Annotated in this window: 104 protein-coding genes (2 of these 104 cut by a window edge); 52 read left to right on the top strand and 52 right to left on the bottom strand. The window is 37.0% G+C overall.

The features are described from left to right. The 3 genes from V8G61_RS12005 to V8G61_RS11995 form a co-directional block, all read right to left on the bottom strand. A protein-coding gene (locus V8G61_RS12005) for an efflux RND transporter permease subunit (protein ID WP_394875976.1) crosses the window boundary here: on the bottom strand, positions 1 to 693 show its 5' portion. It extends 3,024 nt beyond the left edge of the window; the window shows 693 of its 3,717 coding nt (coding positions 1-693); its start codon is at positions 691 to 693; the stop codon falls past the left edge of the window. A 103-nt stretch (positions 694 to 796) separates the two neighbouring features. Next, positions 797 to 1,174: a hypothetical protein gene (locus tag V8G61_RS12000; RefSeq protein WP_394875975.1), complete on the bottom strand. Its 378-nt coding sequence runs from the start codon at positions 1,172 to 1,174 to the stop codon at positions 797 to 799. 179 nt (positions 1,175 to 1,353) lie between these two features. Continuing rightward, positions 1,354 to 3,003: a sodium/sugar symporter gene (locus V8G61_RS11995; protein ID WP_394875974.1), complete on the bottom strand. Its 1,650-nt coding sequence runs from the start codon at positions 3,001 to 3,003 to the stop codon at positions 1,354 to 1,356. Between the two features lie 159 nt (positions 3,004 to 3,162). On the opposite strand from V8G61_RS11995, the gene V8G61_RS11990 reads away from it, so the two are divergent. The 4 genes from V8G61_RS11990 (at position 3,163) to V8G61_RS11975 (ending at position 7,932) form a co-directional block, all read left to right on the top strand. Then, a complete protein-coding gene (locus tag V8G61_RS11990; RefSeq protein WP_394875973.1) occupies positions 3,163 to 4,059 on the top strand; it encodes an aldose 1-epimerase in 897 nt (298 codons plus the stop codon). A gap of 13 nt (positions 4,060 to 4,072) precedes the next feature. Further along, the gene (galK, locus tag V8G61_RS11985; RefSeq protein WP_394875971.1) at positions 4,073 to 5,221 is read left to right on the top strand and encodes a galactokinase; all 1,149 of its coding nucleotides are present in this window, start codon (positions 4,073 to 4,075) and stop codon (positions 5,219 to 5,221) included. Positions 5,222 to 5,232: 11 nt separating this feature from the next. Further along, positions 5,233 to 6,255 carry a UDP-glucose--hexose-1-phosphate uridylyltransferase gene (locus tag V8G61_RS11980; RefSeq protein WP_394875970.1) on the top strand — a complete coding sequence of 341 codons (1,023 nt, stop codon included), beginning with the start codon at positions 5,233 to 5,235 and terminating at the stop codon, positions 6,253 to 6,255. Positions 6,256 to 6,372: 117 nt separating this feature from the next. Next, complete coding sequence (locus V8G61_RS11975) at positions 6,373 to 7,932, top strand: hypothetical protein (RefSeq protein WP_394875968.1); 1,560 nt, start codon at positions 6,373 to 6,375, stop codon at positions 7,930 to 7,932. A gap of 46 nt (positions 7,933 to 7,978) precedes the next feature. Here V8G61_RS11975 and glyA read toward each other — a convergent pair whose 3' ends face one another. Further along, on the bottom strand, positions 7,979 to 9,250 hold the full coding sequence (gene glyA / locus V8G61_RS11970; RefSeq protein ID WP_394875967.1) for a serine hydroxymethyltransferase: 1,272 nt from the start codon (positions 9,248 to 9,250) through the stop codon (positions 7,979 to 7,981). 202 nt (positions 9,251 to 9,452) lie between these two features. On the opposite strand from glyA, the gene fahA reads away from it, so the two are divergent. The 4 genes from fahA to V8G61_RS11950 all read left to right on the top strand — a co-directional run bounded on the left by fahA (position 9,453) and on the right by V8G61_RS11950 (position 13,456). Continuing rightward, positions 9,453 to 10,733 (top strand): fumarylacetoacetase, encoded by a 1,281-nt coding sequence (fahA, locus tag V8G61_RS11965; protein ID WP_394875966.1) that lies wholly within the window; start codon positions 9,453 to 9,455, stop codon positions 10,731 to 10,733. Positions 10,734 to 10,858: 125 nt separating this feature from the next. After that, positions 10,859 to 12,034 (top strand): hypothetical protein, encoded by a 1,176-nt coding sequence (locus V8G61_RS11960; RefSeq protein ID WP_394875964.1) that lies wholly within the window; start codon positions 10,859 to 10,861, stop codon positions 12,032 to 12,034. Between the two features lie 32 nt (positions 12,035 to 12,066). Continuing rightward, positions 12,067 to 12,321 (top strand): hypothetical protein, encoded by a 255-nt coding sequence (locus V8G61_RS11955; RefSeq protein ID WP_394875963.1) that lies wholly within the window; start codon positions 12,067 to 12,069, stop codon positions 12,319 to 12,321. A 358-nt stretch (positions 12,322 to 12,679) separates the two neighbouring features. Then, on the top strand, positions 12,680 to 13,456 hold the full coding sequence (locus V8G61_RS11950; protein WP_394875962.1) for a hypothetical protein: 777 nt from the start codon (positions 12,680 to 12,682) through the stop codon (positions 13,454 to 13,456). A gap of 63 nt (positions 13,457 to 13,519) precedes the next feature. Here the strand turns inward: V8G61_RS11950 and V8G61_RS11945 are convergent, their stop codons facing one another. The 3 genes from V8G61_RS11945 to ytxJ all read right to left on the bottom strand — a co-directional run bounded on the left by V8G61_RS11945 (position 13,520) and on the right by ytxJ (position 15,919). Next, positions 13,520 to 14,974, bottom strand: a complete 1,455-nt coding sequence (locus V8G61_RS11945) for a transporter substrate-binding domain-containing protein (RefSeq protein WP_394875961.1) — start codon at positions 14,972 to 14,974, stop codon at positions 13,520 to 13,522. 121 nt (positions 14,975 to 15,095) lie between these two features. Then, entirely contained in the window at positions 15,096 to 15,506 is a 411-nt protein-coding gene (locus V8G61_RS11940; RefSeq protein ID WP_394875960.1) for a gamma-glutamylcyclotransferase, read from the bottom strand. A gap of 23 nt (positions 15,507 to 15,529) precedes the next feature. After that, positions 15,530 to 15,919 (bottom strand): bacillithiol system redox-active protein YtxJ, encoded by a 390-nt coding sequence (gene ytxJ / locus V8G61_RS11935; protein WP_394875959.1) that lies wholly within the window; start codon positions 15,917 to 15,919, stop codon positions 15,530 to 15,532. 195 nt (positions 15,920 to 16,114) lie between these two features. Here ytxJ and clpB point away from each other — a divergent pair, with 195 nt between their 5' ends. From clpB to V8G61_RS11910, 5 genes are all read left to right on the top strand, one after another. Further along, positions 16,115 to 18,721, top strand: coding sequence for an ATP-dependent chaperone ClpB (gene clpB / locus V8G61_RS11930; protein ID WP_394875958.1), 2,607 nt, complete (start codon positions 16,115 to 16,117; stop codon positions 18,719 to 18,721). A gap of 341 nt (positions 18,722 to 19,062) precedes the next feature. Then, complete coding sequence (deoC, locus tag V8G61_RS11925) at positions 19,063 to 19,812, top strand: deoxyribose-phosphate aldolase (RefSeq protein ID WP_394875956.1); 750 nt, start codon at positions 19,063 to 19,065, stop codon at positions 19,810 to 19,812. An 81-nt stretch (positions 19,813 to 19,893) separates the two neighbouring features. Then, the gene (gene deoC, locus V8G61_RS11920; protein WP_394875955.1) at positions 19,894 to 20,565 is read left to right on the top strand and encodes a deoxyribose-phosphate aldolase; all 672 of its coding nucleotides are present in this window, start codon (positions 19,894 to 19,896) and stop codon (positions 20,563 to 20,565) included. 2 nt (positions 20,566 to 20,567) lie between these two features. Beyond that, the gene (gene deoD / locus V8G61_RS11915) at positions 20,568 to 21,266 is read left to right on the top strand and encodes a purine-nucleoside phosphorylase (protein WP_394875954.1); all 699 of its coding nucleotides are present in this window, start codon (positions 20,568 to 20,570) and stop codon (positions 21,264 to 21,266) included. A 75-nt stretch (positions 21,267 to 21,341) separates the two neighbouring features. After that, complete coding sequence (locus V8G61_RS11910) at positions 21,342 to 21,812, top strand: GNAT family N-acetyltransferase (RefSeq protein WP_394875953.1); 471 nt, start codon at positions 21,342 to 21,344, stop codon at positions 21,810 to 21,812. 68 nt (positions 21,813 to 21,880) lie between these two features. On the opposite strand, the gene V8G61_RS11905 is transcribed toward V8G61_RS11910, so the two are convergent. From V8G61_RS11905 to V8G61_RS11870, 8 genes are all read right to left on the bottom strand, one after another. Then, positions 21,881 to 22,732, bottom strand: coding sequence for a biotin-dependent carboxyltransferase family protein (locus tag V8G61_RS11905; protein WP_394875952.1), 852 nt, complete (start codon positions 22,730 to 22,732; stop codon positions 21,881 to 21,883). Further along, complete coding sequence (pxpB, locus tag V8G61_RS11900) at positions 22,725 to 23,459, bottom strand: 5-oxoprolinase subunit PxpB (RefSeq protein ID WP_394875951.1); 735 nt, start codon at positions 23,457 to 23,459, stop codon at positions 22,725 to 22,727. Before pxpB ends, V8G61_RS11905 begins: the two co-directional genes overlap by 8 nt. Before the next feature lies 1 nt (position 23,460). Then, positions 23,461 to 24,201, bottom strand: coding sequence for a 5-oxoprolinase subunit PxpA (gene pxpA, locus V8G61_RS11895; protein WP_394875950.1), 741 nt, complete (start codon positions 24,199 to 24,201; stop codon positions 23,461 to 23,463). Then, positions 24,201 to 25,433 (bottom strand): Nramp family divalent metal transporter, encoded by a 1,233-nt coding sequence (locus V8G61_RS11890; protein ID WP_394875949.1) that lies wholly within the window; start codon positions 25,431 to 25,433, stop codon positions 24,201 to 24,203. The genes pxpA and V8G61_RS11890 overlap by 1 nt, the downstream gene beginning before the upstream one ends. Before the next feature lie 4 nt (positions 25,434 to 25,437). Continuing rightward, on the bottom strand, positions 25,438 to 28,653 hold the full coding sequence (locus V8G61_RS11885; protein WP_394875948.1) for a S41 family peptidase: 3,216 nt from the start codon (positions 28,651 to 28,653) through the stop codon (positions 25,438 to 25,440). Positions 28,654 to 28,721: 68 nt separating this feature from the next. Continuing rightward, complete coding sequence (locus V8G61_RS11880; RefSeq protein WP_394875947.1) at positions 28,722 to 29,846, bottom strand: DUF2891 domain-containing protein; 1,125 nt, start codon at positions 29,844 to 29,846, stop codon at positions 28,722 to 28,724. Positions 29,847 to 29,879: 33 nt separating this feature from the next. Beyond that, the gene (locus V8G61_RS11875) at positions 29,880 to 30,815 is read right to left on the bottom strand and encodes a hypothetical protein (RefSeq protein ID WP_394875945.1); all 936 of its coding nucleotides are present in this window, start codon (positions 30,813 to 30,815) and stop codon (positions 29,880 to 29,882) included. Positions 30,816 to 30,962: 147 nt separating this feature from the next. Beyond that, positions 30,963 to 32,498 (bottom strand): YifB family Mg chelatase-like AAA ATPase, encoded by a 1,536-nt coding sequence (locus tag V8G61_RS11870; protein WP_394875943.1) that lies wholly within the window; start codon positions 32,496 to 32,498, stop codon positions 30,963 to 30,965. Positions 32,499 to 32,766: 268 nt separating this feature from the next. Here V8G61_RS11870 and glp point away from each other — a divergent pair, with 268 nt between their 5' ends. Genes glp through moaA form a run of 9 tightly spaced genes read left to right on the top strand, consistent with a single transcriptional unit; the run spans position 32,767 to position 39,297 of the window. Continuing rightward, the gene (gene glp / locus V8G61_RS11865; RefSeq protein WP_394875942.1) at positions 32,767 to 33,945 is read left to right on the top strand and encodes a gephyrin-like molybdotransferase Glp; all 1,179 of its coding nucleotides are present in this window, start codon (positions 32,767 to 32,769) and stop codon (positions 33,943 to 33,945) included. Between the two features lies 1 nt (position 33,946). Beyond that, positions 33,947 to 34,285: a winged helix-turn-helix domain-containing protein gene (locus V8G61_RS11860; protein ID WP_394875941.1), complete on the top strand. Its 339-nt coding sequence runs from the start codon at positions 33,947 to 33,949 to the stop codon at positions 34,283 to 34,285. Positions 34,286 to 34,316: 31 nt separating this feature from the next. Then, positions 34,317 to 35,027 (top strand): sulfite exporter TauE/SafE family protein, encoded by a 711-nt coding sequence (locus V8G61_RS11855; RefSeq protein WP_394875940.1) that lies wholly within the window; start codon positions 34,317 to 34,319, stop codon positions 35,025 to 35,027. A 1-nt stretch (position 35,028) separates the two neighbouring features. Further along, positions 35,029 to 35,601, top strand: coding sequence for a molybdenum cofactor guanylyltransferase (locus V8G61_RS11850; RefSeq protein WP_394875939.1), 573 nt, complete (start codon positions 35,029 to 35,031; stop codon positions 35,599 to 35,601). Next, a complete protein-coding gene (locus V8G61_RS11845; protein ID WP_394875938.1) occupies positions 35,595 to 35,828 on the top strand; it encodes a MoaD/ThiS family protein in 234 nt (77 codons plus the stop codon). The genes V8G61_RS11850 and V8G61_RS11845 overlap by 7 nt, the downstream gene beginning before the upstream one ends. 6 nt (positions 35,829 to 35,834) lie before the next feature. Continuing rightward, positions 35,835 to 36,920 (top strand): molybdopterin-synthase adenylyltransferase MoeB, encoded by a 1,086-nt coding sequence (gene moeB / locus V8G61_RS11840; RefSeq protein ID WP_394875936.1) that lies wholly within the window; start codon positions 35,835 to 35,837, stop codon positions 36,918 to 36,920. Further along, positions 36,910 to 37,353 (top strand): molybdenum cofactor biosynthesis protein MoaE, encoded by a 444-nt coding sequence (locus tag V8G61_RS11835; RefSeq protein WP_394875934.1) that lies wholly within the window; start codon positions 36,910 to 36,912, stop codon positions 37,351 to 37,353. The genes moeB and V8G61_RS11835 overlap by 11 nt, the downstream gene beginning before the upstream one ends. A 9-nt stretch (positions 37,354 to 37,362) precedes the next feature. Continuing rightward, positions 37,363 to 38,274, top strand: coding sequence for a bifunctional molybdenum cofactor biosynthesis protein MoaC/MoaB (gene moaCB, locus V8G61_RS11830; protein WP_394875933.1), 912 nt, complete (start codon positions 37,363 to 37,365; stop codon positions 38,272 to 38,274). 15 nt (positions 38,275 to 38,289) lie between these two features. Continuing rightward, on the top strand, positions 38,290 to 39,297 hold the full coding sequence (moaA, locus tag V8G61_RS11825) for a GTP 3',8-cyclase MoaA (RefSeq protein ID WP_394875932.1): 1,008 nt from the start codon (positions 38,290 to 38,292) through the stop codon (positions 39,295 to 39,297). Positions 39,298 to 39,300: 3 nt separating this feature from the next. On the opposite strand, the gene V8G61_RS11820 is transcribed toward moaA, so the two are convergent. The 9 genes from V8G61_RS11820 to pabB form a co-directional block, all read right to left on the bottom strand. Continuing rightward, the gene (locus V8G61_RS11820) at positions 39,301 to 41,589 is read right to left on the bottom strand and encodes an FdhF/YdeP family oxidoreductase (protein ID WP_394875930.1); all 2,289 of its coding nucleotides are present in this window, start codon (positions 41,587 to 41,589) and stop codon (positions 39,301 to 39,303) included. Between the two features lie 11 nt (positions 41,590 to 41,600). Then, positions 41,601 to 42,215 (bottom strand): NTP transferase domain-containing protein, encoded by a 615-nt coding sequence (locus V8G61_RS11815; RefSeq protein WP_394875928.1) that lies wholly within the window; start codon positions 42,213 to 42,215, stop codon positions 41,601 to 41,603. A 5-nt stretch (positions 42,216 to 42,220) separates the two neighbouring features. Beyond that, positions 42,221 to 43,243 (bottom strand): XdhC family protein, encoded by a 1,023-nt coding sequence (locus V8G61_RS11810; protein ID WP_394875927.1) that lies wholly within the window; start codon positions 43,241 to 43,243, stop codon positions 42,221 to 42,223. A 5-nt stretch (positions 43,244 to 43,248) separates the two neighbouring features. Continuing rightward, the gene (locus V8G61_RS11805; protein WP_394875925.1) at positions 43,249 to 45,465 is read right to left on the bottom strand and encodes a molybdopterin cofactor-binding domain-containing protein; all 2,217 of its coding nucleotides are present in this window, start codon (positions 45,463 to 45,465) and stop codon (positions 43,249 to 43,251) included. A 23-nt stretch (positions 45,466 to 45,488) separates the two neighbouring features. After that, a complete protein-coding gene (locus tag V8G61_RS11800; RefSeq protein WP_394875924.1) occupies positions 45,489 to 45,950 on the bottom strand; it encodes a (2Fe-2S)-binding protein in 462 nt (153 codons plus the stop codon). Between the two features lie 90 nt (positions 45,951 to 46,040). After that, positions 46,041 to 46,997 (bottom strand): YheT family hydrolase, encoded by a 957-nt coding sequence (locus V8G61_RS11795; protein WP_394875923.1) that lies wholly within the window; start codon positions 46,995 to 46,997, stop codon positions 46,041 to 46,043. A 3-nt stretch (positions 46,998 to 47,000) separates the two neighbouring features. Further along, the gene (gene ade, locus V8G61_RS11790) at positions 47,001 to 48,623 is read right to left on the bottom strand and encodes an adenine deaminase (protein ID WP_394875922.1); all 1,623 of its coding nucleotides are present in this window, start codon (positions 48,621 to 48,623) and stop codon (positions 47,001 to 47,003) included. Continuing rightward, on the bottom strand, positions 48,620 to 49,936 hold the full coding sequence (gene tilS, locus V8G61_RS11785; RefSeq protein ID WP_394875921.1) for a tRNA lysidine(34) synthetase TilS: 1,317 nt from the start codon (positions 49,934 to 49,936) through the stop codon (positions 48,620 to 48,622). Before tilS ends, ade begins: the two co-directional genes overlap by 4 nt. A 68-nt stretch (positions 49,937 to 50,004) precedes the next feature. Next, positions 50,005 to 51,297 carry an aminodeoxychorismate synthase component I gene (pabB, locus tag V8G61_RS11780; RefSeq protein WP_394875920.1) on the bottom strand — a complete coding sequence of 431 codons (1,293 nt, stop codon included), beginning with the start codon at positions 51,295 to 51,297 and terminating at the stop codon, positions 50,005 to 50,007. Between the two features lie 46 nt (positions 51,298 to 51,343). Here pabB and V8G61_RS11775 point away from each other — a divergent pair, with 46 nt between their 5' ends. The 3 genes from V8G61_RS11775 (at position 51,344) to V8G61_RS11765 (ending at position 54,592) form a co-directional block, all read left to right on the top strand. After that, positions 51,344 to 52,264, top strand: coding sequence for an aldose 1-epimerase family protein (locus V8G61_RS11775; protein ID WP_394875919.1), 921 nt, complete (start codon positions 51,344 to 51,346; stop codon positions 52,262 to 52,264). Between the two features lie 40 nt (positions 52,265 to 52,304). Continuing rightward, positions 52,305 to 53,657 carry a DEAD/DEAH box helicase gene (locus V8G61_RS11770; RefSeq protein ID WP_394876299.1) on the top strand — a complete coding sequence of 451 codons (1,353 nt, stop codon included), beginning with the start codon at positions 52,305 to 52,307 and terminating at the stop codon, positions 53,655 to 53,657. A 152-nt stretch (positions 53,658 to 53,809) separates the two neighbouring features. Next, the gene (locus V8G61_RS11765) at positions 53,810 to 54,592 is read left to right on the top strand and encodes a S1/P1 nuclease (RefSeq protein WP_394875918.1); all 783 of its coding nucleotides are present in this window, start codon (positions 53,810 to 53,812) and stop codon (positions 54,590 to 54,592) included. A 69-nt stretch (positions 54,593 to 54,661) separates the two neighbouring features. On the opposite strand, the gene lpdA is transcribed toward V8G61_RS11765, so the two are convergent. Then, positions 54,662 to 56,062, bottom strand: a complete 1,401-nt coding sequence (lpdA, locus tag V8G61_RS11760) for a dihydrolipoyl dehydrogenase (protein ID WP_394875917.1) — start codon at positions 56,060 to 56,062, stop codon at positions 54,662 to 54,664. A gap of 118 nt (positions 56,063 to 56,180) precedes the next feature. On the opposite strand from lpdA, the gene smpB reads away from it, so the two are divergent. After that, on the top strand, positions 56,181 to 56,639 hold the full coding sequence (smpB, locus tag V8G61_RS11755) for an SsrA-binding protein SmpB (protein WP_394875915.1): 459 nt from the start codon (positions 56,181 to 56,183) through the stop codon (positions 56,637 to 56,639). Between the two features lie 97 nt (positions 56,640 to 56,736). Here the strand turns inward: smpB and V8G61_RS11750 are convergent, their stop codons facing one another. After that, positions 56,737 to 56,955 carry a hypothetical protein gene (locus V8G61_RS11750; protein WP_394875914.1) on the bottom strand — a complete coding sequence of 73 codons (219 nt, stop codon included), beginning with the start codon at positions 56,953 to 56,955 and terminating at the stop codon, positions 56,737 to 56,739. Between the two features lie 154 nt (positions 56,956 to 57,109). On the opposite strand from V8G61_RS11750, the gene V8G61_RS11745 reads away from it, so the two are divergent. The 3 genes from V8G61_RS11745 to V8G61_RS11735 all read left to right on the top strand — a co-directional run bounded on the left by V8G61_RS11745 (position 57,110) and on the right by V8G61_RS11735 (position 59,285). After that, positions 57,110 to 58,159 (top strand): proline iminopeptidase-family hydrolase, encoded by a 1,050-nt coding sequence (locus V8G61_RS11745; RefSeq protein WP_394875913.1) that lies wholly within the window; start codon positions 57,110 to 57,112, stop codon positions 58,157 to 58,159. A gap of 122 nt (positions 58,160 to 58,281) precedes the next feature. Then, on the top strand, positions 58,282 to 58,851 hold the full coding sequence (locus V8G61_RS11740; protein WP_394875912.1) for a hypothetical protein: 570 nt from the start codon (positions 58,282 to 58,284) through the stop codon (positions 58,849 to 58,851). Between the two features lie 68 nt (positions 58,852 to 58,919). Beyond that, the gene (locus tag V8G61_RS11735; protein ID WP_394875911.1) at positions 58,920 to 59,285 is read left to right on the top strand and encodes a YybH family protein; all 366 of its coding nucleotides are present in this window, start codon (positions 58,920 to 58,922) and stop codon (positions 59,283 to 59,285) included. Positions 59,286 to 59,287: 2 nt separating this feature from the next. On the opposite strand, the gene V8G61_RS11730 is transcribed toward V8G61_RS11735, so the two are convergent. After that, complete coding sequence (locus tag V8G61_RS11730; protein ID WP_394875910.1) at positions 59,288 to 59,929, bottom strand: protein-L-isoaspartate(D-aspartate) O-methyltransferase; 642 nt, start codon at positions 59,927 to 59,929, stop codon at positions 59,288 to 59,290. Positions 59,930 to 60,087: 158 nt separating this feature from the next. On the opposite strand from V8G61_RS11730, the gene V8G61_RS11725 reads away from it, so the two are divergent. The 7 genes from V8G61_RS11725 to miaA all read left to right on the top strand — a co-directional run bounded on the left by V8G61_RS11725 (position 60,088) and on the right by miaA (position 67,285). After that, entirely contained in the window at positions 60,088 to 61,047 is a 960-nt protein-coding gene (locus V8G61_RS11725) for a Gfo/Idh/MocA family protein (RefSeq protein ID WP_394875909.1), read from the top strand. A gap of 88 nt (positions 61,048 to 61,135) precedes the next feature. After that, a complete protein-coding gene (locus tag V8G61_RS11720; RefSeq protein ID WP_394875908.1) occupies positions 61,136 to 62,026 on the top strand; it encodes a 3-hydroxyacyl-CoA dehydrogenase family protein in 891 nt (296 codons plus the stop codon). A gap of 17 nt (positions 62,027 to 62,043) precedes the next feature. Beyond that, entirely contained in the window at positions 62,044 to 63,282 is a 1,239-nt protein-coding gene (locus tag V8G61_RS11715; RefSeq protein ID WP_394875907.1) for a DUF1015 domain-containing protein, read from the top strand. 9 nt (positions 63,283 to 63,291) lie between these two features. Beyond that, positions 63,292 to 63,954 (top strand): YggS family pyridoxal phosphate-dependent enzyme, encoded by a 663-nt coding sequence (locus V8G61_RS11710; RefSeq protein ID WP_394875906.1) that lies wholly within the window; start codon positions 63,292 to 63,294, stop codon positions 63,952 to 63,954. 11 nt (positions 63,955 to 63,965) lie between these two features. Beyond that, entirely contained in the window at positions 63,966 to 65,330 is a 1,365-nt protein-coding gene (locus V8G61_RS11705; RefSeq protein WP_394875904.1) for an exonuclease domain-containing protein, read from the top strand. A 208-nt stretch (positions 65,331 to 65,538) separates the two neighbouring features. Then, complete coding sequence (locus V8G61_RS11700; RefSeq protein WP_394875903.1) at positions 65,539 to 66,387, top strand: ion transporter; 849 nt, start codon at positions 65,539 to 65,541, stop codon at positions 66,385 to 66,387. Further along, positions 66,380 to 67,285 carry a tRNA (adenosine(37)-N6)-dimethylallyltransferase MiaA gene (gene miaA / locus V8G61_RS11695; protein WP_394875902.1) on the top strand — a complete coding sequence of 302 codons (906 nt, stop codon included), beginning with the start codon at positions 66,380 to 66,382 and terminating at the stop codon, positions 67,283 to 67,285. Before V8G61_RS11700 ends, miaA begins: the two co-directional genes overlap by 8 nt. Here miaA and V8G61_RS11690 read toward each other — a convergent pair whose 3' ends face one another. Genes V8G61_RS11690 through V8G61_RS11680 form a run of 3 tightly spaced genes read right to left on the bottom strand, consistent with a single transcriptional unit; the run spans position 67,286 to position 69,925 of the window. Continuing rightward, positions 67,286 to 68,785 (bottom strand): hypothetical protein, encoded by a 1,500-nt coding sequence (locus V8G61_RS11690; protein ID WP_394875901.1) that lies wholly within the window; start codon positions 68,783 to 68,785, stop codon positions 67,286 to 67,288. Between the two features lie 11 nt (positions 68,786 to 68,796). Beyond that, on the bottom strand, positions 68,797 to 69,390 hold the full coding sequence (locus tag V8G61_RS11685) for a hypothetical protein (protein WP_394875900.1): 594 nt from the start codon (positions 69,388 to 69,390) through the stop codon (positions 68,797 to 68,799). Then, entirely contained in the window at positions 69,374 to 69,925 is a 552-nt protein-coding gene (locus tag V8G61_RS11680) for an RNA polymerase sigma factor (RefSeq protein ID WP_394875899.1), read from the bottom strand. Before V8G61_RS11680 ends, V8G61_RS11685 begins: the two co-directional genes overlap by 17 nt. Before the next feature lie 158 nt (positions 69,926 to 70,083). Between V8G61_RS11680 and V8G61_RS11675 the strand changes: the two genes are divergently transcribed. Further along, positions 70,084 to 70,641: a DUF2911 domain-containing protein gene (locus V8G61_RS11675; RefSeq protein WP_394875898.1), complete on the top strand. Its 558-nt coding sequence runs from the start codon at positions 70,084 to 70,086 to the stop codon at positions 70,639 to 70,641. Between the two features lie 65 nt (positions 70,642 to 70,706). Further along, the gene (gene meaB, locus V8G61_RS11670; protein WP_394875896.1) at positions 70,707 to 71,792 is read left to right on the top strand and encodes a methylmalonyl Co-A mutase-associated GTPase MeaB; all 1,086 of its coding nucleotides are present in this window, start codon (positions 70,707 to 70,709) and stop codon (positions 71,790 to 71,792) included. Here the strand turns inward: meaB and V8G61_RS11665 are convergent. Genes V8G61_RS11665 through V8G61_RS11655 form a run of 3 tightly spaced genes read right to left on the bottom strand, consistent with a single transcriptional unit; the run spans position 71,772 to position 73,953 of the window. Further along, positions 71,772 to 72,335: a phosphatase PAP2 family protein gene (locus V8G61_RS11665; protein ID WP_394875894.1), complete on the bottom strand. Its 564-nt coding sequence runs from the start codon at positions 72,333 to 72,335 to the stop codon at positions 71,772 to 71,774. The two genes, meaB and V8G61_RS11665, sit on opposite strands and share 21 nt — an antisense overlap. 5 nt (positions 72,336 to 72,340) lie before the next feature. Next, positions 72,341 to 72,568, bottom strand: a complete 228-nt coding sequence (locus V8G61_RS11660) for a hypothetical protein (protein ID WP_394875893.1) — start codon at positions 72,566 to 72,568, stop codon at positions 72,341 to 72,343. A gap of 8 nt (positions 72,569 to 72,576) precedes the next feature. Next, positions 72,577 to 73,953 (bottom strand): MATE family efflux transporter, encoded by a 1,377-nt coding sequence (locus tag V8G61_RS11655; RefSeq protein ID WP_394875892.1) that lies wholly within the window; start codon positions 73,951 to 73,953, stop codon positions 72,577 to 72,579. A gap of 127 nt (positions 73,954 to 74,080) precedes the next feature. Here V8G61_RS11655 and V8G61_RS11650 point away from each other — a divergent pair, with 127 nt between their 5' ends. After that, complete coding sequence (locus tag V8G61_RS11650; protein WP_394875891.1) at positions 74,081 to 75,019, top strand: hypothetical protein; 939 nt, start codon at positions 74,081 to 74,083, stop codon at positions 75,017 to 75,019. Here V8G61_RS11650 and V8G61_RS11645 read toward each other — a convergent pair. Both V8G61_RS11645 and mnmA read right to left on the bottom strand, forming a co-directional pair. Next, the gene (locus V8G61_RS11645) at positions 75,016 to 75,957 is read right to left on the bottom strand and encodes an NAD(P)H-dependent flavin oxidoreductase (RefSeq protein WP_394875890.1); all 942 of its coding nucleotides are present in this window, start codon (positions 75,955 to 75,957) and stop codon (positions 75,016 to 75,018) included. The genes V8G61_RS11650 and V8G61_RS11645 overlap by 4 nt on opposite strands. Before the next feature lie 5 nt (positions 75,958 to 75,962). Then, on the bottom strand, positions 75,963 to 77,150 hold the full coding sequence (gene mnmA, locus V8G61_RS11640; protein ID WP_394875889.1) for a tRNA 2-thiouridine(34) synthase MnmA: 1,188 nt from the start codon (positions 77,148 to 77,150) through the stop codon (positions 75,963 to 75,965). Positions 77,151 to 77,335: 185 nt separating this feature from the next. Here mnmA and V8G61_RS11635 point away from each other — a divergent pair, with 185 nt between their 5' ends. Beyond that, entirely contained in the window at positions 77,336 to 78,319 is a 984-nt protein-coding gene (locus V8G61_RS11635) for a fasciclin domain-containing protein (RefSeq protein WP_394875888.1), read from the top strand. A gap of 81 nt (positions 78,320 to 78,400) precedes the next feature. Here V8G61_RS11635 and V8G61_RS11630 read toward each other — a convergent pair whose 3' ends face one another. From V8G61_RS11630 to V8G61_RS11590, 9 genes are all read right to left on the bottom strand, one after another. Further along, a complete protein-coding gene (locus tag V8G61_RS11630) occupies positions 78,401 to 79,105 on the bottom strand; it encodes a toxin-antitoxin system YwqK family antitoxin (protein ID WP_394875886.1) in 705 nt (234 codons plus the stop codon). Positions 79,106 to 79,204: 99 nt separating this feature from the next. Then, positions 79,205 to 81,103, bottom strand: a complete 1,899-nt coding sequence (yidC, locus tag V8G61_RS11625; protein ID WP_394875885.1) for a membrane protein insertase YidC — start codon at positions 81,101 to 81,103, stop codon at positions 79,205 to 79,207. A 77-nt stretch (positions 81,104 to 81,180) separates the two neighbouring features. Continuing rightward, the gene (locus V8G61_RS11620; protein ID WP_394875884.1) at positions 81,181 to 82,821 is read right to left on the bottom strand and encodes a CTP synthase; all 1,641 of its coding nucleotides are present in this window, start codon (positions 82,819 to 82,821) and stop codon (positions 81,181 to 81,183) included. A gap of 98 nt (positions 82,822 to 82,919) precedes the next feature. After that, complete coding sequence (locus V8G61_RS11615; RefSeq protein WP_394875883.1) at positions 82,920 to 83,147, bottom strand: DUF3820 family protein; 228 nt, start codon at positions 83,145 to 83,147, stop codon at positions 82,920 to 82,922. Positions 83,148 to 83,168: 21 nt separating this feature from the next. Continuing rightward, positions 83,169 to 85,103 (bottom strand): LysM peptidoglycan-binding domain-containing protein, encoded by a 1,935-nt coding sequence (locus tag V8G61_RS11610; protein ID WP_394875882.1) that lies wholly within the window; start codon positions 85,101 to 85,103, stop codon positions 83,169 to 83,171. Positions 85,104 to 85,274: 171 nt separating this feature from the next. After that, a complete protein-coding gene (guaA, locus tag V8G61_RS11605; RefSeq protein ID WP_394875881.1) occupies positions 85,275 to 86,810 on the bottom strand; it encodes a glutamine-hydrolyzing GMP synthase in 1,536 nt (511 codons plus the stop codon). A 61-nt stretch (positions 86,811 to 86,871) separates the two neighbouring features. Beyond that, positions 86,872 to 88,245: a pyridoxal phosphate-dependent decarboxylase family protein gene (locus tag V8G61_RS11600; RefSeq protein ID WP_394875880.1), complete on the bottom strand. Its 1,374-nt coding sequence runs from the start codon at positions 88,243 to 88,245 to the stop codon at positions 86,872 to 86,874. 3 nt (positions 88,246 to 88,248) lie between these two features. Further along, a complete protein-coding gene (gene bshC / locus V8G61_RS11595) occupies positions 88,249 to 89,841 on the bottom strand; it encodes a bacillithiol biosynthesis cysteine-adding enzyme BshC (RefSeq protein ID WP_394875879.1) in 1,593 nt (530 codons plus the stop codon). 339 nt (positions 89,842 to 90,180) lie between these two features. Continuing rightward, entirely contained in the window at positions 90,181 to 91,116 is a 936-nt protein-coding gene (locus tag V8G61_RS11590) for a hypothetical protein (protein WP_394875877.1), read from the bottom strand. 373 nt (positions 91,117 to 91,489) lie between these two features. Between V8G61_RS11590 and V8G61_RS11585 the strand changes: the two genes are divergently transcribed. Then, positions 91,490 to 92,752, top strand: a complete 1,263-nt coding sequence (locus tag V8G61_RS11585; RefSeq protein ID WP_394875875.1) for a carboxypeptidase-like regulatory domain-containing protein — start codon at positions 91,490 to 91,492, stop codon at positions 92,750 to 92,752. A gap of 39 nt (positions 92,753 to 92,791) precedes the next feature. Here V8G61_RS11585 and V8G61_RS11580 read toward each other — a convergent pair whose 3' ends face one another. From V8G61_RS11580 to ychF, 3 genes are all read right to left on the bottom strand, one after another. Continuing rightward, positions 92,792 to 95,425 (bottom strand): DNA gyrase/topoisomerase IV subunit A, encoded by a 2,634-nt coding sequence (locus V8G61_RS11580; RefSeq protein ID WP_394875874.1) that lies wholly within the window; start codon positions 95,423 to 95,425, stop codon positions 92,792 to 92,794. Between the two features lie 3 nt (positions 95,426 to 95,428). After that, positions 95,429 to 97,294 (bottom strand): DNA topoisomerase IV subunit B, encoded by a 1,866-nt coding sequence (locus V8G61_RS11575; RefSeq protein WP_394875873.1) that lies wholly within the window; start codon positions 97,292 to 97,294, stop codon positions 95,429 to 95,431. 622 nt (positions 97,295 to 97,916) lie between these two features. After that, a complete protein-coding gene (gene ychF, locus V8G61_RS11570; RefSeq protein WP_394875872.1) occupies positions 97,917 to 99,011 on the bottom strand; it encodes a redox-regulated ATPase YchF in 1,095 nt (364 codons plus the stop codon). 238 nt (positions 99,012 to 99,249) lie between these two features. Here ychF and V8G61_RS11565 point away from each other — a divergent pair, with 238 nt between their 5' ends. After that, complete coding sequence (locus V8G61_RS11565) at positions 99,250 to 100,725, top strand: carboxypeptidase-like regulatory domain-containing protein (RefSeq protein ID WP_394875871.1); 1,476 nt, start codon at positions 99,250 to 99,252, stop codon at positions 100,723 to 100,725. Positions 100,726 to 100,782: 57 nt separating this feature from the next. Here V8G61_RS11565 and V8G61_RS11560 read toward each other — a convergent pair whose 3' ends face one another. Next, positions 100,783 to 101,136 carry a 4Fe-4S dicluster domain-containing protein gene (locus V8G61_RS11560; protein WP_394875870.1) on the bottom strand — a complete coding sequence of 118 codons (354 nt, stop codon included), beginning with the start codon at positions 101,134 to 101,136 and terminating at the stop codon, positions 100,783 to 100,785. 67 nt (positions 101,137 to 101,203) lie between these two features. Between V8G61_RS11560 and V8G61_RS11555 the strand changes: the two genes are divergently transcribed. The 5 genes from V8G61_RS11555 to V8G61_RS11535 all read left to right on the top strand — a co-directional run bounded on the left by V8G61_RS11555 (position 101,204) and on the right by V8G61_RS11535 (position 105,445). Further along, positions 101,204 to 102,262: an acyl-CoA reductase gene (locus V8G61_RS11555; RefSeq protein ID WP_394875869.1), complete on the top strand. Its 1,059-nt coding sequence runs from the start codon at positions 101,204 to 101,206 to the stop codon at positions 102,260 to 102,262. 176 nt (positions 102,263 to 102,438) lie between these two features. Next, complete coding sequence (gene serC / locus V8G61_RS11550) at positions 102,439 to 103,503, top strand: 3-phosphoserine/phosphohydroxythreonine transaminase (protein WP_394875868.1); 1,065 nt, start codon at positions 102,439 to 102,441, stop codon at positions 103,501 to 103,503. Between the two features lie 65 nt (positions 103,504 to 103,568). After that, complete coding sequence (locus V8G61_RS11545; RefSeq protein ID WP_394875867.1) at positions 103,569 to 104,519, top strand: D-2-hydroxyacid dehydrogenase; 951 nt, start codon at positions 103,569 to 103,571, stop codon at positions 104,517 to 104,519. 141 nt (positions 104,520 to 104,660) lie between these two features. Then, positions 104,661 to 105,101: a DUF6146 family protein gene (locus tag V8G61_RS11540; protein ID WP_394875866.1), complete on the top strand. Its 441-nt coding sequence runs from the start codon at positions 104,661 to 104,663 to the stop codon at positions 105,099 to 105,101. Between the two features lie 38 nt (positions 105,102 to 105,139). Beyond that, a complete protein-coding gene (locus tag V8G61_RS11535; RefSeq protein ID WP_394875864.1) occupies positions 105,140 to 105,445 on the top strand; it encodes a DUF6787 family protein in 306 nt (101 codons plus the stop codon). Positions 105,446 to 105,565: 120 nt separating this feature from the next. Here the strand turns inward: V8G61_RS11535 and V8G61_RS11530 are convergent, their stop codons facing one another. The 3 genes from V8G61_RS11530 to msrA are packed head-to-tail and all read right to left on the bottom strand — an operon-like array spanning position 105,566 to position 107,006. Beyond that, positions 105,566 to 105,856 carry a hypothetical protein gene (locus V8G61_RS11530; protein WP_394875863.1) on the bottom strand — a complete coding sequence of 97 codons (291 nt, stop codon included), beginning with the start codon at positions 105,854 to 105,856 and terminating at the stop codon, positions 105,566 to 105,568. A 6-nt stretch (positions 105,857 to 105,862) separates the two neighbouring features. After that, positions 105,863 to 106,456, bottom strand: coding sequence for a GTP cyclohydrolase I FolE (gene folE / locus V8G61_RS11525; RefSeq protein ID WP_394875862.1), 594 nt, complete (start codon positions 106,454 to 106,456; stop codon positions 105,863 to 105,865). Positions 106,457 to 106,463: 7 nt separating this feature from the next. Next, on the bottom strand, positions 106,464 to 107,006 hold the full coding sequence (gene msrA / locus V8G61_RS11520; protein ID WP_394875860.1) for a peptide-methionine (S)-S-oxide reductase MsrA: 543 nt from the start codon (positions 107,004 to 107,006) through the stop codon (positions 106,464 to 106,466). A 154-nt stretch (positions 107,007 to 107,160) separates the two neighbouring features. On the opposite strand from msrA, the gene V8G61_RS11515 reads away from it, so the two are divergent. The 3 genes from V8G61_RS11515 (at position 107,161) to V8G61_RS11505 (ending at position 110,449) form a co-directional block, all read left to right on the top strand. Beyond that, a complete protein-coding gene (locus V8G61_RS11515) occupies positions 107,161 to 107,838 on the top strand; it encodes an ABC transporter ATP-binding protein (RefSeq protein WP_394875858.1) in 678 nt (225 codons plus the stop codon). Between the two features lie 325 nt (positions 107,839 to 108,163). After that, entirely contained in the window at positions 108,164 to 108,928 is a 765-nt protein-coding gene (locus tag V8G61_RS11510) for a TIGR02757 family protein (protein WP_394875857.1), read from the top strand. A 30-nt stretch (positions 108,929 to 108,958) separates the two neighbouring features. Then, positions 108,959 to 110,449 carry a S10 family peptidase gene (locus V8G61_RS11505; RefSeq protein WP_394875856.1) on the top strand — a complete coding sequence of 497 codons (1,491 nt, stop codon included), beginning with the start codon at positions 108,959 to 108,961 and terminating at the stop codon, positions 110,447 to 110,449. A gap of 71 nt (positions 110,450 to 110,520) precedes the next feature. On the opposite strand, the gene V8G61_RS11500 is transcribed toward V8G61_RS11505, so the two are convergent. Next, positions 110,521 to 112,413 carry a peptidase M61 gene (locus V8G61_RS11500; RefSeq protein ID WP_394875855.1) on the bottom strand — a complete coding sequence of 631 codons (1,893 nt, stop codon included), beginning with the start codon at positions 112,411 to 112,413 and terminating at the stop codon, positions 110,521 to 110,523. Positions 112,414 to 112,517: 104 nt separating this feature from the next. Between V8G61_RS11500 and V8G61_RS11495 the strand changes: the two genes are divergently transcribed. Both V8G61_RS11495 and V8G61_RS11490 read left to right on the top strand, forming a co-directional pair. Beyond that, on the top strand, positions 112,518 to 113,525 hold the full coding sequence (locus V8G61_RS11495; protein WP_394875853.1) for a glycosyltransferase family 2 protein: 1,008 nt from the start codon (positions 112,518 to 112,520) through the stop codon (positions 113,523 to 113,525). Between the two features lie 60 nt (positions 113,526 to 113,585). Next, positions 113,586 to 115,343, top strand: partial view of a BatA domain-containing protein gene (locus V8G61_RS11490; RefSeq protein WP_394875852.1) — the 5' portion only. Its footprint extends 168 nt past the window's final position; only the first 1,758 of its 1,926 coding nucleotides appear in the window; its start codon is at positions 113,586 to 113,588; its stop codon lies off the right edge, out of view.

Raw genomic sequence — 115,343 nt, 5'->3', positions numbered from 1 at the left:
GCTATCCTTTACCGCTTTAACCACCTGGTTTAGCGAAATATTATATTGTCGCATTAACTCCGGATTCACGTCAATTTGATATTCCTGAACGTATCCTCCAATAGAGGCTACCTCTGAAACGCCACTGGCCGAAGACAAACCATATTTCACATAAAAATCCTGTATACTACGAAGCTCCTGTAAATTCCAACCGCCTGTAACCTGACCCTCTTTATCACGACCCTCCAAAGTGTACCAGAAAATCTGCCCTAAACCAGTAGCATCAGGACCTAAAGTGGGGTTTACATCATCAGGTAGAACACCGGACGGAAGGGAGTTGAGTTTTTCAAGGATTCGACTTCGACTCCAGTAAAAATCAATATCTTCATCAAAGATGATATAAATGCTGGAGAAACCGAACATGGAAGAACTACGAATGGTTTTCACTCCTGGAATACCAAGTAATGAGGTTGTTAGCGGATAAGTAATCTGATCTTCGATATCCTGAGGAGAACGTCCATCCCACTTCGTGAAAACGATTTGTTGATTTTCGCCGATATCAGGAATCGCATCAACAGAGACAGGATTGTTTGGTAAAAAACCCAAATCCCAATTAAACGGTGCACTGATGGTACCCCATCCGATAAACAGAACGAGAAGTAAAACGGAAACAAGTTTGTTCTCTATTAAAAATTTGATGCTTTTATTGAGCATACGATTTGATTATTAAACAGTTAAACATGATGTGTGAACACGACATAGAAGCTTTACCTGAGATAATATCACATCAGGAAAAGTCTGATTAAAAGTTTAAAAATCAAATTAAATAGGTCTCGTCAAGTTTGTAGATGTTCTTGACGACAAAGGGTGGTGAATATGCGGTATAAGTACTTACCGCTTCTTTAGAAAAATCAAATAACTCCAAATAAGATTGGAAAAAAGCAGTTATGAATACTTGTTTCTCAAGCGAGATTTTTTGCAATGTAAGCTGAAGTTCATCCTGACCGTTTACCAAGGATTGTTCGTCGCTGCAACAATTATTCTTAGTAATGGAACAATCATTGGAGGTTGGTTTTTCCATGGTCATACCACAACCTTCGGCTTTATGAAAAAGAGCTGTTTCCACTAAAGTATCTCCACAGAAATGCATATCAATGGTAAATGACATCGTTGAAAACAACAACAGGAATGCCATGAATGAAGATAATATTTTAAACAACGCTTTTCTCATTACAAGATCAAAAGTACAAAATTTTAAAATAACAGTAGAAATTTAACACTATTTATGACTTTATAAATCGTTGAAAATGTGATTTTAAAAACAAAAACGCCATGTTTGACATGACGTTGTTGTTAGTTTTAAAATCTTAAATTTTACCAGAATAAACTGTAAAGTACGGTAAGTACGATCATTACGGTAAACGCACCAATATTGAATACCGGTCCTGTTTTAAAGTATCCTTTAGTTAATGGAATACCTTTAGGATCATCTGCTCCTTTACCTTGTAAATAACTCACTAAGGCAATAACACCCATAGTTAATAAACAGGTATAACCCATTTGATTCATGAATGGAATATCCACAAATAATGGTGAATCTGACCATCCATTAGCGCCCACCTTAAAATACATGGCAATAGGAATAGAAATTAAAGCACCTACAATGGCTCCTTTGTTTGTGGTTTTTTTCCAGAATAAACCTAGTAAGAAAACTGCTAAGATTCCCGGACTTACAATACCGGTATACTCCTGAATGAACTGGAAGGCCTGATCTAAATTCCCAAGCATTGGCGCTATAAGACATGCTATTACTAAAGCTACAGCCGCAGAAGTACGTCCTACAGTTACAGTTGCTTTATCGCCAGCTTCCTTATTTATATATTGTTTATAGATATCCATAGTAAATATGGTTGAAGTCGAATTTAACATAGAAGCTAAAGACGACACTATAGCCGCAGTTAATGCTGCAAAAGCAACACCTTTAAGACCTACCGGTAAGAATTGTAATAACCAAGGATAAGCTTTATCAGCCTGCTCTAGAGATGGTAAATTATTTTGAGCTACATTTCCTAATCTCGCCATGATTTCAGGATCGTTAACCATTAAATACGCCGCAATTCCAGGAATTACAACTACCAAAGGAATGATCAGCTTTAAAAAGGCCGCTAATAAAATACCCTTTTGTGCCTCACGAAGCGATTTAGCTGCCAATGTTCTTTGGATAATATACTGGTTAAAACCCCAATAATACAGGTTTGCAACCCACATACCACCAACAAGAACACTGATTCCCGGAAGGTTACTATATTCAGGATTTGACTCATCCAGGATCATATCAAAATGATCTGGAACCCTATCAACAATAACATTTAATCCCTGAAGAAAGCCCTGACCATCAGAAACTGTATTTAAGGCCAGGTAAGTTGTTACCAAACCTCCAATCACCAAAAAGATCACTTGAATAACATCTGTCCAGGCAACAGCAGAAAGACCACCATAAAGCGAGTATGCTGCTGCAAACAATGCAAGACCCAGAACACCGTAAACCATAGGAATTCCCAAAATCGTATTCAAGGCCAAAGACCCTAAATAGAGCACTGTAGTAAGGTTAACAAAAACATATAGGGCAATCCAAAAGACTGCAAGAATGGTTTTTAAATTTGTAGAATAGCGCTTCTCTACGAATTCCGGAATAGTATATAAACCTTTATTAATAAAAATTGGTAAAAAGTATTTACCCACGATAATCAAGGTTAAGGCCGCCATCCATTCGTATGAAGCAATGGCCAATCCGGATGCAAATCCGGAACCTGACATTCCTATGAATTGTTCAGCAGAGATATTCGCTGCTATTAATGAGGTACCAATGGCCCACCATGGCAGAGATTTACTTGCTAAAAAGTAATCTTCCGCATTTTTTTGGTGGCCCTTTTTATCTCGGGAAACCCATAACCCTACGCCCAGAATAAGTACGGCATAAGAAATAAATACGGCATAATCCCAAAAATCAAATCCTACAGTCATATTAATTAGTTTAGTTAGTTTTATGACTCAAATATAATTAAATTATTGAAACAGAATATAATTAAATGTAAAAAATACATTTAATTTCTAGAAATTTAATTAAATTAGCACCGACAAACGTTCTTGATTAAAAACAAACCAACTAAAAAAACCAATATCTTGTTTACGGCAAAACATATTAAAAATGAGGATAATAGCCAGAATATTCTTGAGCTAAACAATCCTGAAAAATCGGCTCTAGCCAAAATTTATTTAAATGATGGCGCTAGCTTGCAGATGTTAAAATTAAACGAAATAACATTTATTGAAAATTTAGAACCCTTAGCTTACAGTGATGTTTACGCCTCTTCTATTCTTTTTCCTTTTGCCAATAGAATACAAGATGGACGTTATAAGTTTAGGAATAAAACCTATGAGTTTAGCATCAACGAACCAGGAAATAATAACGCGCTTCATGGTTTGGTTTACAATAAGACTTTTACAATTTCTTCAATACAAGAAACCGAGACTTTTGTCGCTGCCACCCTTTACTACATCGAAAAGAATCCTCCTGAAGGGTTTCCCTTTCCATATAATATTCAGTTAGAATATACCTTGATGGCGTCTCAATTAAATTTGAAAATATCCATTCAAAATTTAGGTGAGACAAGTTTTCCTTTTACCTTGGGCTGGCATCCATATTTTGTATCGGAAAATTTGAATCGAAGTAGTTTACATTTTAAAAGTTCAGAAAAGATGATCTTCAACGAACGTATGATCACAACGGGGACTATAGTTATAGATCAAAAGGATCCACTTTCATTAGAAAATAAAAAATTGGATGACTGCTGGAGATTAGAAAACCCAAGGGTCTTTTTTAAAACACCAAATTATTATCTTAGCATTGACTCAGATGAGCCCGAGAGCTTTTTGCAAGCTTACACCCCACCACGAAAAAATACAATAGCTATCGAACCCACTACCGGAGTTTCCGATAGTTTTAATAATAAAATAGGTTTGAAGGAATTAGCGCCTAAAGCCAATTACAGTATAACATGGCGCCTACAACTAAACTAAAATACATGACATTATGAACACTGAATTAGCTGAAACCATCAAAAACGCATTTACCGACAAATATGCTGAAGCACCATTGCTCATTTTCTCTCCGGGACGTATCAACATCATCGGAGAACATACAGATTATAACGACGGTTTTGTTTTTCCTGCTGCTGTAGACAAAGGTATTATAGCGGCTTTAAGCAAAAGTAGTTCCGGAAAATCTGTAGTAACCGCTGCCGATTTTAATGATACGATAAGCTTTTCCGTAGATCACATCGCGCCTTTGGAAAAAGAAAGCTGGGGTAACTACGTTTTAGGTGTGGTTTCTGAAATACAGAAAAAAGGTAAGACGATTGGTGATTTTAATATGGTCTTCGGTGGCGATATTCCTTCCGGATCTGGAATGTCGTCTTCTGCAGCACTCGAAAACAGTGTGGTTTATGGATTAAATAATTTATTCGACCTTGGCCTATCAAAAATAGAAATGATCCTCATCTCACAAATGGCAGAACATAATTACGTTGGTGTAAACTGCGGTATTATGGATCAATATGCCAGTATGTTTGGGATTAAGGACCACGCCCTGCTTTTAGATTGTAGAACTGTGGAAGCCAAACCGTTTAAGATCGATTTTGAAAATTATGAGCTCATGCTAATAAATACTAATGTAAAACACAGTTTATCTGATAGTGCCTATAATGACCGACGTTTGGTTTGCGAAAACATTTCAAAAATGTTAGGTATTAAAGCTTTACGTGATGCTACTGAAGCCGATTTAAAAACAATTCAAGATAAGGTTAGCGATGAAGATTATCAAAAAGCACTCTTTGTAGTACAAGAGAATAACAGGGCTCAGGCTGCTTCAAAAGCTATGGAAGACGGAGATCTGGAAACTTTAGGAAAGCTTATTTATGGATCTCATGAAGGTTTGCAGTTCCAATACCGTGTGAGTTGTGCCGAACTTGATTTTCTTGTTGACAGAGCTAAGGAGCACACCGAAATTCTCGGTGCCCGTATGATGGGCGGCGGATTTGGGGGTTGTACCATTAACCTGATCGCCAAGGATTTTGTTTCTGAATTTAAACATGACATTGCCAAGGATTACAAGGAAACCTTCAATAAGGCCTGTTCAATTTATTCCGTGTCATTGTCCGACGGAACTCATGCAATAAACTAACTAACTATATTATGACAACTGATTTACAAGATTATTCACATAAACGATTGAATATCCTAACCGGGGAGTGGGTCTTGGTGTCTCCACACCGCGCGAAGCGCCCATGGCAAGGTCAGAACGAAGCCGTTAATAATGAAAAACGTCCATCGCACGACCCGAAATGTTATTTGTGTGCCGGAAATACACGAATTAATGGTGAAGAAAATCCGAAATACGAAGATGTATATATTTTTACAAATGATTTTGCTGCTTTACAGTCTGATTCTCCATCCTTTGAAGTTGAAGATGGCTTATTGATCGCACAAAGCGAACAAGGGATCTGCAAGGTTATTTGTTTTAGCCCGGATCATTCAAAAAGTTTGGCTGATATGGAACCCAAAGCCATTGAAAAAGTAGTAGAAGCCTGGCAGAACGAATACAAAGCCCTTGGCGAAAAGGAGCTCATTAATTACGTTCAGATTTTTGAAAATAAAGGGGCTGTGATGGGATGTAGTAATCCGCACCCACATGGTCAGATCTGGAGCCAATCTACACTTCCAAATGAGGTTGATAAAAAGAATACACGGCAGTTAAACTATTTTAAAAAAAATAAAACCAGTTTGCTTGGTGATTATTTAGCTCAGGAATTAGAAAAACAGGAGCGAATCATTTATGAAAATGATGCTTTCGTGGTTTTAGTGCCTTTTTGGGCAGTTTGGCCTTTTGAAGCTATGATCGTTCCAAAACAACACCGATCCAATCTTTTGGAACTGCAAAACAACGAGCCATATTCATTTGCTGAAGCTATTTCTGTTCTTACCAAGGCTTACGATAAGATCTTTAACACCTCGTTCCCCTATTCTAGCGGAATTCATCAAGCACCTACAAATGGTGAAGACCAAAGTCATTGGCACATGCATATGAGTTTCTACCCACCCTTATTACGCAGTGCAAGCGTAAAAAAGTTTATGGTAGGATATGAAATGTTTGGTTCTCCCCAACGTGACATCACCCCTGAATCAGCTGTAAAAATGATAAAAGCACTTATCGAATAAAATTTAGAACCCTTAAAATAATAACCAAAAAGAAACGTTTTTTTTTGGGTCAATAGCATCCATTCTAAATTCTTAAATTGAAAAGTTATATTTTAGCTTTTTCAACCAAAACGTCCCATGTTTAAAAAACTAGTTTATTTAATTGGTCTTATCTGCTTTCTAATGTTTTGGAGTTCTTGTCGAAAGGATTTCAATTTTACTAATAGTTCAGGACAACTTACCTTCTCCAAAGACACCGTTTATCTTGATACCGTATTTACCAATATTGGATCAAGTACCTATAATTTAAAAGTATATAATCGGAGTTCAGTCAATATTATAATTCCGTCTATTACTCTGGCTAATGGAACCACTTCAAATTACCGCTTGAATGTGGATGGTATGGCGGGTCAGGATTTTGAAAATGTCGAATTATTAGCCCGTGATAGTTTATATATTTTTATTGAAACGACTATTGATATAAATAATTATGGAAGTACCAATGGGAATTTTTTATACACCGATGCCATACAATTTGGTAGCGGAAATACAGTTCAGTCTGTCCCCTTGGTCACCCTGGTTAAAGACGCCATTTTTATCTACCCCAATAGAGATAACACCACAAAGGTTGTTGAAACACTAACATTGAATGTCGATGGCCAACCCACGGAAACCGATCTTCAAGGTCGCGAATTGATGCCTGAAGAACTTCGTTTTACCAATGAAAAGCCCTACGTTATTTATGGCTTTGCCGCGGTACCAAGTGGCGAAACTTTAATTATTGATGCGGGCGCAAGGCTTCATTTTCATGCCAATTCCGGAATTATTGTCAAAGAAGGCGCTAGTTTACAAGTGAACGGAGATTATAGCTCTGATCAAGAACTCTTGGAGAACGAAGTTATTTTTGAAGGTGACCGATTGGAACCGGAATACGCCGAAGTTCCCGGCCAATGGGGTACGATCTGGTTATACGACGGCAGTATCGAAAACCATATCAATTATGCAACAATAAAGAATGCATCTATCGGAATTTTGAGTGATGGTAATCCTAATGATCCAAATCCGAAATTAACCCTCAGCAATACACAGATCTATAACAGTTCCAGTTTTGGTGTCCTAGGTAGAAATACGGCTATATCAGGTGAAAATGTAGTTATTAACAAGGCAGGATTATCGGCTTTCGCCGGAACATTGGGCGGAAAATACAATTTCACACATAGTACATTGGCTAATTACTGGACAGGGAGTTTCAGACAGTTTCCCGCGTTGTTATTGAATAATTTTGTTTTAGATGAAGATAATAATGCGATACTAGCCGACCTGACAGAGGCCAATTTCAATAATTGTATCATTTACGGAAATGATAACCCTGAATTTATTTTAGATGAAATTGAAGACCCTGCTGTTAGTTTTAACTTCAAGTTTGATCATTGTCTCATTCGGTTCAATGATTCCAATAATAACTACACTGGGCCGAATTATGACTTTAATGATAACGCACATTATGAGGCAATAGTGTTCAATGAAGATCCCGCGTTTAAAGACCCGCAGAACAATCAATTGATCATTGGTGAAAATTCAGCAGCTGTTAATCTGGGATTTCTAGATTTCGCTTTACAGGTACCAACAGATCTATTGAATGTTGACCGCACTACTGCTCCGGATGCAGGAGCCTACCAACATATCACTTTCGAATAAAAAAGTCCCGCTTTTGCGGGACTTTATACAAATATGCACTTTCTATTTACACAAATAAAGGTTTGTCCTTCATCATCGCGTTCACTTTAGTCTTAACAGCTTCAAGTGTAGCTTCATCCTCATGATTTTCGATAACTTCATTTACCAGATCTACAATAGCTACCATATCAGCTTCTTTCAAACCACGTGTTGTAACGGCTGCAACACCCAAACGAATTCCAGAAGTTACAAATGGTGATTTATCATCAAAAGGAACCATATTCTTGTTCGCAGTAATATCGGCTTTCACTAAAGCTTGTTCGGCGTCTTTACCAGAAATATTCTTATTTCTAAGATCAATAAGCATCATGTGGTTATCTGTTCCACCCGAAATAATATGATAATCTTTTGCTACCAGAGCTTTAGCCATAGCGTCGGCATTTTTCTTAACCTGAAGTTGGTAATGCAAAAATTCATCGGTCAAGGCTTCACCAAATGCAATAGCCTTAGCCGCAATAATATGTTCTAGAGGCCCGCCCTGGTTTCCAGGAAATACCGCAGAATCGAGCAGGGAGGACATCTTCCGTAAACTACCATTCTTTAAAGTAATCCCGAATGGATTATCGAAATCCTTACCCATCATAATCATACCGCCACGTGGACCACGTAAGGTTTTGTGAGTAGTGGTTGTTACGACATGACAGTGCGGTAATGGATCATTCAAAATGCCTTTGGCGATCAATCCGGCCGGATGTGAAATATCTGCTAAAAGTAGTGCGCCAACACTATCAGCAATGGTTCTAAAACGTTCAAAATCGATATCCCGGGAATACGCTGAAGCACCTGCTATAATTAACTTAGGCTGCTCCTTAGTTGCAATTTCCTGAATAATATCGTAATTTAATACTCCAGTTTCTTTTTCCACACCATAAAAAACAGGTGTATATAATCGTCCTGAAAAATTCACGGGTGAGCCGTGTGTTAAATGTCCCCCGTGAGATAGGTCAAAACCTAATATTTTATCGCCCGGATTTAAGCAGGCATGATAAACAGCTGTATTGGCCTGACTTCCGGAGTGCGGTTGCACATTTACATATTCAGCTCCGAACAGGGTTTTAGCACGGTCGATGGCAATCTGCTCTACTTCATCAACCACTTCACAACCGCCATAATAACGTTTTCCTGGATAACCTTCAGCGTATTTATTGGTCAAAACGGAACCTGCCGCTTCCATAACTTGTTGGCTTACAAAATTCTCAGAAGCAATCAGTTCTATACCGTGTAATTGGCGTTGGTGTTCTGCTTCAATAAGTTCAAAAATCTGTTCGTCGCGTTGCATAAATTGTTTTCTTTTTTGATGTTGTACAAAAATAGCAAATACAATAGTTTTTCACATTAAAAATCCCATAATAGAAATTAACTTTTCAACCATTTTATTAACGTTTATCATATGAATAGATTTTTTCTGATTTTTTCAATTAAAATAAAAAAAATGTGTACGTTTGATAAGAATTGAATAAAAAGAAAATAAAGTAAAGCATATGCCGATATCCGCCAATAATCCAGATAGAAAATCGTGGTTACACGTTGATAAAAATTCAGATTTCCCTATTCAAAACATACCGTTTGGGGTGTTCTTAACGCGTGATGATATCATTACTATTGGAACCCGAATTGGAGATACAGCTATCGATTTAGGAGCATTACATCAATTGGGATATTTTGATGGTATTCCTTTAACGGATGATATTTTTTTGCAAGATACTTTAAACGATTTTATTGCAGACGGCCGTAAAACCTGGCGAGCCGTTCGGAATCGAATTGCTGAAATTTTTGACAGCAATAACCCGGTTTTAAAGGATAATAAACACCATAAGGAAATCGTGTTGTTCCGTTTAGATGAAATCGAAATGCAGCTTCCGGTTCAAATTGGAGACTATACGGATTTTTACTCAAGCATGGAGCATGCCACGAATGTTGGAAGCATGTTTAGAGACCCTGATAATGCACTATTACCCAACTGGCTTCACATCCCCGTGGGCTACCATGGAAGAAGCTCTTCAATAATTCCTTCGGGAATCCCGGTGCATCGCCCTCAGGGACAAACGTTACCTAATGGGGCAACAGAACCTGTATTCGGACCAAGTAAATTGGTAGATTTCGAATTGGAAATGGCCTTCATAACCACGGATGCAAACGATCTTGGCGAACCTATTCCAACGAACGAAGCCGAAGAATATATTTTCGGGTTGGTCCTATTAAACGATTGGAGTGCTCGAGATATTCAAAAATGGGAATATGTGCCCTTAGGCCCGTTTTTAGCAAAAAACTTCGCTTCCTCTATTTCTCCCTGGATCGTTACTTTAGATGCTTTAGAACCTTTCAGATGTGACGGGCCGAAACCGGTTAAACCACAACTGGACTACCTGAAATATAAGGGTAAAAAGAGCTACGATATTCATTTGGAAGTAGCCATTCAGCCAGAAGGCGCCAAGGAAACTATTGTAAGCCACTCTAACTTTAAATACATGTATTGGACAATGGTGCAGCAACTGGCGCATCATACTATTAATGGGTGTCCCGTGAATTCAGGCGACATGATGGGTAGCGGTACAATTTCAGGTCCGACTCCTGATTCTTACGGGTCTATGCTCGAGCTCACCTGGAAAGGTGAAAAACCATTAAAAATGAAGGATGGTTCGGAACGAAAGTTTATCAACGACAATGATACGGTGATTATGAGAGGCCATTGTGAAAAGGATGGCACACGAATTGGGTTTGGTGAAGTGTCTACCAAATTACTTCCAATTTACAAAAAATAATATTTTTCTTACATAAAATATACGTAAAAATACATTTTAACTAAGAAATTTGCATTTTAACCATGTTTTAAGTACTTTGGCACCAATTTTGGAACAACAGACCAAACAACTTTAAAACATGCCCCATGAAAAAATCACTACTCACTAGTTTCGTAATTTTAATTATACTATCCTGCAGTACGCGGCGCCAAATGGAAAAAGCCGTAAGTGTAGGTAATTACGACCAGGCTATTGAAAGCGCCATTGAAAGACTCAGAGTTAACAAGGATAAGCGGAGCAAATCAGATATTATCGTGCTGCTACAAGACTCCTACAATAAAGCCTCTGAACGCGATATTAACGATATCAAGTATTTAAAAACGGATAACAACCCCGAAACTTTTATTCAAATTTACGATAAGTATGTCGCGCTTGATAATCGTCAGGAACGCATTAAACCTCTACTCCCCTTGTACGTTAATGGCAGGGAAGTGAACTTTAATTTTAAGAACTATAATGTTGACATTGTAACATTTAAAAACAAAGCTTCCGATTATATGTACGACAAAGCTCAGGGCTTATTAAATACAAATAATAAATTGGATGCCAGAGAAGCTTATAATAGTTTAAGTATTATTGAAAATATAAATCCAAATTACAGAGACGTCAATCAATTAAGGGATCTGGCCCACTTAAAAGGTGCCGATTTTGTTTTGGTTGATATGGTGAATGAATCCGGAAAAGTGATTCCTCAACGTTTGGAAAATGACCTTTTGAACTTCAGTAGTTATGGTTTAAACAATTTCTGGACTATTTATCACAGTGCTCCCGAAGATGGTATTAATTATAACTACAACATGAAAGTAGGATTCAGACAGATCAACATTTCACCCGAACAAATTAAAGAACGTCAGCTGACCAAAGAAAAACAAATCGTTGATGGTAAGAAAGAATTAATCAAAAATGGCAAAGTTGTAAAAGACAGTCTTGGCAACGTTATTAAGGTGGACAATTATAAAACCGTAAGTTGTACCTATTACGAGTTTAAGCAATTTAAAGCCACTCAGGTTGTGGGCAACGTTGAATATTATAACGTACAAACCAACCAACTGGTAGATGCCTTCCCTATAAGCAGTGAATTTGTTTTTGAGCATATTTATGCAACGGCAAATGGCGATCGTAGAGCTCTAGCTACGGATTTAATTCCATTTTTAGAACGGCGTGCAGTACCGTTCCCAACGGAAGAACAAATGATTTATGATACTGGTGAAGACCTCAAACTCAAACTCAAAAGTATTATTAACAGCTATACTTTTAATTAAGTCAATAAGGGTTTGCATTAAGATAAAAAAGCATGAAGCAAGCTAACGAAGAGCCAGGACGCCAAAAAAAATCATTAAAAAAACATGCTTTAATAGCCGCGGCAATAGGAATTTTAATTGCATTTGCCTTTGGAAAGATGATCGCTCCTAATAATCCAAATTATGGAGGAAGTGGTGGTTATCATACTATTGTAATGGCTGTATTAGGGCCAATTATTGTTATATTTTGCGCATTATTTGGCCTTTTGTTTGCCCTTATTTACAACAAAATTAACTCTAAAAAATAAGTTTAGTGACACCTGAGCGTGGCTTCGTTTTATTTTGATGTCAGATAATTCAAATTTAGATCCTCAAAGTCTTCAGAGTCAACTTAAACCTATATTAATTATAATTCTTATAAAGCCTTTCTTAACGAAATTGTTAAGGGTTTTAAGTTTACTCAAATTCCAAAGTATTAATATTAACAATATATAGGATCCAATTAAATTGGATCCTTTTTTAATTCGAATTAAAAAATATTGTAAATTTATAATTCTCTTTTCTTTCATAAGAATCTAACCTCAAGTAGTTTGGTGCCCAATTTATATTGAGTCTAGCTTACTTCACGTTAAGGATGTTATTCATTATTAACCAAACTAAAGACTTATGAAAAAATTATTAATGATTATTCTGTTAGCTTTATTAAGCTTTCCCGTATTGGCTCAAGATGACCTTTTTATCATTTTTGAGTTAATGCATGTCGACAACGAACAGGAGGGTGATTATGCCCAAACTGAACAGTTTTGGAAAAAAATACATGCACAACGCGCTGCTGATGGAAGTATTGTTGGTTGGGACCTGTGGTCCTTACTTCCTGGCGGTGAAGATCAAGGTTATCAATATGCTACGGCAACCTTATTTGATTCTGCAGAAAAGATGTTCGCTCCTGTTGATTATATGAAATACGCCAAAGCAGCCTACCCGGATATGTCTGATGAGGATTTAAACAAAAGATTGTGGAGCGCAGGAAAAACTCGAGATCTTGCTGTGAGAACCTATCTTCATGAATTGGCGAGTACGACCGGAGGTGAAGAAATGAAAGTAGGAACAGTAGCATATATGGATTATATGAAAGCACCTATGGACGGTTTTGATGCTTATGAAACCGCAGAAAAAACATTATTTCAACCGATGCATCAGAAAATGGTAGATAATGGAAGTAAGAGTTATTGGGGACTATTACGTATCATGATCCCTTTTGGAAGTGACACCTATGCTTCACATATGACTGTTAATATGTTTAAAAACGTAAAGCAGGCGCTTTCGGCTAATGCGTTTGACCCAGACCTCTCTGAGGACCAAATAAAGAAAATTAATGAGGCTATGCAAACCCGAGATATGAAGTTTGTTTATATGGCCACACTTATTGAGATGGTGCGCTAAGTATTAATAACCATTTAAAAAATCACCTAAAACATTAACGATTTTGTTTTAGGTGATTTTTATTTAGGTATTAATGACCTGTTTATAGAGCTCGTAACGTTCAAAAATTTGGATTACGTAATTATAGGGTTCTATACCCCGAACATAACCATATTTAACAACCGGATCATTATACATTTTAGGTTTGCTTAGTTCAAGAATCATCAACTCGACATTATCATCCCACTTTTCGGGATCAAGCCCTTTTTTTAGTGCTAAACGTTGGGCATCTATTACATGATATAACCCACAGTTATAAGATGCCAGAGTGAATTTAATACGCTGAATGGAATCGGTTACTTTTTCGAAATTAGACCATATTTGCTTTAGATATTTGGTTCCACCACGGATGCTTTGCTCAGGATCAGTAGGATCTGTAACACCAAGATCTTTGGCGGTAGCTGGCATAATTTGCATAAGCCCTTCAGCATTTGCCCACGATTTATCTTTTGGATCAAATCGTGATTCCTGATAAACCTGAGATGTGAGTAGAAGCCAATCCCAATTCAAGGTTTTGGAATAATTTTTTAGGATCTTGTCGTAGGGACTGATTTGGTTCTTATTAAGACTGTAAAACTGACTTTTTGCACGACTTCGAAAAGCCTTTTTATTTTTAAAATACTTATTATAAATCACATTATAATCCACCTTTCTTTTCATGGTTTTTAACCATTTATTGGTGGCTTTTAAAAGATCAGGTGAACTTAAACGTGTTACCCAGGCAATCCGTTGGGAAAAACTAACCGGAACACTGATATCTAAAACAGGGAAGTTAGCCTCCATTATACTGGCAATATTGTAGTCTGATATGGTATATTCGTATTCACCCTGAGCTACATTTTGAATGATTTGATCTGTAGAAAGTTCCCCGGGAAGTTCTTTAATATGAATGGGGCCACCAAGTTCTTCAGATAGATTTTGTATACGTTCTTTGTAAGCTGAATTTGCCCTGATATGAACCGTATCATTAAGTAATTCAATAGCATCATGAACCATGGCATTCTCTAATTTATGCCAATGCATGGTTCGCCAATTATCCGGTTTTTTTTGAACCAAAACCTGTTTTGTGAGGTATAAATAATCCGTAAAGGCAACTTCTTTCTTCCGCTCCTTGGTAATAGTAAGTCCGTGGGCGATGATATCCCCTTCTCCATTATTTAATTTTTCAAACAATTCATCAATGTTTTGAACAACTATTAATTCCAGCTCTAAACCAAGGTGCTCTGCAAATCGCTTTAACAATTCGTACTCGTAACCCATAGGTCGGCCTTTATACAAAAAATAAGTTGTAGCGCTATAAACTGTTAACGCACGTATTTTTCCGAGTTTTTTAATATCCTTAAGATCCCAGTCAATGGATTCATAGGTTACTTTTGAAGATGAAGAATTCTCAGAACCTTTATCCAGGCAAGAAGAAAATCCAATTAAAATAATAAAAAGAAGTGTGAAACTTTTGGATGAGAATTTATTTATTTTCATGGGTTGGTTTAACTAACTTTAGGCGGAAATAACTGCAAAACACACCTTTAAGTAAACCAATAATATAACTAAGTTTAGCGTTTAAACCAAAAATAAATTATAAAACCCTAAAAATCAGTAACTATTGACTTTTGAAATTTAAATAGTTGCCATCAGGAATCCGTTGCAATTTTCGCACAGGTAAATTGTAAAGATACACCCAACTCTCCACCTGAGAACCTTGTTTTAAATTTACCGTATTTAATTCACGTCTAAATAAATAAGGCTCGTCGTAACCAGGCCCAAAACCCTCATAATCATCTAAAACAGAGAGTACCTTCGATTCATTATTAAGTTTAAAAATATGACCGTAAACCTTATCCGAGCTATTATCGCTCAACACAGCACCGGGAAACCAGGACACTAAATATAATTTTCCATTAAAAAACCCTTCCCCTAAAAACTCGCTATAAATACTAAGAAGGTCAGCCATCTTGTTATTTTGACCTTTCAATAGCGATCCATAAACAAAAAGATAGGCTGAATGATCCATCTTAAGTTATTTTTTAAATTAATTTAAATGTATTGGTCCAAATTAATGGTGTTAATACCATTATGTGAATCGTGTTTTACAACGATCTCATTTTTAATAATTAATAATTGGGGAGATTCGTGAGTTACCCCAAAAATTTCGGCAATGGCATTTGAAACCGACCTGTAATCTATGATATCCAAAAAATATAAATCGACTTGATTTTCTGAAAGATCATAGGCCTTTTTAAACCTGTTGAGCACCATTTGGCTAATACCACAACGTGAAGAATGTTTAAAAATAATTTGAGCTTTTCCCTCTGACCTTTTTTTAATATTATCTATTTGAATTTCATCCGTTAATGCATTCCACGGAAGATCCTGAATATCCGGCTCGTGATTAGAACCTCCAAAAAGTTTATTTAATAAACCCATATTTGAAATTTTTCTTTTAACAATTTTCAATTAAGTCGCATCATTTCTCAAAGCTTACAAACTGACGAAAAGTCACGATATTCCTAAAACAGGAGGACATTTTGTCCTGCTCTGCACCATGGTAAGATTATTGACCATAGTATGATGAACGAAATGATAAAAACCCTCCTTTCAGGAGTGCAAATATAAAATATTATGAATTTAAATAACTATACGATAAAATCGCAGGAAGCCATACAACAGGGGCAGCAAATCGCTCAAAGTTATGGCCACCAACAAATAGAAAATGAACACCTTTTCAAAGGTATTTCCGAAGTTGATGAAAACGTATTACCTTTTCTATTGAAGAAACTTAATGTTAATGGCATTACTCTAAATCATTCTCTGGACAAGCAATTGGAGAGTTTTCCAAAAGTTTCTGGTGGTGAAATCATGTTATCCCGTGAAGCAGGAAAAACACTAAATGAAGCCGCGATCTACGCCAAGAAAATGAAAGATGATTTCGTGTCGATCGAGCATTTAATCCTTGCTATTTTAAAATCTAAAAGTTCGATAGCACAAATGTTAAAAGATCAAGGGGTTACAGAAAAAGATCTCACAGCCTCCATCCAAGAACTACGAAAAGGTGAAAACGTGACCTCTCAAAGTCAGGAAGAAACCTATAATGCTTTGAACAAGTATGCAAAAAATTTAAATCAGTTAGCTAAGGACGGCAAACTAGATCCGGTAATTGGGCGCGATGAGGAAATCAGACGAATCCTTCAAATTCTTTCACGACGCACCAAGAACAATCCTATTTTAGTAGGAGAACCAGGCACTGGTAAAACTGCTATTGCAGAAGGCTTAGCTCATCGAATTATTGATGGCGATATCCCTGAAAACTTAAAGGAAAAACAAATTTTTGCTTTAGATATGGGCGCCCTGATTGCCGGAGCGAAATATAAAGGTGAGTTTGAAGAACGCCTGAAAGCGGTGATCAAGGAAGTAACCTCAAGCGAAGGTGACATTGTCCTTTTTATAGATGAGATCCATACCCTAGTTGGTGCCGGTGGCGGACAAGGCGCCATGGATGCGGCTAACATTCTGAAACCTGCACTTGCTCGTGGTGAATTAAGAGCCATTGGCGCAACAACGTTAGATGAATATCAAAAATATTTTGAGAAGGACAAGGCTTTGGAGCGTCGTTTTCAAAAGGTTACCGTGAACGAACCAGATACGGAAAGCGCTATTTCTATTTTACGCGGTATAAAAGAAAAGTATGAAACACACCACAAGGTGCGCATTAAGGATGACGCTATTATTGGCGCTGTAGAATTATCGCAACGTTATATTACCAACAGATTCTTACCGGATAAGGCCATTGATTTAATGGATGAAGCCGCATCAAAAATGCGCATGGAGATCAATTCTAAACCCGAAGAACTCGACGTTCTGGATCGTAAGATCATGCAATTGGAAATTGAAATAGAAGCTATAAAGCGTGAAAAAGATGAGAACAAATTAAAATCTTTACGTGCTGATCTTGCTAATTTCAAAGAACAACGCAACGATATTAATGCGAAATGGAAAAGCGAAAAGGAGGTTGTTGATAATATTCAAAATAGCAAACAAGCGATTGAAAACTACAAGCTTGAAGCAGAACGCGCAGAACGAGAAGGCGATTATGGTAAGGTTGCCGAGCTACGATATGGCAAGATAAAAGAGGCTCAAGAACAACTTGAAAAATACCAGGAACAGTTGCAAGAGCAATCAGAAAACTCATTGATTAAAGAAGAGGTAACCTATGAGGACATTGCAGAAGTTGTGGCCAAATGGACCGGTATTCCGTTAACCAAAATGCTTCAAAGCGATCGTGAAAAATTACTGAAACTTGAGAACGAATTGCACAAACGGGTTGTAGGACAGGATGAGGCCATTGAAGCTGTAAGCGATGCCGTGAGACGTAGCAGGGCAGGATTACAAAACCCACAAAAACCCATTGGATCCTTTTTATTCCTTGGTACTACCGGCGTTGGTAAAACAGAATTAGCCAAGGCCCTTGCGGAATATCTTTTTGATGATGAAAAGGCTATGACACGAATTGACATGAGTGAATATCAGGAACGCCATGCGGTTAGCAGATTGGTGGGTGCCCCTCCGGGATACATAGGTTATGATGAGGGTGGTCAATTAACAGAGGCTGTTCGACGTAAACCCTATTCTGTGGTTTTACTGGATGAGATTGAGAAAGCACACCCGGATACCTTTAATATTTTACTTCAGGTACTGGATGAAGGCCATTTAACAGACAACAAAGGACGTTTAGCCGATTTTAAAAACACAATCATTATTATGACCTCGAACATTGGCAGCCAGATCATTCAAAGCCATTTTGAAGCTACCAAGGATATTAATTCAGCTATGGAAACCGCTAAAATTGAGGTTTTAGCTTTACTCAAACAAAGCGTACGACCAGAGTTTTTAAATCGAATTGATGAAACCATCATGTTTACACCTTTAAGTAAGGAAAATATCGAGGATATTGTAACCTTACAACTTAAAAATGTTAGCAAAATGTTAGGCAAACAAGGGATTACATTCGATGCCACGCCTGAAGCTAAAGCTTATTTGGCAGATAAAGGTTACAACCCTGAATATGGAGCCCGCCCTGTTAAACGAGTGATCCAAAAAGAAGTTCTAAACGGTTTGAGTAAGGAGATCCTTTCAGGTAAAATAACCACTGATAGTATTATACTCCTAGATGCTTTTGATGAAAAGTTAGTATTCAGGAACCAAGACAATTTAGTATCGGAAGAATCTTGAACAAAGAAAATAAAAAATATTTGATGTAACTTTTTCCTTATAACAGCGTCATTAAATTGGTTGGTTAGTTAAAAAGCAACATAAATCTTTCTTTAAAGGGGCGTGTTGCTTTTTTTATGCTAAAAAATATATAAGAAAAAGCCATGTAAAGTCTTCTAGGATATATTGAAAATATATACCCAATTAGTGTATTTCATCCCCATTTCATCTAGTTATCAACACGTTTTGTCGATAAATTTTTACATATTAAATAAAAAAATCAGGTAAAATGTTTACATTAGCCGTGTAAAAGCAACAATTTTTACAAAACCTAAACCTAAATCTAATACCTACTTATTACAATGAACATTTATCAACACATTGATTACACCCTGTTGGAACCTACAACAACAGAAAGTGAAGTCATCGACTTATGTGTTGAAGCCAAAAATTTTGGTTTTAACGCAATCTGCATTAACAGTTGTTATGTATCAATAGCAAAAAAGTTACTCAAATTTACTGATGTTAAAGTAAGCACCGTAATTGGTTATCCTTTAGGAGCCATGGCTACTGCTTCGAAAGTCTACGAAGCAAAAAAAGCCATTGAAGATGGTGCCGACGAAATTAATATGGTAATTAATCTTGGGTATCTTAAAAGCGAAAAATATATTTCCATGCTTCAGGATATCAGCAAGGTAAAACAAGCTATTGGATCGACACCGCTTACTGTTATTATTGAAATTTCAGAGCTCAGCAAAAACGAAATCATTAAAGCTTGTGATATCTGCTTAAAGGGTAACATTGACTACGTAAAAACTTCAACAGGATATTCAAAAAATGGCGCCACATTAACCGCCGTAAAAATGATTAAGAAAACACTTAAGGATCAGGCTAAAATTATTGCCTCTGGTGGTATTGAAGACTTTGAAACAGCTATTAAATATGTTGAGGCCGGAGCCGATCGGGTTGCCTCGTCATACATTTCAGGCTTAAAAAAAAAGTCACAACAACAAAGGAATAAGGCCATTTTCCAAAATTACTTGGATTCTCGGAGCAACAACGATCAAGTTTCCGAACCTCCGATGAAAAATATGAGCCTTTCAAAAAACTAAGTTTATCTATAATAATATTTCAGAGTAAGCATTTTTCCATATTTGTTTAATACATTTGGATAGTTTAAAGTGATTTTCACTATGCCATCGTTAAACAATTATATAGATCATACCCTATTAAAACCTACGGCTTCAAGAAATGATATTATTGCGCTTTGTAAAGAAGCTAAAGAATATCAATTTCATTCTGTTTGTGTCAACAGCTGCTACGTCGGCCTGGCCAAATCAGAACTAAGCGGTTCGTCTATTAGGGTATGTTCTGTTGTTGGGTTTCCCCTCGGCGCCATGAATACTGTAGCTAAAGTAGAAGAGGCTCGCAGAGCAATACATGATGGTGCCCATGAAATTGATATGGTTTTTAATATAGGTTTTTTTAAAAGTCAGGACTATCAAGCCGTTATAAATGATATTTCAGAGGTAAAGAAACTCATGCCTCATGCGATATTAAAAGTTATCATTGAAACCTGCTACTTAAAGGATTTCGAGATTACCAAAGCTTCAGAATTAGTGATCAAAGCCGGAGCTGATTTTATAAAAACCTCAACAGGCTTTGGTTCAAGAGGAGCTTCTATTCAAGATATTGAACTCATTAAAAAAGCCATCCAACCAAAAGATAAGGTAAAAATAAAGGCGTCTGGGGGCATTCGCGATCCCAAAACAGCTTTGGAATATATCACACTCGGCGTAGATCGTTTAGGGACCTCTTCAGGAATTGCGATTGTTTCAAATCAAATTTCAAATTCAGATTATTAATCATGAGTATACACATTGAGGCTAAAAAAGGCAGTATTGCCGAAACGATCCTACTTCCAGGAGATCCGCTGCGTGCAAAATGGATCGCTGAAGAATTCTTTGATAACCCACAATGCTTTAATACCATCAGAGGAATGCTGGGTTATACAGGCTATTACAAATCGAAACGCATTTCCGTAATGGGAACCGGCATGGGCATTCCCTCTATTTCCATTTATGCGCATGAACTGATCACTGAATACAAGGTAAAGAACCTAATTCGTGTTGGCAGCGCAGGATCTTATCAAAAAGAGATTAATATTAGAGATATTGTAATTGCCATGTCTGCCTCTTCTAATTCGAGTATCAACCGTAATCAATTCGATGGTGCAAACTTTTCACCAACAGCTGATTTTAACTTATTTCAAAAAGCCATAGAAGTGGCAAAAATAAAGAGTATTGATGTGAAAGCGGGTAATATTTTAACCTCAGACGAATTCTATAGTAATAAGCCTGATCAATATAAATTGTGGGCAGATTATGGGGTCCTATGTGTTGAAATGGAAACCGCCGGTCTATATACCATGGCAGCTAAGCTAAAAGTACATGCACTTTCTATTCTTACCATTGCAGATTCCTTGGTTAGTGGTGAACATACAACCTCGGAAGAAAGACAATCTACCTTCAAAGAAATGATTGAAATCGCTATTGAACTCGCTTGATCCATGATTGAGGTCACCAATCGTTTATATTTAGAACCTATTGCAGAGCAGCATCAAAAGCCATTGATGACCCTCATGAAAAATATTTACCCACCATCCTACGAGCATTTGTGGGTAAATGAAAATTCTGAATGGTATTTGCAACAATGTTTTTCTTTAGAAAATCTAGTATCTGAACTTAATGAAGACCTGTGTTTTTATAGTTTTATTATTTATGAGGATAAACGTGTTGGAATTCTTCGCTATTGCTACAATACCAAAATCTCTGAAGCATCTCAACAAAATGCTGTATTTTTACACCGCCTATACTTAAATCAGGAATTACACGGAAAAGGACTGGCACATGAATTAATGATACATGTGGAAAAACAGGCTGTTTTAAAGAAAAACAAATACATATGGTTAAAAGCCATGGACACCCAAATGCAGGCTATTCGATTTTACCAAAAAGAAGGTTTTGAAACCATTGGATCCGAGCGTCTTGATTTTAAAAAAATGCTGAGAGACTTCAGAGGAATGATTATAATGCGCAAATCACTTCAATAAAACACACTCAATTCCAAACTTATATTATAAATAGATAGTTTAATTGAAATAATTTAAGATTCTATTTATCAATATTTTAATAATTTAAATTTTATTTCATCCATAAACTTTTTTTGCCCCAGAACAGCTATGGCTTCTTCTTTCAATTGAAGCACCCTGGGATACCCGCCTGTAGTCTGACAATCACGCATTAAAACGATAAGTTTTCCTGAAGGTGTTAACTGCACGGTTCCAGGGAGTACTCCTGAGGTTAGAATTGGATCTAGGTTATTTTCAAGCAATTCCTCTAACTGATAAGCCATTCGGTTGTTTAGTTTGGAAACATGAAACACAGAATTAAAAAGTTGTTCCTGTTGCACTTTGGTAAGAAACTCAAATTCAGGACCTTGAAATACCTCCAAGATTTTCGAGTCTAAATATGTCCTATCAACCTTTAAGTGCGCATGTTGATTTAGACTTTCTTTTTTGAGAGGAATCACCTTTAGCTCATCTCCAGCTTTTAGAATATGACTAACAGTTATATTTGGATACATACTGCGACTTCCTAAAACTAATGGAGTTTGAAAACCACCAATAACACCTATATAGCCGCGAATACCACGTTTTAAGCCACCAAAAGACAAAACAGACCCCTTGTTTACCAATACGCTTTTATTAAGCTCTAAAGCTTTATTATCTATTTTAGCCTGCATTTCAGCGCCTGTAATTGCGATACAGGTGTCAATTTCAAACATAAGCTTCACGCCTACCATAGTCTGCTCGATCACAGCGTTATTCTCATCATTACCGAGCAAGGCGTTCGCAAGCCGGGCTGCACGGTCATCCATAGCTCCCGAGTAAGGAACGCCGATACCCTGGAATCCAAAACGTCCCAAATCTTGAATAGTGGAATACAAACCTGCAGACAATACTTTAATCACGGATCACCTCCCTTTCTATTTCGTAAACACCATGGTCTACAAGCTTTTTTATGTCGTCATATTTTTTTTTGTTTATTTCATAAAAAGCTACCTCATCACCTGGTTTAGCAAAGCAAGGCTCGTCTTTATTCACATCAAAAAAGGTCATTGGTGTATTTCCAATAACATGCCAGCCTCCCGGACTTTCATTTGGATAAACTCCTGTTTGATTCCCGCCTATTGCCACAGCACCTTTTGGAACATTCAATTCCGGAGAAGCCTTTCGGGGTAAATGTAAACGATCATCCAAGCCTCCTAAATACAAGAATCCCGGCAAGAAGCCAATAAAATAAACGAGATAAGAATGAGCTGTATGCAGTTTTACAACATCTTCAGAATTCATCTTTTTTATTTCTGAAAATGCATTGAGGTCAGGGGCGTATTCCGATTCATAACACACTGGTATTTTCCATAAATACCGTCGTGATTTAATAGATTTATATTTTTCATTATAGATTTTGTCTATATGAGCCAATTCATCCTTGTAGTTTTTAATTTTATGTTCATAAACAACTAGTAATGAATTAAATGATATCTTTAAGTCAACTATTTGTTTAATACCATTTTTCTCAATTTTTTCCTTGAAATTAATGATTTCTCCTATAATACCCCGATCTATTTCTTTTTTCCACTCAACTAAAATAGCACGTTCACCAAAACGTTTATACAAGACGTTTTTCGATTTCATATCATCTTATTTTATACCCCATATCGGTTAATTTTTTATTAAGATCCATTAACAGATTTTCCGCATTAGGGTGATCACCATGGACACAAAATGTATCCGCTTTAATAACAATTCGGTTGCCTGATACAGTATTTACTTGATGATATAAAACCATGGAAAGAAGATGTTCTAAGACAGCACTAGTTTCTGTAATTATAGCATTCGGTTCAGTTCTTGAAACCAAGGTTAGGTCGTCGTGGTAATTTCGATCTGCAAAGGCTTCATAAGTTATGGGTATATCTTGTTGAAGAGCCAAATCAGCAATAACAGATTTGTAGGGTACAAATAACTTAACAGGAATAGCGATACTTTTAATTAATTCAATAATTACAGCGGCTATGTTCTCATCAACTGCAGCTAAGTTATATAGGGCGCCATGAGGTTTAATATGATGAAGTCTGGCATGAGCTTTTTCCAAAACACTCATAAAATCGTCTAATTGGTGTTTTAAAGCATAAAATAAAGCCGAATAAGAAATATCCATAGGTAAGCGTCCAAAGTTTTCTTTATCCGGAAACGAAGGGTGTGCTCCTATCTTCACGCGATGCTCTAATGCCAAATCTACTATCTTTCGCATGCTTTCATGGGTTCCGGCATGACCGCCACAGGCAATATTACATGAAGCGATGTAAGGCATTATGAATGACTCATTATCCAAACCTTCACCCATATCAACATTAATGTCGATGGTTTTTAAGTCCATTAAAAAAGATTTAATTCAAAAACAGTGCTCAAAGTTTTCAGTGATAGTAAGATACTAATTACTAAAATGAAAACACTGAAAACATTTTGAATTTTTGTGTTTTTATACCTTCCAAGAATAGTTTGTTTGTTCACAATCCAAATTAAAACCCCAGCAATAATTGGAAGCAACACTCCATTAGCGACTTGAGCAAATCGAATGATATCGATGGGTTTAAAACCTAAAGATGAACTCAGAACTCCGAGGATGATAATAATCATCCAAATAGCACGAAATGGTCTTGTTCCCATATCTGTAGACCATCCTAGACAACCACAAAATACGTAAGCCGCTGCTAAGGGTGCCGTGATGGCACTGGTAATACCCGCTGCTAATAATCCCAGAGCAAGAAAATATTTTGCATTTATACCAAATAGTGGCTCCAAGCTTTGAGCTAATCCTGCGGCATCCATGACCTGACTTCCCTGCATAGCCGAACCGGCTATAATAATACTCATAGACACCAAACCACCCAGGACTATCGCTATAACTGTGTCCTTTCTCGCATGGGGCAAAAATTTTTCGGAGGACCATTTTGCTTTTACTAATGCTGCATGAAGAAAAATATTGTAAGGCACCACAGTTGTACCAATTAGACCCACAACTGTCAAAAGGCTATTCGGCTCTGAAAAACCGGGTAAAAAAACACCTTTTAGAATCGAAGAAATATCGGGTCTTGTTAGGATCGCGGTAATAATAAAGGCCAAACTCATCAAAAACACGAGGACCATCAAAACTTTTTCAAGGATTTTGTAATTGCCAATTAAAAGCAACGCAAAAGCAGCGCCTCCAATAACAAAACTTAAAGCATTAAACGAAAACCACCCCAGATCGATATAACTATTTCCTGTGATTGCTTCAAGGCCTAAAACGCCTCCAGAAATATTTCCTGCCTCATAAGCTGTATTTCCGATAACAATAGCTGCTAAAATTAGGAGAATTACCAAGGTTTTAAGCAACGGGTTTCTTATTTCCGTCTTTAAAATTTCAGTTATTCCCTTTTGAGTTACCAACCCAATTCGAGCAGACATTTCTTGCAGAACAAGGGTGGAGCCTATAGCCAGAACCATAGCCCACAATAGTGCGTAGCCAAAACCAACACCAGCTAGGATACAGGTGGTTACTGTACCCGGGCCAATAAATGCCGCAGCAATCAAAGGACCGGGACCGATATTTTTAAACCAGTTTTTCAATAATTTAAATCTGCCCTAATAAAGTTTCTACAGCCTTTTTTAATTGACTGTCTTCTCCTTTAGCCTTTTCACCCGGCAGCTTTTCAATAATTATGTCCGGAACAGCAGGATCCAATTCCATGTTCGACTCTGTCTTTTTTACATACCACCCTCTAAAAGGCATTCTAACATAAGATCCATCAATTAATCGGGCTGACCCGGTCGAAATAACAGCTCCAAATGTAGGCTCGCCAACGAGCGTGCCCAAACCTAGTGTTTTATAGGCATGTGAAAAAATCTCAGCATTTGAGTAACTAGAACTATTACACATGGCAATTGAAGGTTTTGTCCATGATGCTAAAGGTAATCGCTCACTAAAAGGATAATAGTCCACAAAATTTTTATTCTCCTTTTCAAGGTCTTTAGCTGCTCCACGCGGAATGGTGTAAGCATGTTGTCGTACCGTTAAAACAGCCATGAGGTAATCGGTAGTCCAACCGCCTCCATTGTATCGCACATCTATCACAAGACCTTCCTTTCCTAAACCTGCCGCCGTTAATTCTCTTTCAAATTGTTCAAAACTTTGCCAGTTCATTCCCTGAATATGGATATAACCCAAGCGCCCCTTAGAATACTTTTCGGTTAATCGCTTTTGTTCTTTAATCCAGGCATCATAGTTTTCTTTTCTACTAGATGTTTTAGGACGAATGATAATTTCTTCTTTTTTACCATTTCTAATCAGCTCTAAATAAATTTTCTCATCTGAAGTACCTTCCAACAAACTATAGAAATTGGTAGTTTTAGTAAGCTCAGTTCCATTTATTGAAGTAATCACATCTCCTATTTTTACGGTACTCATAGCCTTATCAGCAGGCATGCTTTCAACAACATTTGTCACCTTAACCGAACCATCCTTATTTGATTTTAACTCCAAACCTAACAACCCGGTACGCTCTCTTTCCAAGTCCTCTCGCGATTCACCACTTCTAAAGCCCATATGACTCGCATTTATTTGCCCTAACATCCAGTTGAACATATTTTGAAAATCCGTTCGGGTCGAAGCTTTCAAAGCAAGAGGTTTATATTTTTCTTTTAAAACGGACCAATCTTGACCATGAAAATTGGGGTCGTAAAAGCCATCGTTTATGGCCTTCCAGGCTTCTTCAAAAATTTGTTCGGATTCAGCAATGTAATCAATATCCATTTTAGCATTATAAGGTAATGATTCTATTTTATCATTAGATAAATTTATTATGGATAAGCCTCCGGAACTCAAGTTTAAAACAATTTCAGTACCTTTTTTATTCAATACCAAACTTGCAGGACGTGAGTTGTTTTTCGTTATCTCCTTTTTATTTTTTCCATCCCAATCTATTTTAAAAAGATCAGATTCAACTGATGCATCTCCTCGTGAACCATTTCCAGTGCTATAGTAAACGGTTTTTCCATCATTCGAAATAGCTCGTGCAAACTCGCCACCTACGTAATTAGTTACCTGTACCTGACGATTGTGTATATCTTCAAAATCGATAGTGATAGGTTTTACAGCCTCTTTTTCATCTTTTTTATCCTTTCCGTTTTCTTTCTTTTCAGAACTTTTGATTTTTTCTTCTTTCCAATCTTCATCTGTTTTTTCCCAGTCCGATTTATTCAACCAAATAAACCATACATCAAAATCATTATTATTCCTATTAGAAGAAAACACTAACTTTTTTCCATCGTCACTCCATATTGGTCCGCCATCACGCTTAGGATGCATCGAAACATTAACCGGTTTTAAACTATTATCAGCTTTATGGATATACACTTCCTGATTAAAATTTAAATCACTTAGCGTATAAGCCACCCAATTAGAGTCAGGAGACCAGGACACATCATCAGGTGTATCCCATCCGTCCACCAGCACAGTTTCATCGGATAATTTACCTGCCGGATTAATTTTAGCAACAATTAATTTACCACGACCCAAAGTGTAAGCAACATACTTACCGTCAGGTGAAATCACTGGATTAGCCTCTCCATCCTTTGTTTTAGTTAAACGAATAATTTCGTGCTTTAAAGTTTCTAAAAGGCCTTTTGAAGGATCTTCAGATTTTAGTAAGTACAATTCGTTCTGCCCATCACGATCTGAAACAAAAACAATAGTACTATCACTTAGCCAGGTGGGCATTTGATCTCTGTAAGCCGATTTTGAAACATTAACCGTTTTCGCGTTATCCTTGTCTGTTGATCTCAAAAATAATTCACCCCTGATCTCAAAAGCACTTAATTTGCCATTTGGCGAAAGCGCTAAATCACCAGCTCCCTTATTGAAGGATTCATGCTTTACAGGAGTAAATCTGTAATCCGTTGGAATTTGTACGTTTACCTCCTTTAATTCATTACTATTAGTATCGGAAACATACACTTTATCTCCATTGACACAGGCTAAATAGTTTCCGTTTGAACTCAAGCTAAATGAAAAAATCCCAGAATCTTTAAAATTAGTAATGGCTGAAATAGCATCCGTTTTTTTACCATTGCTATCGATTCGCAATTGATGAACATTGTATTTTCCGCTCCTCGATGATTGAAAATAAATAGTGTTGTCATCTTTCCAAAACGGAGAAAAATCATTTCCGTCATAGTTTGTGAGTTGGGTGTAAACATCATTAGCAATATCGTATAACCAAATATCCCGATTTGCCGAGCCGCGATAGGCCTCTCTTGCAATGCGACAATGACCTCTTACAAAAGCAACATATTTTCCGTTTGGAGATAGCTTAGCATCGAAGCCCAAGCTTTTTAAAAATAGTTCGGGAGTTCCTCCTGCATCACTAATATGTTGGATCTCCGGCTCACGTTCTACCTGACTGTAATAGCGATTTGTTGAAAATAGGACATCACCATCTTTGGTGTAATCCGTAATTTCATCATCAGTAGAATGAAAAGTTAAACGCCTTGGTGTTCCGCCATTAGAGCCAATCACAAAAATATCATCGTTTCCAAATCGGTTACTTATAAATGCTATGGACTCTCCATTTGAGCTCCAGAATGGCTTGGTGTCGTAGCCCTCATGTATGGTAATACGCTTTGTATTCTGACCTGAAATATCCATGGTCCAAATATCACCTTGATAATTGAAGGCAACAGATTTTCCATCCGGACTTACTACCGGTAAATTTATAAGGACACTTTGTGCTCCTACGGAAAATGAAAGGAAGAATATGGTTGCTAAAACTGTTTTAAAAATAGTATTCATTAGGATGGAATTTAATAGAATTAATATTTAGTGATTTATTTACTTTTGATTTTTGGTTAAAACTCTTATTAATCATGCTTTACTGTTTTTAAAGCATAAATCGCGAAACTTCCCAACCAATGGCCACCTTCGTAGCTATCGCCAACAATACCGGGAAGGGAATAATTTATGTGTTTATTGGCTATCCGACGCAAGTGATCGTATTTCGGTAAACCCTCAGCAATTTCGTTTAAACACCAGGCTCTAGAGAAGTTTACACCGTCCAAATGTACAAGCTGCCCATCCGTTCTATCGGATACCAGACCAACTTCAAGGTCATAATTTTTTTCTTTTAATTGTGGAAGAAAATCATTCATCCAAACCTTAAATGCATCTTCCGGAAGCAAACGCTTCATGAGAGCTGCTTCCTCTAAACAGGGTGATAAAAAGTCACTCCCACTAGGCTCCCAGGACATCGGACAATTCGCGTCTTCTAGAAAAAAATATTTTGCACGGTCTGTGATCGCTTGTTTTAAGGCTTCATCGTTTAGCGTCTGCGCATAATCGTACGCGAAGATCAAGCCAAATGCCGTATTGGTATGGGTTCCCACACGCAGCGGGTAATTCAATTTAGGCAAAAATTCAATGTATTTCTGAACAATGACATCTGTTAACGGTTGCAAATTTGATTCAAGCTCTCTAGCTAAAGGCGTATCCCAGGTATGTAGTGCCTCAGCAAGTTTTAAAAGCCAGGCCCAACCGTAAGTACGCTCAAAGGATCCATTATGTTCCCCTTTGAAATATACAACTTCTTGTTCAATATTTTCCTTCGATAGATTGTTTTGCAAACGCTCCTTCACTTCTTCTGCCTTTTCAATATCCGGAAACTGCTTAAGTAAGGCCACTAAACTCCAATGACCATGGACTGATGAATGCCAATCGAAACAACCGTAAAACGCAGGGTGCAAGGTCGCAGGAGCTTTCAAGTCCTCGTCACTACCTAAAGTCTGAGATAAGCGATTAGGGTATTCAATATTCATACAATGTAAAGGTAATTCTACCAGTCGATTTGCTTCTTTTAAATCTAATTTAGGAATCGGAATTGTATCTGTTATAGCCATTTCAGTTTTCGATTTTGAAGTTTCTTCAGAGGTTTCGGCTTGCTTACAGGCTGAAATCAAGACCAGAAGAAAAAAAACAGAGTATACTTTCATGTAAAGTGATTTATGGGAAATCGGTTAATAATTTTATTCAAACAATTCAGGGTTTTTCTGATACTTCTTTTTTTCTCTATTGGAAAATTCCTGAGTTATCAATTTTTCGTTAATGGAAACATTGTAAACCTCTCCAGGTTGAAGTTTTACATTTTTATTATTCACAAAAAAAACAGGATCAAGAAATTTAATCTTATAATTTCTATCCTTTAAGGTACTTTCTTTTTCATCTAGTAAATTATTTAGGAAATGAAAAATATTAAAATCGAAGCGGTAATTACCCTTATTGAATTTCTCTAAAGTACCTAAAACGGTATGTGGATATACCTCTTGTCCCGGTTTGACGAAAATCTCATCCTTGTTAAAGCCCTGGTACAAAGCATAAGTACCGTCCTCATGTTCAATAATAATAGCATTTCTGGCGCTGGTATATAATTTATTGAATTTTACATCTTTATCATATTCATTTTTTATATGGATCACCTGCCCTCTGCGCATAGCATAAATAGTATCCGGGGTATTTGAAATTACTAAGAAGGATTTCCATCCGATTGGTTTTTTACTTCCGAAATATTTCTCTCCAAGATCAGAAGCTTCCATGATTTTTATTTTTCGTCCGGTTTGGAAAGGCAAAAAATAACTAACTTTTTTATTAACCTTCGGATAAGGGTTTCCCTGCGTGTATTTAATCCGGTATGAAAAAGATATTCCATTGCGCTCATCAATTGGTTTTAATGTGAGTAAGATCCCTGAAGCGTTTTTTACCACACGCTCAACGCTCATACTATTGTTACTGTTTTCAAGCACATCAAATTCTATAGTCAAAAAATAGCTTCCGGGGACTTTCTTATTATAGTTAAACTGAACGGAATTATTAGTATTTCTTGTGTAGGTTACTTCAATATCATTTTGTGAAAAGACAACCTTAGTGCAGGTTATGATTAAGAAAAATAAAACTAGGTTTCTCACACTTATGATCGTTTTTTGTTAGCTGATAAGAATATTTAGCACAAAATACAAAATCGAGGGATTTGTTTGGCATAACTCCAGATATTATTCGGGAGATAATTTAATTTTTTTTAATTTCTCAATAGATATTATTTTAATTAGCATCGTTTACCCCAACCACCCATCACGATCCAAACTACGATACTGGATTGCTTCGCTTATATGAACTCCCTGAACTGTTTCAGAACCTTCTAAATCTGCTATGGTGCGTGCAACCTTCAATATCCTATCGTAAGCTCTTGCAGAAAGGTTAAGCCGTTCCATGGCGGTTTTAAGGAGTTGCTTTGAATGCGCATCTAAAATACAAAACCTTCTGATTTGTTTCGTGTTCATTTGTGCATTATAATGAACAGAATTATGATCAGAAAAGCGATGTGTCTGAATATCACGTGCTTGCGTCACACGTTTTCTTATATTTACAGAAAGTTCTCCACGCCTATCTTCTGATAATTTTTCAAAAGGAACGGGAGTAACTTCAATATGAATATCAATTCGATCCAATAAGGGTCCTGAAATCTTGCTTAAATAACGCTGCATTTCAGCAGGACTAGACGTTACCGGAGCATTTGGATCATTAAAATAACCACCCGGACTGGGATTCATACTCGCAACCAACATGAAAGATGAAGGATAAGTTACCGTAAAACGAGCCCTAGAAATGGTAACCTCCCGATCTTCCAAAGGTTGCCGCAATACCTCTAAAACACCACGTTTGAATTCAGGTAATTCATCGAGGAACAAAACACCATTGTGCGACAATGATATTTCTCCAGGCTGTGGAAAGGAACCACCTCCTACCAGAGCGACATCGCTAATGGTGTGATGTGGACTCCTAAATGGGCGCTGTGCCATCAGCCCCGTATCTTTAACGCGGCCCACAACCGAATGGATCTTAGTAGTCTCCAAAGCTTCCTCCATGGTCATGGGTGGTAAAATACTGGGTAAACGCTTGGCTAACATGGTTTTTCCAGCACCTGGCGGACCTATTAGAATAATGTTATGACCACCTGCCGCAGCAATTTCCATGCATCGCTTGATGCCTTCCTGACCTTTTACATCGGCAAAATCAAATTCCGGGAATTCCAGATTTTTTTCAAATTCCTTTTTAGCATCAATATGGGTAGCCTCAAGAAAAACTTCGCCATTAAAATGATTAATCACCTGTTTGATGTTTTCAACGCCGTATACGTCCAGATCATTTACTATAGCCGCTTCTTTCGCGTTTTGAATAGGCAAAATAAACCGTTTAAAACCATCAGCTTTAGCTTTTATAGCAATAGGCAAAGCCCCTTTTATGGGTTGTAAACTACCATCAAGGGAAAGTTCTCCCATAATAATATACGATTCCAGTTCCTCAGCCTGAATTTGCTTTGATGCGGTTAAAATACCTATGGCCAGAGTCAAATCGTAAGCACTTCCCTCCTTTCGCAAGTCGGCTGGAGCCATATTGATCGTTAATTTCTTTCCCGGAATTTTATATCCATTATTCTGAAGGGCGGCAGCAATACGATAATTGCTCTCTTTAATAGCGTTATCCGGCAAACCCACGAGATGGTAGCCAATACCCGAATCCACATTCACTTCAACAGTTATCGTAGTGGCATCAACACCAAAAACGGCGCTGCCAAAGACTTTTTTTAGCATAGGTTAAATTTATGATTTAAATTTAAAAATTTGATGCTTAAAACCTTAGCCAAGCAGATAAAAGTTGATAAAGGATGTAAGTATGTGTTGAAGTTATGACGTTTGTCGGATTTTTGGAGAAATCAAGACCCACATTAAAATTGTTTCGTTGTCGCTAAAATCATTTTCCGATAGTATTGCTTATTTATTTAGATAATTTAAAATCAATAAAATTTTAAGAATTTATATTGAATCTTCGTTATATTTGTAAAGACATAACGATTTCTACATGATTTCCATTCAAAGGGCAAAAGAATTAGTCGCTCAAAATACGCATCCACTATTAAAAAAGGTGAAAAAAACTTTGCAACTGTGTGGTGGTTACACATTAGCTGAAACGGTTTACAGCAGTATAAACATGCCCCCTTTCCGGCAATCGGCTATGGACGGTTATGCCTTAAACCTTCATGAGGCTTTAGAATATCAACTGATCGGAGAAATTAAAGCCGGCGATGGTGCAGAACCCAATTTGAAACCCGGTGAAGCCGTTCGTATTTTTACCGGTGCTCCGGTTCCGGATTCCGCTAATGCCGTGATGATGCAGGAAAAAATTCAGTTGGAAAACAAGCGTATAATTTTATCCGAAGCAATTTCAGAAGGAACCAATATCCGTCCTGAAGGTGAACAGGTTACTAAAGGAGCCATTGCTTTAAAAGAAGGAACGGTACTTACACCTGCAGCTATAGGGTTTCTAAGTTCCTTAGGAATTACTGAGGTTTTAGTTTACGATAAACCTAAAATAGCTGTAATCACGACAGGAAATGAGCTCGTGGGACCAGACCAACCCCTCACCTATGGCAAGATCTATGAAAGTAATTCCGAGATGCTCCGAGCAGCATTAGAGAGTCTTGATTTTAATGCTGTAACGGTGCATAAAGTTGAAGATGACTTCAATAAAACAAAAACACTTTTAGATAAGGTTTTAAATGAAAATAACCTGGTGATTATTACCGGTGGAATTTCAGTTGGTGATTATGATTTTGTTGGAAAGGCCTTGAAGGAAATTCAGGTTGAAGAAATATTTTATAAAGTGAAGCAAAAACCCGGAAAGCCCTTGTTCTTTGGAAAAAGAAATGACTCCAGTGTTTTTGCACTTCCTGGTAATCCGGCTGCATCACTCACTTGTTTTTACATCTATGTTTATATCGCTCTGCAAAATATGACCCATCGAAAATCTCAGGAATTAAGATGTATTAAGGCTATTTCAACATCTGAATTTTTAAAAAAAGGCGACCGACCCCAGTTTTTGAAGGCTATTTGCCAAGATGGAACAGTAACCATTTTAGAAGGTCAGAACTCATCAATGCTACATACCTTTGCTTTGGCTAATGCATTGGTATTCGCTGATGAAGCGATCACCAAGATCAATCAAGGCGATGTTTTAGAAACCGTTTTATTACCTACTTAAGATGAATTATAAGATTAAAAGCCGCATATGGATTGAAGCCGAAAATAAAGTATTATTAGGGGAAGGCCGTGTTCACCTGCTTAAAGAAATTCACGAAACCGGTTCATTGTCAAAAGCGGCAAAATCACTGGGTATTTCTTATAAGAAAGCCTGGCATTTACTTGATGCTGTAAATAAATCAGCTAAAAAACCAGTCACACTAAATAGTATTGGTGGTAAAGGTGGTGGTGGTACACAATTAACGCCTTACGGGGAGTCATTAGTTTCTGCCTTCGAGGAAATAAATAAGAACTGTTGGGAATTTTTAGACCAGCAATTAGAAAAAATTGAAGCCCTTTAGGATGCTCAATAACGAAAACATAATACTGTTTATGGCTTTACTCCCCGTGGTAGCCTTCTTATACTCCAGTGTAGGTCATGGTGGTGCGAGTGGCTATCTGGCCTTGATGGCTTTGTTTTCTTTTGCACCTGAAACCATGAAACCCACGGCTCTACTTTTAAATTTGTTCGTGGCTGCAATTTCATTTTACTACTATTATAGAGGTGGTTTTTTTAATAAAAAATTGTTTTCAACCTTTGCTGTGGCCTCAATTCCCATGGCGTTTTTGGGAGGTATGGTAGAATTAGACGCTATTATTTACAAAAAAATATTGGCGGTATTATTGGTGTTCGCCATTTTAAAAATGTTGAATGTCTTTGGAAAGGAAAAATCATATACCCGGGACATAAAAATATGGCAAGGCTTACTGGTGGGCGGCGCGATTGGATTTTTTTCCGGACTTATTGGAATTGGTGGTGGCATTATATTAACACCCTTAATTTTACTTCTTCATTGGGGCAAAATGAAGGAAGCTGCCGCTGTCTCTGCTTTGTTTATTTGGGTAAATTCGGCCGCAGGCCTGATCGGACAAATAAGTAGTGGTGTGCAATTGGAAAAAGAATCGTTTATTTTGATCGCTATCGCCTTGATTGGCGGAACGTTAGGCGGCTATTATGGCAGTAAAAAGATAAACAATAAAAATCTGCGATACATTTTAGCATTTGTACTTATGCTTGCAAGTTTTAAACTATTTTTTACTTAAAATGATAGCAAAAGAAAACATAACAGGAATTATTATAGCGGGCGGTAAAAGCACACGCATGGGTCGGGATAAAGGTTTTTTAGAGTTAAATGGCAAGCTATTCATGACGCATATTATTGAGGCGCTGCAACCTTTGGTTTCTGAAATTATTATTTGTTCTGATCATACTGATTACGATACTTTTGGTCTACGCCGAATTAAAGACACTATAAAAGATGCCGGACCACTCGCAGGATTGTATTCGGGATTAGCAGCCTCAAATACAGATTATAATTTAGTTTTAAGTTGCGATATTCCCCTAATTACTTCAAAGGTTTTAAAAAAATTGATTGAAAAAGAAGATCACGAATCTGATATCGTTATGTTCGAACAAGGTGGTAAAACAATGCCTCTGGTCGCCTTGTATAAAAAGGCATGCAGCAAAAAATTAAAAGCGATATTAGATTCCGGAGAACGACGCCTTCAAAGGGCTTTGGAAGCATTCAATGTGAAATCAATAAAAATAAAAGAGCAGCAAAAAGCCCTTAGTAATATTAATACTAAAACACAGTTAAACGCTATTAAATCATGTTAGTTACGATTAAATATTTCGGACAGATAATTGAAATCACCAAATGCGATGAAGAAAAGCTGGAGTTCCATGGATCGTATATTCAAAACCTCGTGGAAAAACTATATGAGAAGTATCCGAAATTGACTGAAATTGAGTTTAAAGTAGCCCAGAACCAAGAATTGGTTTCAACGGAAACATTTTTGAGTAGTGCTGAAATTGCCTTATTACCTCCGTTTGCCGGTGGTTGATTTTTTATGAACAGATATAACAGACATATTATTTTACCTGAGATTGGGCCGGAAGGTCAACAAAAGATCTCTAGTGCTAAAGTTTTAGTAATCGGCGCCGGAGGTTTAGGCTGTCCGGTATTACAATATTTGGCAGCGGCCGGTGTGGGTACTTTGGGAATAATAGACTTTGATACGGTAGATATCACCAACCTCCAACGTCAAATTTTATTTGGCACTTCCAGTTTAAATCAAAATAAGGCTCTGGCCGCCAAAGTGCGATTGGAAGATCTAAATAATAGTATAAACATTAAAGCCTATCCTGAACCACTCAACTATAAAAATGCGCTGAACTTATTTCAGCAATATGACATTATAGTTGATGGGTCCGATAATTTTGATACGAGGTATTTAGTGAACGACGCATCTATTTTAACGAATAAACCTTTGGTTTATGGTGCTATTTATAAATTTGAAGGCCAGGTTTCGGTGTTCAATTATAATAATGGTCCCTCCTATCGCTGTTTATTTCCTAATCCACCACAAAAGAATTCAGTACCGAATTGCGATGAAATCGGTGTATTAGGAGTTTTACCTGGGATTATAGGTACTATGCAGGCCAATGAAGTTTTAAAACTGATTTTGAATTTGGGTAAGCCACTGTCTGGAATTTTACTTTGTTACAACGCCTTGCAAGGAAATATGACCCATCTGAAAATTCATCGAAATAATACTATCATCCAAAAGGTTAAGGATGAAGCTGATCAATTTTCAGATAAAATTATAGATCTTAATTGTGAACCAGCTTTAAATACAATAAGCATCGACAGCCTTAACGCTGATGAAACGGTACAATTTCTTGACGTTAGGAATTTTGATGAAATACCAAAACTTGAAAATCCTGAGATTATTCAAATTCCTTTAAACGATCTAAAAGCGAAAGTTCACAACCTAGATCATGATAAAAAAACCTTGGTATTTTGTCAATCCGGAATCCGAAGTAAAACAGCGGTAGAACTTTTGAAGTCGCAAGGGTTTCAAGCCTGTTTTCAATTAGAAGAAAATGCAGAAGCATTGCAAAACATATTTAAAAATCAATCTTATGTCAGATAAAAAAATTAAAAACGTTTTTAAACAAGGTCCGATAAGTTCTGCGTTTATAGGCGAATCGATCTACAAACATCAAACTAAGACCAGTATTGGCGCTCATAATATTTTCTTAGGCCAGGTTCGTGCAGATGAAATTGATGGTAAACGTGTAAAAGCCATTGAATACACAGCATATGAAGATATGGCAAATACTAAGTTCCATGACATTCGAGAGGCAACATTTGAAAAATTCGACCTCACTTGCATGCATATTTATCACAGTTTGGGAATTGTTAATGCTGGAGAAATTTGTTTGTTCGTTTTTGTATCCTCACCGCATCGCAAAACCGTTTTTGAAGCGCTTAACTTTGTCGTTGAAGCCATAAAAGCAGATGTTCCTGTTTTTGGTAAGGAAATCTTTGAAGATCTAAGTCATCAATGGAAAGTAAATAGTTAAAATATTTTTATGGTAGATATAACAGCTAAAAATACAAGTTTACGAGTAGCCACAGCACAGGCGATTGTTAAGGTTAGCAAACCTGAAACCATTTCGGCGATAAAAAACGATACCGTTCCTAAAGGGAATGTATTTGCGATGAGTAAAGCTGCAGGATTATTGGGAGTAAAACGCACCCCGGACATATTGCCGGATTGCCATCCTTTACCTATAGAGTTCACCGGCGTTGAATACGAGATCAATGGCTTGGAAATTAAAGTTTTATTTACCGTGAAAACGATTTATAAGACAGGGGTTGAAGTTGAAGCCATGCACGGGGCAAGTGTAGTCGCTTTGAATATGTACGATATGCTTAAACCTATTGACAAACTCATCGAAATAGAACACATCAAACTTCTTTCCAAAAAAGGAGGTAAATCAGATTTTAAAGAAACCTTTAAATCCGACCTTAAAGCGGCGGTTATTGTTTGCAGTGACACCATTTCTGCGGGACAAAAAGAGGATAAAGCCGGTAAGGCCATCATTGAAAAGCTTTTAGCCTGCCATGTTAAAACGACGGAATATATAATTATTCCGGATGAGAAAGATGAGATCCAGAATAAAACTAAAACCTTTGTCAAACAAGGGCTTGATATGATCATTTTCACAGGCGGCACGGGACTCTCCGCACGTGATAACACGCCTGAAGCCATTATTCCTTTACTAGACCGCAGGATTCCCGGTGCAGAAGAAGCTATCAGGAATTATGGCCAGAACAGAATGCCATACGCTATGCTATCGCGAAGTGTTGTTGGAACTATCGGAAGCACTTTAGTATTAGCACTTCCGGGATCAACAAATGGTGCAAAGGAATCTATGGACGCCATTTTTCCGGCCATTTTACATAGTTTTAAAGTTTTAAAAGGAATCAGACACGATTAAAAAGAAAATAATAATATGACAAATACGTCTAAAATACTTCGTGACAACCACGGCAGAAATCACAGTTATTTACGAATATCACTTATTGAACGCTGTAATTTGCGCTGTACCTATTGCATGCCGGAAGCTGGGGTGCAATTATCTCCTAAAAGTCATTTAATGACGTATGAAGAAATATTTAGTATCGCTAAAACATTTGTAGACCATGGCGTAACTAAAATTCGCCTAACCGGAGGAGAACCTTTAATACGAAAAGACATTCCTATTATTATTGAAAAATTAGCGACACTACCAGTAGAACTTTCCATAACCTCCAACGCTGTTATTATTGAGAGGTTTATTGATGTTTTAAAAGATAATGGCGTTAAGAATATTAATATTAGTCTGGATTCTTTACAAAAAGATAAATTTGCCAGCATCACCCGTCGTAATCAATTTGATAAAGTTTATGAGAATATAATGCTGCTAATCAAAGAAGGATTCAAGGTTAAAATAAATGCTGTGTTGATGAAGGACTTTAATGAGGATGAAATTGTTGATTTCATCAAATTCACTAAAGAAAATAATGTAGCAGTTAGATTTATTGAATTTATGCCTTTTGACGGTAACAAGTGGGACTTGAGTAAAATGGTATCTTATAAAGATGTTATGGAACGTGTGAATGAGGCTTTTCCAAAAAGTCAGATTGAACGTTTACAGGATGCTCCAAATGACACTTCTAAAAACTATAAAATTACAGGTTACGCCGGAAGTTTCGCTATTATTAGTTCCGTAACCAATCCGTTTTGTGATTCTTGTAACCGCTTGCGACTTACAGCGAATGGTCAATTAAAAAATTGTTTGTTTTCTTCCGGAGAATCCGATATTTTAGGCACATTTCGTGCTGGAAAATCTATTGAACCCGTTATTAAAAAAGCGGTTCAGGCTAAACATTTCATGCGCGGTGGTATGGATACCCTTGAAAAATTACAAGAACCCAAACGCCACACGAATAACCGCAGTATGATCACCATTGGCGGTTAATTTTTAAGCGACCTTCACTGTTATTCGGATACTTTTTGACGTTGGTGTTTTACAGGTATGCGCAAAACTATCAATTGGAACCAAAACGTTGGTTTCCGGGTAATACGTAGCGCAACAATCTTTAGGGATATCATACCCAACCACCTTAAAATTATTTGCTTCGCGAATTACACCATCGTATTCCGACTTTAAATGTACCACTTGCTGCTCTTCTAATCCGCGTAATTTCATATCCTCACGATTCATAAAAATTATCCGGCGTTCATTATAAATACCACGATAGCGATCGTTCATGCCATAAATAGTAGTATTAAATTGATCATGACTCCGAATGGTCATCATAATTAATTCATCTTCCTTGAGAGTCCACCCCGGTAATTTATTTTTAGAAAACTCCGCTTTTCCACTTGTTGTATTGAACTTTCTAATACGCGCTCCGTTAGGTAAGTAGAACCCAGATGGATTTTGAAGCCTTTTGTTAAAAGCCTCAAACCCCGAAACAACTTCTTCGATATCATCTCTAACACGATCGTAATCATCCTTATACTCCAACCAATTTATTTTTGTACGGTCTTTCATGGTTTCATAAGCCATGCCGCAAACCACAGCAACTTCACTAATAATTCGATCGGAACAAGGTTCTTTAACTCCTTTTGTTGAAGAAACTACGCCCATAGAATTTTCTACACTTAAGGTTTGTACCCCTGACTTTTGATAATCTTTTTCGGAACGACCCAAACAAGGTAAGATGAGGGCTTCTTTACCGGTAACTAAATGCGAACGGTTTAATTTCGTGCTCACATGAACCGTTAAATTACAATTAGCCAACGCCTGTCCGGTATAATTAGTGTCAGGAGCTGCCACTGTAAAATTACCCCCAAGACCAATGAATACTTTAGCTCTTTGTTCATGCATGGCCTTTATACTTTCCAAAACTGCATACCCGGGCTCACTTTTCGGCTTAAAGCCATATTTAGCTTCTATTTTGTCCAAAAAGTCCTGTGGTGCCGCATCCCAAATCCCAACCGTTCTATCGCCCTGAACATTGGAATGCCCACGTACCGGACACGTACCGGTTCCTGGTTTACCAATACTACCTTTCAATAATAACAAATTGACCAATTCCCTGATATTATCCACGGCGTTCTCGTGTTGCGTAAGCCCCATAGCCCAGCAAGCAATAATATTGTTGTTATTTATAATGATATCCAAAACATCATCAAAAATTTCTTTTGAGACACCTGAGGCCTTAAGGCAGTTTTCAAAATCATATTGTTTGAGATCATTTACGAAATCGTCATAACCGTGTGTATAGGTCTTAATAAATTCTTTATCGGTAACATTTCCGGTTTCAGCCTCTTTTTCTATTAATTTAATAAGTAAAGCTTTCGTAAAAGCCACATCCCCATTAATCCGAATAGGAACATATACATCAGCAAGCTTCGTTCCTCCGGAAAGTATCTTTAAAGGTTTCTGTGGATTGGTAAAATGCATCAATCCTGCTTCTGGCAAAGGGTTAATGGCGATTATTTTACCACCGTTCTTTTTACATTTTTCTAATGCTGATAACATTCTGGGATGATTGGTAGCAGGGTTTTGACCAATGATTATAAGCACATCGGCTTTATGCAGATCATTCAAGGTTACAGATCCCTTTCCAGTACCTAAAGTTTGAGTAAGGGCCGAGCCACTGGCCTCATGACACATATTGGAGCAATCTGGTAAGTTGGTTGTTCCAAATTCACGAACAAATAATTGATATAAAAAGGCCGCTTCGTTGGTCGTTCTACCGGAAGTATAAAAAATAGCTTCATCTGGGCTTTTCAAAGCATTGAGATGCTTAGCAACTTTTTTAAAAGCGGCATCCCAACTTATGGGTTCGTAGTGGGTAGAACCTTCCTTAAGAACCATAGGTTCTGATAATCTTCCTGCTTTACCAATTTCAAAATCAGACCAGCCTGCAAGTTCTTCCACCGAATATTTTTTAAAAAAGGAAGCACCGATCGTATTCTTCTGAGCCTCTTCAGCTATGGCCTTTATACCATTTTCGCAATATTCCGCAATGGATGAGCGCTTGCCATCAGGATCAGCCCAGGCACAACCGGGACAATCAAAGCCATCTTTTTGATTCATTTTTAAAGATAATCTTAAGGCTTCAAAAGGCTTCATATATTTAACAACCTGAGTTACTGAAGATAATATAGACTGGAGTCCGGCACTATTCTTCTTAGGCTTTTTAACCTTTAAATCTGAAAACTTATCCGTTATCTTGGCATGTTCTTTTGAATTCAATCTGTGTTTTTTTAAAAATTACTATTGAAATTATTTTTATAATCTTCCGGAGTATCAATATCGGGATTTTCCCGAGGAGGTTTTAATGTTTTAATAAAAGGCTCATGCTTTTTTAAAAGATTCCGTGCGCCATAATCATCATGGAGCTCAGTTAATTCCTTAAGATAACTAATATCAAAAATGGCAGGCACCCCAAAAGCCCTATTTTGATAAGAAGAAGCGATGATGCACTTTTCATTGGGCACAAATTCAGAACACATACTGTTTAGATATTCAGCTGTAATAAAAGGTTGATCACTTAGCGTAATAATAATATTACTGATTTTTTCTGGCGATTCTAAAATATATTCAGCAGCACAGGCAATGGAAGTCCCTAACCCTGACCTCCACTCCTCATTTTTTAAAATGGTGATTGATAAATCCTTTAGCTCATTTTTAATTTGTTCATAAAATGCTCCCAAAACAACAATGACCTCTAAAGGGTTTATTCTCATAGCAGTAACTACTGCATGACCAAGTAAGGTGTTATTTTCACTCCATTCCAGAAGTTGCTTTGGAGTTCCCATGCGCTTTGAAGCTCCTGCTGCTAAAATAACCACAGTTGTATGTGATGCATCTGCATTCAAGAAAATCACTGTTTTGCATGTATACGACCCACTTTCTTACTTAACGAAACAGGCTCCTGGGATCGAACGACACTTAAGATTTCCGACACAATAGAAATAGCAATTTCCTGTGGTGTCTCCGAGCCTATATTAATCCCGGCAGGACCATGGATTCGATCTGTAAATTCGATATCTACATCCGTACAGTATTCCATAAATTGAGATAAAAGATCGTCACGTCTTTTAGAGGGTCCTAACAAACCAATGTAGCCTGGTTTGGTATCCTTTAGGGCTACGAGATAACGTAAGTCGTTGGCAAAATTATGGGTCATTAGCACCACAGCTGTTTCCTGATCAATACCATCAGTGGGAAGATCCTCGGGCATAACAGCCAGAAGCGTTTTGGCTCCCGGAAAATCGTTTATGGTTTTGGCTTCTGAAACCCCGGCGATCACTGAAACCTCCCACCCTGTGTAGGCTGCGAGTTTGCATAATTGAACAGCATCGTGCTCGGCCCCAATAATAACTATTTTAAAACAGGGTGGCATGCTTTGCTTAAAAGTTAACAACTTGGTTTGATTATCTTCTTTTTTGGGGTTCGAAATCAAAAACCATTTGTCCCCTAATTTAACGGAAGATCCTAAACCCGGGTAAACACCTTCATTTTTATTATAATTAGACTTTACTTCAAAGGTATCACGCTCATCAATGGATTTCGAAAAAGTGGCCACAAAACCTTCTTCCGGAGCATATTTTTCGATCAAAATATATAATACCCCTTCACATCCCAACCGGTAGCGACCATCATAGGTCATTAATTTAGCTTCCCCAGTTTCAAAAACACTTTCAGCCTGCAATAAAATATCCTTTTCTACGCATCCACCACTCACTGCGCCTACCATTTCACCGGTTTCAAGAATTAACATTCTTACTCCGGGACGACGATATGAGGATCCATCCAGATCAACTACAGAAGCCAAAACCGAGGCTTTTCCTTTTTCAAGTGCAGCCTCGGCTTTTTCTATTATGGTTTTAAATTCGTGTGTCATATAAATTAGCCAACGACTTTATCCAGTTTTAAATGACTCATATAAGGTTGTTTATACAAGCGTTTACCTGTGGCTTTGTATATGGCATTAGCAATTGCTGCGCCAACTGGTGGTAAGGTAGGTTCCCCTAATCCTGTTGGATCAATATCATTATCAACAAAATGAACCTCAACCTGTGGGGTTTGACCCATCCGAATTAAGTTATAGGTGTTAAAGTTATTAGAAACCGGCACACCATCCTTAAAGCCAAAATCGCTATACATGGAATGTCCTATTCCATCAATAACGCCTCCCTTGGCCTGATTCTGGGCTCCTAACGGATTAACAACAATACCACAATCTACGGCACAAGTCACTTTTTCTACCTTAGGAACTCCATTTTCCATACGGATATCGGCCACTTCAGCTACATGGGAATTATGACAATAATAAACGGAAAGACCTTGATAAACACCATCTTCAGTTTTTCCCCAATTGGATTTTTCTACAGCTAATTTTAAAACGCCTTGTAAACGCTCCGGACTGTAATCAATATTAGGGTTAGGATTATTTTTAGCCTTTTCAAGAAGATCCATATGCATCTGGGCACGATCTACTCCTAATTCTTCTGCTAATTCATCAAAGAAACTTTGTTCAGCACTCGCTAAAAAATTTGTGTACGGGGCGCGCCAAGCACCTGTGGTAACATTACTGTTATAATGAGCACTATCTACTTGATAATTTTCTATGGCTGCCGCCGGAAAGAAATTCGGTATCAAACCGTACATATTGCCATTAATACAGGCTTCTTTAAGATGATATCCTGTAACTTTTCCGTCCTTTATGGATGCTGCAATACAATATTTCGAAGCCGGACGATAAACGCCTGTGGTCATATCATCTTCACGCGAAGACACCATTTTAACCGGCTTTTTGATTATATCAGAGATCTCCGCTGCCTCATAAACAAAATCACCATACAGACGGCGACCAAATCCGCCACCCATACGTGTCATTTCTAAATGAATATCTCCAATATCACGGCCTAGCAATTCTGAAACCACCTCCGCAGCGGCCTCCGGTGTTTGTACTGGGCCAACCAAATGTACTTTTTCAGGTGTTACATTAGCAAAAAAATTCATAGGTTCCATGGGGTTATGAGGTAAAAATGGTGCCTCATAGGTGCGTTCAATAACTTTATCTGCTTCAGCAAACGCTTTTTTAACATCACCATCAGAACGACGGGTTTGAAAATCATTCCCATCCAAAATAGCGAGTAACTGTGCATCTTGATCATCGGTACTTTCCAATTTTGAATCATTCTTCCAAGTGGCCTTTATAGCATTTTTTCCTTTGAAAGCTTGCCAGGTGGAATTAGCGATTACAACAACTTTATCACTGGGACTCATGACAAATGACCAGTTAGACTTTCCGGAATCAATATATTTCCGAATTTTATCACCTATAATGATCACATCGATCACTCCAGGAAGTGCTCGTGCTGCGGAATCATCATAAGATTCAAGGACCTGACCAAAAGCTGGAGGTCGCAATACGGAAGCATAAACCATACCTTCTTCGCTATAATCCAACCCGAACAATGGTTTACCAGTTACAATTTCGTCTATATCTACGTTGGCGGTATTCTGCCCAATAATCGTAAAATCTTTTGGATCCTTTAGGGTTACCTCTTCGGGTATTTCCAATGCAGCGGCCTCTTTAACCACTTCACCATACCCTAGTGTACGTCCGTCCTTATGTGAAATAACTCCTTTAGAGGCTGAACATTCTGAAGCATCTACACCCCATTTTGCAGCGGCCGCATTAATCAGCATTTGTTTTGCCGTGGCACCCGTTTGGCGCAGGGGCGTCCATGCTAATCTGATAGACTGACTTCCACCGGCAATTTGACGGGTAAAATTCTCAGTATCTAATGGTGCTTGCTGCACGTAAACATCATCCCAAAGCACATCTAATTCTTCCGCAATAAGCATGGGCATAGATGTTTTTACGCCCTGCCCTATTTCCGGGTTGGGTGCAAATATGGTCACTTTTCCTTCCTCAGAAATTTTGATGAAGGCATTAAAATCGTTATAATTTAATTGACTTAGATCCACCGGCATTTTAACATCCGATTTACAGGAATTAAATAAGTTAAACCCTATAAGCATACCACCACTGGCCAAAGCCGAAGTTTTTATGAAGGATCTTCTACTAAAATTCATTTGTTTTGAAGGTCTCATTTCTATTTACATTTATAAGGTTATTAACTTGATTTTTTTGATGCAACTTCCACTGCTTTTTCGATACTATTATATGAAGCACAGCGGCAGATGTTTCCGTTCATAGCATTTCGGATCTGAGTTTTGGTTGGATTAGGATTCCGCTCCAAAAAGGCCGAAGCTGTCATGATCTGACCGGACTGGCAGTATCCGCATTGTGGTACATCAACCTCTTTCCAGGCTTGTTGAACAGGATGAGATCCATCTTCTGACAATCCTTCTATAGTCGTAATATTCATTCCTTCTGCTTGGGAAACCTGCAGCAAACAGCTTCGCATAGCGTTTCCATCAACGTGTATGGTACAAGCACCGCATTGGCCAATGCCGCAACCGTATTTTGTACCCACTAAACCGATTTGATCTCTGAGAACCCATAATAATGGGGTATCCATATCTGCCTCAACAGTATGGCTTTTGTTATTAATTTTTAAATTGAATGTTGGCATGATTAGTAGTTGAAGTATTTATTCATAGACAATTTTATGTCTCTTTAAAAATACAAAAAATTAATCAGCCTTCGATATTGAAGTTTTATTTTATAGATTTTTTATGAATTCTAATCCTCGATATTCATTGTAATACACATTATTTTTATCAATAAAACCGACATGTCCACCGTAATTTGGCATTTCTAAAGACAGATTCGAATTATTTTTAGCTTCCTTGACCGGGTAACATTCGGGAGATAAAAAGGAATCATTCAGCGCATTAATAATAAGTGATGGTACTTTTATAGTATCCAAAAATTGCAAACTACTGCATTGCGCATAGTAATCTTCGGCATCAATAAAACCATGTGCTTTCGAGGTATAAACATCATCGAAATCCTTAAGGGTCTTAATATTCTTAATTGCTTCAGGGGATAAATACTCAGGAAAGTGCTTTTGTTTATATTTCAAGCGTTCCAGAAGTTCCTTAAGAAAGCGATCATGAAATAATTTGTTTTTAGGATGATGTAGTGCCTTGCAAGAACCATGTAGGTGACACGGTGTAGATATTGCAATACCAGCTTTTACAGCGTTTGGAACATGGTCCCGCTCTCCTAGGTATTTTAACACTAAATTACCTCCCAGACTAATACCGTAAAGAACAATTTGAGAGTATTCGTATTTAGATAGTGCAAATTTAATAACCTCATCTAGGTCCTGTGTCCATCCCGAATGATAACTGTAATAATTACGATTTAGCTCGCCGCTACAACCTCTAAAGTTCATCGCAATGGCATCGAATCCATGGTTGTTAAAATGTTTGGCAGCACCAGTAATATACGGTCGTTGCCCATGACCTTCAAGACCATGAAGCAAAATAATGAGTTTATTCGTTTTGGTCTCAGCATAACTCCAATCCAAATCTAAGAAATCACCATCCTTCAAAGTAATACGCTCTCTAGTTTGTTCTAGAGTAACACTTCGCAATAGGCCAGAGTAAACCGTTGCTAAAAAACCATTTCTAAAATAAAAAGGAGGTGTATAGGTTGAATGTATTACGGGCATAACTTAAGACACTTCTAAAGGTGTAAATGTAAAGGCTTTTCCATTAAATAACCCTTTATCACTTAATTTTAATTCCGGAATGACCAATAAGGCCATAAACGACAATGTCATGTAGGGTGAATGAAGTTTAGATCCCAAGCGTTTGGCTGTTTTAGTAAGCTCGGCGTATTGTTTTCCGAGAGTTTCACCGGCCTGATCACTCATGATCCCGGCTACAGGAAGTGGCACGACCTCTTCCTTGGTGCTGCTAACAGCACATATACCACCTTGATTTTCAATGAGTAAATTCACTGCTTTACAAATGGAGTCATCATCAACGCCTACAGCTATAATATTGTGAGAATCATGCCCTACTGACGAGGCAATAGCGCCTTCTTTTAAACCGAAATTCTTAATAAATGCCACGGCAGGTTTGCTATCTTTATAACGGTTAACTACCGTCATTTTTAAAATATCTTGGTGCGTATTCGACACTAAATTGTCATTAATAATAGTAGCTTGAGCTATAATCTCATTCGTTACCAACTGACCTTCTAAAGCTTCGATAACACGAATTTTTTCTGAGGTCGGTTTAATTTTGAAATCTGAAACAGATTTTTGGGAACATTTAAAATTATTGATATTCTCGAACGAAACCGATGGCATATGTGCGACACCATTTTCTGCAACCAAAATGCCATTTATAAATGTTTTTACCGGTTTGAAATCCTTTAGGTCCTCAACAACTGCAAAGTCGGCCGGATCACCAACATGAAGTAGACCAACGTCCAAATTATAATGTTTTACAGGGTTTACAGAGGCGGCTTGCAGCACTTTAAATACATCTATTCCTTTTGCTACAGCTCGTGCGCATAATTGATTTATATGTCCGAGAATCAAATCGTCGGGGTGTTTATCATCACTACAAAACATCATGTTTTCATAGTGCTCCGGTAGCAGATCAATGAGGGCTTCAAAATTTTTTGCTGCACTCCCCTCACGAATTAATATCTTCATTCCTTTTTGAAGTTTCTCCAAACCTTCTTCGTAAGTGAAACACTCATGGTCAGTAGAAATTCCGGCAGCAATATATTTAGAAATATCATCACCTAAAACGCCTGGTGCATGACCATCAACGGGTTTATTAAAATGTTTCGCCCATCCTATTTTCTTTAATACTTCAGGATCATCAAATAATACACCGGGATAATTCATCATCTCCGCCAGATATTTGATATCAGGATTCGCCAATAAGGTTCTAATGGCATCTGAGTCTATAGTCGCTCCAGCCGATTCAAAAGTTGTTGCCGGTACGCAGGACGGTGCACCAAAATTAAATTTAAAAGGCACCTTTTTTCCATTATCGATCATGAAATGCACCCCTTCAACACCCATAACATTTGCGATTTCATGAGGGTCAGAAACTGTAGCCACGGTCCCATGTACGACTGCGATTTTAGCAAACATACTTGGCACTAGCATAGAACTTTCGATATGAATATGAGCATCAACAAATCCAGGTATGATATATTGATCCACGTTATGATTCATAGTTTCAACCGCTGAAATACGACCGGCTTCAATCGTAATTTCACCTTTGAAAATACGTTTGTTCAATACGTCTACGATGTGACCTAGAATCTTCATGAGATAAGTTCAATTTTAATAATCTTCTTGGTATTCGAATCTACCTTGAAGCGATCGTCGGCACGTTTACCCAAAATCCAAACAATAGCTTCGCTGGAACATAATAGCAAAGCATTTTCTTTATCTAACAATGAAAATTTTTCATCCTTAAAATATTTACTCAAGGTTTTTTTACCACTCATTCCGCTTGGAAAAATCACGTCGCCTTCTTTTCTTATTCGCAAGATCAATGGAAATTGAAGCTTGTCTTTATCAACAAAAATACTTGTTGAGGCATCATTGAAAACCACATCTACTTCTGTGAAAACCAGAGACCCCAAAGGCGTTTCAACAGGGTCATTCAAATCAGGAATTTTTTTGGGTTCAAAAATTAAAGGTTCTGCATCGGTTAATATGAGGTGTTCTCTATCTTTTATCAAGCGATGCGAATCAGAATGCACGAACTTCCCCGGTTGTGCTTCTAACAGGTTTAAAACATCATCCCATTCTTTAAAGCCATAATCTTTGAAGATCTCAAAAAGATAGGCTTTTGGATTGTTCAGTTTATTAAATTCCGAAATGTCGTAAATAACTTTTTTAGAGTCTATATTTACAATGGCACGATTAAGGACCGCCTGCACACTTTCTTCAACAATGTCAGCCGTATCATTCAAATTATCAAGGGTACTCTGAAAACTCTGTAGCAAATTAGGATTGATGGTTTTCAATATTGGAATGACCTCATGTCGTAATTTATTTCGTAAATATTTGATGGAAGCGTTAGAACTGTCCTCGCGCCACTTTATCCTATTTTCTTCTGCAAAGACTTTAATGGTCTCATTTGAGAATGGTAAAAGGGGGCGGACGAACAAACCATTCACCACAGGAATTCCGGTAAGCCCTTCCAATCCCGTACCGCGTGTAAAGTTGATAAGAAAGGTTTCAAGATTATCATCGGCGTGATGAGCCGTTAAAACATAATCGAAATTAAGTTGTTCAGCCAACTCCGTAAACCAATTGTAGCGTAACTCACGGGCCGCCATCTGAATAGAACATTTGTGTTCTTCGGCGTAAGCCGTGGTATCAAAATGTTGAATAAAAACTTCTTTATCCAAGAGATCAGCGAGATCCGTTATAAAGATCTCATCGGCATCACTTTCGTCTCCTCTTAAATTGAAATTACAATGTGCCAAAGAAAAATTTAAATGGGATTGAGCACACAAATGGGTTAAAACGACACTATCAATACCACCGGAAATGGCAATAAGTAACTTACTTTCTGTTAAGAAAGCAAGTTTTTCATTTATGTGATTCTGAAACGCTTCTAACACCATTTTTTACTTTAAAATCCTCTTGATACACGGTTGTACAAACTTACAATTTTTAGCTTTAGCTATCGTGTTTATTGTTCTAAAACCGTCCGCATGGCTTTGGCCTTTACGAGGCATTCTTCGTATTCGTTCATGGGGTCGCTTTTAGCCGTAATGGCGCTCCCCACGGAATATGAAACGTATCTTTTAGTCGAATTATATAAAATACTACGAATAACCACATTGAAGTCAAAATCGTTTTCCGGTGTGAAATAGCCCACAGCCCCTGAGTACAATCCGCGTTTGGTCTCTTCAAGCGTCTCAATAATTTTCATTGCTGATATCTTTGGAGCGCCTGTCATACTTCCCATCGGAAAAGTAGTTTTAATAATATCCACAGGATGCATTTCTTTTTCCACCTTAGCCGTGATGGTGGAGATCATTTGATGCACCTGATCGAAAGAGTAAATTTGGCACAGCTCAGCTACTTCAACACTACCCTTAATGGCTGTTTTTGATAGATCATTACGCACCAAGTCTACGATCATGATATTTTCACTACGCTCTTTTGTGTCATTAGCAAGTCGCTCTTTTAAAGCCTTATCCTCTTCAGGACTTTCGGAACGCCTGGCAGTGCCTTTAATAGGCTGAGATAGCACAAGATCACCTGTCTTTTTAAGATAGCGTTCCGGCGAAGCCGAAAGTAAATACTTATCAAAACACTTTAAAAAACTAGCGAATGGCGGATTAGAAATAGCGTTTAGCTTGTTATAGATCTCAAGAGGTTCTATTTCAGTATCTTCTGCATAGAATTCCTGACAAAAATTAGCTTCATAAATATCACCGCGGTGAATGTGTTGCAAAAGGCTTTGAAGCTTTTCAAAATACGCATCTTTATGAATCCGTAAATGAATTTTTATAGGATCTTGTTTTGAAATTGTTTGCGCTTTTTCAATAACATTAATGTCATTTAAATCACGTTCAATTTCATCGCTAACCATGTTTAGATAACGGATTTCAATCTGGTCTTTTTTAATTAAGAATAGTTTCTTCGGTTGAAAAAAATAAAGATCGGGAAAGCCTAAACCGTCGAAATTATCCGACCTTAAATCTTCAACGGTGTTTTTTAGATCGTAGCTGAGATACCCGAAGATCCAGTCTTTCGTGGTCGTTTGGTAATCCTTTAATTGCTCAAAAGCATCGTAGTAATCCGTCTGAATACTCGTAAAAGCATCAACAGCAAGAATAGCTTCGAAACTCCCATACTTTTGCTCGTGTTGGTTGGAGTCTAACCAAAGAACATCATCAAACTGCTGCGCCCAAAGTTGCAGTTGTATTTTAAATGCAACAGGATTCTCAGGATTATAAAATTTTTTTGTTCTCAATAGCGATTCTTATGCATACAAAGTTACTGAGAATCATTAAAAAATTATGATTTTTGTATCTTACTTTCAAAGAAAATCTATGTATATCATTCGAAATTCCTTTTTAGAGATCGGCGTGAAAAATCCAGGTGCCGAACTCTGTCATATTAAAGGTGTAAAATCCAATTTGCAATTTATGTGGGATGCCAAACCTAATATTTGGGGAAGCCATGCCCCCAACCTGTTCCCTATTATCGGTGCTCTAAAAGATGATTCTTTTATTTTTGAAGGCGAATCTTATCATTTACCAAAACATGGTATCATCCGTAATAATTCAAAAGTCTATTTGGTAGAAAAAACTGAGGATAAACTCACCTTTGGATTGGATTATGATAAAGATACTCTGAAGCAATATCCTTTTAAGTTCGAATTCAGGATATCTTTCACATTAAATGACCATCGAATTTCTATAAATCATAGTATAAAAAATCTGGATTCTGAACCCTTATATTTTTCTCTTGGAGGACATCCGGCATTTCGCTGTCCTGTTTTTGATGATGAATCTTACGATGATTATTTTTTGGAATTCGAATCGGAAGAACAATCCAAAACACATCTGATAAATCCTGAAAACGGACTCATTTCCAATCGCACAAAACCTATTTTGAAAAATACCAAAACACTTCAATTAACTTATGAGTTATTCAACGAAGACGCCTTGATTTTCAAAGATCTAAGTTCAAGAAACATCCAGTTAAAAAGCAAAAAACACGGAACTCTTTTAACCGTGAGCTATCCCGATTTTAATTATTTAGGGATCTGGGCTAAACCCGATGGCGATTTTGTGTGCATCGAACCTTGGCTCGGTATTGCCGACCATGAAGATCACGATCAAAATTTTAAAACCAAAGAAGGTATTTTAAAACTCGATGCGTACGATCTATTTGAGGCGGCTTATCATATTGAAATAAACAAATCCCACCTTTAGCACTAGAAATAAAACAGTACCTTTGCCGCAAATAGCAGTTATGGCAAGCTTCGACGATTTAAATTTAAATACCCCACTACGCAATGCTCTGGAAGATCTGGGGTTTACTACACCTACCCCTATCCAGGAGGAGGCCTTTGGTGTTGTGGCTTCGGGCAGGGATATGGTAGGTATCGCGCAAACCGGTACCGGTAAAACCTACGCTTACATGCTGCCTATTCTTAGAAATTTACCTTACTCTAAGCAGGATAATCCTAGAGTCCTAGTCCTAGTTCCAACGAGAGAACTGGTTGTTCAAGTGGTTGATGATATTGAAAAGCTTTCAAAGTATATTAATAATCGGGTTTTAGGGGTTTATGGCGGAACAAATATCAACACCCAAAAGCAGGCTATTGCTGAAGGTGTGGATATATTGGTTGCTACTCCGGGACGTTTATACGACCTGGCTTTGACACGAGTTTTAAGATTAAATTCTATTCAAAAATTAGTGATCGATGAAGTGGATGTGATGCTTGATCTTGGTTTTCGTTATCAACTGACCAATATTTTTGATCTGTTACCCAAGCGACAAAATATCATGTTCTCTGCAACAATGACGAACGACGTTGATGCCTTAATATCAGATTTCTTTCAAGCTCCGGAACGTGTTTCGATCGCAGTTTCGGGAACACCATTAGAAAATATTGCTCAAAGCCGTTATAAAGTACCCAACTTTTACACGAAAGTAAATTTACTTATTGAACTTTTAAAAGATAGGGATACATTCAATAAGGTTTTGGTATTTGTAGCCTCCAAAAAAATGGCAGATCGATTATTCGAAGGTTTGGATGCCTTTTTTAAAGATGAGTTAGCCATTATCCATTCCAATAAAACACAAAATTACCGACTGCGAAGTATTGAACAGTTCAGAAAGGGTGATAACCGCATATTAGTCGCTACCGATGTAATGGCGCGTGGTCTGGATATCGACAATATCAGTCATGTTATTAATTTTGACACCCCGGAATATCCTGAAAATTACATGCATCGCATTGGGCGAACCGGACGTGCAGAACGTGAAGGGCATAGTATTTTATTTTCAACAGAAAAAGAAAATGAATTTGTAGAGCAGATAGAAAACCTGATGCAAATGAGCATTCCCACCATGGAAATTCCTCAAACGGTTGTTATTTCAGATGAACTCATTCCTGAAGAACGTCCGAAAATAAAAGAACACTACAATCCTTTAAAGCAAGGTGAAGACGATGCTCCCGGCCCGGCATTTCACGAAAAATCATACAAGAATAAAAAGGAAAATTTAGGAGGTAGTTATAAGTTCAAGATCGCTAAGAAGTATAATAAGCCTAAAACCCGAGGCGATAAAAATTATAACAAGCGCAATAAAAGAAAATAAAATTCACTTTTTTTACAGATTGCTTTTTGTCCTTGTTTTTCCAATCTAATCGAAAATCTTCGACTATGGAACCTAAATATAGGAGTAAAAGTCTCTTATTAGTTTCCATTTTATTTCAATATATATTTACATTTGTATTAAAATTATTGCATATGAAAAAATTATTTTGCGCCCTCTTTTTTGTAATTACAAGTTTTGCTTATGGTTTCCCATCCAGTTCATTCTGGGGCTCTACGGGTCATCGTGTTGTAGGTGAAATTGCTGAAACCTATTTAAATGTAAAAGCAACAAAAGCCATAAATAAGCTTTTGGATGGTCATGGTCTGGCTTTTGTTTCCACTTACGCTGATGATATAAAATCAGACAAACGTTATGACAAATATTATAGTTGGCACTACATCAATATGCCCATGGATCAGGATTACCAAGAATCAGAAAAGAATCCTGAAGGTGATCTGGTAACCGGTATCACAAAATGTGTAGAAGTTTTAAATAACCCGAAAGCTTCCAAAGCTGATAAAGCCTTTCATTTGAAATTATTGGTGCATTTTATTGGTGATTTACACCAACCTATGCATATAGGCCTTGCCGAAGACCGTGGTGGAAATGATTTTAAAGTTGAATGGTTTTATAAAGACTCGAATCTCCACCGGGTTTGGGATAGTGAGATGATTGAAAATTATAATATGAGTTATTCTGAACTCGCCGCCAATGCCGATGTTTTAAACTATCAAGAGATCAAAGATATTCAAAAGGGCTCTGTTGTAGATTGGGTAAATGAGGTACATCAATTAACGCGAGATGTTTATGCCAATGTAAAAGAAGGTGAAAATTTAAGATATCGTTATGCCTACCAAAATTTTACTACTGTTCGCACGCAATTGCAAAAAGCAGGCGTTCGCTTGGCCAAAGTTTTAAACGATATTTTTAGTTAATAAAAAATAGCATCATAAAAAAATCCCTTTCAGAATTCTGAAAGGGATTTTTTTAGACTTATTTTTAAATTACACGTGAAGCGCACGGTCTTCCGTGGCCGCAAGTGCAGCTTCTTTTATAGCTTCCGTGTAGGTTGGGTGCGCATGAGACATTCTCGCAATATCTTCCGCGGAAGCGCGATATTCCATAGCAACAACACCTTCTGCAATAAGATCGGCTGCACGTGCACCAATCATATGTACGCCTAAAATTTCATCAGTTTTCTTATCAGCAAGAATCTTAACGAAACCGTCAATATCCATACTGGCACGACTTCGTCCTAATGCACGCATCGGGAATTGACCGGTTTTGTATTCCACTCCGGCTTCCTTAAGCTGCTCTTCTGTTTTACCAACAGCAGCTACTTCCGGCCAGGTATAAACCACACCCGGAATTAAATTATAATCGATATGCGGTTTTTGTCCGGCAATAGTTTCAGCAACAAAAACGCCTTCTTCTTCCGCTTTATGTGCCAACATAGCACCTTTAACCACATCACCGATAGCGTAGATATTTTTAACCGCTGTTTGTAAATGATCATTAACTTCAACACGCCCGCGGTCGTCCAGTTTCACACCGGCGGCTTCAGCATTTAATCCATCAGTATAAGGCTTTCTACCCACAGAAACCAGGCAATAATCACCTTTAAATTCAACGTCTTCACCTTTTTTGTTTTCAGCCTTAACAATAACCTCATCACCTTTTCGCTCTACAGATTTTACTTTGTGAGACACTTCAACAGAGAATTTTGCTTTTTTGAAAACTTTATTCAATTCTTTAGATAAACCGCTATCCATGGTTGGGATAATACGATCCATATACTCAATAATGGTTACTTCAGCACCTAATCGGCGGTACACCTGACCTAACTCCAAACCAATAACACCACCACCAATAACGATCATGTGTTTCGGGATTTCTTTCAGCTTTAGCGCTTCAGTAGATGTTATAATTCGTTCTTTATCCAATTCGATAAATGGTAAATTTGCAGGTTTACTTCCAGTGGCAATAATGGTGTTCTTAGCTTCAATTTCAGTAGCATCATCTCCTTCTATAGTAATATGCGTAGCGTCTTTAAAACTTCCTAAACCATGGTAAACATCAATATTATTCTTCTTCATTAAAAAATCAATTCCACCAGTAGTTTGATCGACAACAGCCTGCTTTCTGGAGATCATTTTTTCTAAATTGACTTTTATTTCACCTGGAATATCAATGCCGTGTTCTTCAAAATGTTTTACGGCATCTTCGTAATGGTGCGAAGAATCTAAAAGAGCCTTACTCGGGATACATCCTACATTTAAGCAAGTCCCACCAAGCGTGGCATATTTCTCTATAATAGCAGTTTTTAAGCCGAGCTGCGCACAACGAATGGCAGCTACGTACCCTCCGGGTCCTGAACCTATAACGGCTACATCATATGATTTCATAATTTTATATTTGGTAAATCCTAAATTTCTAAATTGGCTTCAAAAATACGAATGTTTTGCGGGACGACCATATAAAAAATTAACATAAAGTATTAGAATTTATGTAGTTTTGTGCTAGATGCAAAAAAAGATAAACATACAGAATAAAAAAGCGCGTTTCCAATACGAGCTGCTCGATAAATACACTGCGGGTATTGTGCTAACAGGAACTGAAATAAAATCAATCCGGCAAAGTAAGGCCTCTATAGCTGAAAGTTTTTGTGAGTTTAATGATAAAGGGGAATTGTTTGTCGTTAATATGAACATTGAAGAGTACAAGTTTGGTAATTACTACAATCATAAGCCCAAAGCGGAACGGAAATTATTATTAAATCGCCGTGAGCTTAAAAAACTGCATAAAGAGGTAAAAAATTCGGGTTTAACCATCATCCCCCTTAAACTCTTCATTAATGATAATGGTCTGGCCAAACTCAGTATTGCGCTCGCCCGGGGTAAAAAATTATACGATAAGCGCGATACGATCAAAGACCGCGAAAGTAAACGACGTTTGGACCGCATTAAAAAAATCTATAACTAATTTTTTCTTTTCAATACCGGTAATAATTGGCACTCCATACCTATACATTTCTCTGTGAAAAAGAATGTATTGACGATTTTGTTTAGGGTAATTACGCTTACTTTTTTCCGAGAAAATCTCTCAAACCGGCTATACTAAATAAAGCACCAACTACAAGAGATGTATAATACCAGGGCTCACTCATGCTATAGCTATTTTCATCGAACATACTATTGATAGCACTTTGAAGATCATTGCCGGGTTTGTGATTAAGTGACCAAACTATAATAAATATACCGATGGCTATTAAAATAATGCCTCTTACTGATTTTTTCATGTTTATAAGGGTGTTTAAGTTAATACCAAGATACCATTTTTAAATCAATTAAAGTCTTGATTCAGTATTCTGATTTTAAGGAAATATTTTCTTAATTTAGAAGGGTGAATCCAACATCTTTTTCCATCACTTAATCGAATCAAATCAAACAACTATGAAATATTTAATTGCGTTATTCAGCTTATTCGTGTTTACGGCTAGTTGCAAACAACAAGAAGAACAAGCTTCAAGCCACGAAACTGAAAGTCAATATCTGGATTACTCAAACCGGGATGACGTGCTGAGTGGTGGGGTAAAAATGATTCCTATAAAAACTGACAAAGGCACTTTTCAAGTCTGGACCAAACGTGTTGGAAACAATCCCAAAATGAAAGTTTTATTATTACACGGTGGACCCGGAGCTACACATGAATATTTTATTCCTTTTGATTCTTATTTTCCTAAGGCAGAAATTGAATATTATTATTACGACCAATTGGAATCGGCCTACAGCGACCAACCTAATGATTCCACACTTTGGTCTGTTGATCGCTATGTGGATGAAGTAGAACAAGTGCGCCAGGCATTGGGTCTGGACAGTTCAAACTTTTATTTACTTGGTCATTCCTGGGGTGGCATCGTAGGCATGGAATACGCTCTGAAATATCAAAATAACCTCAAAGGGTTGATTATTTCTAATATGGTAGCTTCCGTTCCGGAATACAACAAATACGCACAAGAGGTTCTGGGACCACAACTTCCACCGGAAGTACTAAAAGAGGTTAAAGAGCTAGAAGCCAATAACCAATTTGATAACCCGAAATACAGTGAATTACTGTTTAAATATTTCTATACCAAACATATTTTAAGAATGCCTTTGGAAGACTGGCCTAATCCGGTAAACCGGGCATTCGCCAATATAAATCAGGACCTTTATATATACATGCAAGGACCTAGTGAATTTGGCATTACAAAAAGTGCCAAGCTTTTTACCTGGGACCGCAGTAAAGATTTACTCAAAATCACTGTTCCTACGCTAATTATAGGTGCTACTCACGATACCATGGATCCTAAATATATGGAATGGATGGCTACTCAAGTTCAAAACGGAAGTTTTCTTCTTTGCCCTGAGGGTAGTCATATGGCTATGGTAGACGACCAAAAAACCTATTTCTCAGGACTTATAGATTTTGTTAAAAATGTAGACCAAAAAGCCTCTGAATAAAATAATAATCAAATATTTAAATCGCTAAATGGATGAACAAGAAACCGTCATAAAATTTTAAGACTTTCTTAGCGTTTTTATAAGTGATTATAATTATTTTGCTTTTTTTTTAAAATACTACTATGAAATATCGCGTACTTATTTTAACTTTTTCACTCTTTGCTATAACGCTACAATCGCAGAATAAGGAAGATAAGACTCCCAAAGAAACCGAAAAGGCTCCTGAATTCACTATCGACAGCTCCCGGGTACTCACTCTAGATAAAACAATAAAAACCTTGTATCGAGTGATCTCTGGCGGAAAAGATGAAAAACGAAATTGGAAACAATTCAAATATTTGTTTAAACCCGAAGCAAAACTAATCCCTTCTGGAATGAACAAAATGGGAGATTATATGGTGCGCTACATGTCTCCAGACGATTACATAAAAAGTTCCGGAAAATGGCTAGAGGAAAATGGTTTTATTGAAAAGGAAATCAATCGAAAGATTGAAGCTTTTGGAAATATGGCCCATGTATTTAGCACCTATGAAGCCTATTTAAGTCATGATCAAAAAAAATCCTTCATGAGGGGCATCAACAGTATTCAGTTACAGTTTGACGGAAAACGATGGTGGATCGTCAATATATTCTGGACGCAGGAAACGCAATACAACCCAATACCAAGAGCCTATTTACCAAACGACTTTTAAGGATGTATAAATCGCTGATTATTATTCTCTTTTTCTGTTTATCCTGTTCGGAATCGAAAAAAGCCAAAATGACAGAGGTTTGGAAACAAGAAATCATCAAAACTGAAGAAGCTTTTAGTTCTATGGCTCAGAAAGAAGGTATGAATAAGGCCTTTCTGAATTTTGTAGCTGATGATGGCGTGTTACTTAGAAATAATACCATAATAAAAGGTAAAGATTCTATCAAAGCATTTATGAAGAATAGTACTTCAACAGGCCTATCATGGGCACCCAACTTTGTGGATGTTTCGGCATCAGGTGATCTGGCCTATACTTATGGAACTTACACGTATAAATATCAAGACTCTTTAGGTAGCAATAAATCCAGCCAAGGGATTTTTCATACCGTTTGGAAACGTCAGGCAGATAATACCTGGAAATTCGTCTGGGATTAAATTTAGTTCTTATCTTCTAAAAGCGGTACGAAACGAAATTCACCATACTCGTGTTTCTCGAAAGATTTCGGCGCGGTGCGTATAAAAAGAGTCATAATTTGAGTTTCATCACCCACCGGAATAACCAAACGCCCTCCTATTTTTAATTGTGCCAATAAAGCCTTTGGTACTAAAGGCGCACCAGCTGTTACAATAATGCTATCGAAAGGGGCTTCCTCTGGCAAGCCTTTATAACCATCTCCAAAGATGAGCTTTTTCGCGCGGTAACCCAGTTTTGGCAAAAACTTGCTTGTTTTTTTAAAAAGTTCCTGTTGCCTTTCAATACTGTAAACACGAACTCCCAGCTCGCATAACACGGCTGTTTGATAGCCACTCCCAGTTCCTATTTCCAGAACCTTATCCCCTTTTTTTACCGCCATTAATTCCGTTTGAAAAGCTACCGTGTAAGGTTGCGAAATGGTTTGATCAGCAGCGATGGGAAAGGCCTTATCCTGATAGGCATGATCCAGAAAACCAGAGTCCATGAACAAATGCCTCGGAATTTTTCCAATGGCCTTCAAAACAGGTTCACTTTGTATTCCCTTGGTCCTTAAGGTCTCAACAAGTTTCTGGCGTAAACCTTTATGTTTAAAAGTATCTGTCAATTTCAGTAGCGTTTCAAAGGTTAAAGTTAGATAAAGATTTTAAAGCTAAAAACAATTTATAAAGATTTTATTTTTCCTAAAATATCATCCAAATATTCCTTCGAAATACCTAAATTGAAGCTTAAATTATTTTATTTTTGTTGAAAATGTAAAAACTTATGCTAAAAGCTGGTGTACTAGGTGCAGGCCATCTGGGAAAAATTCATTTAAGATTATTAAAACAATCAGAACAATATCAACTTGTTGGATTTTATGATGCTGATGAAGAAAACGGAAAGAGAGTTGAAGCCGAGTTCGGGTATCATTTTTTTAATTCTATAGACGACCTTATTGATGCCGTTGATATGGTCGACATCGTAACTCCTACGCTTTCTCATTACGAATGTGCTAAGAAGGCCATTGCCAAGGGGAAACACATTTTTATTGAAAAGCCAATTACAAATACGGTTGAAGAGGCTGAGCACATCCGTGAGCTATTAGCAGAACACGGTTTACGTGGTCAAGTTGGTCATGTAGAGCGTTTTAATCCCGCCTATTTAGCCGTAAAAAGTGAGATAAAAACACCTATGTTCATCGAAACGCACCGCTTGTCGGAATTTAATCCACGAGGCACTGATGTTCCTGTTGTTTTGGACCTGATGATCCACGATATTGATATTATTTTAAGTATCGTAAAATCGAAAATAAAGCATATTTCCGCCAGTGGCGTAGCTGTAATCAGTGATACTCCTGATATCGCCAACGCACGTTTAGAATTTGAAAATGGCTGTGTAGCTAATTTAACTGCTAGCCGAATTTCACTGAAGAAAATGCGAAAAGCACGCTTTTTCCAAAAGGACGCTTATATTTCAGTAGACTTTTTAACCAAAAAATGTGAAGTAGTTAAAATGAAAGATGCTCCTGATAATCCGGGCGATTTTGATATGGTATTACAAAATGCTGAAGGTGTTAGAAAGCAGATTTATTTTGACAATCCAAAGGTTGAAAATAACAATTCTATTTTAGACGAACTAGAGGCCTTTGCCCATGCTATTAACACCAACTCTACACCCGTGGTAACACTTCACGATGGTACCGAAGCCCTACGTGTTGCTACACAAATTATTGAGTGTTTCTAAATGTTAAATATCATAGAACACTTTAAAATTTGGATTTTTTTAAAAAGCTCTGTGTTCGACATAGAGCCCACTAAACTTTATTAAAAAGATGAAACATATTGCAGTAATAGGTGCAGGAACTATGGGTAATGGAATTGCCCATACCTTTGCACAAAATGGCTTTAAAGTGAATCTTATAGATTTAAATCAGGCGTCATTAGACCGTGGTTTAGCTACTATTTCTAAAAATTTAGATCGTATGTTGGCCAAAGAAAAAATTTCAGAAGCTGACAAAAAAACGACCCTAAATAACATTGATAGCTTTACAGAATTATCAAAAGGTGTAAAACAGGTAGATCTCGTTGTTGAAGCCGCTGTTGAAAATGTGGATATAAAACTTAATATCTTCAAAGACCTGGATGGCCTTTGTGACGAAAACACCATATTAGCAACGAATACGTCTTCGATTTCAATCACCCAAATTGCCGCCGCAACCAAGCGTCCGGATAGAATTATAGGCATGCATTTTATGAATCCCGTGCCGATCATGAAACTGGTAGAGATCATTCGAGGTTACAGCACCAGCGATAAAGTAACAAACACCATCATGACACTTTCTGAATCTTTAGGAAAAGTTCCGGTAAAAGTAAATGACTATCCTGGCTTTGTGGCCAATAGAATTTTAATGCCTATGATTAACGAATCCATCGAAACCTTATATAACGGTGTTGCCGGAGTATATGAGATCGATACGGTTATGAAGCTTGGCATGGCACATCCAATGGGACCATTACAATTGGCTGATTTTATTGGTTTAGACGTCTGTTTATCAATTTTGAATGTGATGTACGATGGTTTTAAAAATCCAAAATATGCACCCTGTCCCCTATTGGTGAATATGGTGCGCGCCGGAAAGTTAGGCGTGAAGGCTGGGGAAGGGTTCTACGATTATTCGGAAAGTAAAAAAGCTGAAAAAATTTCGGCACAATTTTCAAATTAAAAAACAGATTATCCAATATGGCTAAAATTATTCCATTTAAGGCCGTTCGCCCAACGCGGGATAAGGTCAGTTTGGTAGCATCGCGTTCGTATCAAAGTTATACTCAGGATGAACTGGAAGCCCGCCTTGATTATAACCCGTTTTCATTTTTACATATTATTAATCCAGGTTATAAATATCACCAGGACATCACAGGAAAAGAACGCTATACCCTTGTTAGAAATCGCTATATGGAATTCAGAGAAGACCATATTTTTAAGCAGGACAAAATCTCTGCATATTATATCTATAAGATCGTGAACCGTGATGGCTTTTCTTTTTCGGGTATTGTTGCAGCCGCTTCCGCGGAAGACTATAAAAATGATGTTATAAAGAAGCATGAGGATACCATTGAGTTTCGAGAGCGGGTCTTTAAAGACTACCTGAAAACCGTAGGATTCAATGCCGAGCCGGTACTTCTCACCTATCCGGATAACAAAGTGATAGGGTTGATTATTGAAAAAATCCAACAAGAACGTGCTGAATTTGAGTTTACAACTACCTACAGAGATACCCATTACCTTTGGAAGTTGGAAGACCCTGAATTAGTAAAAAGTATACAAGATGAGTTTGAGGGTATGGAAACCCTCTACATTGCCGATGGTCATCACCGCTCAGCATCCTCCTGTCTTTTAGCTGAAGATCTAAAATCTGAAAATAACAATCATACCGGTAAAGAAGCTTACAATTTTTTCATGAGTTATTTAATACCGGAATCAAATTTGAAAATATTCGAATTCAACCGTTTAATAAAAGACCTGAATGGTTTGTCTAAAGAGGCATTTTTGATAAAACTAGATACTGTATTTCGCATTGAGAATAGAGGTTCTGAGCTTTACAAACCTACCCAGAAGCATCATTTTAGCATGTATTTAGATGGCGATTTTTACTCACTCTATCTAAGAAAGAGTAATCATAGCTTTAATACAGCCTTGGATGCCCTTGATACACAGATCCTTTATAAAACCGTTTTGGAACCGATATTGGGAATCGATGACCTGCGAAACAATACACGAATTGAATATTCTCATGGTAAAAATGATCTGGTTTCAATAAAAGATAAAGTTGATGATGGCCTTTTTGCAGTTGGCTTCGGACTGGTTCCAATTACTATAGAGGAAATGAAAGCCATTGCGGATGAAGGTTTAACCATGCCTCCTAAAAGCACTTTCATTGAACCAAAATTGCGTAGTGGTGTTACTATTTATGAATTTTAAAACCTGTTTATGACCATTCCAGAAAACCTAAAACATTTTAAATCAGAATTACCCGAAAATGTGACACTCGTTGCTGTTTCAAAAACAAAACCTAATGAGGATATCATGGAGGCCTACAATGCAGGGCACAGGATATTTGGTGAAAACAAGGTTCAGGAAATGACCGATAAATATGAGGCTCTTCCTAAAGATATTGAATGGCATATGATTGGTCATGTACAAAGCAACAAAATAAAATACATGGTGCCCTTTGTTTCGCTTATCCATGGTGTAGACCGTATGAAGCTATTGAAAGAGATTAATAAACAAGGTGAAAAACACGATCGTGTTATTAATTGTTTACTTCAAATTAAAATTGCCGAAGAGGATTCAAAATTTGGTATGACGGATAAAAAAGCTGAAGAAATTTTAAAATCTGATACCTTGTCTGGTTTTAAATTTGTGAATATTAAAGGTGTGATGGGTATGGCAACTTTTACGGATGATGAAGCACAGATTAAAAAAGAGTTTTCATTTTTAAAAACGACATTCGATAAACTTAAAACCTATCATAGTGCCAATTCCAATCTGGAGATTATAAGTATGGGGATGAGTGGCGATTATCAGTTGGCCGTGGCCTGCGGCAGTAATATGGTTCGCATTGGAAGTAGTATCTTTGGTGAACGCGATTAAAAGAAAAATATTTGTACGCAATATTAGACATAGAAACGACGGGCGGAAAGTATAATGAAGAGGGCATCACTGAAATTGCTATTTATAAATTTGATGGCCATCAGGTCATCGATCAATTCATTAGTTTGGTAAATCCTGAGCGGGATATTCAGCCCTTTGTTGTAAATCTTACGGGCATTAACAATAACATGCTTAAAAGCGCTCCCAAGTTTTATGAAGTAGCTAAGCGTATTGTTGAAATAACCGAAGATTGTATTTTGGTAGCTCACAATGCACAATTCGATTATCGTATTTTATCAACCGAATTCAGACGTTTGGGTTATGATTTTGAAAGACGCTCGCTATGTACCGTAGAATTGTCTAAAAGATTGATTCCGGGGCAATCATCATACAGTCTGGGAAAATTAGTGCGCTCGCTAGGCATCCCGGTCACAGACCGGCATAGAGCAACCGGAGATGCTATCGCCACCGTAAAACTTTTCAAACTATTATTAAACAAGGATACCGACAAAAAAATTGTTAGCGATGCTGTTCGCTTAAATCCAAAAAAACAATTAGAGCCCAGGCATATTGATATTATTGCAGACATGCCATCCATCACCGGGGTATATTACATGCATGATGAGCAAGGTAACATCCTTTATATTGGTAAAAGTAACAACATAAAAAAACGCATCAATCAGCATTTTACAGGTACTGATCGAAAATCTAAAAAAATTCAGACCAAAGTCACCGAGGTCACGTACGAAGCCACAGGAAGTGAATTAGTGGCTTTGCTTAAAGAAAGTGAAGAAATTAAGCGGGTTAAACCTATTTTCAACCGGGCTTTACGAAGAAATATTTTTACACATGCCCTTTACAGTTTTAAGGACGAAAATGGCTATATAAATCTGAAGATCGATACAGCTGACGGAAGAAAGAAAGCCATAACCACCTTTAACAATCGCCAAAGCGGGAAAAGTTTTTTAAGTAAGACTGTAGAAGAATATAATTTATGCCAGAAACTGGTGGGACTTTACAAAACCAAAACGAGCTGTTTTAAATATGACATTAAAGAGTGCCACGGAGCTTGTGTTGGAGAGGAACTTCCTGAAATATACAACGAACGCGTAAACACCTTGATCGAAAAGAACAGTTATGCCAATAAAAATATGGTGATCATCGATAGAGGGCGTGATGTAGACGAACGCAGTGCTATTTTAATAGAAAATGGCATATTTAAAGGCTTGGGCTTTTTTAATCTGAACTATCAAATAACAAATAAAAAAGTTTTGGAATCGATAATTACACCAATGAACAATAATCGACATACGCAACATATTATTCAAAGTTATCTTAGAAAAAATAAGCGTATCAAGTGTATTCCGGTAGAATGAGCTTCTTTAATAAAAAAAGTTAAGCAAGGAATAATACCTTACTAATAAGTTCATAACCTTAGCAAATATAACCTAACAGCTTAACTTTAAAGAGTCCCTTTATGTACCTGAGTATTACCCCTATCTTAAAAAATTCATAAGTAAAATTGTAGACATCCAAAAAAATTCGGTTCTTGCACTAAAGAAAGTATAATCGGGATTAGTCGAAATGGAGAATAACAAAAACAATCAAAGCTGGAAGGAGAAACTTCATGAAATTATTTATGAAGCCGATACGCCTGCAGGAAAGTTATTCGACATTATTTTACTTATAGTCATTGTCGCCAGTGTTATTATCGTGATGCTCGAGAGCATAAAGGGTTTTGGTGAACGGCACTATAATATTTTAAATTGGTCGGAATGGGTGATTACTATACTCTTCTCTTTTGAGTATATCGCTCGAATAATTACAGTAAAAAAACCTTTTCGATATATTTTTAGTTTTTATGGAATAATCGATTTTTTATCGACCGTTCCAAAATACATCTCCTTCTTTTTTGGCGGCGTTCATGCGTTAGCAGCCCTTAGGGCTTTGCGTTTATTACGTGTTTTTCGGATTTTAAAACTTGCTCGTTATTTGGGAGCCTCCCAAAATTTAATAAATGCTCTAAAAGCCAGTAAAGCCAAAATTTCAGTGTTTTTATTTGTGGTTATTATTGTTTCCATAATTTTAGGAACCATCATGTATCTGGTTGAAGGAGAAGAAAATGGCTTTACCAACATACCAAAAAGTGTGTATTGGTGTATCGTAACGCTAACCACGGTTGGCTTTGGTGACATTGCTCCTCAAACACCTCTTGGGCAATTTATAGCTTCTCTGGTAATGATTCTAGGTTATGGTATAATTGCCGTTCCAACCGGTATCGTATCAGCTGAATACACCAGTCAAAAAAATAAAGAAATAACTGGTAAAGATGTCCATTTAAACACTCAATCTTGCAGCAATTGCTCTGCTGGAAAACATATGGACAACGCAGAATTTTGTTATAATTGCGGTCATAAATTGAACCATGGATAAGGTGCTTTTATCTATTGTTGGGCCTACAGCTATTGGTAAAACCAGGCTGAGCATCTTATTAGCTCAATATTTTAAAACAGAAATTATTTCTGCAGATTCCCGCCAGTTTTTTAAAGAAATGCAAATTGGAACAGCTGCGCCTACGGCGGAAGAATTAGCTGCCGTTCCACATCATTTTATACATCATAAATCCATTATTGAAAACTATAACGTAGGCGCTTTTGAAAAGGACGCTTTGAGTTGTTTAGGAGACCTTTTTAAGAAACACGATGTTGTTATTATGTTGGGAGGGTCAGGATTATATGTCGATGCTGTTACTAAAGGTTTAGATGATTTTCCTGATGTTGATCCTAAAATACGTGAAACCCTTAATAAAAGACTCAAAACGGACGGTCTTGAATTCCTTCAGAAACAACTAAAAGAAAAGGACCCTAAAAGCTATAAAAACATCGCTATTGATAATCCTCATCGCCTTATACGGGCTTTGGAAATTTGTATTGGAACGGGGAAACCCTACAGTTCCTTTCTTCAAAATAAGAACAAAGAACGCCCTTTTAAAACATTAAGTATTGGCTTAACGGCAGATCGTCAATTGATCTACGATCGCATCAATAAACGTGTAGATACAATGATGGATGAGGGTTTGTTGGATGAAGTTAAAGGACTTGAAAAATATAAAACGGAAAATGCCCTGAATACGGTTGGCTATAAGGAATTATTCTTGTATTTAAAAGGTGAATGGGATTTGGAAACGGCGGTAAGTGAAATCAAAAAAAATAGTCGGCGTTTTGCAAAACGACAACTAACCTGGTTTAAAAAAAATGAAGCTACGCTATGGTTTAATTACGATGCTGATCCGGAGCAAATCATTGGTCGTATAGAACAGGAATTATCCTGATTATTCTAGCGTAACTTCACTAAATCTGGAGTCTATTATGATGATTTTATTACTGTCCATTTTTTGATTAGAGTAAGATGTTACGTTTGGATCTAACGGTGAAGTTTCCGAATTTAAAAATTTCGAGCGCGTTCCCTTATACTGTAGTAAATAATTAACCTCTGGTAGTGATACAAAAGATTCGCTGTTCTCCAAAGTAAGATTTAAATTAGTGAAATCATTACTGATTTTTGAGATTAACAGATCGCCAATATTACTATTGATAACAGCATTACCGAAAAAATTATCAATTTTTACGTTTGAGGTATTGGCAGTTAAAACCAAATTCTTTACCTCCTCCAGTTTCGCATCCTGCACATAATTTAAATGTAATTCGCCCATATTCCAGAATTTTATATGCACGGGAGAATAAGAGGCATTAATGGAAGTTTTACTTCCATTAATGCTCTCAGCAGTTAATTTTGAATAACTCAGTTCAGCCTTAAGATCGTCAATATTAGTGGCGAACTCTAAAGCACCATGACGTACATTCAATTGTAATTTAGCGTCTTTTGGCATCCTTATCTTGATCGTCTTTTTAATTTTACTTTTTGAAGGATCAACTCCCTGACTTCGCATCATAGCGCGTTGCTTGGCTCGTAATTCCTCACGCTTTTGTTGCAGCTTTTCTCTGGCCTCCTGTGCTTTCTCACGGTGTTCGGCCTGGGCTTCCATGCGTTCAGCTCTTTTTTCCATTTGCTCTGCATAACGTTCCCCCCATGCTTCCATTTTCTCGCCATATTTCTCTCCAAATTCTTTTCCGAATTTCTCTCCCCATTCTTCCATTTGCTTGGCATAGTTTTCTTCAAACTCCTTTCCGAATTTTTCACCCCATGCTTCCATTTTCTTAGCATAATCCTTATTGTAAACTTTTTCCATCCGTTTACTATATTCTTTTAAATATGCTTCGCCATCCTTTTTATAAGCATCGTAGTCAAAATTAGTATCGGCAGCTCCCTCAGGCAAATCCGGCAGTGGTGGCATCGGTGGCATTGGTGGCATTGGAGGCATATTTGCTAATTCCGGCATTGGAGGAATTCGAACATCTACATTTAGATTTTGCAAATCAGCCAATTCAAATTTAAGTTCTTCCATAACTTTAGAAATGGCATCATTAATTTCACCATGATTTTTAAAATGCCACATCATTGGACCATCTCCTTTTGCTGTTATAGTAACTTTGTTAGTGGCAGCTTCGATATTGAGATTCCACTCATTTGCTACTTTTTGAAGGTCTTCTTTACTTACGTCCTCACCTGTTACATAAGCTTCAATACTCACGGTATTCTTATTCCAAGTATCAAATATGATATTGGTATAATTGGTGTTCAGTTCGATAGCCACATTTTTGTCTACCTTTAAAGATTTCGAGGATTTTGTGATTTTTTCCTGACTAAATCCTATCGTAGCCATTAAAACACAAAGCACCAAGTGCGTTAATTTAATTGATTTCTGTTTCATTTTTTGATTGTTTAAATTGATTTATGATTTTGATTTAATTCAGAATCTGTATTCAGGGCTTTAATTTGTTCTCTAAGACGATATAAAAGATTCAAACGCCATTTTAAATTATCGATCAATGCGTTGATAGTTAATTCCGACGGCCCGGAAGCCTCTAACTCTTTTGATAAGCGTTTATACTCTTGATCCAAAGTATTTATCTGTTCCAGATAGTCGTCATATAATTCTTTGGTTTCTGGTGTTGGTTTTAGTTTTGATAATTCGAAATTAATACTGGCCAAATAGTAATCTTCAACTTTCTTTAGGTCTGGAGACACACTTGCTAAAGAAGACACATTTGTCTTTACCGGAGTATTGGAATCGACATCAGCAACAGAATTTTTTTCAGGCTTTTGTTCATTTTTAAAAAAGGTGTATCCACCGAAACTCAAACCTAAAATTACCACTACACTAGCTGCAATTCGCATCCAGGACCAATAAGGTTTCGTTTTTTTCGATGGCAAAGCCTTTTCCAATTTATCAAGAAATCGCTTTTCATGATCTTTGGGCATTTTCTCGTTCGACAAGGTGTCGTTTTTAAATAATTCTCTAATATCTTGTGCCATTTTTTTTCGATTTTAAAAGGTCTTGTAATTTTACTTTTCCACGTGATAACTGCGTTCTTGAAGCTACCTCAGAAATATTTAGTATTTCCGATATTTCCTGATGATCGTAACCTTCAATTAAATAGAGCATCACCACATATTGATATTTATCGGGTAAAGCAGAAATAGCTTCCTTAACATCTTCCAAAGTGAGACTATCATCTACCATCCAGGTTTCTTGAGAATCGGTATCTACAGTTTTTAACTGCACTTCTTCTAAATCTACAAAGCGTTGCTTTTTAGCTTTTAAAACATCAATGCTTTTGTTCACTACAATCCGTTTTAACCAGGCTCCAAAAGTAACTTCAGCTTTATATTGATGTAATTTGGTAAATGCTTTTATAAAAGCTTCCTGCACAACGTCTTCGGCTTCTGCCGAATCCTTCAAAAATCGTTTAGCCACAATATACATTCCATCGCAATATTGATTATATAATTGCAATTGTGCTTTTCGATTGTTTTGTTTGCACTTTTCAATGATCTCTACTTGAAACATGTAAAGCTACTTTTGGTATAAATTAGTCTATCTTAAAGACGATAGAAAAAATAAAGTGTTGCAAATTTTTCAAAAAAATATAAGAAGAATAATTATTATGCGTTTGCATTTTAGTAATTATCACTTTTAAAGTATCTTTAGACCTGAAAAAATCGTATATGAACACCTTTTTGAAACGAATCCTAATCGTCCTTTCCTTTATCGCATTAGGATTATTTTTGTACTCCGTTTTTGTTGAAAATATTTTTACCCCGCGATTAAGTCCAAAAGATACAGTAAAATTTGAGTTGAATGACCTGAAGCTAAAAGTGTTTTACAACCGCCCGTTCAAAAGAGATCGGAAAATATTTGGAGGTTTAGTGCCTTTAAATCAGGTATGGCGAACAGGAGCAAATGAAGCGACAACATTTGAAACAAATCAAGATTTAAATATTTCTGGCATGCGTTTGCCTGAAGGAAAATATACCTTGTGGTCCGTTCCGAAAGAAGAAACCTGGACGGTCATTTTTAATTCTAAGCAATATGAATGGGGTGTTGATTCGGAAATGCGACCGATGTGGGATCCCAATTATGATGTGGTTACCGTTGAAGTTCCTGTTGAACATATTGATCATTCGGTAGAGCAATTCACCATAGGATTCAACAATTCCACAAGTAAGTTATATTTGACCATGGCTTGGGATCAAACTAAAATTTCTATTCCAATAAATCATTAAATTTCTACTTTAAACGCATTTTTGCTTCAAAAATAATGTTGTATTTTTAATCCAAACGGGCAAAAGTGACCAAAAAAGACAAATCGGCATTATCAGAACAGCCAGGCGTCTCTTCTTCAGAGATAACAAACACTAGTGCCGTAAATTCAATAAAAAGCAAACGTAAAACAGCGCTTGATACCGAAGCTATAACAACAGCGATCCTGAATAAGGAAATTACAGCTTTAAGTCGAGCTATAACTCTCGTTGAAAGCCGTAATCCAAAACACCTTGCTCAGGCAAACCTAATTATTATGGCTTGTTTACCGCACGCCAACAAGTCGGTGCGTATAGGAATAACCGGTGTTCCCGGTGTTGGCAAAAGTACTTTTATTGAAGCTTTTGGTGCTTTTTTAACAGGTTTAGGTAAACGTGTTGCTGTTTTGGCCATCGATCCCAGTAGTAGTGTAACAAAAGGTAGTATCCTGGGTGATAAAACACGCATGGAACGACTGGTTAAAAATGAGAACGCATTTATTCGTCCTTCAGCATCCGGAGAATCCCTTGGTGGTGTTGCCCGAAAAACCAGAGAAACAATCACCCTTTGTGAAGCCGCAGGATTTGATGTGATTTTAATTGAAACGGTTGGTGTTGGCCAAAGTGAGACGACTGTACACAGCATGGTTGATTTTTTTCTACTTTTAAAATTAGCCGGGGCCGGTGATGAATTGCAAGGAATTAAACGAGGTATCATTGAAATGGCTGATGCTATTGCCATTAATAAAGCTGATGGTTCCAACTTGAAACAAGCAAACCTTGCCAAAAATGAATTTGAAAGAGCTCTGCACCTCTATCCTGAACGAGATTCAGAATGGCAACCAAAAGTAACACTCTGCAGTGCTTTGAATGATGACGGAATGGATACTATTTGGGATATGATATCAGAATATTTGAACATCACCAGACAGAATAAGTTTTTCGATAAAAATCGTCAGGAACAAAATAAATTTTGGCTACTTCAAACTATAGAAGATCGGTTAAAAGCGTCATTCTTTAATCAACCTGATATCAAAAAAGAGTTAAAAATTCAATTGGATTTGATAGAAGCTAATCAAACAACGCCCTTTGCCGCAGCCGACCACTTATTAAAGTTAGGCAAATCGCCTCACTAAATAGTTTGTAATCCGATAGAACAAATAGCCTGAAAGCGCACCAAAAGCAAAACCGCTTAACACATCCAGGGGATAATGCACACCAACGTAAATGCGGCTATACCCTACCACTGCACTCCAAAATAACAGAATAAATATTAGATTTTTATAATGGTTTCTGAGCATAAGTCCCGTAAAAACAGCTACAGCCATAGTATTTGATGAATGGCCGGAGAAGTAACCAAATTTACCGCACCGTACAGCTAAAAATCGCATCTGATCCACTATATCCGTATTTCCGCAAGGTCTTGGACGATGTACCATACGCTTTACCAAATTAGTAACCTGGTCTGTAAACGTTATCATTAATGCAATAAGTACAACCATAATAAGTAAGGCCTTCCAACCATATTTTCTGTAGAGGAGATATAATAAAAAGGCGTAAAGCGGGATAAATGCAAATTTGTTGGTTATCAATAACCACATTCCATCCCATGGTTTTGAACCTAGGTTATTCAAAAATAAAAATAGTGAAGTATCGTATGCTATAAGATTATCTAACATAAACTCTATTCTTCGTACTTGGCAATCTCTGAATCATAGAATTTAGTTGCCTCTATTATGGCATGTTCGGCTTCAGACTCCAATTCTTTTTGGTCTTCCTTATCGAATTCCTCAAACCATTCAACTTTATCAGTTTCTAAATTAATGATGAATCGAGGAAACTCCGTGTGAATTACAAAAATAGCATCTGGAAAATCGGAATTATCGCCTAAAATAAATTTTGGAAGTGTCATAAATAACCTTAATGATGAGACAAAATTAATCTTTTTGTAAGATAATCGAATCGAATATACAATAAAATTGCCGCTGTTGTTAATCCAGCTAACAAGCCCAACCAAATCCCGAAACTACCATAAAGCGATTCATCGCCAAAATACCAACTTACAGGGAATCCAACAAGCCAATATGAAATAAATGTTATCAGGGTTGGTATCTTCACGTCCTGAAGGCCTCTTAGAGCACCTAATATCAAAACTTGAAGAGTATCACTAATTTGAAAAATAGCTGCTGCGATTAAAAGTTTAGATGCCGTTTTAACCACCTCATTATTATCTGTATAATTAACTACATCCTTAAAATCTACGTATAATTTAGGCAATTGATTATGAAAAGCTAAAAATAATATGGCGAAGCATACTGCGAAAATAGTTCCCAGTAAAAAAGTTGAAAATGCAATTCGCCGCAAATCGATATAATTTTTTAGTCCCTTTTGATTCCCAACACGGATCATAGATGCAACGCTTAACCCGGTAGCCACCATAAAGGTCATTGAAGATAAATTCAAAGCTATTTGGTTGGCAGCCTGCGGGTTCTTGCCTAGCAGACCACTGAGCCAGATCGCAGCTGTAAAAATAGCAACCTCAAAAAACATTTGCATCGCACTAGGCGCACCTAAAGCCATTATTTTTTTTAACATCCACTTGTTCAATACGAAAATTTTTATGTTGGTTACAAATGATTTTGAGGCCTGTTTTCCCTTCAATATCCACCATAAATAGGCCACCATAACTACTCTGGAAACTAAAGTACCGTAAGCTGCTCCTACAATACCCAATTCCGGAAAACCAAATTTTCCAAAGATCAAAACGTAATTAATAACAATATTTAAAATATTGGCTAGTAAGGTAGCATACATGGGATAACGCGTCATGGATAAACCATCACTAAATTGTTTCAAGGCTTGAAATATAATGAGCGGTATTAACGATAAAGCAACAAAATCAAGATAAGGAATCGCCAGTTCAACTACCTCTTTAGGTTGTTTCATTAAATACATCAAAGGTTTGGCTATTAGCACTAACAAAAACAATAATATACCTAAGGCAGTGCACAAGAATAAGCCATGTTTAAAAGCCGATTTTCCTTGCGAAAAATCCTTTGCGGCATCCGCTTCCGCTACCAAAGGAGTAATTGCTGTTGAAAAGCCAATACCTAAAGACATGGCAATAAACATAAAACTATTACCCAGAGAAACTGCTGCAAGTTCAGCCGTCCCCAACTGTCCCACCATAATATTATCGACGAAACTAACAAAGGTATGTCCCAACATACCCATCATCACAGGGGCAGCCAGTGTCCAGTTATATTTAAATTCCTTGGTGTAATCGGATAATTGCATTCGGCAAAAGTAATGGTAACAATCAGCTTAAACAATTGAAATGAAATTATTTTATCAGTATCAAGATTAACAATTTTTTTAGAGGGTATCCTAGTGGTATTGATTAATTTGGAACAAATTATTTAGGATGAAAAAGCTACTATACGTGGTTATAAGTTTCAATTTTCTTTTCGGATTTTCCCAAGATGTCCTTCCGGTAGACTTTCAAAAGGTTTTAAAATTATTTCCAAACGTTAGGGACCTTGCCATGTCATCAAAAAGTGATGAAGCCTTGTTCTCAGCGCAGAATATTTTAAAAGACCGTTCCGTCTTAATTTATATGAAAAAGAAAAACGAGGTTTGGTCCAAACCTGAGATCGTGTCATTTTCAGGAAAATTCCACGACATGGAACCCTTTTTTTCAAAGGATGATCTCCGACTTTATTTTGTATCGAACAGACCACTAGACTTACAAACAAACGACTCAAAAGATTTTGATATTTGGTATGTGCAACGAGAACATTTGGATGCGCCATGGTCTGATCCCATTAACTTGGGGACTCCCATTAATACAAAAAACAATGAATTTTATCCTTCACTGGCTGAAAACGGTAATCTATATTTTACCCGGGAAGATAAAAGTCAAACCTCTCTGGATGATCTTTATGTAAGTTTCTTTAGTGAAGGTGAATATACCACGCCTGAAAAATTACCTGAAACTATTAATTCTAGCACTTATGATTACAATGCTTTTATTGCTCCGGATGAATCCTATATTATTTTTGGAAGTTATCGACGAGAGGATAGTTTTGGTAGTGGCGATTTGTATGTTAGTTACAAAACAGAAAAGGGCTGGACTCCGGCTAAAAATTTAGGAGAACCTATTAATGGTAAAAAGCTTGATTACAGTCCGTTTATAGATTACCAAACGAATACCTTCTATTTCACAAGTGAAAGAGCTATGGAAGAACCATCTCATTCAGATTCCTTATCAGTAGATATCCTGCTCAAGGAGTTTTGGAAATATAGCAATGGCCAGAGCCGATTGTATAAGATAAAGCTCGACGACGTTTTGGATGCTAACTAAAGCTCTGAAATAGCCTTTTTAGACGCTTCAAATTCAGAAATCATTTCCTGAACAATTTGAGCCACGGGCTTGATATCATGAATAAGTCCGGAGATCTGACCGATCTCTAATTCACCATTATCCATATCGCCTTCAAACATCCCTTTTTTAGCCCTGGCGCGACCCAATAAGTTTTGAAGATCTTCTTTAGATGGACATTTTGAATACAATTCCTGGACGTCGTGATAGAATTTATTTTTAATCAATCGCACCGGAGCCAGTTCTTTTAAGGTTAATTGGGTATCCCCTTCTTTAGCATTTACAATGGCTTGTTTATAAGCCTCATGTGCTGAACTTTCCACACTCGCTGCGAAGCGGCTTCCAACTTGTACACCATCCGCACCAAGAACCATTGTAGCCAACATGGTTTTTCCTGTAGCAATGCCTCCTGCTGCGATCAAAGGAAGACTAATACCCTCTTTAACAATGGGGATCAAAGTTAATGTAGTCGTTTCGTCCCTACCATTATGTCCTCCGGCTTCAAAGCCTTCTGCTACAATAGCATCGACTCCGGCCTCCTGAGCTTTCAATGCAAATTTTAAACTGCTCACAACATGCACGACCGTTATATCTTTTTCTTTTAACCATGAAGTCCATGTTTTTGGATTTCCCGCTGAAGTGAATACGATTTTTACACCTTCTTCAACAATAATATTCATGATCTCCTCAATATTAGGATACATAAGAGGAACATTGACACCAAAAGGTTTCGAGGTTGCCTTTTTACATTTTTGAATGTGCTCGCGTAATACTTCGGGATACATAGAACCAGCGCCTAGAAGACCCAGGATTCCTGAATTACTTGCTGCAGAAGCTAATTTCCATCCGCTATTCCAGACCATACCAGCCTGAACTATAGGATATTTGATGTTAAAAAGTTCTGTAATTCTGTTTTCCATAACTATTAAGCTATAACACCCGATCCAATTAATTCATCTCCAATGTACCAAGCTACAAATTGACCTTCGGTAATAGCTGATTGAAGTTCTTCAAATTCAACATATAAACCACCGGAAACTTTATGTAATTTAGCCTTTTGCAAGGGCTGTCTATACCTAATCCGAGCATCAACCTCCAAAGTTTGATCTGGTTTTAGAGCTAGATCTTCACGAACCCAATGTAACTCATCATCGTTAATAAACAGTGCTTTTTTGAGTAGTCCCGGATGTGATTTCCCTTGTCCGGTATAAATAACATTCTCATCAACATCGGTTTCAATTACAAATAAGGGTTCCTTGGTACCACCAACTGCAAGACCTTTGCGCTGACCTTTGGTAAAATAATGAGCGCCTTGATGTTTTCCAACTATTTTACCCTGATCTATAGAATAGTGCTTTCGTTGAGACAAATATTGAAGTCTATTTTCGTTTGAATCAAATTCGGGTTCGGCTAATTCAAAAATTTCAGGGCTTTCCGGAATTTCTACAATAAGACCTTCCTTAGGTTCCAATTGTTGCTGCAGGAAATCTGGCAATTTCACTTTACCAATAAAACACAAACCTTGAGAATCCTTTTTATCTGCCGTAACCAAATCTAATTCTTCTGCAATACGTCGGACTTCCGGTTTCGTTAAATGTCCGATCGGGAATAAAGCTTTAGACAATTGTTCCTGTGATAACTGACATAAGAAATAAGACTGATCCTTATTGTTGTCTACACCTTTAAGAAGTTGATATGTAGTTTTTCCATTTTCTTCAAAACTCCCTTTTCTGCAGTAATGCCCGGTGGCTACATAATCGGCACCAAGCTCCATGGCCATATCCATAAAAACATCAAACTTGATCTCCCTGTTACAGAGTACATCGGGGTTTGGAGTTCGGCCACGCTCATATTCTTTGAACATGTAATCAACGATACGCGTTTTGTATTGAGCACTTAGGTCTACTGTTTGAAACGGAATATTGAGTTTTTCAGCAACAAGCATAGCATCATTACTATCATCTAACCAGGGACATTCATTAGAAATGGTCACTGAATCATCATGCCAGTTTTTCATAAACAGACCAATCACCTCATAACCTTGTTTTTGCAAAAGGTATGCAGCTACACTGGAGTCTACTCCACCCGAAAGTCCGATTACCACCCGTTTCATATTCAATTTTTAGGCTACAAAGATACATAATAACTCGTGATTTAAAACGATTTTAAAGGAGAAGAAAATTTCCATTTATCGATTTAATGTTTAAACTTTTGTTAATTTTTTTAAACACTTATACCCTTTTTGTTTAATTTTTTTATATATTTGTTAAACAAAATTCTAACAAAAAAATATAAACCATGAAATCACCCAATAATTTTAAAATCTTAACCTTGTTCCTTGTGGCTGCTATAACATTCACTTCTTGTGATAATGATAACGACGATGTAGTCGTTGCACCGCAACCTATGAACATCGTTGAGACCGCTCAGGCAACACCTGAATTAAGTATTTTAGTAGACGCTGTTGTAAAAGCCGATTTAGTAGATGCGCTTAGCGCTGAAGGTAGTATGACTGTTTTAGCACCTACCAATGATGCATTTACAGCTTTTTTAGCTGATAAGGGTTTTAGCTCTCTTGATGAAGTACCTAATAATGTTTTAACTCAAATATTATTGAATCATGTTATTCCAGGTGCCAATGTTGAATCAAGTGCTTTAATTGGCGGTTCCGGTTATGTTAATACTTTAGCAGACGGACCTAATACCTCAAAATTGAGCTTATATTATGATGGAACTTCTGGAGTAAAATTTAACGGATATTCAGAGGTAGCTATACCCGACGTAATTACAACTAACGGTATTGTGCATGTTGTGGATAACGTTATAGATCTTCCAACAATTGCAACGTTTGCAACGTCTAATCCAGCCTTATCAATTTTAGTGGATGCATTAGTTTACGCTGATTCAGGAACACCAACCGTTCCCTACATTGATACCGTTTCAGACGGAACAGCTGGACCATTTACAGTCTTTGCTCCAACGAATGATGCTTTTGCAAGTTTACTTGCGGAGTTAGAAGTTACTAGCTTAAGTGATATTGCAACAGAAACAGTGGATGCCGTTCTATTAATGCACATCGTAAATGCTAATGTACAGTCTAGCCAATTAGCTAGTGGCGAAGTAGGGACCTTAGGAGGCCCAATCACAGCCGATGCGTCTGCATTCACCCTTACAGACGCTAATGCGCGTGTAAGTAACATAGTAACATCTTTAGTAGATATACAAGGAACAAATGGTGTAGTACACGTTATTGATAAAGTGATTCTACCCAATATGAATTAGTTTGGTTTGTTGATTGTAGGCAATTTTTGTTCTTAAAAATTGTCTATGAAAAAGAGCCCCTCATGCCCTGAGGGGTTTTTTTTATTTCTTATTTGGGTTGATACGCTTGGAAAAGTTTTTTTCTTCTGTTATTTCACCAGCTTCATAATAAGTCCAGATCCCTACTTTTTGTCCATTCTTATATTGCCCTTCAATAATCACAGAACCCGTTGCATCATAAACCTTGGTAGGTCCATCGAGAGACCCGTTTTTATACATGAGTTCTTTTATTAATATCCCTGGTTCCGAGTACCATGTGTAAAGGCCATCTAACTCCCCATTGCTATAATTAGATTTTTCTGCAACCTGACCATTAGCATAATAGACCTCCCGAGCACCATGTAATTGCCCTAGACTATTATAGTTTTCAAGAATTAAAAGTTTTTTTGAATTTTTTTGGTAAAATTTCCAGGTACCGATGTACTTTTTACCATCCATTTTACCTTCACTAATTACTTTACCGGTCGAAGCATAAAATGTAACCTCACTAATGTTATCATCCGGGTTAAAAACTCTGGTAGCCGAGAGCACAGGTTTATTCTTCATGTTAATATAAAACTTAAACTCTCCTACTTCCTTACCGTGCTCGAACATACCTTCATAACGGATAACTTTTGTGTTTTCAAAGTTCTTTTTCCAGATACCATGCCGTTTTCCATTCGCATCAAATTGATTTATGTTTTGACCAAAACAAAATGGGATATTACTCAAAAGAAGGATCAACAATATATTTAAAGCTTTTTTCATAATGGAAAAATTTAATTCTAAACAAATTAACCTATCAAATAACGAAAAACCAAGGATCAAATTGTATAAAAAAAAGCTGCCGTTAGGCAGCCTTTTTATTTACTTTTTAGTTTTGTTTTGCATTTGCTTTTGCTTTTCTGCCTGCTCCATCATTTCAGCCATTTTTTTCTGAAAACGATTTTGCTTTTTAGGCTTTTTCTTATTTTCCTGAATCTGAGCATGAATTTTATCTTCATCAAGAATATAGTTTTTGATCACTAAAATTATACCAATACTAATCACGTTAGATATAAAGTAATATAAACTCAAACCGGAGGCATAATTATTAAAGAAAAACAACATCATGATGGGTGAAAAATACATCATGTACTTCATCATTTTAGCCATATCCGGCATCCCTTCCTGCTGTGGTTGGGCATTCATATTTTGCCCTGTTGTTAAACGCATATAAAAGAAAATAGCTATGGATGCTAATATGGGAAACAAACTAACGTGATCACCATAAAATGGAATATGGAACGGTAGTGTTGCTACCGTATCATACGATGACAAATCGGTTACCCATAAAAATGACTTTTGACGGAGATCAAAGGCTGAAGGGAAAAACTGGAACAAGGCGTAAAATACTGGCAACTGTATCAGAGCCGGTATACAACCCGCCATAGGACTAGCTCCTGCTTTAGATTGCAAAGCCATAGTTTCCTGCTGCGCCTTCATTTTATTATTTTTATATTTTTCTCGGATCTCATCCAATTCAGGCTTTAATATTTTTAGTTTCGCCTGCGATAAAAATTGTTTGTATTGCACGAATGACAACAAGATCTTCACCAGGATCGTCATAACGACAATGGCGATTCCATACGGTAAAAATCCACTTAAAAATGAGAATAAAGGGATGAATACATAGCGGTTTATCCAACCAAATATACCCCAGCCTAGTGGTACCAATTCGTCCAAATTCCTGTCATATTTTTTAAGTAATTCGTAATCACTTGGTCCGTAATACCAATCCATAGACTGATTGATTTCTCCGGCTTGAAGAACTAAAGGAATGGTAGACTCGAAATTTTTTGTGTAAACGGTATCTACTTCCTCATCCTGAACTTGATTTTCTGCTTTTAATGTAACCCGTTTAAATTGTGTGTCTGTTAACAAAGCTGAGGAAAAGAAATGCTGCTTATATCCTATCCAAGATACGTCATTTACAGTTTCTTCGTCATCACGGCTCCCCATATAATCATCTTTGCCATCTTCGTAATCGTAGTGGATATCTGTATAACGGTTTTCATAGGAAATACTCTTGGCATGACGGTATCCTTTTAGTTTCCAATCTAAAATGATAGGTTGACTGCCATTGATAATATTGTTTAATCCCTGAGAACGTACTGTAAAACCAATCATATAATCGTTATCCTTAACGGCATAACGGTACTCTAAAAATTGGGTTTCAGAAACTTCAAGTTTCATTGAAACTATGGTTTCATCACCATTTTTAGTTACAGTAGGTTTAAAATAAAGATCATTGGTATTTAATATACGACTATCCGTAGTTCCAAAATTAATATTGAAAGAAGCGTTATTATCTTTAATAAGGTAAATTGGAACCGAGTCGTAATTAACAAATTTTTTCAGCTTAACCTCAGATAGATACCCTCCCTTATTGTCGAAAATCAAATTAAGCAGATCACTTTCAACTTTAGTCTGCCCTTCTTTAGCATTTAAACCTGAAAACGCAAAAGCCCCTAATTTATTTTTAAGCGCATTAACCTGAAGGGAATCTGCAGCATCTGCTGTATAATCTGCAATGGTAGCTGTCGTATTTTTTTCCTGCTGAACAGTCTGATCAGATTTTTCCTTTTCTACCTGTTCTTGTTTAGCTTTTTGTTGTGCCTCCAACTCTTCCGGAGTTGGTTGATTTTGCCAAAGCATATAAGCCAAAATGACGAAAATTAAAACAAATCCTATGATTGAATTAATATCGATTTTCTTTTCTTCCATTGATCGTTATCTAAATTAAAAAAACAGCCCTATCTCTGTTTTGAATAAGTACTGCACAGCAATTAGCTGTCCAAGTTTTAATTTTGTGCCATTCTGGCACTCCTATTTTTTTTGTTATAATTTAAAGCCGCTTTTACAAAGGCCACAAATAAAGGATGCGGACTAGCAACGGTACTTTTGTATTCCGGGTGGTATTGCACTCCAACAAACCAGGGGTGTTTTGGTATTTCAATTATTTCAACCAAACCGGTATCCGGATTTAAACCTGTAGGTATCATACCTGCAGTCTTAATACGCTCGGTGTAGTCACTATTAAATTCATAACGATGACGGTGACGCTCCTTGATATGTTCAGATTTATAGATATCCCAAACCAAACTCTCACGCTTTAAGTCGCAATTCCAAGATCCTAAACGCATCGTACCTCCCATATGGGTAATACTTTTTTGTTCCTCCATGATATCAATAACCGGGTATTTCGTATGAGGATCCATTTCAGTTGAATTGGCCTCTGTCAAGCCCAAAACATTTCTTGCAAATTCAATCACTGCCATTTGCATGCCTAAGCAAATTCCTAAGAATGGAATATTATTCTCTCTAACAAATTGAACAGCATCAATCTTACCCTCAATACCACGTTCACCAAAACCGGGTGCTACTAAAATACCATCAAGGTGTTCTAGTTTCACGCTAACATTATCCTTATTTATATATTCAGAATGAATTGATTCAACATTTACCTTAACTTCATTTTCCGCTCCAGCGTGAATAATAGCTTCCAAAATAGATTTATAGGAATCCTGTAATTCAACATATTTTCCAATCAATCCAATATTGATCTCTGTTTTGGGATTCTTTAAGCGTTTTAAGAACTGATTCCATTTTTGAATATCCGGTTCTGTACTTTTAAGATTCAATTTTTTGAGAACTACTTTATCCAGACCTTCTTTCAGCATAAAATTAGGAACGTCGTAAATGGTTGAAGCGTCAATAGATTGAATAACGGCTTCTTCACGAACATTGCAAAACAAAGCCAATTTCTTACGTAGGTCGGTTGATAAATGATGCTCTGTTCTACAAACTAAAATATCGGCCTGTACACCACTTTCCATTAAGGTTTTTACACTATGCTGCGTGGGTTTTGTTTTTAATTCGCCTGCGGCGGAAAGATATGGCACCAGCGTTAAATGAATAACAATACCATTATGGTCTCCCAGATCCCAACGAAGTTGTCGCACTGCCTCAATGTAGGGAAGCGACTCAATATCACCAACGGTTCCTCCAATTTCGGTGATAATTATATCGTAATCCCCGGAATTTCCTAGTATCTGAACGCGTTCTTTGATTTCATCGGTTATATGAGGCACAACCTGCACTGTTTTACCTAAAAATTCACCGCGTCGTTCCTTATCAATGACACTTTGGTAAATACGCCCTGTAGTGACATTGTTCGCCTGACTCGTCGGTACGTTCAAAAAACGTTCGTAATGCCCAAGATCCAGATCTGTTTCAGCGCCATCTTCAGTAACATAACACTCGCCATGTTCATAAGGGTTTAATGTCCCCGGATCAACATTAATGTAGGGGTCTAGTTTTTGGATGGTAACACGATATCCCTGGGCTTGAAGTAGTTTGGCTAAAGATGCGGCTATAATTCCTTTTCCTAATGAGGATGTAACGCCGCCTGTTACAAATATGTATTTTGCTGTGTTTGTCATGTTGCGCTTGTAAACGCAGGCAAATTTACAAAATTAAAACAGTTAAACGAGAATAGTTATTTACATATTTCAGCCTGATTTGTTAACAAGATGAACCTTTACTGTGGGTACTCTTTTTTAATCCGCCTAATTAAATGCTCCAGACCATTAACTTTTAACTCATATACCTGCTCCATCATAAGTCCAAGTTGACCTTTAGGGAAGCCTTTTCGATGGTAGAATATCATATAATGTTCAGGAAGATCAATTAAATATCGATCCTTATATTTTCCAAAAGGCATTTTTGTATGCGCCAGTTTAATTAGAAAGTTTTTATCTGAAAGCATATCCCAATATTGCGATGTGAATTACTGCTCAATGACCACCACGTTTAGGTCATCATATTTAACGAGGTAAGCTGTATCATTATAATAGCCTCCAAAAAGTTTCTTTTTGTATGCAAATTTATTTTCTACATATTCCGTTAATGGCGCCTTTGTAACCGATTGATATATGTTTTCTGAGGATGCCAAACGTAATACAACATCCATGGTAAGGTCGAATCCCTTAACAGCCCACCTGTTTGGCGTAATATTGTACTCTTGTGAATATTGTTTTACAAAACTATCCGGACTAGTATCCGTATAACTTTTTGTTCCAGTTGCAAAAGTAAACTGTAATTTGGACAAATGTTCGTTTGAAATCTCATCTCCCGAAAAGGCCGAATTGAAATTTGTAGTACACAGTTTAATATTGATCTTAGGCAATCCTTCTTCCTTATTTTCTTTTCGGATCAGGGAGGCTAAAACACTCGTTACATTCGAAGCAAAACCAGCATTTTCTGTTTCAATAAAAACCGTATTGTTTCCTGGTTTAAGATGTTGTTTGATATCATCGACCAAAACATAATTTACATCAACACCTTCTTTATTTTTTCTGGACTCAACGATTTTAGCCCTTGAAAACTCATTTTTTAAATCGTTTGCTACGTTGAGATGTTTGGAATCGGTAATAACTATTACATTAGCAGCCAACGTATCCTTTTTAATATAATTAACCAATTTGTCTTTTAAAAGTTGATCAGAAGGTCTGGTTTGAAATACATTATCATAAAGGTTCAGATTGGTTCCAATAGGCGAAAAAACAGGAATATTTGTTCTACGGAGATCCGAGGCAGCTCTTTCAAAATTATTTGGAGTAAGTGGGCCAATAACCGCATCTAAATCTTCAAATTGATTTCTATTAATAATATAAGCCACCTCTCCTAGTTCGTTCTTCGTGTCATAAACATCGGCTTTAACAGAAATTCCTAAGGTTTTTAAGGAATCTAAAGCTATTAGAACCCCGGAGTAAAAATCCAGTGAAGCCTTCAAATAAGGATCTGTTTTTATACTGCGCTTGGTACCATCGATGGAATCAAAATCAACACGGTTTAATCGGAAAGGTAACATAACAGCAATATGCTTGGTAGTAAAATCAGCAATGCTATCAATCAAATTCACAGCAAATGAACTATTCTCACTAAGCAAGTTGGAAGCCTTATCAAAGGGTACTTTTAAGATCATACCGGCCTTCAAACCACTTTCCTTCAATCCGGGATTTAGGGAATCGAGTTGCGTTTCATCAAGACCTAATTTAAGTTTTAATCGATAAAACCCCTCTTTCGGCAACACTTTATAGTAACCATAAGTATAATCTATTTTATTTTCAGCATCTTTTTCAATATTAGGAACCTTTAATTCCTGACCTTCCTGAAGTACCTCTCCCATATCGGGGTTTAATTCTTCCAACTGATCTATGGTAATACCAAACTTGTAAGCCACGCGCCATTTACCTTCTTTAGGTTCCACTATGTACGTTTTAGTCGTAGGATTTTCCTCAACTACTTTGGTGATCTTATAAATTGGTATTTGCAATTTATCACCTTTACGTAAAGGATTGGCATATAAAAACTTATTGTATTTCTTAATATCCTCTTCCTCAATATTATACTCCTTAGTTAAACTATAAATAGTTTCCTTCCGTTTTACTTTATGCTCTTTGAACCCAGTAAGCTCTTTTTTTTCAATAATATTTGGCTTGTTGGATTTGGAAATAGGTATAATTAAAATAGTATTCGGTTTGAGTCCCTTTTTCGCATCCGGATTGTAAGTGTAAATATCCGAAGGTGTAACATAGTATTTTTTTGCAATCCCCTCCACAGTTTCCCCTTCTTTAACCTGATGCGTGCTAAAATTTTGAGCTTTTAGCGTGTTGATTCCAATAAAGAATACTAAAATTGAGGCTAATAAAAGTTTATTCATGAGTTGTATTTTTCTATAGGATACTAATGTAAACATATACGGTGTATTTCTACAAATAAGATGCCATTGATATAACTTATTTTAGGAATTTTTATTTTATTACATTACATATTACGTGCCAAAACCGTACTTGCCTCAACTACTGATAAAAAATTCGAAATACAATAGGATCTATTCCCACTCAATGGTTGCAGGTGGTTTTGAACTGATATCATATACCACACGATTCACGCCTTTTACCTTATTTATAATATCATTAGAAACTTTTTGAAGAAAAGCATATGGTAAATTCACCCAATCGGCTGTCATACCATCGGTACTTTCAACTGCTCGCAAAGCCACACATTTCTCGTAGGTGCGTTCATCCCCCATAACGCCAACGCTGTTCACAGGAAGTAACATAGCTCCCGCTTGCCATACCTGATCATACAAGCCCCAGGATTTGAGACCTTCTATAAAAATAGCATCTACTTCTTGTAAAATGCGCACCTTCTCTGCCGTAATATCACCTAAGATTCGAATACCCAGACCTGGCCCCGGAAATGGATGACGCCCTAATAATTCAGGGTTAATTCCCAGTGTTCCGCCAACACGTCGTACCTCATCTTTAAAAATAGCACGTAAAGGTTCTACCACTTTTAACTTCATGAAGTCTGGTAAACCACCCACATTATGATGACTTTTTATGGTTGCAGAAGGTCCGCCAGTAGCAGAAACGCTTTCAATAACATCGGGATAAATGGTGCCTTGTGCAAGCCATTTCACGTCTTTTATTTTATGGGCTTCATCATCAAAAACTTCGATGAATGCATTGCCAATGGCTTTACGTTTTAGCTCCGGGTCTTTAATACCTTTCAAGGCTTCCAAAAATCGGTTTGAAGCATCAACACCTTTAACATTAAGTCCCATGCCTTCATATTGTTGAAGTACATTTTCAAATTCATTTTTACGTAATAAACCGTTATTAACAAAAATACAATATAGATTTTTACCGATAGCCTTATTCAATAATACGGCAGCTACACTGGAATCTACACCTCCTGAAAGTCCAAGAACTACCTTGTCATTTCCTACAGTATTTTGAATATATTCCACGGTTTCTTCAACAAATGACGCTGGTGTCCAATCTTGGTTAAGACCAGCGATATTCACTAGAAAGTTTTCTAATAATCGTTTTCCATCCGTGGTGTGATAAACTTCCGGGTGAAATTGAATCGCATAGGTAACTTCACCTTCAATCCGGTAGGCCGCATTTTCAACATCACTGGTACTGGCCAATAAAACACTATTATCGGGTAATTGTTTGATTGTATCACTGTGACTCATCCAAACCTGACTGCCTTCATCTATAGCATTAAAAAAGGGTTCATTCTTTTTAATGAAAGACAGATTTGCCCGGCCATATTCTCGGGTATTGGATGGCGCCACTTCTCCTCCCGAAAAATGGGCTAGATATTGTGCACCATAGCAAACGGCTAAAATGGGTTTTTCACCTCTTATTTCCGAAAGATCTGGATGTAAAGCATCTTCACCTCGAACGGAATTTGGACTTCCCGAAAGGATAACCGATTTAAATTCGGATAGATTGTCTGGAATTTTATTGAATGGATGAATTTCGGAGTAAATGTTGAGTTCTCGAACCCGACGGGCAATAAGCTGTGTGTATTGCGATCCGAAGTCTAAAATGAGTACCTTATCATGTTGCATGCGCAAAAGTAATAATTGATTTTAAAAAGTCATATTTGAAGTTCTCATTTTTTATGAACAATCAAATCATGGATTTTAAAATCTGTTCTATATCATCCTCGGTAGTGTCCGGATTAATAAAACAAAACCGCGAAACCGTTTCATAGCTATTCCCTGTTTTCCATTTCGTTGGCGTTACCAGAGCGAAGCCTGATTCGTGATTTCGATAAGTCCATTGCATATAATCATCAGGAGTCCAATCTTTACGCCGGTAAACCACACAGGATAAACTCGGTTCCCGAACCAATTCTACATGATCCATTTTAGTTATCATTTCACCTGCTATATTAGCCAGTTCTATACCACGTTCAATGGCCTGTTTATACCGATCGGTACCATGCATGGCCAAAGAAAACCATAAGGGTAAACCACGAACCCTACGGGTAAGTTGTATTTGATAATCGGTTGGGTTGAAACCATGCGCCCCTTCGTCTTTAAAGATATCCAAATAAGAACCTTCTTGTGAATGCGCCTGTTTAGCCAATTCAGGCTTTTTGTATATTACTGCACCACAGTCGTAAGGCGAGAACATCCATTTATGCGGATCGATCGTAATACTGTCGGCCTTTTCAATACCATTAAATAAATGCCTCACAGAGTCAGCAACCAAAGCACCACCGCCATAAGCTGCATCTACATGAAACCACAAATGTTCTTTTTCACAAAGTGTTCCTATGCCATTTAAATCATCAATTATCCCGGCGTTTGTGGTTCCTCCTGTAGCTACCACAGCAAATAGTCTTTTTCGTTGGGAAGCTGACAGGCCACTAATAACGTCATTTAAAGCATCAGCCGTCATAACATCTTCTGTATCGACTAATAAAATATCTACATCAGCCACTTTCGCCATGGCCTTAATGGAGGAATGTGCTCCAATTGAAGTAATTACCAGTCCTTTTTTATTTTCGTTAGCAGTATCTAAACCACGCCAATACTCTCTGGCCGTAACAATTGCAGACAAGTTCGCCGCTGTTCCTCCGCTGGTAAAAACGCCAAAAGCACCTTCAGGCAAACCTGTAAGCGACACAATCCAGTGCATCGCTTCATTTTCACAAAAAATACCTCCGGCGCCTTCCATCCAATAGGCCCCATGAATACTAGAAGCCGAAGTTACCAAATCGAACATTATGGCGGCACGTGTAGGTGATGCTGGCACAAAGGCTAAATGCCTTGGGTGATCAATTGGCACATTTGATTTTGTTAAGTGTTCTTTCCAGAGCTCAAAGGCTTTTTCCCCTCCAATTCCTGACTTGGTTATCGTTTCTCCAACGAGCGCTTTTAGCTCTTCAGCTTTTTTCGGTTTGTTGATGGTGGTTTTAGTATTGGAAATACGATCAATGACATATTTCATAACATCCATGGTCATTTCCACCAAATCCATATCAATTTTGTGCATAACTTAAAGAGTTAAAATTAAAAATTCGCCACTAAGCGGATCTAAGGTATCCAATAAATTTGGTATTAAAGTATCACCATAAACCAGATAAAATTCCGAGAAATTAGTATTTCGTTCCTGAAGTCCCTTATTCGGAAATAAAGCGTTTTGAAGTTTCGTTAATCGCTCCACCTCATCTGAAAGTTTACGCTTTTGAGCACGAAGCAAACGTTTTTCAAGATTTTTCAAACCATTGATCTGTTTTACTTCCTGAGCTTTTACAGCACCGATAAAGGATTTATCTGTTTGTTCCGCAAGTTTATAAAGGTCTTTGAACTGCTCTTTTAAATATTCTTTTTGAGGACTGAAGTCAATATCGATTTCCGAAAGTTCTTCAACTTTTTTATTGATCAATTCTTCCTGATCTTGAAATAAGGCTTCAGTTGTTACATTGAGCTTCTCTAGTTTCTCCTTTTGCTTTTTAGTTTGAATTAAAACCGAATTTCGCAACAGCAATATTGGATAAGGAATCTTAACATGTTCAAAAAAACCCTTTAATTGTAACCAATAGGCCAGTTCACCGCCACCACCAATGTAACATAAATTAGGAAGAATAACCTCTTGATACAAAGGCCTCATGATCACATTAGGTGAAAAGCGTTCAGGATGTTGTTCCAATTCTTTTAAAAGCGCTTCTTCAGACCAAATAATATCTGTGTTTAAAACTTTGTAGACAGCATTGTTGTAAACAATACGTTCCCGCAAGCCTTCCAGGAGATAGAACAAATTAATTTCTCTGGGATTTACCTGCAAACCGTAATGTTTCTCCAAACCTGCATTGGTTTCCATAACTTTTTGGTAGGAGGTTCGTTCCAACAACTCCTCCTGTAAATAAGGTATAAAAAGCCTTTTGAGGTCTTGATCATTAGCATCAATAATGACTAACCCTAAATCCTTGAACAAAGCATTAGCCAAATACCGTGTAGCGTCAGCTAGGTTATCATGTTTTAAATAAGCAGATTCAAATAATTTTTTAAGATCCTGAGCCACAAAACTGTCTCCAAAGGCCTTCGAGACTATTCTAAACACCTCATCTAATCCAGTAGTATTAAGTTCGCCTACAGCACCTTTTGAATCTTTAGACCACTGTATTTTTTTTCCTTCAAAATTGAAAAAATTGATTTCATCGAAATCATGATCCTCAGTAGCCATCCAATAGACAGGCACGAATTGATTTTCAGGATATTTATCCTGTAAAACTTTGGACAAATTGATAGTTGAAACGATTTTGTACAGAAAATATAATGGCCCGGTAAATAAATTTAATTGATGTCCAGTAGTAACTGTTAATGTATTTGAAACTTTTAAAGCCTCAATATTATTTATTGTTTCTTCTGAAACTTCCAAATTAGCATACTGATCTTTGAGCGCCTTTACCAAAACGGATCGATTATCATTCGAAAATGATTTGGTTTTATCTTTGATTTGATCTTGAAACGCATCTAGGTCTGGATACCGATTGTAGAATGGATTTAATTTGGGATCTTTATTAAGGTAATCTGTTATTAAAGAAGAAAAATAGCCCGTTTTTTCAAAAGATATGTATTCTGTTTGCATAGCGTGTTAAAAAATCATGTAAATATACGGCTAATTAAATTTTTTAATCCTAAAAATAACGTTAAGAGATTTAGCTTTTAAATCCCGTTTTATTTAATTAAGAAAATAGCAAACTGATATAATCAGGAAAACCTATAGTCACGTCTTTAATAATGACGCACCTACAGGTTTTTCTGTTAAAAATTATTGATTTATACTTATGAATTTTCACTTAAAATAGCATGTGAAAGTCATCATAAGCATCCTCGTAAAAGGATCATTTTAATTTCGAACTTAGTGAAATAAAATAAAAATTATTTCATTAAAATACCTCAAAAATTAAATAGTCCAAAACCAATTCTAATTTGGCTTTTCATATAAATGAGGGTATAATTCTCCGGACCATTTTGCTCTTAAATTAGCATAACTTTTGTTTTTCTCCTCACCTCTGAGATCCCAAAAGCTAAATCCAAATTTTTCTCTTCTCCAAAAAGGGCCTAAATGGCCACCCCAAAAACCCTCTCTTTCAAGTGAAAAACAAAAAGGTCTTATCCATTTAACTGACCAGGGAATATGTGCTCTTGGTCGAACAAAAACACCTTCAGCTTGACTCCCCTTATTTTGAATCAGTTCAGCGCCTTCATCTAAATAAGGTAATTGATCTTCTGCATCCGGAATAAATCCGCCACCAAAATGAATTCCACTTTTAGTTTCTCCGGGAGTTCCATATTTTTCATCCCATATGGTTGAAAATTTTCTTTGCTGACTCCACAGGGAGCGAATGAACATGGTACTGTCTTTTTTAATAGGATAATCATAACCTACCAGATTTCGTAAGTGTCTGATAGAAATTCTGTGCCATTCATCAACTTCTGCTTTTGTCGGGTTAGCATTATCTTTGAAGGGTTTAGTTTCATAAAAAACTTCTCTGATACCTCTAACAACATCAGGATTTGGACAAATACAATCATAAAATTCTTTTTTAGACATCTTTGTTGGGTCATAAATGGTTCCATCCCAGGTTGCATTTTTTAGTGCTTCTACCCTATCTGACGTCCAACCGTCAGGGTCGTGGGTTAAAAAGCCTTCTTCAATAGGTTTAGAATAAAAAGTAGACCAATCGGCTTGTTCTGGTGTAAATTGAACTAGATCTTCATGAACAACTGGTTGCAGTGCATCCGGATTCAAATTAATTCCTTCGGGATAATCTGGATTTTCTGTAGCATTATCCTTAGAACAGGAAACGCTAAAAAGAATAATAAATAATAGATAAATGTAGGGTGTAGGGATTTTCATAACAATAATTATGGATTAAATTAATATAATAGATTTGGTAGCCGAAAGATAGGTAATTAATAGAAAAATATTATTTAAAAAATCATAAACTTTTCAACATGTAAACGATTTATTTTCAAACATTTCAATATGTTTTTATTTAAATTTCTATTCAGGAATGAAATACACTTTTCATTAAATGTTTTAATAAACAGTTGAGATTGAAGTTAATAAAACCCTTGATGTCGTTAAAATTTCTACCCATCAGAACTCTAACATAAAAACGAGTGATAATAAGCACCTTAAAACCCCTCTAAATTAACATAAATTTTAAAGTTAATTGATCAGATTTTCGTACTTTAATAAAGTAAAAAATCCTATTGCAATAAACATTATGAAAAAGAATTTAATACTACAATTAATCCCTATAGTAGGCTTGCTTTTTGGTAGTTTTTTAGAGTCAAAAGCTCAGGAAACCCAATCTTTTAAGGAAATCAAAGGTATTGTTATAGACCTAAATACCAAGGACCCTCTTATGTTAACAGATCTTGCTGTTAAAGGGTCTAATATAAGCACAGTTACAAATGCCGATGGTGAATTTATTTTGAAAATACCAAACACACAACTCAACGACTACCTCGTTGTATCCCGACTGGGATATCTAGAACAAGAGCTATCTATAGCTGACCTAACAGACAACATGACCATCGCTTTAAGTCCAGCTATTACGCAGCTTGCCGAAATCAAAATAGCTTCTTTTAAGGATGCCAAATCCTTGTTTGAGGCTATGATGAAGAATAGAAACAAATTATTCTCCAATGAGAGTGCTGTATTAACTGCCTTTTATCGTGAAACCATAAAGAAACGTCGTCGCAATGCCTCTTTAACAGAAGCTGTAATTCAAATTCACAAACGTCCTAATAACGCACTCAGGCGGGATGGTATTGAGCTGATAAGGGCGAGAAAAAATACAGATTATTCCAGATTAGATACCATTGCTTTAAAATTACAAGGAGGTCCATTCAGTAATCTTTATACGGACATCGTAAGATATCCGGATTATGTTTTTTCCCATGACGATATTCCTTTTTACGATTTTAGTTTTGGTAAGGCTACCCAAATTAATGATACACCAGTATACGTTGTGAATTTTAAACAAAAACCAGAAGTAGTTATGCCCTTATATTATGGGAAATTGTACATCGATGCTAATTCCTTAGCCTTAATCAAAGCGGATTATCGCCTAAATGTTGAAAATAAGGAATTAACCAGTAGGATGTTTGTGCGGAAAAAACCAACTCGTGTTGATGTTTATCCGACGGAAGCCCGTTATATTGTTAATTACCGCAAGAAAGATGGCTTGTGGCAAATGGCTTATACTAATATTCAATTAACGTTTAAAGTAGATTGGAAAGGTAAATTATTTAATAGTGTTTACACCTTAGATAGCGAAATGGCTATAACCGATTGGCAGCTAGACGAGAATGCTAGTGTAAAGAACAATCAGAACATCATACGCCCTTCAACAGTGCTCGTTGACAAGGCCTCCGGATTTTCAGACCCACGATTTTGGGGGGAATATAATATTATCGAACCCGAGGAATCCATCGAGACAGCTATTCGGAAAATTCAACGTCAGTTAGAACGATCCTCATAAAAAAACTTAAATAGAACACACTAAAACTAGCAAAAGAATTTAATCATCATCATCGAATAAAGTCTTTTGTGATTTACCACCCGACTCAGAACTTTCTTGATTTGAAGCTGATAGGTCTTCCTCATCAAAAACTTCTAAATCATCAGCATGCACTTCTTCTGGTGCTTCGTAAGGTAAAGGATCTAATAAATTAATTTGATTGACCTTGTCTTTCGTTAACTGATTACCTAATGCTGTAATTCCTTTTACAGAAATAAAATCTTCCAGACTGACTTCAAGGTTGTCCTTTCGGTCTTTTCCGCGTTCTTTCGCAAAAACTACTTCTGCTACCGGGCGCCAATCCGTTGAAACTACTTCTAGCTGAGAGTCCGGATGATCTGATATAAAGGATTCCTCTTTACCCTCATTTTCAATTAAAAAGCGCTTAACATAATACAACTCCTTCTCACCATTATAATATACGGCAGAGATCGGTTTTTTTGGAATCCATTTTTCCATGACGATCATATCACTATCAAAGTGTGTTGTTAGCTCAGGGATAATCGTTTTAACCAAACCGTTCTGTTTAATAATCAGAATGCGATCCTCCCCACGGAACTCACCAACCAATTCACCTCTACCATCTACATTTAGACGTTCTACGGTATCATCGAACCAAATTTTACGAGGTTTTAAAGTAGAAACACCCTTCTCTTTGAGTTCAATTCGTTTAACTGAATATTTGGTTACCAGGTTTCCTTTTGAGGAACGTCCTTTGATAATAATGTCTGCAAAATCAATATCCCATTTTAATTTTTTAATACTGCCGGCTTGTCTTAAATGAATGGTTACAACTTCAGCTTCACCATTAGGATTGGCAGAAAAATAAAGAACCTTGGAATTTTTTGAACCATTGGTCAGGTCGTACTCCCTGTCACGAGTCATACTAGTCACGGCAAATCGTTTAATATATGCTGGTCCGCTTTTTCCATCACGATAGATCATATTGTAAATGGTGCGTTTGTCCTTTTTCTTAAAGACCGCTACGTATATAATATCCTTGCCTACAAAGGTTTTAGAATCTACTTTCGTTACCATCATTTTACCATCTTGGGTAAATACAATAATATCGTCAATATCACTACAATCGCAAACATATTCATCACGTTTAAGCGATGTTCCTATAAAACCTTCCTCACGATTTACATACAATTTCGTGTTTCGGATAACTACTTTGGTCGCATCAACATCATCAAATATTTTAATCTCGGTTTTTCGCTCTCGTCCCGCCCCATATTCCTTTTTAAGACGCTTGAAGTATGCAATAGCATAATCGATAAGATGTTCCAAATGATGCTTCATCTCTGCAATTTGAGCTTCTAAAGCATCTATTTTTTGCTGTGCCTTATCAATATCAAATTTTGATATCCGTTTGATTCGAATTTCGGTAAGTCGCACAATATCTTCCTCTGTAATTGCACGCTTTAAATGTTTGATATGAGGTTTTAAGCCTGTATCAATAGCAGCAATAACACCTTCCCAGGTCTCCTCTTCCTCAATATCACGATACACACGATTCTCAATAAAAATACGTTCCAACGAAGCAAAATGCCATTGTTCCTCAAACTCGCCTAATTTAATTTCCAGTTCCTGTTTAAGAAGATCAACAGTATTGTCTGTAGAACGACGTAACATTTCTGTCACGCCCACAAAGAGTGGTTTATTATCTTCAATAACGCAGCCTAATGGTGAAATAGACGTTTCACAACTCGTAAAAGCATACAGAGCATCAATCGTTTTATCCGGGGATAAACCCGATGGTAAATGCACTAAAATCTCTACCTCAGCTGCTGTGTTATCTTCAATTTTTTTAATCTTGATCTTCCCTTTGTCGTTGGCCTTAAGTATCGAATCTATTAATGTTGAAGTGGTTGTTCCAAAAGGCACTTCGGTAATTACCAGAGTGTTTTTATCCATCTGAGATATCTTGGCACGAACTCGTACACGTCCGCCACGCAAACCATCATTATAATTCGAAAAATCAGCTTCACCACCAGTTGGGAAGTCCGGAACTAAACTGAAACGTTTACCCTGCAAATGCTTTACAGAGGCATCAATAAGTTCAATAAAATTGTGCGGTAATATTTTTGTTGATAATCCAACAGCAATTCCCTCACCTCCTTGAGCTAGCAAAAGCGGGAACATTACCGGAAGATTTACGGGTTCTTTTCGGCGACCATCATAACTCGCCTGCCATTCTGTAATCTTCGGATTAAAAACCACATCCAAGGCAAATTTCGATAATCGCGCTTCTATATAACGAGAGGCGGCAGCACTATCTCCTGTTAGAATATTTCCCCAGTTCCCCTGCGTATCGATCAATAAATCCTTCTGGCCAATTTGTACCATGGCATCCGCGATACTGGCATCACCATGCGGGTGATATTGCATCGTGTGGCCCACAATATTGGCAACTTTATTATAACGCCCGTCATCAAGATCTTTCATAGAGTGCATGATACGTCGTTGAACAGGTTTAAAACCGTCTTCAATCGCAGGCACAGCACGCTCTAAAATTACGTAAGAGGCATAGTCTAAAAACCAGTCCTTATACATCCCGGTAACACGAGTTATCGTTTCTTGTGACTCTTCTTCAGGATGGTTATTTAAATCGTCGTTTTCTTCGTCAATCATGGATTAGGACACTTTCTCGTCTTCAATTATATCTAACTCTACTTTTAAATTGTCTATTATAAATTCCTGCCGTGTGGGGGTGTTTTTTCCCATATAAAATTCCAGCAACTTCTCGATCGACATGTTATCGTCGAGCATCACAGGATCTAAGCGTATATCATCACCAATGAAGTGTTTGAATTCATCTGGAGAAATCTCACCAAGTCCTTTGAAACGGGTGATCTCAGGTTTTGGCTTTAATTTCTCTATAGCAGCTCTGCGCTCTTCATCAGAATAACAATAGATGGTTTCTTTTTTGTTTCGAACACGGAATAATGGCGTTTGCAAAATATATAGATGCCCTTCTTTGATCACTTCCGGAAAAAACTGCAAAAAGAAAGTAATCAATAGCAGTCGAATATGCATACCGTCCACATCGGCATCAGTCGCAATCACCACATTATTATACCGCAGGTCTTCCAGTGATTCTTCAATATTCAATGCTGCTTGCAACAGGTTGAATTCCTCATTTTCGTATACAATCTTTTTGGTCAAGCCATAACAGTTCAAAGGTTTTCCTTTTAAACTAAAAACCGCCTGAGTATTCACGTCTCGTGATTTCGTGATACTTCCTGAAGCGGAATCCCCCTCTGTAATAAACAAGGTGGTTTCCAGATTCCGTTCATTTTTGGTATCCCCAAAATGGATACGGCAATCGCGTAATTTTTTATTGTGCAGACTCGCTTTTTTAGCCCGATCCTTAGCCAATTTTCGAATTCCCGATAATTCCTTACGCTCGCGCTCTGCCTGCATGATCTTGCGCTGAATTTTTTCAGCTGCTTCCGGATTTTTATGTAAATAATTATCCAGATTGGTCTTTAAGAAATCGTTTATGTAAGTCCGTACGGTCGGGTATTCTCCACCCATATCGGTAGACCCTAATTTGGTTTTGGTCTGACTTTCAAAAACAGGCTCCATCACTTTAATGGAAATGGCGCTAACCACTGATTTCCGAACATCAGAAGCGTCGTAATTTTTACCGTAAAATTCGCGAATCGTTTTTACCAAAGCTTCACGGAATGCATTTAAATGCGTCCCACCTTGGGTGGTGTTCTGTCCATTAACAAAGGAATGGTATTCTTCACTATACTGCGTTTTACTGTGAGTTAAAGCCACTTCTATATCATCACCGCGCAAATGAATAATCGGGTATAAAAGGTCAGAATCATTGATGTTTTCACGTAACAGATCCTTCAATCCATTTTCACTATAATATTTTTCACCGTTAAAAACTATGGTCAATCCAGGATTCAGATAGACATAGTTCTTCAGCATTTTAACGATGTACTCACTTCTGTATTTATAGTTCTTAAAGATGGTTTCATCAGGAACAAAGGACACTTTAGTTCCTTTTCTCCGCGAGGTATCAACTAAAAGTTCTTCATCTATTAAGTTACCGTATTCAAATTCCGCGGAAGCGGACTTCCCATCTCGTGTGGATTCTACTCTAAAATAATTTGATAAGGCATTTACCGCTTTGGTACCAACCCCGTTTAACCCAACAGATTTTTTAAAGGCCTTGGAATCATACTTTCCACCCGTATTCATTTTCGAAACCACATCAACCACCTTCCCTAAAGGAATCCCACGCCCATAATCACGCACGATCACCTTATTGCCTTGAATAGACACCTCAATCGTTTTACCGGCGCCCATAACATACTCATCAATCGAGTTATCCAGAACCTCCTTTAAAAGAATGTATATACCGTCATCCGGCGACGAACCATCACCAAGCTTACCAATATACATACCCGGACGCATACGAATATGCTCTTTCCAGTCCAGTGAGCGTATATTTTCTTCGGTATATTTAGTTTCAGTAGTCATATTAAAATTATAGGGTTTTAAGGTAGGTCGCTAATATAACACAACACCATAAAAAATAAAACAGCCACCACACAAAGTAATTAACAATAAATCGTCAAAATTGTTGAGAACATTGATTATTAAACGCTTATTCAGAATATTATGTTGTCGTTCAAACCCACGGTAACAAATTTATCGTCATGCCGAGTAAAGCAACCTTTTAATTGGGAATTTTTTTATCATTCAGAGCGATAGTGAAGAATCTCAACTTATTAGACGAAATTCTTCAGTCTTAGCCTCCTTCTAATTGAAAACCCTTAATCCTAGGTATTGACTCTGTTTTTTGGGCGTTACCCCTCCTGCGTCGGGGTCGGGCTTTCCGCGCTACACGGTAGCTAGCTACAATCCCTAACGCGGGTATATTGCTCCACATTTAATGTGATGTCATTCAGAACGCCAGCGAATAATCTTAACTTATTAGAGGAGATTCTTCAGTCGTAACACTCCTTCTGAATGACTACGAACATAGGCATTTGTAACCCGAACAAAAAATCAGAACGTCATTGCCAGCAAAGCGAAGCAATCTTTTTAAATGGAATTCTATTCATGAGATTACCACGTCGCTACACTCCTCGTAATGACGTTACACATTAAACAAAAAGTGCATCACATCGCCATCCTTAACAATGTAATTCTTGCCTTCCACACGCATTTTCCCGGCTTCCTTTACTTTAAGTTCACTACCATAATGCACATAATCATCATAAGCAATCACTTCTGCACGGATAAAGCCCTTTTCAAAATCGGTATGGATTACTCCGGCAGCTTGAGGTGCAGTGGCTCCAACATCAACCGTCCAGGCACGAACTTCTTTAACGCCCGCGGTAAAATAAGTTTGCTGATTTAAGAGTCTATAAGCCCCGCGAATCAATTTTGCCGAACCAGGTTCATCTAGGCCTATATCTTGTAAAAACATTTGACGTTCCTCGTAATCATCCAGCTCATTAATATCGGCTTCGGTACCAACCGCTAAAACCAAAACTTCAGCATTTTCATCGTTAACTGCCGCTTTCACCTTTTCTACGTAGGTATTACCGGAAACAGCAGAACCTTCGTCTACATTACAAACATACATCACCGGTTTATCGGTAATAAATTGAGAAGGTTTAACAAAATCATTATAATCCTCTTCCCCAAATTCAAGGGCACGCACTGAAATACCGGATTCTAATCCTGCTTTTACTTTTAGTAATACGGCCTCCTCTTTTTGGGCATCCTTATTACCGGTTTTAGCAGCACGCTTCACTTTATCCAATTTCTTCTCGGCAGTTTCCAAATCTTTCAATTGGAGTTCCATATCGATGGTTTCCTTATCACGAATCGGATTTACCGATCCATCAACATGAACAATATTATCATTATCAAAGCAACGTAACACATGCAGGATCGCATCAGTCTCACGAATATTTGCTAAAAACTGATTTCCCAGACCTTCCCCTTTACTCGCTCCTTTTACCAAACCTGCAATATCAACGATTTCCACCGTAGCAGGAACAACGCGTTCTGGTTGTACCAAAGACTCTAGTTTTTCTAATCGCGGATCAGGTACATTCACCACACCAATATTCGGCTCGATGGTACAGAACGGAAAATTTGCACTTTGTGCCTTCGCATTAGACAAACAATTGAATAACGTTGATTTTCCTACATTTGGTAATCCTACAATACCTGCTTTCATCTATTAAAATTTTATTGTTTTATATTGGTTAGATGTCATTCGCCAAAAATAATTTCAATTGAAATCAATTTACTACTATGGCGCATTTCATAATTTATAGTCGTTTTTAGCGGTGCAAATGTAGCAATAAAAAAGCATTCTTGAAGGCAAAAAACATTATGAGAAAGTTCTTAATTTAATCCATAAAATACTGTAACATTTGGCTATCCCAATCGTTTTACCATTAAAACCATCTTCTATGAAATATTTTTTTATAATGGCGTCCCTTTTTTTAGGAACTCAGGCCATACTAGGTCAGAATATAACCCTCCAGCTTATTGACAAAGTTACCGGCCAGCCAATCCCCTACGCTACTATTAAAACAGGTACATACAGTGGAGTTATCTCTAACGACGATGGCTTTTTTACTTTAAATTTATCTGACGCTACTCATCCTGAAATTACAATCTCCTGTTTGGGTTATCAAACAAAAATGCTTAGCCTTGAACAAATAAACAACTCTAAAAATACAATTCGACTCGAAGAAGCTATTAACCAACTGGATGAAGTTTACGTGACTAATAAATATCCGAGTATCGAAGACATTTTGGCACAGGTTAGAGCACATATTCCCGATAATTACAGTAATTCCATGAATGCCTATCAAGTTTTTCATCGAAACAGCGAATGGATGGATTTTAAAGATCTCGTTTTTGAAATTGAAAAAGCAAGTCACGTCAGTAAAAAAAATATAGCTTCAGCCAATAAGGATCTTAATAATTTTTCAAATAAGATCCGCGAAAGCGACATGGTTTACTTTACCGATTTTAAAGGTGATTTTTATAATTATACCAAGGACAGTAGTAAATTGGAGGTCGCCAAAGCCACCAAGCTTATCGATTTTAAAAATGATTTTTCTATTGATCAGATTCAGGAAAAGGCGCAAAAGATCATGCTTACTTATCTCGATACAACCAAGACATATAAGGTTAAAACTGGTATTTTTAAAGTTGAAGACTCACTCTCATTAAAAAATGATGATCTGAAAGAAGACAATCCCAATACACTATCGGTAAAACAATTAAAGCACGATACACAACGCTTATTAAGGCGTGGCCAGTTCTATGATAAGTCCTTTTTAAATACCATTTTGGACCCCGTGGAATACGAATATCAATTGGTGGATATTAGCGTCGTGAACAACCAGGTATCCTACGTTATCCGCTTTATACCCAATAAGCACAGAGCTAAATTTGAGGGCCAAATGGTAGTTAATGCCAGTGATTTTGCGATAACCCGACTGCAGTATTCCTATTACAAAAATCGACATGGGAGTAAACTCAATTTAAAATTTTTACTCGGTGTAAAGTATGAAGAGGATTTGAACGATGGTTTGATTTTATTTGAAAAAAATGCGAACAATATTTACTTTCCAAAATATATTCAGCGTAAAACAGGCAGCTATTTTTATGTGAATCGCAGTTTAAAGTTCATAGAAAATAGCTCTGAAAGAAATAAAATTGGTTTTGAGTTTAAGATCGAAGGTCATAACACGAGCAAAGATGAACTTTTAATAACGGCATCAAAAACCTTTACGAAACCTGAATTTAAGGCGATAAAGCAGGACGAAAAAGTAACTTTGGATGTTCTTAGTAAATACGATAAAACGCTTTGGGAAAATGAGGTAACTATTGAACCTACAAAAGAAATGAAAGCTTTTCAAGCTAAAGATTAGAAATAAAAAACTCCGGATATTCTCCGGAGTTTTTTATTTTTTAATACTATTTCTGATTTAATTATCAGGGTGCATGAACTGTTGCTTGGCAAGCAATTCTTCTTCACTTTCCACATGATCTTCATCAGGGACACAGCAATCTACAGGACATACAGCGGCACATTGCGGTTCCTCATGGAAACCTTTGCATTCCGTACATTTATCAGGAACAATATAATACACTTCATCACTAATAGGCTCCTGAGCTTCATCAGCATCTACTTCATGGCCGTTGGTTAAAACAACCTTTCCTTCTAAACTCGTTCCATCCTTGTAGCGCCAATCATCGGCACCCTCATAAATTGCGGTATTCGGACATTCCGGTTCACAAGCACCACAATTAATGCATTCATCTGTTATAATAATTGCCATAGCGTAATTTTCTTTCTAAATTTGCACTCACAAAAATAAAACCATTAGCATTCATAACCAAATAAGAATGGCATTACCTGAAAGAATTAACGCTTTTGTAAAATTAGGAGAATTTTTAAAGCAATTTTCTAATGATATTGAGGAAAAAGCCCCTAATGTTGAATGCAACGATCTGTTCTTCGATGGTTTTAAGCATCAGCTAAAACTAGCAGAAGAAGCTAACGGGTGGTTTACCCCTGAAAATATAAAATTTGCTCTACGAAATTGGACAGAAGCTCTAACTGAGATTAACCTGGAAAAATGGTTAGCGCCTTACACCATAAGCCAAAATCAACCAAAAAAGGTTGCCATCATTATGGCTGGAAATATCCCTCTAGTGGGATTTCACGATTTCCTATCAGTACTTATAACTGGCCATAAGGTTCTTATCAAGCAATCATCCAACGATAAACACCTCCTGCCCTACCTCGCAAAATATTTGGAGTATGTAGAACCGGAGTTTAAAGGTCGTATTCAATTTACTCAGGATAAATTAGATAATTTTGACGCCGTTATTGCAACCGGCAGTGATAATACGGCTCGCTATTTTGAATACTACTTTAAAAATAAACCGGCCATAATCAGAAAAAACAGAAACTCTGTTGCCATTTTATCGGGTGAAGAATCCCATGATGATGTGAAAAATCTTTCTGAAGATATTTTTAGATATTTTGGATTGGGTTGCAGAAATGTGTCCAAAATATTTGTTCCGGAAGGCTATACTTTTGATGCGTTTTTTAAAGGCATATATCACTGGAATCCCATTATTGAGATTCAAAAATACGCCAACAACTACGATTACAACAAGGCCGTATATTTAATGAGCGAATTTGATATGTTGGAAAACGGTTTTTTTATGATAAAAGAAGACGAAAGTTATGCCTCACCAATAGCTACTCTGTTTTATGAATACTACAAAAGCCCTGAAGAACTAAAAAAGAATTTAGTTGAAAATCAAGATAAAATTCAATGCCTGGTTTCTAAAGGATTTGATGCCAAAGAAATTCCGTTTGGAGAGACTCAAAAACCAAAACTTTGGGATTATGCGGATAGTGTCGATTCTGTTGAATTTTTATTATCAATTTGACTAAAAAATTATTGATTTTTTAATGTCTATTCCCCAATTAATTTGGAACTTTGCATCTGAAATTTTGCCTAAATTACTTCGAAAAATAATTCAGGCGAAACGCTTAAAAATAACGAAATACTAATTAAAATACCCACAAAAAATCTTTCTAAAAAAAAGATTAGGGAAACATAAAAATGAAAAAACATAACTTTAGTGCAGGGCCATGTATTTTACCTCAAAGTGTTTTATTGAAGGCATCTGAAGCGGTAATGGATTTGGATAACAGTGGCTTATCTTTAATCGAAATATCACACAGAAGTAAAGCTTTTGTTGATATTATGGAAAATGCAAGATCCCTAGTTCTTGAACTTCTTGGCTTAGAAGGAAAAGGTTATAAAGCTTTGTTTTTACAAGGTGGCGCAAGTACGCAGTTCTTAATGGTTGCATTGAATCTTTTAGAAAAAAGAGCGGCCTATTTGAACTCGGGAACCTGGGCCGATAAAGCTATCAAAGAAGCACGAATTCATGATGATATTTATGAGGTAGCCTCTTCAAAAGATGCTAATTTCAACTACATCCCGAAAGGTTATGAAATTCCAGAAGATTACGACTATTTTCACTGTACTTCTAACAATACCATTTTTGGAACACAAATGAAATCCTTCCCGAATTCACCGATTCCTATGGTTTGCGATATGAGTAGTGATATTTTTTCACGTGTATTGGATTTTTCTCAATTCGATCTGATCTATGCTGGAGCCCAGAAAAATATGGGTCCCGCAGGAACGACACTGGTTGTTATAAAAGAAGATATTTTAGGAAAAGTGACTCGTAAAATCCCAGCTATGATGGACTATAAATTACACATCAGCAAGGGCAGTATGTATAATACCCCACCAGTATTTGCCGTTTACACCTCCATGTTAACCCTAGAGTGGCTGAAAGAAAAAGGTGGTATTGCTGCCATCGAAAAGGAAAACGACAAGAAAGCATCCTTAATGTATTCTGAGATTGACCTTAACCCTTTATTCAAAGGCTTTGCGGCAAAAGAAGACCGCTCGACCATGAATGCCACATTCACCTTAGAAAACGAAAATCTAAAAGAAACGTTCGAAACCATGTTAAAAGAGGCTGGAGTTAATGGCCTAAATGGTCACCGTAGTGTTGGCGGCTATAGAGCATCCATGTACAACGCCTTGCCTTTAGACAGCGTTAAAGTTGTTGTAGAGGTGATGAGCGAATTGGAACGAAAAGGATAATAAATAAAACGATTTAATAATCACAAAAAATAGGTTGCCGGAAAATTAGGTAACACACTTAAAAGATGAAAGTATTAGCAAATGATGGTATTTCACAAAGTGGAATAGAAGCATTGGAAAAGGCAGGTTACGAAGTTATAACGACCACTGTAGCTCAGGAGCAATTAATTAATTATATCAACGAAAATGATATCGCCGTGCTTTTAGTGCGCAGTGCAACCAAAGTTCGTAAAGATATCATTGATGCTTGTCCTAACTTAAAGATTATCGGTCGTGGTGGTGTTGGAATGGATAATATTGATGTTGAATACGCCCGGGAAAAAGGAGTAAAAGTCATTAATACCCCTGCTGCATCCTCGCATTCTGTTGCCGAATTGGTATTCGGACATTTTTACAGCTTAGCCCGTTTTTTACACCATGCTAACAGAGAAATGCCTTTGGAAGGTGATAGTAAGTTCAAAGTCTTAAAAAAAGCCTATGCTAAAGGCATAGAATTAAAAGGAAAAACGATCGGTATCCTTGGGTTTGGAAGAATTGGTCAGGCCACTGCAAAAGTAGCTTTAGGAGCCGGAATGAAAGTGGTCGCTTTTGATCCCTTTTTAGATGAAGCTTCTTTGGATCTTGAATTCTTTGATGGACAGAAAGTACATTTCGATATTAAAACGATCAGCAAAGAAGAGGTTTTAAAGCAATCCGACTTTATTTCTCTTCACGTACCTGCACAAAAGGATTATGTGATTGACACCAAAGAATTCGAAATAATGAAGGATGGTGTGTTCATTGCTAATGCGGCTCGTGGAGGCGTTGTAAATGAAGTAGCTTTGGTAAAGGCCATTGAATCTGGAAAAGTAGCAGGAGCTGCCCTTGATGTTTTTGAAAAAGAACCTTCTCCGGAAATACAATTACTAATGAATCCTGGTTTATCCTTAACACCACATACCGGTGCTGCCACAAATGAGGCTCAGGATAGAATTGGCGTAGAATTAGCAACGCAGATCGTTTCCATTCTGGGATAAATTATTTCGATAAAATAATTAGTAAACCCTAACAAAATTGTTAGGGTTTTTTTGTTAAATATATTTAAATCATGGGGCTTTTTTCAGCTTATTTTCTTAAATTATAAGACTCGTTAAGGCGAGCCTTTTAACTCTATTGCTATGAAATTCATATTATATTCTATTATCGGATGCTTCATTTTAGCCGGGTGTTACAGCACACAAACCTCAGCCATAAAAAATCAGGATGAACGGTCAGCAAGCACTGTACAAAATGACACCGTCCGGATTGTCAATGAGGAAGAAGAATATGAGGTCATTATTATCGATCCCGGTTTTAATACGTTTCTTTACGGTTCGGCCAGACCACGCGGTTTTTATAACCAAACGTATATGGAGATTCGAAATAGAATTTTTGTAACAGAATGGAACCAACGTGCTCAACAACCGATGTTATATAATCCCAATTTGTACGAAATGCAAATTAACTATGATCCGCAGATCGACTATGGTTACGAAGTAAATTATTTACTTTATAATTACTTCATTTATTTTCAACTTAAATACAAACAAAAATTAGGCCCATATATACCTAGAATTTAAAAGTCTTTTAGTTATTTTTGCAAACAAATTAAGAAGCTTTGGAAAAATTAAAAAGACGCTGGGGGATTACATCAAACTCGCAGATGTTTATGATTATTTTGGTTTTCGCCATTACAGGAAGCACCTCTTCTTATATCGGCAAACCCATCCTTGCAAGCTTAAATATTACGCGCGAAAATCTTGGTAATATAGGGTATTGGGTTTTATACGTGATCATTTTGTTCACAGTCTATCAATTCTTGTTAGTAGGTTTCGGATGGCTTTTTGGACAACATAAATTTTTCTGGAATTTTGAGAAACGTATGCTTAAACGAATTGGTTTAAAACGATTTATTAAAGAGTGAGTCGTAATTAAACAGGGTTTATTTTAATCATTTATAGCGCTTCAAGTCACAGGACATTTAACACTTTGGTACGTAATATTAATATCAGATTTACCCATCAGTTATAAATTAAAAAGCCTTTCATTTTGAAAGGCTTTTTTCTTTTTTCTCCTCAGTAAAAAATTCGGTATAACACCACATAATGGTGAAGGTTGGAATAACATCCACCCCAGGTAAGGCTTCTTCAACAAAAGACACCACACCCGCTACTTTTCCGGCAGTTCCTTTATAGAGTTTGATCATGATCCAGGCCGAAATGGGAGCCCAAACAGCATCGGAAAACTCACCAACACCAGGAATGATAAAAGAAACGTAACCTACAGCATCCAAAAGAATACATAAAACTAATTTTTTGTAGCGGTTGATTTTCATATCAAACTATCTATTCGGCGCTATCAATTTTAAAAACTCATTACGTGTTTCGATTTTTTCAAACTGTCCCCGAAATCCGGAGGTTGTCGTGATCGAGTTTTGTTTTTGAACACCACGCATCATCATACACATATGTGCCGCCTCGATAACAACCGCAACGCCCTGTGGTTTAAGCGTATTATTGATACAATCCAGGATTTGTTCTGTAAGGCGTTCCTGAACCTGTAAACGTCGGGCAAATACATCAACAATCCTAGGTAATTTACTCAATCCCACAATATATCCATTGGGAATATAAGCAATGTGAGCCTTCCCAAAAAAGGGTAAAATATGGTGTTCGCAGAGCGAATAGACTTCGATATCTTTCACAATAACCATTTCATCATAAGATTCTTTGAACATAGCACTTCTCAAAATCTCTTCAGGATCCTGATGATAGCCCTGCGTTAAAAATTGCATAGCTTTAGCGGCCCGCTCGGGAGTTTTAAGTAAGCCTTCTCGATACGGATCTTCACCCAGATCGGAAATTATATTCTTGTAACGATTTTTTACATCGTCGGTTACCTGCATATTGTATTCTTCAAAACTTTTATACGGCATAATAGGTTTATTGTTTTAGTTTTTTGGCGTAATAGGTTTTTAATTTTTTGATTTTCGGGTTGATAATATACTGACAATAGGGTTGTGAGCGATTATTATCGTAGTAATTTTGATGAACGTCTTCGGCTTCATAAAATATATCTAAAGCTACAATTTCCGTAACAATAGGTGCTTCAAAAACCTGTTCTTTATTTAATAATTCAATAAATTTTTCAGCTGCCTCTTTTTGACGATCATCAGAATAAAAAATAGCGGATCGGTATTGTGTACCCACATCATTTCCTTGACGATTCAAGGTCGTTGGGTCATGCGTAGCAAAAAAAATCTCCATTAATTCTGTATAATCAATAATATTTGGATCATATACGATTTGAACGGCTTCGGCATGTCCGGTTCTCCCCGTACATATTTCTCGGTAACTAGGGTTTTTAATTTGTCCACCTGTATAGCCGGAAACTACTTTTTGAACACCTTCTAATCGCTCGAATACAGCCTCAGTACACCAAAAACAGCCGCCAGCAAAGGTGGCAACATCCCAGGATTTAGTCATAAAAAATTCAATTTATCTATTAGTAGTGTATCTTAACAATACCTTACCTAATTCGACCTTAAAGATAACCTTTAAACAAGTTCTCGACAATAAAAACAAATCTTAATTGCCCATAAAGTTCTAAAGTATTAAATTCACGCTTTATTAAAATCCTATGATTCAAGCGAAGGACATTCACAAACATTACGGTGATTTAGAAGTTTTAAAAGGCGTTGACATCAACGTAAAAAAGGGAGAAATAGTATCTATCGTAGGAGCTTCAGGAGCCGGTAAAACAACCCTGCTTCAAATATTAGGCACCCTAGACAAAGCTTCACATTCAAAGGATTTTCAGCTAAAAATTAATGATACCGATATTCAAACACTTGGTGATAAAGCTTTGGCTAATTTTAGAAATCAACATATCGGTTTTATTTTTCAGTTTCACCAATTACTTCCAGAATTCACAGCTTTAGAAAATGTGTGTTTACCGGCATATATTAAGGGTACTAAAAAATCTGATGCTGAAAAAAGAGCAAAAGAACTACTAGATTTTTTAGGTCTTTCAGCACGTTACGAGCATAAACCAAATGCTTTATCCGGTGGCGAACAACAACGTGTTGCCGTGGCACGAGCCCTTATTAATAATCCCGATTTTATTTTTGCCGATGAACCTTCTGGGAACCTCGATAGTGAATCTGCTGAAAATTTGCATCATTTATTCTTCAAGCTTCGTGATGAATTTGGTCAGACCTTCGTGATCGTTACACATAATGAAGATTTAGCAAATATGGCCGATCGGAAGCTTACCATGGTTGATGGCAAAATTGTAACCAAAGAACTTATTGAATAACCAGCGTTTGCATGGTTTAGTTAGAAATAATATTTCTGTATTTAGAGTGTTAAAGTATGACGGTTTATTTTAGGCGTTTCCCTCTAGAACTCCATTTTTAAAATATGAATCTTAGCGCCCTTACGGTACTCAAGCACCAAAAACTCTTGAAAAGATCATTATTAATATCTTCATATAACCCCCTAAAAATAGCAGTTTATTAATAGTTAAAATCTAGAGAAAAGCAATTCTGCACTTATCTCTAACTATTAAATTTATCGAATTCTTAACACATGTAACTTTATAAAAATTAGACAAAACCCTTATTTTTACAAAAAAAGACGCATTGAAAAAAGAAGCGCTAAAAGACTTTCTTGAAGCCAAGGTTCTGCAGTACAATAACAGGACATTTATTGATAGTGACCCTATAAAAGTTCCTCACCGTTACTCTTCAAAAGAAGATATAGAAATAGCGGCGTTTTTTACCGCAACAATTGCTTGGGGAAACCGGAAAAGTATCATTAACAATGCTCAAAGACTTATGCAGCTTTTTGATGATGCACCATATGATTTTATAATGAATCATCACGAATCAGATGTAGAGCGTTTACTACCCTTCGTGCATCGCACGTTTAATGGTTACGATTGCATTCAATTTGTGAAATCGTTACAACACCTCTATCTAAATCACGGTGGTCTGGAGTCTATTTTTTCAAAATATGGAACAACAAAAAACTTACAGCCAGCCATTTCAGAGTTTAAATCTCATTTTTTTGAAATAGAACACTTGGAGCGCAGTAAAAAACACATAAGCGATCCTACAAAAAATTCGGCTGCAAAAAGAATCAATATGTTCTTGAGGTGGATGGTAAGAAATGATAATACCGGAGTTGATTTTGGAATTTGGGATTCCATTTCAATGGCCTCCCTCTCTTGTCCGCTCGATGTCCATTCCGGTAATGTAGCTCGAAAATTAGGCCTACTAAAGCGAAAACAAAATGATGCGAAAGCTTTAAAGGAACTCGATAAAAATTTACGAAAACTTGATCCTTCGGATCCCGTTAAGTACGACTATGCCCTATTTGGTCTTGGAGTATTTGAAGGTTTTTAAATCAGAATAAATGTAATTATAAACCCTAAAATGAATAATATGCGACTAATTCTAATTTTTTTGTTCACGAGCCTTGTGAGCTATTCTCAATCCAGAAAAATTCCGATAGACACGATGGTGGTGACCAACCACACAGGAATGATTAACGGGCAAAATTTGTCTTACACGGCCACTGCCGGAACCCAACCGGTCTGGGACAAGGACGGTAATCCAATAGCGACATTATTTTACACTTATTATGAACGTAATAATGTTAAGAATCGCGCCACGCGTCCATTGGTCGTATCCTTTAATGGTGGGCCCGGATCCGCTTCTGTTTGGATGCACATTGGATATACAGGTCCAAAAGTTTTGAATATTGATGAAGACGGATATCCAGTACAACCGTATGGCCTAAGGGATAACCCAAATTCTATTTTGGATGTGGCTGATATCGTTTATGTAAACCCAGTAAATACCGGATTTTCCAGAATGATTCCCGATAAAGACGGAAAACTTCCTGACCGGGATACTTTTTTTGGAATTAATGCCGATATAAAATACTTGGCAGAATGGATCAATACTTTTGTGACTCGAAAACAACGTTGGGAATCACCGAAATACATTATTGGCGAGAGTTATGGTGGTACACGCGTGATGGGGCTGGCCAAAGCGCTTCAAAGCAACCAATGGATGTATTTGAATGGCGTTATCATGGTATCTCCTGCCGATTATAAATTATTGAGGACAGGTCAGCCAATATATTCGGCTATTAACCTACCCTATTTTACCGCAGCCGCTTGGTACCATAAGATGCTTCCTGCTGAACTTCAGCAAAAGGACCTAACCGATATTTTACCGCAAGCAGAAGAATTTGCTATAAATACTTTGATGCCTGCATTAGCAAAGGGTGGTATGATTTCAGAAACAGAAAAAAATGATGTAGCTGAAAAAATGGCTTACTATTCCGGCTTGGACAAAGAGGGCATTTTACAAAATAATTTGGATGTCCCCACCAGTTTCTTCTGGAAAGATCTTTTGCGTGATTCTAAAGGTATGACCATTGGGCGATTAGACTCCAGGTACTTGGGGGTTGATAAACGTGACACCGGTACTAGTCCGGATTATAGTCCAGAACTAACAACTTGGAACCATGCGTTTACGCCAGCTATTAATTATTATGTACGAAGTTTTTTAAACTTTAAAACCGATGTGAAATATAATATGTTTGGTAGTGTAAATCCTTGGGACCGACGCAACGATAATGTTCGTGATGAACTAAGGCAAGCCATGGCCCAAAACCCTTACTTAAACGTCTTGATTCAATCTGGATACTATGATGGTGCTACGACCTATTTTGCTGCAAAATACACCATGGGCCAGATAGACCCTAGCGGTAAATTAAAAGACCGCTTTACATTCAAAGGGTATCGTTCCGGACATATGTTTTATATTAGAAAGGATGATCTGGAAAAATCCACTAACGATCTGAGAGCTTTTATAAAATCTACTATGAATCCGGAAAAATCGGCCAAGTATTAAACTTATAAATTCAGAAAAAAAAGGCGGAAATCATATTGATTTCCGCCTTTTTATATTTTTAGAAAATAATTTTAGCCCTTTAACCAAGCTTCACGGATCTTACTTTGGCGAGGTGTAACTTCCTCCATATCCACAATACCCGTACCGTTTGTATAGGACTTGGTAACCGTAGTTTTTATCTCTACAGGTTTTCCATCGCGTTCCAAACTCACCTCAACCTCTTGTCCCGGAGTCCAGGCCACGACACTATTTAAAATATCATTTGCATTTTGCATGGTCATTTCTTTTCCATTAATACGCTTTATAACATCATTAGCCTCTGCTCCGGCATCATGCCAAAAACTATTATCGTTTACAGCCTCAGTAAAAAAGATGTCACCAGTTTGCGCATTTCCGGCCAAAATTAATTCCGACCCATTTTGTACATATCCCGTTTCTACTTTGCCTTCTCCGATTTTTAATCCAACCCTAGACAAATAGTTATTATAATTTATAGGAACATCTCCTATTACGTGATCATAAAAGAAAGGTTTTAAAGCTGGATAAGTCATCGAAATTATTTCATCGATAATTTTTTCATCATTGAAAGGTTTGTCCTTTCCATATTTTTCTGAAAGTTGCTTCATCAATGATAAAATACCACGTTGTCCGTCACTTTCATTCCGCATAATAATATCGATACACATGCCAATTAAGGCCCCTTTCTGGTAGACATTCAAGTACTGATCTTTATACGGCGCTTTTAAAACATTCTCGCTCATAATAGTAAAACTCATTGCATCATCCAACTGTTTAGAATAACTAATTTTATCCATTATTTTTTTATAGAAAGAAGACGCATCGATAAGGCCTTGATTTACCTGAAAAAGATTTGCAAAATATTCCGTCACGCCCTCATACATCCATAAATGTTTGGAAAAAGTAGGGTTGTTATAATTAAAATATTGAATATCCTCTGAGTGTACCGAAAGTGGCGTTACAATATGAAAAAACTCATGAGATACTACATCTATCATACTACTGGACAGGCCCTCATTCGAGTATTCATCGGGAAATACCACAACAGTAGAGGTATGATGCTCTAAAGCGCCATAGCCTTTGGCATAACCATCGGTTCCTTTCGATAGGTATAAAAAGATATGATATTCCTGAGTCGAGTTAATAGGACCTAAAAAGGCTTTTTGGGCCTGCATCATCTTATAAACAGTATTTTTTAAAGAAGCTGCCGAATGATTTTTGGAGGGAGAATAAACGCCCAACACAATTTTTATATTACCTACCATAAATTCTTCCACATCATGTTTGCCGAACATCATTGGGTTGTCAGTTACATCAAAATACCTGTTGGCCAGATAGGTGGTTGTAATTGATTTTCCATCAGCACTTGGTTTTTCAGAGCTTTTAGGAAGTGCAGAAGTTCTTTCAAAATCAGATGGCACTGTAATATCGATCTTATATGGATGGTTTTGTAAGGACTCAAAGTAACCTACAAACCCGTGTAAATTAAGGATATATGCGTCTGATTCAATATTTGTTCCGCTAGGCGAAAAAGGAACTTCATAACCAATGCCTCCGACCTCTTCCTGGTCGTAGGTGTCATTTACCCAATAACTTAACTTATCTAAATTCTTAGCGTTTGAAATGGTCCAGGTGTTATCATCTAGGCGATCCACAGGTATTTCGTTTCCTGAATAATCAAGCGCTTTAAAATCGTCGATATACTTACCAAAATTACTTATGGAATATGTACCCTGAACAACCTTAGGTAAACGAAAAGTTACCGTATTCGCAGTGAAACGTCCCGGATCTACGGTCACTGGTACTTTGTCGTTAGAGACTTGAGTTATATTAATAGAAGTTTCGATAGGAATTACATTTGCAAGATCGTTACTCACTGACTTCGTTGAGTTACAACTTACCACCAACAATCCTGCGAATAAAATAGCGAGCGCTTTGGTTTTCATGAAAAAAGTTTAAAATTATAATGTTTTATGACCTGCAAAATACTATTATGTTACAAAGCTTATTCTTAAGGTTTTGTTAAATTGATGATTTCGTATATTCGCAAATGCGGCATCCAGTAGTAAGTATATTGACTCCTTTTAAGAATACTTCTTCTTTTTTAGAAGCCTGCTTGGAGTCTATTCTAAATCAGACTTATAGCCATTGGGAATTGCTTATTGTGGATGACCATTCTTCAGACGATAGTTATGCCATTGTTGAAAAATTTGCTAAAACAGACTCTCGAATACGCCTTTTTAAAAATTCAGGTGAAGGGATCATAGAGGCCCTTCGATTAGCCTTTAAAAATAGTAAAGGTAAATTTATTACCCGCATGGATAGCGATGATATCATGACGCCAGATAAACTGGAAATATTGGTGCAAAATTTACAGAAATATGGGCGAAAACATATTGCGGTTGGACAGGTGAAATATTTTGCCGAGCACGGTGTAAATCCTGGTTATAAGCGTTATGAAAATTGGTTAAACCGCTTAACCCAAAGTGGTGCGAATTTTACTGAAATTTACAAAGAGTGCGTCATTCCTTCTCCCAATTGGATGGCCTACAAGGATGACCTATTACAGGTAGGCGCCTTTGATCATGATGATTATCCTGAAGATTATGATCTCACATTTCGTTTCTATCAGGCCGGGTTCAAATGCATCCCTTGCGATAACGTTTTACATTTTTGGCGCGACTACAGCACAAGAACTTCGAGAACTCATATACACTACGCGCAAAATTATTTTTTAGCCATTAAAATGAAGTATTTTTTGGCTGTCGATCACAATCCCAAAAAACAATTAGTAATCTGGGGTGCCGGTTATAAAGGAAAAGAAATTGCCAAATATTTGATAAAAAGGAAGGTTCCTTTTGACTGGGTCTGCGACAACCCAAAAAAAATTGGAAAAACTATTTATGGGCAAACCATGAAATCTTTCCAGATGCTTCAAAGTATAAAAAACCCACAGAGTATTATTACCGTCGCAAATTCCAGTGCACAAAAGCAAATCAGGAATTATTTAGATACTTTAGAATTAAAATCCATAAAGGACTATATTTTCGTGTGTTAATTTGACGATTACGAAATAAAATTCATTTTCATTTTCTATATTTGACAAATCTAAAAAGAGATGCAGTTTAAACACCCCGAACTTCTTTACGCCTTATTTTTACTGCTCATCCCAATCATTATTCATTTATTTCAGCTTCGAAGATTTAAAAAAGAACGCTTTACGAATGTGGCTATATTAAAAAAAGCCATCATGCAAACCAGAAAAAGTTCGCAATTAAAAAAATGGTTAATCCTTGCCACAAGATTACTAGCTTTAACCGGTCTTATTTTTGCATTTGCACAACCCTTTACTAGTCCAAAGCACAACGCAAATATAAAAACAGAAACTGTTATCTATTTAGATAATTCATTCAGTATGCAGGCCAACGGCAACAGAGGCCCACTACTAAAACGTGCTGTTCAAGATTTAGTGAGTACCGTACCTGAAGATGTTTCTTTTTCATTAATTACCAATAATGAAATTTTCAGAAATACCTCAATAAATGCGATTAAGAATGACCTCTTAGAAATAGACCATACGGCTTCAATACTTTCGCCTGAAGCAGCATTGCTAAAAGCCAAAGCGTTATTTAGTAAGAACAGTAGTAGTCTAAAGAATATTATTTTTATTTCAGATTTTCAAGATGATGGAAATGCTTCAAACTTCAAACACGATAACAATATAACACTGTTTTTGATTCCGCTTAAAGCGGAAAATATTAGAAATATAGCTATCGATACTGCGTTTATTTCAAATGAAAACTTTGAAAATTTGAATCTACATGTTCGATTAAGTGACAATGGAAATACCACCGAGGCCGTTCCACTTTCATTATTCGACAATGAAAAACTTATAGCCAAAACGGCTGTTAACCTTAATGAAACCTCTGAGGCCGTTTTTACAATTCCAGCGAATAAACCGATTCAGGGAATATTAACCGTAAATGATAACAGTTTACAATTTGATAATACTCTGTTCTTTAATATCAATGAACCCATAAAAACCAGTGTATTAGCTATTAGCAATGATAATGACGACTATTTAAGACGTATTTACACCGATGATGAATTTAACCTCATTACAACCTCCGAATCCCAATTAGATTATAGCCTTATAAGTTCTCAGAATCTGATTGTGTTAAATGAGTTAGAAAGCATTCCAGTTACATTAGCTTCGGCACTTAGGACTTTTTTAACTGAAGGTGGTGCCGTAACTATTATACCTTCTATAAATTCCGAAATAACAAGTTATAATGCTTTTTTGAATGCTTTTGATTTAAACCTTAAACAATTCAATGATACTGAAAAACGCATTACTTCTATCAACTATAATCATCCTCTTTATAACCGGGGAGTTTTTGAAAAGGAAGTACGTAATTTTCAGTACCCAAAAGTAAATGGATTTTTTGAGCTTTTGAATTCGCGGGGTGCTACGGCTTTAGAATATGAGGACGGGAAACCCTTTTTGATCAACAAAGATAAACTATCATTATTTACCGCTTCATTAGAAAACATGAACTCCAATTTTAAAAGTTCACCACTCATAGTTCCTACCTTTTACAATATGGCAAAATATGGTTTGAAAATACCTAGTTTGTATATGCTTATTGGGCAAAATAATAGTTTTGATGTCACTGTGAATTTAGGTCAGGATGCGATCCTTAAACTTGAAAATGATCAACATTCCGTAATACCTCAACAACAATATTATAATACCAAAGTACGTATTAACACTAATGACATTCCTGATTTTGCGGGAATTTATGCGGTAAAAAACAGGACCGAAATTTTGAAACATGTCAGCTTCAATTATAGCAGAAACGAAAGCTCAATGCGT

The sequence above is a fragment of the Gaetbulibacter sp. M240 genome, from assembly GCF_043876815.1.
Lineage (GTDB): Bacteria > Bacteroidota > Bacteroidia > Flavobacteriales > Flavobacteriaceae > Gaetbulibacter_A.
The sequence above is the reverse complement of the archived record's forward strand: the minus strand, read 5'-3'. Positions and strand labels throughout refer to the sequence as shown.

Excerpts from the sequence above, each read along its gene's own strand:
- V8G61_RS11960 (WP_394875964.1), top strand. The coding sequence starts at position 10,859 with ATGAAAAAATCACTACTCACTAGTTTCGTAATTTTAATTATACTATCC.
- V8G61_RS11575 (WP_394875873.1), bottom strand. The coding sequence starts at position 97,294 with ATGACTACTGAAACTAAATATACCGAAGAAAATATACGCTCACTGGAC.
- V8G61_RS11835 (WP_394875934.1), top strand. The coding sequence starts at position 36,910 with ATGTCAGATAAAAAAATTAAAAACGTTTTTAAACAAGGTCCGATAAGT.
- V8G61_RS11495 (WP_394875853.1), top strand. The coding sequence starts at position 112,518 with ATGCGGCATCCAGTAGTAAGTATATTGACTCCTTTTAAGAATACTTCT.
- V8G61_RS11995 (WP_394875974.1), bottom strand. The coding sequence starts at position 3,003 with ATGACTGTAGGATTTGATTTTTGGGATTATGCCGTATTTATTTCTTAT.
- glp (WP_394875942.1), top strand. The coding sequence starts at position 32,767 with ATGATTTCCATTCAAAGGGCAAAAGAATTAGTCGCTCAAAATACGCAT.
- V8G61_RS11685 (WP_394875900.1), bottom strand. The coding sequence starts at position 69,390 with ATGGCACAAGATATTAGAGAATTATTTAAAAACGACACCTTGTCGAAC.
- V8G61_RS11505 (WP_394875856.1), top strand. The coding sequence starts at position 108,959 with ATGAATAATATGCGACTAATTCTAATTTTTTTGTTCACGAGCCTTGTG.
- V8G61_RS11855 (WP_394875940.1), top strand. The coding sequence starts at position 34,317 with ATGGCTTTACTCCCCGTGGTAGCCTTCTTATACTCCAGTGTAGGTCAT.
- V8G61_RS11810 (WP_394875927.1), bottom strand. The coding sequence starts at position 43,243 with ATGACACACGAATTTAAAACCATAATAGAAAAAGCCGAGGCTGCACTT.
- V8G61_RS11870 (WP_394875943.1), bottom strand. The coding sequence starts at position 32,498 with ATGCTAAAAAAAGTCTTTGGCAGCGCCGTTTTTGGTGTTGATGCCACT.
- V8G61_RS11630 (WP_394875886.1), bottom strand. The coding sequence starts at position 79,105 with ATGAAAAAAGCTTTAAATATATTGTTGATCCTTCTTTTGAGTAATATC.
- V8G61_RS11615 (WP_394875883.1), bottom strand. The coding sequence starts at position 83,147 with ATGCTTTCAGATAAAAACTTTCTAATTAAACTGGCGCATACAAAAATG.
- lpdA (WP_394875917.1), bottom strand. The coding sequence starts at position 56,062 with ATGAAATCATATGATGTAGCCGTTATAGGTTCAGGACCCGGAGGGTAC.
- pxpA (WP_394875950.1), bottom strand. The coding sequence starts at position 24,201 with ATGGACTTAAAAACCATCGACATTAATGTTGATATGGGTGAAGGTTTG.
- V8G61_RS11675 (WP_394875898.1), top strand. The coding sequence starts at position 70,084 with ATGAACACCTTTTTGAAACGAATCCTAATCGTCCTTTCCTTTATCGCA.
- V8G61_RS11735 (WP_394875911.1), top strand. The coding sequence starts at position 58,920 with ATGACAGAGGTTTGGAAACAAGAAATCATCAAAACTGAAGAAGCTTTT.
- V8G61_RS11665 (WP_394875894.1), bottom strand. The coding sequence starts at position 72,335 with ATGTTAGATAATCTTATAGCATACGATACTTCACTATTTTTATTTTTG.
- moeB (WP_394875936.1), top strand. The coding sequence starts at position 35,835 with ATGAACAGATATAACAGACATATTATTTTACCTGAGATTGGGCCGGAA.
- V8G61_RS11715 (WP_394875907.1), top strand. The coding sequence starts at position 62,044 with ATGGCTAAAATTATTCCATTTAAGGCCGTTCGCCCAACGCGGGATAAG.
- galK (WP_394875971.1), top strand. The coding sequence starts at position 4,073 with ATGAACACTGAATTAGCTGAAACCATCAAAAACGCATTTACCGACAAA.
- V8G61_RS11635 (WP_394875888.1), top strand. The coding sequence starts at position 77,336 with ATGAAATCACCCAATAATTTTAAAATCTTAACCTTGTTCCTTGTGGCT.
- ade (WP_394875922.1), bottom strand. The coding sequence starts at position 48,623 with ATGAAGATTCTAGGTCACATCGTAGACGTATTGAACAAACGTATTTTC.
- V8G61_RS11600 (WP_394875880.1), bottom strand. The coding sequence starts at position 88,245 with ATGCACAAAATTGATATGGATTTGGTGGAAATGACCATGGATGTTATG.
- V8G61_RS11555 (WP_394875869.1), top strand. The coding sequence starts at position 101,204 with ATGGCATTACCTGAAAGAATTAACGCTTTTGTAAAATTAGGAGAATTT.
- V8G61_RS11880 (WP_394875947.1), bottom strand. The coding sequence starts at position 29,846 with ATGAAAGTATACTCTGTTTTTTTTCTTCTGGTCTTGATTTCAGCCTGT.
- V8G61_RS11860 (WP_394875941.1), top strand. The coding sequence starts at position 33,947 with ATGAATTATAAGATTAAAAGCCGCATATGGATTGAAGCCGAAAATAAA.
- V8G61_RS11945 (WP_394875961.1), bottom strand. The coding sequence starts at position 14,974 with ATGAAAATAAATAAATTCTCATCCAAAAGTTTCACACTTCTTTTTATT.
- pxpB (WP_394875951.1), bottom strand. The coding sequence starts at position 23,459 with ATGAAATCGAAAAACGTCTTGTATAAACGTTTTGGTGAACGTGCTATT.
- V8G61_RS11770 (WP_394876299.1), top strand. The coding sequence starts at position 52,305 with ATGGCAAGCTTCGACGATTTAAATTTAAATACCCCACTACGCAATGCT.
- V8G61_RS11845 (WP_394875938.1), top strand. The coding sequence starts at position 35,595 with ATGTTAGTTACGATTAAATATTTCGGACAGATAATTGAAATCACCAAA.
- V8G61_RS11655 (WP_394875892.1), bottom strand. The coding sequence starts at position 73,953 with ATGCAATTATCCGATTACACCAAGGAATTTAAATATAACTGGACACTG.
- V8G61_RS11620 (WP_394875884.1), bottom strand. The coding sequence starts at position 82,821 with ATGACAAACACAGCAAAATACATATTTGTAACAGGCGGCGTTACATCC.
- V8G61_RS11645 (WP_394875890.1), bottom strand. The coding sequence starts at position 75,957 with ATGGAAAACAGAATTACAGAACTTTTTAACATCAAATATCCTATAGTT.
- glyA (WP_394875967.1), bottom strand. The coding sequence starts at position 9,250 with ATGCAACGCGACGAACAGATTTTTGAACTTATTGAAGCAGAACACCAA.
- V8G61_RS11745 (WP_394875913.1), top strand. The coding sequence starts at position 57,110 with ATGAAATATTTAATTGCGTTATTCAGCTTATTCGTGTTTACGGCTAGT.
- fahA (WP_394875966.1), top strand. The coding sequence starts at position 9,453 with ATGCCGATATCCGCCAATAATCCAGATAGAAAATCGTGGTTACACGTT.
- V8G61_RS11850 (WP_394875939.1), top strand. The coding sequence starts at position 35,029 with ATGATAGCAAAAGAAAACATAACAGGAATTATTATAGCGGGCGGTAAA.
- V8G61_RS11650 (WP_394875891.1), top strand. The coding sequence starts at position 74,081 with ATGAAAAAGCTACTATACGTGGTTATAAGTTTCAATTTTCTTTTCGGA.
- V8G61_RS11565 (WP_394875871.1), top strand. The coding sequence starts at position 99,250 with ATGAAATATTTTTTTATAATGGCGTCCCTTTTTTTAGGAACTCAGGCC.
- V8G61_RS11530 (WP_394875863.1), bottom strand. The coding sequence starts at position 105,856 with ATGAAAATCAACCGCTACAAAAAATTAGTTTTATGTATTCTTTTGGAT.
- V8G61_RS11885 (WP_394875948.1), bottom strand. The coding sequence starts at position 28,653 with ATGAATACTATTTTTAAAACAGTTTTAGCAACCATATTCTTCCTTTCA.
- V8G61_RS11540 (WP_394875866.1), top strand. The coding sequence starts at position 104,661 with ATGAAATTCATATTATATTCTATTATCGGATGCTTCATTTTAGCCGGG.
- V8G61_RS11800 (WP_394875924.1), bottom strand. The coding sequence starts at position 45,950 with ATGCCAACATTCAATTTAAAAATTAATAACAAAAGCCATACTGTTGAG.
- V8G61_RS11545 (WP_394875867.1), top strand. The coding sequence starts at position 103,569 with ATGAAAGTATTAGCAAATGATGGTATTTCACAAAGTGGAATAGAAGCA.
- msrA (WP_394875860.1), bottom strand. The coding sequence starts at position 107,006 with ATGACTAAATCCTGGGATGTTGCCACCTTTGCTGGCGGCTGTTTTTGG.
- yidC (WP_394875885.1), bottom strand. The coding sequence starts at position 81,103 with ATGGAAGAAAAGAAAATCGATATTAATTCAATCATAGGATTTGTTTTA.
- V8G61_RS11585 (WP_394875875.1), top strand. The coding sequence starts at position 91,490 with ATGAAAAAGAATTTAATACTACAATTAATCCCTATAGTAGGCTTGCTT.
- V8G61_RS11765 (WP_394875918.1), top strand. The coding sequence starts at position 53,810 with ATGAAAAAATTATTTTGCGCCCTCTTTTTTGTAATTACAAGTTTTGCT.
- bshC (WP_394875879.1), bottom strand. The coding sequence starts at position 89,841 with ATGCAAACAGAATACATATCTTTTGAAAAAACGGGCTATTTTTCTTCT.
- ychF (WP_394875872.1), bottom strand. The coding sequence starts at position 99,011 with ATGAAAGCAGGTATTGTAGGATTACCAAATGTAGGAAAATCAACGTTA.
- V8G61_RS11680 (WP_394875899.1), bottom strand. The coding sequence starts at position 69,925 with ATGTTTCAAGTAGAGATCATTGAAAAGTGCAAACAAAACAATCGAAAA.
- V8G61_RS11950 (WP_394875962.1), top strand. The coding sequence starts at position 12,680 with ATGAAAAAATTATTAATGATTATTCTGTTAGCTTTATTAAGCTTTCCC.
- V8G61_RS11700 (WP_394875903.1), top strand. The coding sequence starts at position 65,539 with ATGGAGAATAACAAAAACAATCAAAGCTGGAAGGAGAAACTTCATGAA.
- moaCB (WP_394875933.1), top strand. The coding sequence starts at position 37,363 with ATGGTAGATATAACAGCTAAAAATACAAGTTTACGAGTAGCCACAGCA.
- miaA (WP_394875902.1), top strand. The coding sequence starts at position 66,380 with ATGGATAAGGTGCTTTTATCTATTGTTGGGCCTACAGCTATTGGTAAA.
- serC (WP_394875868.1), top strand. The coding sequence starts at position 102,439 with ATGAAAAAACATAACTTTAGTGCAGGGCCATGTATTTTACCTCAAAGT.
- V8G61_RS11775 (WP_394875919.1), top strand. The coding sequence starts at position 51,344 with ATGATTTTTGTATCTTACTTTCAAAGAAAATCTATGTATATCATTCGA.
- smpB (WP_394875915.1), top strand. The coding sequence starts at position 56,181 with ATGCAAAAAAAGATAAACATACAGAATAAAAAAGCGCGTTTCCAATAC.
- V8G61_RS11740 (WP_394875912.1), top strand. The coding sequence starts at position 58,282 with ATGAAATATCGCGTACTTATTTTAACTTTTTCACTCTTTGCTATAACG.
- V8G61_RS11590 (WP_394875877.1), bottom strand. The coding sequence starts at position 91,116 with ATGAAAATCCCTACACCCTACATTTATCTATTATTTATTATTCTTTTT.
- V8G61_RS12000 (WP_394875975.1), bottom strand. The coding sequence starts at position 1,174 with ATGGCATTCCTGTTGTTGTTTTCAACGATGTCATTTACCATTGATATG.
- folE (WP_394875862.1), bottom strand. The coding sequence starts at position 106,456 with ATGCCGTATAAAAGTTTTGAAGAATACAATATGCAGGTAACCGACGAT.
- V8G61_RS11725 (WP_394875909.1), top strand. The coding sequence starts at position 60,088 with ATGCTAAAAGCTGGTGTACTAGGTGCAGGCCATCTGGGAAAAATTCAT.
- tilS (WP_394875921.1), bottom strand. The coding sequence starts at position 49,936 with ATGGTGTTAGAAGCGTTTCAGAATCACATAAATGAAAAACTTGCTTTC.
- V8G61_RS11980 (WP_394875970.1), top strand. The coding sequence starts at position 5,233 with ATGACAACTGATTTACAAGATTATTCACATAAACGATTGAATATCCTA.
- V8G61_RS11610 (WP_394875882.1), bottom strand. The coding sequence starts at position 85,103 with ATGAATAAACTTTTATTAGCCTCAATTTTAGTATTCTTTATTGGAATC.
- V8G61_RS11975 (WP_394875968.1), top strand. The coding sequence starts at position 6,373 with ATGTTTAAAAAACTAGTTTATTTAATTGGTCTTATCTGCTTTCTAATG.
- V8G61_RS11500 (WP_394875855.1), bottom strand. The coding sequence starts at position 112,413 with ATGAAAACCAAAGCGCTCGCTATTTTATTCGCAGGATTGTTGGTGGTA.
- V8G61_RS11720 (WP_394875908.1), top strand. The coding sequence starts at position 61,136 with ATGAAACATATTGCAGTAATAGGTGCAGGAACTATGGGTAATGGAATT.
- deoC (WP_394875955.1), top strand. The coding sequence starts at position 19,894 with ATGCCATCGTTAAACAATTATATAGATCATACCCTATTAAAACCTACG.
- V8G61_RS11940 (WP_394875960.1), bottom strand. The coding sequence starts at position 15,506 with ATGGATCATTCAGCCTATCTTTTTGTTTATGGATCGCTATTGAAAGGT.
- V8G61_RS11710 (WP_394875906.1), top strand. The coding sequence starts at position 63,292 with ATGACCATTCCAGAAAACCTAAAACATTTTAAATCAGAATTACCCGAA.
- V8G61_RS11955 (WP_394875963.1), top strand. The coding sequence starts at position 12,067 with ATGAAGCAAGCTAACGAAGAGCCAGGACGCCAAAAAAAATCATTAAAA.
- V8G61_RS11560 (WP_394875870.1), bottom strand. The coding sequence starts at position 101,136 with ATGGCAATTATTATAACAGATGAATGCATTAATTGTGGTGCTTGTGAA.
- mnmA (WP_394875889.1), bottom strand. The coding sequence starts at position 77,150 with ATGAAACGGGTGGTAATCGGACTTTCGGGTGGAGTAGACTCCAGTGTA.
- V8G61_RS11515 (WP_394875858.1), top strand. The coding sequence starts at position 107,161 with ATGATTCAAGCGAAGGACATTCACAAACATTACGGTGATTTAGAAGTT.
- V8G61_RS11795 (WP_394875923.1), bottom strand. The coding sequence starts at position 46,997 with ATGCCCGTAATACATTCAACCTATACACCTCCTTTTTATTTTAGAAAT.
- clpB (WP_394875958.1), top strand. The coding sequence starts at position 16,115 with ATGAATTTAAATAACTATACGATAAAATCGCAGGAAGCCATACAACAG.
- ytxJ (WP_394875959.1), bottom strand. The coding sequence starts at position 15,919 with ATGGGTTTATTAAATAAACTTTTTGGAGGTTCTAATCACGAGCCGGAT.
- V8G61_RS11805 (WP_394875925.1), bottom strand. The coding sequence starts at position 45,465 with ATGAGACCTTCAAAACAAATGAATTTTAGTAGAAGATCCTTCATAAAA.
- moaA (WP_394875932.1), top strand. The coding sequence starts at position 38,290 with ATGACAAATACGTCTAAAATACTTCGTGACAACCACGGCAGAAATCAC.
- V8G61_RS11750 (WP_394875914.1), bottom strand. The coding sequence starts at position 56,955 with ATGAAAAAATCAGTAAGAGGCATTATTTTAATAGCCATCGGTATATTT.
- V8G61_RS11580 (WP_394875874.1), bottom strand. The coding sequence starts at position 95,425 with ATGATTGACGAAGAAAACGACGATTTAAATAACCATCCTGAAGAAGAG.
- V8G61_RS11910 (WP_394875953.1), top strand. The coding sequence starts at position 21,342 with ATGAAAAATATTTACCCACCATCCTACGAGCATTTGTGGGTAAATGAA.
- deoC (WP_394875956.1), top strand. The coding sequence starts at position 19,063 with ATGAACATTTATCAACACATTGATTACACCCTGTTGGAACCTACAACA.
- V8G61_RS11690 (WP_394875901.1), bottom strand. The coding sequence starts at position 68,785 with ATGAAACAGAAATCAATTAAATTAACGCACTTGGTGCTTTGTGTTTTA.
- guaA (WP_394875881.1), bottom strand. The coding sequence starts at position 86,810 with ATGCAACATGATAAGGTACTCATTTTAGACTTCGGATCGCAATACACA.
- deoD (WP_394875954.1), top strand. The coding sequence starts at position 20,568 with ATGAGTATACACATTGAGGCTAAAAAAGGCAGTATTGCCGAAACGATC.
- V8G61_RS11660 (WP_394875893.1), bottom strand. The coding sequence starts at position 72,568 with ATGACACTTCCAAAATTTATTTTAGGCGATAATTCCGATTTTCCAGAT.